Raw genomic sequence first — 110,714 nt, 5'->3', positions numbered from 1 at the left:
GCCGGTGGCTCCCGGACGGCCGGTGCTCGAGGTGGTGCTCAGCACCGCCGACGATCTCGAGATCAGGCCGTACACCGGCGGGTTCGTGGCGATGACCGGCGACGGAACCGCCGGGCACGCCGACTGGCCGCACCTCGGGGTGGCGCTGATGCAACCCCGCGCGCGGGGTTGCCTGACGCTGATGTCGGCCGATCCCGCCGTGCCGCCCCGCATCGAGCACCGCTACGACAGCGAGCCCGGCGACGTCGCCGCGCTGGCCCGCGGCGCCGAGTTGGCCCGCGAATTGGCCGGCGGCACAACCGATGCCGCGGCGGCCATCTGGTCGACCTCCCAACACCTTTGCGGCACGGCGCCGATGGGGGTCGACGGCGACCCGCGGGCGGTCGTCGACCCGCGGTGCCGGGTCCGCGGCATCGACAACCTGTGGGTGATCGACGGCTCGGTGCTGCCCGCCATCACCAGCCGCGGCCCGCACGCCACCATCGTGATGATCGGGCACCGGGCCGCGGAATTCGTGCGGTGACGCCCCACCCGGGAGCTATCGCCGGGCCCATCCAGACCGATAGTCTCGTAGCTCGACCGATGGTCTCGTTGGCAATACGGTTCGCAATACGGGAGGTGGCGCACAATTTCCGCCGCGACGTCCGATCCACGGCCCGCCCGGTCGCGGGCCCGGCTGCTCGAAGCCGCCGTCACGCTGCTGCGTGCCGGTGGTCCCAGCGCGGTGACGGTCGACGCGGTCACCCGCACCGCCAACGTGGCCCGGGCGACGCTGTACCGGCACTTCCCGAGCGGAAACGATCTGCTGGCGGCGGCGTTCAACAGCCTGATCCCGGCCTCGCCGACCCCGCCCGCCGAGGGGTCGCTGCGCGACCGGCTGGTCGCGGTGGTACTGGCCCAGGCCGAGGCCGTCGCCCAGGCCCCGACCATGATGACGGCCATGACCTGGCTGGCGCTGGGCCGCGACCTGGAGGCGTGGCCGCAACCCCGCGCCGACGACAGCGTGGCGATCACCACGCTGCGCGAGCGCATCGCCCAGCAGTACTCGGAGCCGTTCGACGTCATCTTCGACAGCCCGGAGGCCGCCGAACTGGGGGAGGTGGACCGGTCCCGGGCGATCGCCCTGCTGATCGGCCCGCTGGTGCTGGGCCGGCTGTCCACCCTGCCCGATTTCGACTACCGCGAGTGCGCGCTGGCGGCGGTGGACGGCTTCCTGCACGTCCAGTCCGCCCGGGCCAGGGCGGCGAGGGTCGAATCCGCAGGTGCCTGACGGCCGAATTTTGTTCGGGCCGGGATCTGAGGCATACTGTTCAGGTTGCCTTGAGCCGGGTTTTGCGCCTGGTCGGGCATACGACCAGCGTCCAAACGGGCGCGTCCGGTCCCATCCTTTGAGAGCGACGAATTTCGATCCCGAAATTTGCGCCGATGAGGCTGCGTGAGGGTGACACGCCCGACCGCGGGGGCCGGTGGACCACGACAGGTAAACAGCGGCGCACAATCCGGCGCAACGCTCGATCGGCCCAGAGTTGGCCGGCCCGATCGGCGCGCCGGTGGCACTGAGGACACGGATTAGTTGAGCCCGGACACCGGGCCTCAACGCGGAGTGAGGGTAGGAGAAGCGTGGCGGGACAGAAGATCCGCATCAGGCTTAAGGCCTACGACCATGAGGCTATCGACGCCTCGGCGCGCAAGATCGTCGAGACCGTCGTCCGCACGGGTGCCAGCGTCGTAGGGCCGGTGCCGCTGCCGACCGAGAAGAACGTGTATTGCGTCATCCGCTCCCCGCACAAGTACAAGGACTCGCGGGAGCACTTCGAGATGCGTACGCACAAGCGGCTGATCGACATCCTCGACCCGACGCCGAAGACCGTCGACGCGCTGATGCGCATCGACCTTCCGGCCAGTGTCGACGTCAACATCCAGTAGGGAGTTACAGAGCAATGGCGCGTAAGGGCATTCTCGGTACCAAGCTGGGCATGACGCAGGTATTCGACGAGAACAACAGGGTCGTGCCGGTGACGGTGGTCAAGGCCGGGCCGAACGTGGTGACCCGCATCCGCACGCCCGAGCAGGACGGCTACAGCGCGGTGCAGCTGGCGTACGGCGAGATCAGTCCGCGCAAGGTGAACAAGCCGGTGACCGGCCAGTACGCCGCGGCGGGCATCAACCCGCGCCGGTTTCTGGCCGAGCTGCGGCTGGACAACCCGGACGCGGCGGCCGAATACCAGGTCGGCCAGGAGCTGACGGCGGAGATCTTCACCGACGGCAGCTACGTCGACGTCACCGGAACCTCCAAGGGCAAGGGCTTCGCCGGAACCATGAAGCGGCACGGCTTCCGCGGTCAGGGCGCCAGCCACGGCGCCCAGGCGGTGCACCGGCGGCCGGGTTCCATCGGCGGCTGCGCCACCCCCGCCCGGGTGTTCAAGGGCACCAGGATGGCCGGCCGGATGGGCAACGACCGGGTGACGGTCCAGAACCTGTTGGTGCACAAGGTCGATACCGAGAACGGCGTGCTGCTGATCAAGGGCGCGGTCCCCGGCCGCACCGGCGGACTCGTCATGGTCCGCAGCGCGGTCAAACGAGGTGAGAAGTAATGGCACTCAAGCTTGACGTGAAGGCGCCGGGCGGCAAGGTCGAGGGTTCGATCGAGCTGCCGGCCGAATTGTTCGACGCCCCCGCCAACATCGCGCTGATGCACCAGGTGGTGACCGCGCAGCGGGCGGCGGCGCGTCAGGGCACGCACTCGACGAAGACGCGCGGCGACGTCAGCGGCGGTGGCCGTAAGCCGTACCGGCAGAAGGGAACCGGCCGGGCCCGTCAGGGTTCGACGCGCGCTCCGCAGTTCACCGGCGGTGGCGTGGTGCACGGCCCCAAGCCGCGCGACTACAGCCAGCGCACGCCCAAGAAGATGATCGCCGCCGCGCTGCGCGGCGCGCTGTCCGACCGGGCCCGCAACGGGCGCATCCACGCGATCACCGAGCTGGTGTCCGGCCAGACCCCGTCGACCAAGAGCGCCAAGGCGTTCCTGGGCACGCTGACCGAGCGCAAGCAGGTGCTGGTGGTGATCGGCCGCAGCGACGAAGCCGGCGCCAAGAGCGTGCGCAACCTGCCCGGTGTGCACATCCTGGCTCCCGACCAGCTCAACACCTACGACGTGCTGCGCGCCGACGACGTGGTGTTCAGCGTCGAGGCGCTGCGCGCCTACATCGCCGCCAACACCGGTACTCCCGAGGAGGTTTCGGCCTGATGGCGACCGTCACGGACCCCCGCGACATCATCTTGGCTCCGGTGATCTCGGAGAAGTCCTATTCGTTGCTCGACGACAACGTGTACACGTTCGTGGTGCACCCCGACTCGAACAAGACGCAGATCAAGATCGCCATCGAGAAGATCTTCTCGGTCAAGGTCGCCTCGGTGAACACCGCGAACCGGCAGGGCAAGCGCAAGCGCACCCGCACCGGTTTCGGCAAACGCAAGAGCACCAAGCGGGCCATCGTCACCCTGGCGCCGGGCAGCAAGCCGATCGATCTGTTCGGGGCACCGGCGTAGCGAGAGAAAGACCTGATTAGACATGGCAATTCGTAAGTACAAGCCGACGAGCCCGGGCCGTCGCGGCGCCAGCGTGTCCGATTTCTCCGAGGTCACTCGTTCCACCCCGGAGAAGTCGCTGGTGCGTCCGCTGCACGGTCACGGTGGCCGCAACGCGCACGGCCGCATCACCACCCGCCACAAGGGCGGCGGCCACAAGCGCGCCTACCGGGTGATCGACTTCCGCCGCAACGACAAAGACGGCGTCAACGCCAAGGTCGCGCACATCGAGTACGACCCCAACCGGACCGCCAACATCGCGCTGCTGCACTTCCTGGACGGCGAGAAGCGTTACATCATTGCCCCACAGGGACTCTCGCAGGGCGACGTGGTGGAGTCGGGTCCCAACGCCGACATCAAGCCCGGCAACAACCTGCCGTTGCGCAACATCCCGGCCGGTACCGTGATCCACGCGGTGGAACTGCGGCCCGGCGGTGGCGCCAAGCTGGCCCGGTCGGCCGGGTCCAGCATCCAGCTGCTCGGCAAGGAGGGCAGCTACGCGTCGCTGCGGATGCCGTCCGGCGAGATCCGCCGGGTCGACGTGCGCTGCCGCGCCACCGTCGGCGAGGTCGGCAACGCCGAGCAGGCCAACATCAACTGGGGCAAGGCCGGCCGCATGCGGTGGAAGGGCAAGCGCCCGTCCGTCCGCGGTGTGGTGATGAACCCGGTGGACCACCCGCACGGTGGTGGTGAGGGTAAGACCTCCGGTGGTCGCCACCCGGTGAGCCCCTGGGGCAAGCCGGAGGGCCGCACCCGCCACCCGAACAAGGCCAGCAACAAACTCATCGTCCGGCGCCGGCGCACCGGCAAGAAGCACGGTCGCTAGCGCGAGATGGAAGTTCAGGAGTAGCACATGCCACGCAGCCTGAAGAAGGGCCCGTTCGTCGACGGCCACCTGCTCAAGAAGGTGGACGCGCAGAACGAGAAGAACACCAAGCAGGTCATCAAGACATGGTCGCGGCGTTCCACGATCATTCCTGACTTCATCGGGCACACCTTCGCCGTGCACGACGGACGCAAGCACGTGCCGGTGTTCGTCACCGAGGCGATGGTCGGCCACAAGCTTGGTGAATTCGCGCCCACCCGCACCTTCAAGGGGCACATCAAGGACGACCGGAAGGCCAAACGGCGATGACCACAACGGAATTCCCTTCGGCGGTGGCCAAGGCACGCTTCGTGCGGGTGTCGCCGAGAAAGGCACGCCGGGTGATCGACCTGGTGCGCGGCCGCTCGGTGACCGACGCACTCGACATCCTGCGGTGGGCGCCGCAGGCCGCCAGTGAACCGGTGGCCAAGGTGATCGCCAGCGCCGCGGCCAACGCGCAGAACAACAATGGGCTGGACCCGGCCACCCTGGTGGTCGCCACCGTCTACGCCGACGAGGGCCCGACCGCCAAGCGCATCCGTCCGCGCGCGCAGGGGCGTGCGTTCCGAATCCGCAAGCGCACCAGTCACATCACCGTGGTGGTGGAAAGCCGGCCGGCCAAGGACCAGCGGTCGGCGAAGTCGTCCAGGACCCGCCGCGCCGAGGCCAGCAAGGCCGCCGCCAAGGCGCCGGCCAAGAAGGCCCCGGCCAAGAAGGCACCCGCCAAGAAGGCACCCGCGAAGACCGCGGCCAAGAAGACACCGGCGAAGACGTCTGAGACTTCTGACGCGAAGGGAGGCTCAGACTAGTGGGCCAGAAGATCAATCCGCACGGCTTCCGCCTCGGCATCACCACCGACTGGAAGTCCCGCTGGTACGCCGACAAGCAGTACGCGGACTACGTCAAGGAGGACGTCGCCATCCGCCGGCTGCTGTCGACCGGCCTGGAGCGGGCCGGTATCGCCGACGTGGAGATCGAGCGCACCCGCGACCGGGTCCGGGTGGACATCCACACCGCGCGTCCGGGCATCGTCATCGGCCGCCGCGGCACCGAGGCCGACCGGATCCGCGCCGACCTGGAGAAGCTGACCGGCAAGCAGGTGCAGCTCAACATCCTCGAGGTGAGAAACCCTGAGTCGCAAGCACAATTGGTGGCCCAGGGCGTGGCCGAGCAGTTGAGCAACCGGGTGGCGTTCCGCCGCGCGATGCGCAAGGCCATCCAGTCGGCGATGCGCCAGCCCAACGTCAAGGGCATCCGGGTGCAGTGCTCCGGCCGTCTCGGCGGCGCCGAGATGAGCCGCTCGGAGTTCTACCGCGAGGGCCGGGTGCCGCTGCACACGCTGCGCGCCGACATCGACTACGGGCTGTATGAGGCCAAGACCACCTTCGGTCGGATCGGTGTGAAGGTGTGGATCTACAAGGGAGACGTCGTCGGCGGCAAGCGCGAATTGGCCGCTGCCGCCCCGGCGGGCGCCGAGCGTCCGCGCCGCGAGCGCCCGTCGGGCACCCGCCCCCGGCGCAGTGGCGCGTCGGGCACCACGGCCACCGGCACCGAGGCCGGCCGCGCGGCCGCGAGCGCCGACGAGAGCACCGCGGCCGGGCAACCCGCCGAGGCCGCGCCCGCCGCCGAACCGCAAAGCACGGAGAGCTGAATCATGTTGATTCCCCGCAAGGTCAAGCACCGCAAGCAGCATCACCCCCGCCAGCGCGGCATCGCCAGCGGCGGCACGGCGGTGAACTTCGGTGACTACGGCATCCAGGCGTTAGAGCACGCCTACGTCACCAACCGGCAGATCGAGTCCGCGCGTATCGCGATCAACCGGCACATCAAGCGTGGCGGCAAGGTGTGGATCAACGTCTTCCCCGACCGCCCGCTGACCAAGAAGCCCGCCGAGACCCGGATGGGTTCGGGTAAGGGCTCACCGGAATGGTGGGTGGTCAACGTCAAGCCGGGCCGGGTGCTGTTCGAGCTCAGCTACCCCAACGAACAGACCGCCCGGGCGGCGCTGACCCGCGCGATCCACAAGTTGCCGATCAAGGCCCGCATCGTGACCCGAGAGGATCAGTTCTGATGGCAGTGGGAATTTCGCCTGGCGAACTGCGTGAGCTCACCGACGACGAGCTGACCGAGCGGTTGCGCGAATCCAAGGAAGAGCTGTTCAATCTGCGTTTCCAGATGGCGACCGGCCAGCTGACCAACAACCGCCGGCTGCGCACGGTGCGTCAGGAGATCGCGCGCGTCTACACCGTGCTGCGGGAACGTGAACTGGGCCTGGCAAGCGGGCCGGACGGTAAGGAATCGTGATGGCAGAAGCGAAGAAGGCCGCCCCCAAGAAGGCCGCCACGGCCGCGTCGAAGGACGCAGATGCCAAGGGGCCCAAGCACACTCCGCCCAACCCCAAGGTGCGGGGCCGGCGCAAGACCCGCATCGGCTACGTGGTGAGCGACAAGATGCAGAAGACCATCGTGGTCGAGCTGGAGGATCGGGTGAAGCACCCGCTGTACGGCAAGATCATCCGGACCACCAAGAAGGTCAAGGCGCACGACGAGAACAGCATCGCCGGGATCGGCGACCGCGTCTCGCTGATGGAGACCCGCCCGACGTCGGCGACCAAGCGTTGGCGGCTGGTCGAAATCCTGGAAAAGGCGAAGTAACCCCTCCCCGCAAGAGGCACCGAAACGCCCGGCCCCGGGTGTAGTCTGCACGCGACGCGCGGCGAGTCCGCGACGAGAGTGAGGCTGACGATGGTGGCTGGTTCGGGGCAATCCGCGGAATTTTCCGGCCGGGTCGAGCTCGACATCCGGGATTCCGAACCGGACTGGGGACCCTACGCCGCGCCGACCGCCCCGCCGAACGCGCCCAACATCCTGTATCTGGTCTGGGACGACACCGGGATCGCGACGTGGGACTGCTTCGGCGGTCTGGTGGAGATGCCGGCCATGTCGCGCATCGCCGAACGCGGCGTCCGGCTCTCGCAGTTCCACACCACCGCGCTGTGCTCGCCGACCCGGGCGGCGTTGCTCACCGGTCGCAACGCCACGACCGTCGGGATGGCCACCATCGAGGAGTTCACCGAGGGCTTCCCCAACGCCAACGGCCGCATCCCGTTCGACACCGCGCTGCTGTCCGAGGCGCTCGCCGAACACGGTTACAACACTTACTGTGTCGGCAAGTGGCACCTGACGCCGCTGGAAGAATCCAACATGGCCTCGACCAAGCGGCACTGGCCGACCTCGCGCGGCTTCGAGCGGTTCTACGGCTTCCTGGGCGGCGAGACCGATCAGTGGTACCCCGACCTGGTCTACGACAACCATCCGGTGAGCCCGCCGGCCACCCCGGAGGACGGCTACCACCTCTCCAAGGACCTCGCCGACAAGACGATCGAGTTCATCCGCGACGCCAAAGTGATTGCGCCGGAAAAGCCTTGGTTCTCCTATGTGTGCCCGGGCGCCGGGCACGCGCCGCATCACGTGTTCAAGGAATGGGCCGACCGTTACGCCGGCCGCTTCGACATGGGTTATGAGCGCTACCGCGAGGTGGTGCTGGAGCGGCAGAAGGCGATGGGGATCGTGCCGTCCGACACCGAATTGTCCCCGGTGAACCCGTATCTGGACGTGACGGGGCCGAGCGGCGAGCCCTGGCCGTTGCAGGACACGGTGCGGCCGTGGGACTCGTTGAACGACGAGGAGAAGAAGCTGTTCGCCCGGATGGCCGAGGTGTTCGCCGGCTTCCTGAGCTACACCGACGCCCAGATCGGCCGGATCCTGGACTATCTCGAGGAATCAGGCCAGTTGGACGACACCATCATCGTGGTGATCTCCGACAACGGCGCCAGCGGCGAGGGTGGCCCGAACGGATCGGTCAACGAGGGCAAGTTCTTCAACGGCTACATCGACACCGTCGAGGAAAGCATGAAGCTGTTCGATCAGCTCGGCGGGCCGCAGACCTACAACCATTACCCGATCGGCTGGGCGATGGCGTTCAACACCCCCTACAAGCTGTACAAGCGGTACGCCTCGCACGAGGGCGGCATCGCCGACACGGCGATCATCTCCTGGCCCAACGGAATCGCCGCGCACGGCGAGATCCGCGACAACTACGTCAACGTCTGCGACATCACCCCGACCGTGTACGACCTGCTGGGCATGTCCCCGCCGGAAACCGTCAAGGGGATCGCGCAGAAGCCGCTGGACGGCGTGAGTTTCAAAGCGGCCCTTGATGATCCGAACGCCGACACCGGAAAGACCACCCAGTTCTACACCATGCTGGGCACCCGCGGCATCTGGCATGAGGGCTGGTTCGCCAACACCGTGCACGCGGCCACCCCGGCCGGCTGGTCGCACTTCGACGCCGACCGCTGGGAGCTGTTCCATATCGAGGCCGACCGCAGCCAATGCCACGACCTGGCCGCCGAAAACCCGGACAAACTCGAAGAACTCAAGGCGTTGTGGTTCGCGGAGGCGGCCAGGTACAACGGGCTGCCGTTGTCGGACCTGAACATCCTGGAGACCATGACCCGGTCCCGGCCGTACCTGGTCGGCGAACGGGACAGCTATGTCTACTACCCCGACTGCGCCGACGTCGGCATCGGCGCCGCCGCCGAGATCCGCGGCCGATCGTTCTCGGTGCTGGCCGAGGCAACCGTCGACACCACCGGCGCCGAGGGGGTGCTGTTCAAGCAGGGCGGGGCGCACGGCGGGCACGTGCTGTTCATCCAGGACGGGCGGCTGCACTACGTCTACAACTTCCTCGGCGAACGCCAGCAGGAGGTCTCCTCGTCGGTGCCCGTGCCGCTGGGCAGGCATCTGTTCGGCGCCAGCTATGCACGGACGGGGACGGTCCCCGACAGCCACACCCCGCTCGGTGACCTGACGCTGTTCATCGACGACGAGGTCGTCGGCACCCTGGCCGGGGTGAGCACCCACCCGGGGACGTTCGGGCTGGCGGGTGCCGGAATCACCGTGGGCCGCAACGGCGGATCGGGGGTGTCCAGCCGGTTCAAGGCGCCGTTCGTGTTCACCGGCGGCACCATCGCCCGGGTCACCCTCGACCTGTCCGGCCGGCCCTATCGCGACGTGGAAACCGAGATCGCCCTTGCCTTTTCGCGGGACTGAAGCCGCGACCGATCAGTCCGGGTTGGGCGCCTGCGGTGAGCTGATCGCGTCGACGGCGCCGGACACCTTGGCTTGAAAGTCCGCCGACAGCGGGATGTAGCCGGTCCTGGCCAACTCGACCTGCCCGGGCCCGATGGCGGCCTGCAGGAACGCCTTGACCGCCTTGGCCACGTCGAAGCCCGGGTATTTCGAGCACACGATCTCGTAGGTGGCCAGCACGATCGGGTAGACGTCGGGCTGGGCGGGGTTGTAGAACGACGACAGGTCGAGCACCAGGTCGTTGCCGGTGCCGACGATCCGGGCGCCCTTGATCGTCTTGCCGAAGATGTCGGTGCCGATCCGCACCGGACGCAGCGATCGGCGGCTCGCCGGCGTCTTGATCTCGGCGGCGAACAGGCCCTGCTGCAGCGCGAAGGACAATTCGTTGTAGCTGATGGCACCCTCGGTGCTCTTGACGGCCGCGGCGGTGCCGGTGTTGCCGACGGCGCCGGTGCCCACGCCGCCGTTGAAGGTCTTGCCCGCGCCCTTGTTCCACACTCCGCCGGCGGCCGACTGCAGGTAGGCCTGGAAGTTGTCGGTGGTGCCCGAGCCGTCGCTGCGGTAGACGACGCGAATGTCCTCGGCCGGCATGGAGGCGTTGAGCAGGGCCAGGGCCGGATCGTCCCAGCGGGTGATGGTGCCGTTGAAGATCTTGGCCAGGGTGGGCGCGTCGAGCACCAACGAGTCGACCGCGGCCAGGTTGTAGGTGATGGCCAACGGGCCGAATACCACCGGCAGGTTCCAGGCGTCGGCTCCGCCGCAGCGTCGCTTGGCGGCGGCATACTGGTCGCCCGACAACGGCGTGTCCGACCCCGCGAAATCCGTTCTGCCCGCGAGGAAGTCGGCGATTCCGTTCCCCGACCCGTTGGCGGTGTAGTCGAGCGTCTGTCCCGGGCACGCGGTGCGGTAGGCGGCGATGAACCGGGTCATCGCGTTGGCCTGCGCGGTGGAGCCGCTGGCGGACAGGGTCTGCTTGCCGCCGCAATCGACCTTGGCGCCGGCGGTGTAGGGCAGGCTGGCGGGCGTCTCGCCGCACGCCGAGACCACCAGGGTGGTTGCCATCAGCACGCCGGCGATGACCGCCGATCGGGTGCGCATCACGACGAGGGCTCCTTGACAGTCCGGGTACCGAGATGTACCGCGACCGGATGAACAGGCAAACAAACGTCGGATGAACGAGTGCGCCGTCCCCGTCGGGCGGCGGGCCCGGCCTGATCGGGCGGTGCGGTTTCGCTGGGCAGTGTGCCCAAGCGCGGCGTCCGGGCGAAAATTACCTACACATGACGAAATTCCCAAGCAGCCGCGCACCGGGGCTGAGTTCGCTAGCATCCCTGCTCTAGGGCCCGAATTCCCCTCTGGAGGTATGACATGACCCATCAAGCGCCCCCCGCGCCGCCGCCTTCGGTGCCCTCCGAGCAACCGCCCGCGGCACCGCCGGACGCCCCGCCCGCGCGGCGGCGCCGCCGCCCGGTCATCGCCGCGGCCGTCGTGCTGGGATTCGTTGCCGTGTACGTTCTTTCGCTGTTCGGTGTGCACCTGCTGGCCAAGACGGCCGGGCCGCTCAAGCCGCCGGACCTCAACGCCACCAGCGACACGGTGGTGCTGGTGCGGCTGGAGAAGCTGGACACCATCGCCAACCGGTTGACGGTCAAGGTGCTGGTGATCCCCGAGGAGTCGATGTTCGACAAACGCCTCGACGTGCTGACCACCGACACCGCGGTGCGGATGGACCCGCCGAACGACCTGGGCGACCTGCAGTATCCGGCCGGCAAGTCACCGGCGCAGGTGGCGACCACCATCGAGGCGCACGGCAACCCCAACAACTGGCCGTTCGACTCCTACCGCACCGACACCATGTCCGCCGAAGTTCTTGTGGGACAAGGGGATGCGCGCCACTACATCCCGGCGCGGGTGGAGGTCACCGGCGGGCTGGACGGCTGGGACGTCAGCGTGCAGCGGGTCGGCGAAGCCAGTCAGGAATCGGACCGCGCCGACAACGTCATCATCACGCTGCACCGGTCGAAGAGCACGCTGATCTTCGACGCGGGAATCTGCCTGGTGCTGTTCGCCCTGCCCGCCATGGCGCTGACCATCGCGCTGCTGATGCTGACCGGCAAGCGGGGCTTCCTGCCGCCGTTCGTGACCTGGTTCGCGGCGCTGCTGTTCGCCGTCATCCCCATCCGCAACTTCCTGCCCGGGTCACCGCCCGCTGGAGCCTGGGTCGACCAGGCCCTGGTGCTCTGGGTGCTGATCGCGCTGGTGACGTCGATGGTCCTGTTCCTGATCACCTGGTACCGGCGCACGGACTGAGTTCCCGTCAGGGTCCTACCCTGAAGGGGTGCGCAGCGAGCTGGTGGACCTGCCGGGCGGGTCGTTTCGGATGGGCTCGACGAGCTTCTATCCCGAAGAGGCGCCGATCCACACGGTGACGGTGGAGCCCTTCGCGATCGAACGTCACCCGGTGACCAACGCGCAGTTCGCCGAGTTCGTCGCCGCCACCGGCTACGTGACGGTGGCCGAGCAACCGATCGACCCGGCGCTGTACCCGGGCGCCGACCCGTCCCAATTACAGCCGGGTGCAATGGTTTTCCGGCCCACACCGGGGCCGGTGGACCTGCGCGACTGGAGGCAGTGGTGGCACTGGGTGCCCGGGGCCAGCTGGCGCCACCCGTCGGGGCCGGACAGCGACATCGCCGATCGTGCCGACCATCCGGTGGTGCAGGTGGCCTACCCCGACGCCGCGGCCTACGCCCGCTGGGCGGGGCGGCGGCTGCCCACCGAGGCCGAGTGGGAATACGCCGCCCGCGCCGGGGCCACCACCACCTACCCCTGGGGCGACGAGCCCACCAGCGACGGCCGGCTGATGGCCAACACCTGGCAGGGCCGCTTCCCGTACCGCAACGACGGTGCGCTCGGCTGGGTGGGCACCTCGCCGGTCGGCGTCTTCGCGCCCAACGCGTTCGGCCTGCTCGACATGATCGGCAACGTCTGGGAGTGGACCACCACCGAGTTCTCCACCCATCACCGGATCGGGGCGGCGACCAAGCCCTGCTGCGCCCCGTCGGGCCCCGCCGACCCGAGCGTCAACCAGACCTTGAAGGGCGGCAGCCATTTGTGCGCGCCGGAGTACTGCCACCGCTACCGCCCGGCGGCGCGTTCGCCGCAGTCGCAGGACTCGGCGACCACCCACATCGGCTTTCGCTGCGTGGCCGAAGTGGGTTCGAACTAGCAAACCCGGCGAGGCGTGAACGGCGGATGGCGGCACGGTGACGCCCACGTGATGCCTTGGTGGACAAGAGATTTCACCGCGCGCCGGACCCCTGCGTTCGCTAGCATCTGACGACATGTCGCACCGCGCAACCCAAATGGTGTTGGCCTGATGACAGCAACGGCGGTGGCAGCCCAAGCGCCCGTGACGAAGAAGCGGGACAGGCCGCGGATCGCGATCGGGGTGTGCATCCTGGCGGGCGTCGTCATCGTCTACGTGCTGTCGCTGTTCGGGGTGCATTTCCTGCAGCGCTCCGAGGGGCCGCTGCCGCCGCTGGATCTGAGCCAGGGCGGCGGGGACGCCACCATCGTGCAGTTGCGACTCGAGGAGCTCAAGCCCGTCGCGAATCGGCTCTCGGTCAACGTCCTGGTCTATCCCGGAGTTGCCCAGTACGACAACCGATTCGACGTCCTGGCCAATGACGTGGCGGTGCGCCTTTATCCCACAAGCGATCTGGGCGATCTGCACTACCCCAAGGGCAAGGCGCCGGCGCAACTGAGCACCACCGTGGAGGCGCACGGCGATCCCGGGAACTGGCCGTTCGACTCCTACCGCACCGAGCCGATCTCCGCGGACGCGTTCGTCGGCTCCGGGGACAACCTGAAGAAGGTGCCCGCCCGGGTGGAAGTCACCGGGGCCCTGGACGGTTGGCAGATCACCGTCGATCGCGTCCGCGACCCCGCGGCGCTGCCGACGCAACGGGGCAGCGACAACGGCGATGTCGTCATCACGCTGAAGCGGGCCAAGGGGCCGCTGATCTTCGATCTCGGGATCTGCCTGGTGCTGATCAGCCTGCCCACCCTGGCGCTGCTGGTCGCGATTCCCATGGCGATGGGCCGACGCAAATTCCTGCCGCCGTTCGCCACCTGGTACGCGGCCAACCTGTTCGCCATCGTGCCGCTGCGCAACATCCTGCCGGGGGCGCCGCCGCCCGGGTCCTGGATCGACCAGGCGATCGTGCAGTGGGTGCTGATCGCGCTGGTGGCGGCGATGACCCTGTACATCATCGCGTGGGTGCGGCAGGGCGACTGACGGCCGCGTACGCCCGGTGCGCCGGTTATCCACAGGTCGCGGTCCTGCCGAGCGCCCGAGTCGGCGGACGGTGCTACTCTCGCACATATGTTCGAAGACGCGGTCGCCTGGTTCGGCGAGCTGATGGAGCGGTGCTACCCGTCGGCGACGCCGGAGTCGGCGGCGCTGGTGCAGCGGATCGGTGTCTTCGCGCGGGTGGAGAACCGGGCGGCGGCCGAGCAGTTGGCGGCCATTGGGGAGCTGTTCGCCTATCGGCTGTCGCGCTGCTCGGAGTGCGAGGACTGGGCGGTCGACACCGAGGCCGCGGTGAGCGCGGAGGTGGCGGCCCAGCTGCGGATCGGGCAGGGGCTGGCCGCCGCCAAGGTGCGCTACGCGCGGGCGATGCGCGAACGGCTGCCCCGGGTGGGTGAGGTCTTTCGGGCCGGGGAGATCGACTTCCGGCTGTTCGCCACGATCGTGTATCGCACCGATCTGATCACCGATCGCGGGGTGCTGGCGGCCGTGGACGCCGAGTTGGCCGCGACGGCGGCGCGCTGGCCGTCGATGACCCGGGGGCGGTTGGCCGCCCGGGTGGACGCGGTGGTGGCCAAGGCCGACGCCGACGCGGTGCGGCGCGCCGAGAAGCAGGCGGCGAGCCGGCACGTCTGGATCGCCGAGATGGGTGAGGGCCTGTCGCATCTGGAGGGCACGGTGTCGAGTCCCGACGCGCATGCGCTGGACAAACGGCTGGATGCGTTGGCCGCCACGGTGTGCGAGCACGACCCGCGCACTGGTGAGCAGCGCCGCGCCGACGCGCTGGGGGCGCTGGCCGCCGGGGCCGACCGGTTGGGCTGTCGGTGTGGCCGCGCCGATTGTGCGGCCGGTACGCGGCCCGCCGCCGGGCCGGTGGTGATCCACGTGATCGCCGAGCGGGCCAGCGTCGAGGGCGCCGGCGGCGGGCCGGCGGTCGAGGTCGGCGTCGAGGGTCTCCTCCCGGCGCAGCTGGTCGCCGAGCTGGCCGCGTCGGCCAGGCTGATGCCGCTGGTCCACCCCGCCGATGCGCCGCCGGAGAACCGGTACACGCCGTCGGCGGCGCTGGCCGACTTCGTGCGCTGCCGGGATTTGACCTGCCGCTGGCCCGGCTGCGACCGCCCGGCCACCGAGTGCGACCTGGACCATACGATTCCCTACGCCGAGGGCGGGCCCACCCACGCGTCAAACCTCAAGTGCTACTGCAGAACTCACCATTTGGTGAAGACCTTCTGGGGCTGGCGGGAACAACAGCTGCCGGATGCGACGCTGATCCTGACCTCGCCGGCCGGGCAGACCTATGTCACCACCCCGGGCAGCGCGCTGCTGTTCCCGTCGTTGTGCGTGCCCACCGGTGAGCCGGCCCGGCCGGTCGCGGCCGGATCCCAGCCCTGCGGTGAGCGCACCGCGATGATGCCCACCCGCCGGCGCACCCGCGGCCAAAATCGCGCCGCCCGGGTGGCCGCCGAACGCCGGGCCAACCGCGCCGCCCGGCTGGCCCGGGCAACTCGGCCGGCCCCTGCGGCGAGCCAGTCCTGGCCGGCCGGCCATGGGCCCGACGCCGACCCGCCGCCGTTCTAGCTGCTCTAGCTGCGAAATCTCGCCGGCTGAGAGCCCTGCACCCGGAATTTGGCTCTGAGCTGGTCGTCCCCTAGACTCTAGGGGTTGCCTTGGGCAGACCTCGGCCGGTGCGAATCGGCCCCGCGTGCCCTTCGGTGACTAACCGCTTTACAAGACCGCGCACGTCAGGTTTTTTGGTGGGTCATGCTCGCCGAATGCCCACTTCGGTGGGTTCTCCTGCCGTGTACACGCAACCAGGTCAGGAGATCGAGTGATTCAGCAGGAATCGCGGCTGAAGGTCGCCGACAACACCGGCGCCAAGGAGATCTTGTGCATCCGTGTGCTCGGCGGTTCGTCGCGACGCTACGCCGGCATCGGTGACGTCATCGTCGCCACCGTCAAGGACGCCATCCCCGGCGGCAACGTCAAGCGAGGGGACGTCGTCAAGGCCGTCGTGGTGCGCACCGTCAAGGAGCGCCGGCGTCCCGACGGCAGCTACATCAAGTTCGACGAGAACGCCGCGGTGATCATCAAGCCCGACAACGACCCGCGCGGGACGCGCATCTTCGGGCCGGTCGGCCGGGAACTGCGCGAGAAGCGGTTCATGAAGATCATCTCGCTCGCCCCGGAGGTGTTGTAAATGAAGGTCCGCAAAGGCGACACCGTCCTGGTCATCGCCGGCAAAGACAAGGGCGCCAAGGGCAAGGTGCTCAAGGCCTACCCGGACCGCGAGCGCGTCCTGGTCGAGGGCGTCAACCGGATCAAGAAGCACACCGCGATCTCGACCAACCAGCGTGGCGCCCAGTCCGGTGGCATCGTCACCCAGGAAGCGCCCATCCACGTCTCCAACGTCATGGTGGTCGACTCCGACGGCAAGCCCGCCCGGGTCGGCTACCGCCTCGACGAGGAGACCGGCAAGCGCGTCCGTATCTCCAAGCGCAACGGCAAGGACATCTGAGATGACCACGACAGAGAAAGTTCAGCCGCGCCTGAAAGAGCGCTACCGCAACGAGATTCGCGATTCGCTGCAGCAGCAGTTCGGATACGCCAACGTCATGCAGATCCCGACGGTGACCAAGGTCGTGGTCAACATGGGCATCGGTGAGGCGGCGCGCGACGCGAAGCTGATCAACGGTGCCGTCAACGACCTGGCGCTGATCACCGGGCAACGGCCCGAGATCCGCCGGGCGCGCAAGTCCATCGCGCAGTTCAAGCTGCGCGAGGGCATGCCGATCGGCGCCCGGGTCACCCTGCGCGGGGACCGGATGTGGGAGTTCCTCGACCGGCTCACCTCGATCGCGCTGCCCCGTATTCGCGACTTCCGCGGGCTCTCGCCCAAGCAGTTCGACGGTGTCGGCAACTACACCTTCGGGCTGGCCGAGCAGTCGGTGTTCCACGAGATCGATGTGGACAAGATCGACCGGGTCCGCGGCATGGACATCAACGTCGTCACCTCGGCGACGACTGACGACGAAGGACGAGCGCTGTTGCGGGCCCTCGGCTTTCCCTTCAAGGAGAACTGAGCAGATGGCAAAGAAGGCACTGGTCAACAAGGCCGCACGCAAGCCGAAGTTCGCGGTGCGCGGCTACACACGCTGCAACAAGTGCGGCCGGCCGCGCGCGGTCTTCCGCAAATTCGGTCTGTGCAGGATCTGCCTGCGCGAGATGGCGCATGCGGGCGAGCTGCCCGGCGTGCAGAAGAGCAGCTGGTGACGGGACACAGGGGCTAAACCATGACTATGACGGACCCGATCGCAGACTTCTTGACCCGTCTGCGCAACGCCAATTCGGCGTATCACGACGAGGTGACGTTGCCGCACTCCAAGCTCAAGGCCAACATCGCCCAGATCCTCAAGAACGAGGGTTACATCAGCGACTTCCGGACCGAGGATGCCCGGGTTGGCAAGTCGCTGATCGTTCAGCTCAAGTACGGCCCGAGCCGGGAGCGCAGCATCGCCGGCTTGCGCCGCGTGTCCAAGCCCGGTTTGCGGGTGTACGCGAAATCCACCAACCTGCCGCGCGTTCTGGGCGGCCTGGGCGTGGCGATCATCTCCACCTCCTCGGGCCTGCTCACCGATCGCCAGGCGGCCCGGCAGGGCGTGGGCGGCGAAGTCCTCGCGTACGTGTGGTGAGGGGGTAGACATGTCGCGTATTGGTAAGCAACCGGTTCCGGTCCCCGCCGGAGTCGACGTCACCATCGACGGCCAGAAGGTCTCGGTGAAGGGACCCAAGGGCACCCTGGATCTGACCGTCGCCGAGCCGATCACCGTGTCGCGCAACGACGACGGCGCGATCGTGGTGACCCGCCCCAACGACGAGCGGCGCAACCGCTCGCTGCACGGGCTGTCCCGCACCCTGGTGTCCAACCTCGTCACCGGCGTGACCCAGGGCTACACCACGAAGATGGAGATCTTCGGCGTCGGTTACCGGGTGCAGCTCAAGGGCTCCAACCTCGAGTTCGCGCTGGGCTACAGCCACCCCGTGGTGATCGAGGCGCCCGAGGGCATCACCTTCGCCGTCCAGTCCCCGACGAAGTTCTCCATCAGCGGGATCGACAAGCAGAAGGTCGGCCAGATCTCGGCGAACATCCGCCGCCTGCGCCGCCCCGACCCGTACAAGGGCAAGGGCGTGCGCTACGAGGGCGAGCAGATCCGCCGCAAGGTCGGAAAGACAGGTAAGTAACCATGGCGCAAACACAAGCTGACACCGCCGCGCGAAAGCCGGTGGGGCAGAGCGTATCCGCGACCCGGCGCGTCTCTCGGCTGCGCCGGCACGCGCGGCTGCGCAAGAAGATCGCGGGTACCCCCGAGCGGCCGCGGCTGGTGGTCAACCGGTCGGCGCGGCACATCCACGTGCAACTGGTCAACGACGAGAACGGCACCACGGTGGCCGCCGCGTCGTCGATCGAGGACGACGTGCGCAGCCTGCAGGGAGACAAGAAGGCCCGCAGCGTGCGGGTCGGCCAGCTGATCGCCGAGCGGGCCAAGGCCGCCGGTATCGACAGCGTGGTCTTCGACCGCGGCGGATACACCTACGGCGGACGGATCGCGGCGCTGGCCGACGCCGCCCGCGAGAACGGATTGCAATTCTGATGATCGAGAACTTGAACACGACTGGAAGGACCGCATGATGGCGGAGCAGCCGGCCGGCGGACAGGGCGCCGGCGACAGCCGCGACTCGCGCGGTGACCGCGACAGCCGCGGTCGGCGCGGCGACGGCGGTCGTGGGGGCCGCGACCGCGACGGCGACAAGAGCAACTACCTGGAGCGCGTCGTCGCCATCAACCGGGTCTCCAAGGTGGTCAAGGGCGGTCGGCGATTCAGCTTCACCGCACTGGTGATCGTCGGCGACGGCAACGGCATGGTCGGTGTCGGCTACGGCAAGGCCAAGGAAGTTCCCGCCGCCATCGCCAAGGGCGTGGAGGAGGCCCGCAAGGGCTTCTTCCGGGTGCCGCTGATCCGCGGGACCATCACCCACCCGGTGCAGGGCGAGGCGGCCGCCGGCGTGGTACTGCTGCGCCCGGCCAGCCCGGGTACCGGTGTGATCGCCGGCGGCGCCGCCCGCGCGGTGCTGGAATGCGCCGGGGTGCACGACATCCTGGCCAAATCGCTGGGCAGCGACAACGCCATCAACGTGGTGCACGCGACCGTGGCCGCGCTCAAGCTGCTGCAGCGGCCCGAGGAGGTGGCCGCGCGGCGCGGCCTGCCCATCGAGGACGTGGCGCCGGCCGGAATGCTCAAGGCGCGCCGGGAAAGTGACGCGCTGGCCAGTGCGGCGGCGGCGAGAGAGGCGGCGGCGCAATGAGTCAACTGAAGATCACCCAGGTGCGCAGCACCATCGGAGCCCGCTGGAAGCAGCGCGAGTCCCTGCGCACCCTGGGCCTGCGGCGGATCCGCCACTCGGTGATCCGCGAGGACAACCCGCAGACCCGCGGTCTGATCGCGGTGGTCAGCCACCTCGTCGAGGTGGCGCCGGCCGACGCGAGCTCCGCGGGCACCGGAGGTAGCAAGAAATGACGATCAAGCTGCACGACCTCAAGCCGGCGCGCGGATCGAAGACCCCCCGCACCCGGGTCGGCCGCGGTGAGGGCTCGAAGGGCAAGACCGCCGGCCGCGGCACCAAGGGCACCAAGGCCCGCAAGAACGTGCCGGTGACCTTCGAGGGTGGGCAGATGCCGATCCACATGCGGCTGCCCAAGCTCAAGGGATTCCGTAACCGGTTCCGCACCGAGTACGAGATCGTCAACGTCGGCGACATCAATCGCCTTTTCCCGCAAGGCGGTTCGGTCGGGGTGGACGAGCTGGTGGCCAAGGGCGCGGTCCGGCGCAACTCGCTGGTCAAGGTTCTCGGCGACGGCAAGCTGACCGTGAAGGTCGAGGTGTCCGCGCACAAGTTCAGCGGCAGCGCACGCGAGAAGATCACCGCCGCGGGCGGCTCGGTCACCGAGCTGTAGTCGGCCCGCGCGGCTAATTCAGCTGCGGAATCACTTCCGCGGCAAGGCGTTCCATCTGCTCGTGGTTCTCCGCGACATCGGCGCCGACGGGGTTCAGTAGCAGCGTCTGCGCCCCGGCGTCGATGACCTCGCGCAGCCCCCGGACCACGTCCCCGGGCGTGCCGGACACCGGCACGTCGGCCACGCCGGGCATCCGCCCGTAGATGCGGCTCAGCCCGGCCAGCACCCGCTCGCGGGCCCGCGCCGCGTCGTCGTCGACCGTCAGGTAAACCCTCTTGCCGATCGTGAATTCGGCCGGGTCTCTTTGCTGTTCGTCGAGTTCGCGGCGCAGCACGGCCACCGCCCCGGCGAACGCCTCGGTGGTCGACGAGCCCGCGCCCATGAACGCGTCGCCGTGCCGGACCGCGCGGGCCAGCGCCTTCGGCGCCAGCCCGCCGAACCAGATCGGCGGGTGCGGGCGCTGCACCGGCTTGGGCGCGATCGGCAGGTCGTCGACGTCGCGGAACCGCCCGTGAAACGTCACCCGCGGGTCGTCGGACCAAGCCGCCTTCATCAGCTTCAAGCCCTCGGTGAAATACGCGACGAAGGTGTCCTTGTCGACTCCGAAGGCGGCGAACTTGCGGGTGCCGCCGCCGGGTGCGACGCCAATGTCCAACCGGCCGTGGCTGAGTCGGTCCACGGCGGTGACCGCCGAGGCCAGCTGCAGCGGATCGTGCAGCGACGTCACCAACACCGCGACCCCCAGCCGCAGCCGCTCGGTGCAGGCCGCGCAGTAGGCGAGCAGCTCCAGCGGCGCCAGCAGCGGCGCCGGACCGATGATCTGCTCGAGCGCCCAGCCGCCCTCGAACCCGAGCTGCTCGGCGCGCGTCAAAAAGGAACGCAGCCCCGCCCCGTCGAAGCCGTCGTAGTCGAACTGGGGGATGGCGATGGAAAACCTCACCCGACCACCGTACGGCCGTTCGTCGGTAGTCTGCAGACATGTTCGCTGTGCTGTCCTCGATACCCGGCCTGTCCAAAGGCGCCGACGAGATCCGTGCCCTGGCCGGGCGCGTCGACACCGCCCGCCATCACGGCGTGCCCAACGGCTGTGTGCTCGAGCTGGATCTGCGGTCGATGCCGCCGGAGACGTCCGGCTTCGACCCGCTGGCGCTCGTCACCGGCGGCAGCCGGTCGGCATCGCTGCGCGACACGGTGGACGCCATCCACCGGGCGGCCGAGGACCCGCGGGTGGCCGGGCTGATCGCCCGGGTGCAGCTGGCGCCGTCGCCGTCGGCCGCGGTGCAGGAGCTGCGCGAGGCGATCGTCGCCTTCACCGCCGCCAAGCCGTCCCTGGCCTGGGCCGAGACCTATCCGGGCACGCTGTCGTACTACCTGGCGTCGGCGTTCGGCGAGATCTGGATGCAGCCCGGCGGCAGCGTCGGGCTGATCGGCTTCGCCAGCAACGCCACCTTCCTGCGCGACGCGCTCGACAAGGCCGGCATCGAGGCCCAATTCGTCGCCCGCGGCGAATACAAGTCCGCGGTAAACCGTTTCACCGAACACGGCTTCACCGAGGCGCACCGCGAGGCCGTTACCCGGATGCTGGACAGCGTCCAGGAACAGGTGTGGCAGGCGGTCGCCGAATCACGCAAGCTCGACACCGACGCGCTGGACGCGCTGGCCGACCGCGCGCCGCTGCTGCGCCAGGACGCGCTGGACTCCGGCCTGGTCGACCGGATCGGCTTCCGCGACCAGGCGTACGACCGGATCGCAGAACTCGTTGGCGTACAAGATGTTTCACCGGACACCGAGCCGCCCCGGCTGTATGTGTCGCGCTACGCCGGCGCGGCCCGGTCCCGGCTGTCCCCGCCGGTGCCCTCGCTACCGGGGCGCCGCCGCCCACCGACGGTGGCGGTCATCAACGTCGACGGCACCCTCGTCGACGGGCGCGGCGGGCCCCATTTCCTGCCGTTCGGCGCCGCCACCGTGGGCAGCGACACCATCGCGCCGGCGCTGCGGGAGGCCGCCGCCGACGATGCGGTGTCGGCGATCGTGCTGCGGGTCAACAGCCCCGGCGGCTCGGTCACCGCGTCGGAAACCCTTTGGCGCGAAGTGAAAAGGGCCCGTGAACGCGGCAAGCCGGTGGTGGCGTCGATGGGTGCGGTGGCCGCCTCCGGCGGCTACTACGTGTCGGTGGCCGCCGACGCGATCGTCGCCAACCCGGCAACGATCACCGGTTCGATCGGCGTCATCACCGGCAAGCTGGTGATCCGCGACCTGCTGGGGCGGCTGGGCGTCGGGTCGGACACCGTGCGCACCAACGCCAATGCCGACGCGTGGTCGATCGACGCGCCGTTCACCCCGGAGCAGCGCGCCCACCGCGAGGCCGAGGCCGACCTGGTGTACACCGACTTCGTGTCCCGGGTGGCCGAGGGCCGCAACCTGACCACGGACGCCGTCGAACGGGTGGCCCGGGGCCGGGTCTGGACGGGCGCCGACGCCCACGAGCGGGGGCTGGTCGACGAACTGGGCGGCTTTCGAATCGCGGTGCGGCGGGCCAAGATTCTCGCCGGGCTGGACGAGGACGCCGACGTGCGCATCGTCACCTATCCGAGCGGCTCGCTGCTGGACGTACTGCGGCCGCGGGCCTCGTCGCAACCGGCGGCGGTGTCGCTGCCCGACGCGCTGGGCGCCCTGACGGTCAAGATCCTGGGCGCGATCCTGGACAACGTCGAGCGGTCCTGCAGCGGCGCCAGCGCGCTGTGGCTGGGGCCGTCGCGGCTCTAACCGGTCCGCGTGGCGCTGATGAAGATGATCTCGCCGAGCGGGTCGTCGTGCTCGGGGGCGGGCACCTCGATGCCGTGCCGGTGGAACAGTTCGGTGCGGGTCACACCCTCGGCCCGCCACCCGAGGCCGTTCAGGTAATCGATGACGTGGTTGCGTTCGCCGGCGTAGACCAGCGACGCCATGTCGATGTCGACGCCGTGCTCCCGGAACGAGCCGGACATCTCCCGCACCCGCTCGGCGTCGAAATCCACGATGCCGGGCACGAATTCCGTGGCGATGGTGCTGCCCGGCGCGGACAGCGCGGTGATGTTGTCGAACAGCCGGTCCTGGGCCTCCGGCGGCAGATAGATCAGCAGGCCCTCGGCCAGCCAGGCCGTCGGCGCGGCCGGATCGAATCCGGCGGCGCTCAGCGCGGCGGGCCAGTCGCCGCGCAGATCGATGGGGATGGTGCGCCGGGTCGCGGTGGGCTCGGCACCGACCTCGGCCAGCGTGTTGCTCTTGAATTCGATCACCCGCGGCTGGTCGATCTCGTAGACCACCGTGCCCGCCGGCCACGGCAACCGGTAGGCGCGCGAATCCAGGCCGGAGACCAGGATCACCACCTGACGCACCCCGGCGTCGGTGGCGTCGACGAAGTAGTCGTCAAAGTACTTGGTGCGCACCGCCATTCCGTCGACCATCGACTGAATCCGCACCGGGGTGGCGTTCTCGATCGCATCCAGGTCGAGCTCGCCGTCCATCATCTTGGTGAAGAAGTCCACCCCGACCGCGCGCACCAGCGGCTCGGCGAACGGATCGTCGATCAGACCGCGGGGATCCTTGGTCGCCATGGCGCGTCCGGCCGCGACCATCGTTGCGGTGGCGCCGACGCTGGACGCCAGGTCCCACTCGTCGTCATGCGTGCGTGTCATCGCGAGCAACCTTAGCCGCGGCCACCGGTGAGGGTGGCGTCGACGTAGCTCATCTCTCCGAAGGTGGCCCTCATCTCGTCCTCGGGGAACTCGAAACCGTTGCGGGCGTACAACTGTCGGGCCGGATGCGGCGTCACCCGCCAGCCCTTGCCGGTGAGGTAGTCGGCGACGACGTTGCGCTCGCCCCGGTAGAACAGGTCTGCGGCGTTGAGGTTGAGACCGAGACGCTGCCAGCGCTCCGAGATGCGGGCCAACCGCTCGTCGGAGAACGCGTTGGGGTCCGGCACGTGCTCGGTGGCCAGCCTGCTGCCCGGCGCGGACAGGGCGGTGATGTTGTCGAACAACCGGTCCTGGGCCTCCGGCGGCAGATAGGGCAGCAGCCCCTCGGCGCTCCAGGCCGTCGGCCGGGTGACGTCGAAACCGCCTTCGCGCAGGGCCGCGGGCCAGTCGTCGCGCAGGTCGATGCTGATGGTGCGGCGCTCGGCGGTGGGGGCCGCGCCGAGGTTGGCCAGCGTGTCGGTCTTGAACGCGATGACCTGCGGCTGGTCGATCTCGTAGACCACCGTGCCGGCCGGCCAGGCCAGCCGGTAGGCCCGGGTGTCCAGGCCGGAGGCCAGGATCACCGCCTGGCGCAGCCCGCCCTCGGTGGCGTCGATGAAGAAGTCGTCGAAGAACCTGGTGCGCACCGTGATCTGCTCGGCCCGCGCCCGGCGGTTGAACAGCGGGTCGTCGGGGAAGTCGAGCTTGCCGTCGACGATGCGGATGAACGGATCCAGTCCCACCGCCCGCACCAGCGGTTCGGCCAGCGGATCGTCGAGCAGCGCGTCGGGTCCCTGCGACGCCACCGCGCGGGCGGCGGCGACCATGGTCGCCGTCGCTCCCACGCTCTGCGCCGGACCCCAGGTGTCGCCGTCGGTGCGTCCCTCACTCATAGATCCCCCAGGTGTAGAGCATCTCACCCATCCGGGTGTCGTCGTCATCGAGCGGGTCAAGTCCGTTGGCCGCGAACAGATCCCGGATGGTGACGCTGTTCAGCCGCCAACCGTGGCCGGCCAGATACGGGGCGGCCTCGTTGCGCTCGCCGAAGTAGACCAGTCCGGCCATGTCGAGGTCGAACCCGTGCGCGCGCCAGCGCTGCGAGATCGCCTGCATGCGTTCCTTGAGCTTCTCCTCCTCGCCGGGCGCGGGGTTGGGCGCGCTCTCGGTGGCCAGCCGGCTACCGGGCGCGGACAGCTCGGTGATGGTGTCCAGCAGCCGGTCCTGCGCCTCCGGCGGCAGGTAGCCGAGCAGCCCCTCGGCGCTCCACGCGGTCGGCCGGGTCGGGTCGAACCCGGCGGCGCGCAGCGCGGCGGGCCAGTCGTCGCGCAGGTCGACGGCCACCACCCGGCGCTCGGCCGTGGGCGCGGCGCCCAGCTGCGCCAGCGCCGTGGTTTTGAAGTCGATGACCTGCGGCTGGTCCACCTCGTAGACCACCGTGCCGGCCGGCCAGGCCAGCCGGTAGGCGCGCGCGTCCAGCCCGGAGGCCAGGATCACCACCTGCGCGATGCCGGCCTTGGTCGCGTTCAGGAAGAACTCGTCGAAGAACTTGGTGCGCACGGCCATGTTGTCGGCCATCCGCGACATCGCCCCGGCCGACCCGGCGGCGCCGTCGTGCACGTCGTTCAGCTCGGCCGGGTCCAGCTCGCCGCCCGCCAGCCGGGACAGCAGGTCCACGCCGACCGCCTTGACCAGCGGTTCGGCGAACGGGTCGTTGATCAGCGGGTTGTCCGCCCGGGTGGCCATCGCGCGGGCCGCCGCGACCATGGTCGCGGTCACCCCCACGCTGGAGGCCAGGTCCCAGGTGTCGCCCTCGTACCTGGTGGAAGTCATGTGCGCACCCCTATCGGAGATCGTCGAGGTAGTAGCCAAGCTAATATTTAGCCGATATAACAAGCTGCTCCCACTGTACGCTTCCCGCGATTCGCGGCAACCTTTACTGATGACGTACGCGGGCAAGCGGGTGGTGATCGCCGGGGCGGCGGCGCCATGAAGGCACTGGTCTATGGCGTCGCGCCGGAGCCCGTCGCGGTGCCCGACGACGCCAACCCGCTGGTCCAGAACCTGGCCCGCACCCCGACCGGGCTGCGCGACGTGCCGGAACCCGTGCTGCCGCACGAGGATTGGGTGCTCACCCGGCCGCGGCTGACCGGCATCTGCGGGTCGGACGCCAAGCAGATCCTGATGGACTTCGGCGAGGGCGACGCCGACAACGCCATGTCCGCCTTCTGCTCGTTCCCGCAAGTCATGGGCCACGAGGTGGTGGCCGACGTGGTGGCGCTGGGACCCGGGGCGCGGGGGTTGGCGGTGGGGCAGCGGGTGGTGCTCAACCCGTGGCTGTCCTGCGGGCCGCGCGGCATCCAACCGCCCTGCCCCGCATGCGAAGCCGGCGACTACAGCCTGTGCTGGAGCTTCGCCGACGGCGACCTCAAACCCGGCATCCACACCGGCGTCTCGGCCGACGTGACCGGCGGCTACGCCGAGCTGATGCCGGCCCACGACAGCATGCTGTTCGCGGTGCCGGAGCGGGTCCCCGACGAGATGGCCGTGTTCGCCGACCCGTTCTCGGTGTCGCTGCACGCGATCACGCGCCACCCGCCGCCCCGCTCGGGGCGGGCGCTGGTGTACGGCGCCGGCTCGCTCGGGCTGTGCGCGGTGGCGATCCTGCGGGCGCTCTACCCGGAGGTCGCCGTGGCCGTGGTGGCCCGCTTCGACGCCCAGGCGGAGCTGGCCCGGCGCTTCGGCGCCGCCAAAGTCGTTGCGCACGAACCGCGTACGGCCGTCATCGAAGAACTGGTCGGCTGGGGCGGTGGCCGGCTGCGCCGGCCGCTGCTGGGTCTGCCGATGGCCCACCCCGGCGCGGTCGACGTCGTCTACGACACCGTCGGCAAACCCGAGACGTTAGAGGTCGCCGTCCGCCTGCTGCGGTCGCGGGGCACCCTGGTGAAGGCCGGTGTGCACGCGCCCGAGCGCTGGGAGGACAGCCCCTTGTATTTCAAGGAGATCGCGTTGGTCGGCTCCAACGCCTTCGGGGTCGAGGAGGTCGACGGGCAGCGCCGGCACGCCATCGCGCACTACCTCGACCTGGCCGCGGCGGGGCGGGTGGACCTGCGCCCGATGCTCACCCACACGTTCACGCTGGACCGCTGGCGCGACGCGTTCCATGCCCTGGCCGACCAGGGCCGGACCGGCGCGGTGAAGGTGGCGTTCGACCAGCGTTAGCCCAGCGCGCCAGGGGATCCGAGGCGTCAGGGGTTGGCGCGCAGATAGCCGTACACCGCGGCGAAGTTGCGGTTGACGTCCTCGGGAATTGGCACCGGACCGCCGAGAGCCCTTGCGCCCCAGACGATTTGGGCGGTCCGCTCCACCAGCGCGGTGATGTGCAGGACCTTGTCGGGCCGCGGGCCCACCGCCACCAGGCCGTGGTTGGCGATCAGGGCGGCGCCGCGGCCCTGCAGCGCCTTGACCGCGTTGGCGCCGACGTCGGGGGAGCCGGAGGCGGCGTACTCGGCGCAGCGCACGTCGCCGCCGCAATACACCGCGAACTCGTCGATGCACGCCGGAATCGATTGGTGCGCAATGGCGAACATGGTCGCCCACACCGGATGGCTGTGGATGACGCAGCCGATGTCGTCGAACGCGGCGAAGCAGGCCAGGTGCAGCTGCATCTCCGTGGACGGCGAGCGGCCCTGCGCGGCCTGCAGCACCGAACCGGCGGGGTCGATCAGCACCAGGTCGTCGAGCTGCATGTCGCGGTAGTCCACCGATGATGGCGTGATGACGATGTTGCCGTCGGAGCGGCGCGCCGAGATGTTGCCGGCGGTGCCCTCCACCAGGCCGCGGCGCAGCATGTCCTTGGCGGCGTCCAGCACCGCCTGTTCCGGGTCGTCGACGAACTTCATCGGGCCAACACCTCCGGGTTGACGATGTGGGCGGGCGTCGCGCCGGCCAGCAGCGCTTCCAGGTCGTCGGCCACCAGCTGCGCCTGCCGGGCCTCAGTGTTCCACGTGGCCCCGCCGATGTGCGGGGTCAGCACCACGTTCGGCATGCCGACCAGCGGGTGATCGGTCGGCAGCCACTCACCGACGAAGTGGTCCAGCCCGGCGGCGGCCACCTTGCCGGCGCGCAGCGCCTCGACCAGCGCGTCGGTGTCGTGCAGCTGGGCGCGGGCGGTGTTGAGGAAGACCACGCCGTCGCGCATGGCCGCGAACTGCTCGGCGCCGATCATGCCGGTGGTCTCGTCGGTGACCGGGGCGTGCAGCGACACCACGTCGGACTCGGCCAGCAGCTCGTCCAGACCGTGCCGGGCCTCGGGGTGGTAGGGGTCGTGCGCGATGACCCGCAGACCCAGCCCGCTCAGCCGCCACCGGGTGGCGCGGCCGACCGCGCCCAGGCCCACCAGCCCCGCGGTCAGGCCCGCGATCTCGCCGCCGCGGAACCGCTGATACGGGATGCTGCCGTCGCGAAAGATGTTGCCGCCGCGCACATCCGCGTCGGCGGGCAGCAGGTGACGGGTGGCGGCCAGCAGCAGCGCCACGGTCATCTCGGCGACGGCGTCGGCGTTGCGGCCCGGGGTGTTCAGCACCGGGATGCCCGCCGCGGTGGCGCCGTCGATGTCGACGTTGTTGGGGTCGCCGCGCGTCGCGGCGATCGCGCGCACACCGAGCTCGAACACCGGGCCGCGCACCGAATCGCTTTCCACCACCACGATTTCGGCTTCCTCGGCCGCGATCCGCTCGGCCAGCTGCTCGGCGCTGTAGATGCGCAACGGGCGCTGCTCGATCCAGGGGTCGTAGACCACCTCGGCCAGCGCCCGCAGTTTGTCCAGGCCCGGCCCGCGCAGCGGGGCGGTCACCAAGGCGCGCGGTTTGGACGTCACGCCTGCCAATGCTGGCGTACGGTGACGCCCGTGTCACGCAAGGACGTCACAATCGGCATCGACGTCGGCAGCACCGCGGTCAAGGCGTTAGCCGCCGACGCCGACGGCCGGGTCATGGCCCGCGTGCGCATCCCGCACGAACTGCGGATACCGGCACCCGACCGGCTCGAGCACGACGCCGAGGCGGCGTGGCGGCGTGGCCCGTCGGCCGCCTTGGACGAACTGCTGCACCAGCCCGGCGTCGCGGCGGTGGCGGTCGCGGCCATGGTGCCGTCGATGACGGCGGTCGACGACTCCGGCACGCCGATCACCCCGGGACTGCTCTACGGCGACGGCCGGGGCCGCACCCCGGGCGGCCCGCAAAACCAGCCGCTGCCCGCGCTGGGCGAGGCCGCCGAGTTCCTGCGCTGGACGGCGGCCCGCGCTCCCGGTGCCGCCGGCTACTGGCCGGCGCCCGCGGTGGCCAACCACGCGCTGGCCGGCCAGGCGGTGATCGACGTCGCCACCGCCGCCACCGCCTTCCCGTTGTTCGACGGGACCGGCTGGGACGCCGCCGCGTGCGCCGAGCGCGGCGCGCGCGTCGAGCAGATGCCGCGGGTGCACAGCATGGGCGCCGTCGTCGGGCAGTTGCCGGGCGGCGCGGCGCTGGCCACCGGCGCTATCGACGCGCTGTGCGAACAGCTCGTGGCCGGCGCCGACCGCGACGGCGACGTGCTGGTGATGTGCGGCACCACGCTGATCGTGTGGGCCACCATTTCCCAGGCCCGGCAGATGCCCGGGCTGTGGACCATCCCGCACACCACGCCGGGCAAGAGCCAGATCGGCGGCGCCAGCAACGCCGGCGGGCTGTTCCTCGGCTGGGTGGATCGCGTTGTGGCACAAGCGGATCCGGCATCCGCCCAGCCCGGGCGGGTGCCGGTGTTCGCGCCCTACCTGCGTGGCGAGCGCAGCCCGTTCCACGACCCGGACCGCCGCGGCGTGCTCGAGGCGCTGGACCTGACCCACGACGCCGCCGCGCTGCGCCGGGCCGCCTACGAGGCGTCCGGGTTCGTGGTGCGCCAGCTCATCGAGCTGTCCGGCGCGCCGGTGTCGCGCATCGTGGCCACCGGCGGCGGCACCCGGGTGGGGCCGTGGCTGCAGGCCATCGCCGATGCCACCGGGCACCCGGTCGAGGTGTCCGCGGTGGCCGAGGGCGCCGCGCTGGGCGCCGCGTTCCTGGCCAGGATGGCCGCCGGCCTGGAGACCACCCTCACCGACGCCGCGCGCTGGGTGCGCACCGAGCGCGTCGTCGAGCCCGACCCGGCCTGGGCCGCCCCGGTGCAGGACCGCTACCAACGGTTCCTGGAGTTGGGAAACCGCCCGTGTCCCGCGGTTGTGGCGCGGTAGCCGCACCGGCGTTCTAGGCTGGTGCAATGACCGACCAGGACCGCAAAGCCGCCCGCCGGGAAATCGCCGATGCCCTGTTGAAAGCGCTGGAACGACGGCATGAAATCGCCGACGTGGTGGTGGAATCGGAGAACAAGGCGGCCGCGGTGGAGGCGATCGTGCGCTGCTGGACACCTCGCACCTGGCCGCCGAGGCGGTGATGGGCATGTCGTTCGATCAGCTCACCATCGACTCGCGGCGCAAGATCCTGGCCGAACTCGAGGACCTGAACAAGCAGCTGAGCTTCACCGTGGGCGAGCGCCCGGCCAGCTCGGGCGAGACCCTGGAGCTGCGCCCGTTCTCGGCCACCGAGGACCGCGACATCTTCGCCGCCCGCACCCAGGACATGGGCTCGGCCGGCGACGGATCCGGCGGGCCCGCCGGCGACCTCGACGACGAGATCCGCGCGGCGACGGCCCGCCTCGACGACGAGGAGGCCGCCTGGTTCGTCGCCGTCGATTCCGGTCAGAAGGTCGGCATGGTGTTCGGCGAGCTGCTCAATGGCGAGGTCAACGTGCGGATCTGGATCCACCCCGATTTCCGCAAGCGGGGTTACGGCACCGCCGCGCTGCGCAAGTCGCGCACCGAGATGGCGTGGTGTTTCCCCGCCGTCCCGCTGGTCGTCCGGGCGCCCGCCGCCAAACCCGCCTGACGGTCAGCCCAACTCGGCGCTCACGGCGACGATGTTGGGGAACTGCGCCGTCTCGTCGTCCTCGGGGTAGGCCAGGCCGTAGTCGTCGAACAGGTCCCGGCGTGGCCGGGCGCTGACCCGCCATCCGCGCCCGGTCAGGTACTCGACGACGTTGCTGCGCTCGCCGTCGAAGAACAGCCCGGACAGGTCGATGTCGCAGCCCACCCTGGCCCACCGGTCGTTGAACTCCTGCGCGCGCTGCGCCATCGTCGTGCCGGTGGCGTCCGGGTGATATTCGGTGGCCAGCCGGCTGCCGGGCGCGCTCAGGGCGGTGATGTTGTCGAACAGCCGGTCCTGTGCCTCCGGCGGCAGGTACATCAGCAGGCCCTCCGCGCTCCACGACGTCGCCTGTGTCACATCAAAACCGTTGGCGCGCAATGCTTCCGGCCAGTCCTCACGCAGGTCGATGCTGACCGTGCGCAGCTGCGCGGCCGGGCGGGCGTCCAGCGCCGCCATGGTGTTGGTCTTGAACTCCACCACCTTGGGCTGGTCGACCTCGTACACCACGGCGCCGGCCGGCCAGTCCAGCCGGTAGGCGCGGGCGTCCAGCCCGGCGGCCAGGATCACCGACTGGCGGATTCCGTCCCGGGCGGCGCCGGTGAAGAAGTCGTCGAAAAATCGGGTGCGCACCGCGATCGAATCCGTCTCCAGCTGCAGGTCGCGTTCCCCGCGTTGCGGATCCGCGGGCGCCACCTCGCCGTCGACCAGGCGGCGGAAGAAATCCAGGCCCACCGCCCGCACCAACGGCGCGGCGAACGGGTCGTTGATGATCGGGCGCTCGCCCGTGCTGGCCAGCGCGCGGGCCGCGGCCACCATCGTCGCCGTCGCGCCCACGCTCGAGGCCAGGTCCCAACTGTCTTGGTCGGTGCGTGTCATGCTGCTCCCAAGTTACTTAGCAAATGCAACGATTCATCCGCACTGTACGCCCCGCGGCTTACGGCTTCCTGGAAAGGCCCTGACCGGACCCGGCCGGACCAGCTGTTAGTCTCGTACACGGTTTGACGCGCTGTAATTGAGTCGGGCCGTACGTCCTGGCCTGCGGGTGTTGGGCGCGTGATGCAGGAAATCCCGGCTGCGCAGGAGGAAGAGTTGCTTTCGGCTTTCATCTCATCGCTGCGGACAGTCGACCTGAGACGGAAGATCCTCTTCACGCTGGGTATCGTCGTCCTGTACCGGGTCGGGGCCGCGTTGCCGTCCCCGGGCGTCAACTACCCCAACGTCCAGCAGTGCATCAAGGAAGCCAGCGGCGGCGCGGCCGGGCAGATCTACTCGCTGATCAACCTGTTCTCCGGCGGCGCGTTGCTCAAACTCACCGTGTTCGCCGTCGGGGTGATGCCCTACATCACCGCCAGCATCATCGTGCAGCTGCTCACCGTCGTCATCCCGCGCTTCGAGGAACTGCGCAAGGAAGGCCAGTCCGGTCAGGCCAAGATGACGCAGTACACCCGCTACCTGGCCATCGCGCTGGCCATCCTGCAGGCCACCAGCATCGTGGCGCTGGCCGCCAACGGCGGGCTGCTGCAGGGCTGCTCACTGGACATCATCGCCGACCAATCCATCTTCACCCTCGTCGTCATCGTGCTGGTGATGACGGCCGGCGCGGCGCTGGTGATGTGGATGGGCGAGCTGATCACCGAGCGCGGCATCGGCAACGGCATGTCCCTGCTGATCTTCGTCGGTATCGCGGCGCGCATCCCCGCCGAGGGCAAGACCATCCTGGACAGCCGCGGCGGCATGATCTTCGCCGCCGTGCTGGTGGCCGCGCTGATCATCATCGTCGGCGTGGTGTTCGTCGAACAGGGGCAGCGCCGCATCCCGGTGCAGTACGCCAAGCGGATGGTGGGCCGGCGCATGTACGGCGGCACCTCGACGTACCTGCCGCTCAAGGTCAACCAGGCCGGCGTCATCCCGGTGATCTTCGCGTCCTCGCTGATCTACATCCCGCACCTGATCACCCAGCTGATCCGCAGCGGCAGCGGCGGCGTCGGCAACAGCTGGTGGGACAAGTTCGTCGGCAGCTACCTGTCCGACCCCAGCGACCCGGTCTACATCGGCATCTACTTCGGGCTGATCATCTTCTTCACGTACTTCTACGTGTCCATCACGTTCAACCCCGACGAGCGCGCCGACGAGATGAAGAAGTTCGGCGGCTTCATCCCCGGCATCCGGCCGGGCAAGCCCACCGCGGATTACCTGCGTTACGTGCTGAGCCGGATCACCTTGCCCGGCTCCATCTACCTGGGTGCGATCTCGGTGCTGCCCAACCTGTTCCTGCAGATCGGCAACGGCGGGGCGGTGCAGAACCTGCCGTTCGGCGGTACCGCGGTCTTGATCATGATCGGCGTGGGCTTGGATACGGTCAAGCAGATCGAGAGTCAGCTCATGCAGCGCAACTATGAAGGGTTCCTCAAGTGAGAGTCGTTTTGCTGGGGCCGCCGGGAGCGGGCAAGGGGACGCAGGCCCAGAAGCTCTCCGAGAAGCTCGGGATCCCGCAGATCTCCACCGGTGAGCTGTTCCGCAGCAACATCGAGAACGGGACCAAGCTGGGGCTGGAGGCCAAGCGCTACCTGGACGCCGGCGACCTGGTGCCCGCGGAGCTGACCAACCAGCTCGTCGACGACCGGCTCAGCGAGCCGGACGCCGCCAACGGTTTCATCCTGGACGGGTTTCCCCGATCGTTGCAGCAGGCCAAGGCGCTGCACGAGATGCTGGAACGCCGCGGCACCGACATCGACGCGGTGCTGGAGTTCCGGGTGTCCCAGGACGAGCTGCTGGCGCGGCTCAAGGCGCGCGGCCGGGCCGACGACACCGACGAGGTGATCCTGAACCGGATGAAGGTGTACCGCGACGAGACGGCGCCGCTGCTGGACTACTACCGCGACCAGCTCAAGACGGTCGACGCCGTCGGCACCCTGGACGAGGTGTTCGCCCGGGCGCTGCGCGCGCTGGGCAAGTAGGGATGAACGCGCTGGCGCGGCTGCGCGGCCGCAAGGTGGTGCCGCAGCGCAGCGACGGCGAACTCGACGCGATGGCCGCCGCGGGCGCGGTGGTGGCCGCCGCGCTGCAGGCGGTCCGCGCGGCCGCGGTCGCCGGGGTGTCGACGCTGAGCCTGGACCAGATCGCCGAGTCGGTGATCCGGGATGCCGGCGCGGTGCCGTCGTTCCTGGGCTACCACGGTTACCCGGCCTCCATCTGCGCCTCCGTCAACGACCGGGTGGTGCACGGAATCCCTTCGGGCGCAGAGGTTTTGGCGCCCGGCGACCTGGTGTCGATGGACTGCGGCGCGGTGCTGGACGGCTGGCACGGGGACGCGGCGATCACCTTCGGGGTGGGCGCCCTGGACCCGGCCGACGAGGCGCTGCGCCAGGCCACCCGGGAGTCGCTGGAAGCCGGGATCGCGGCGATGGTGCCCGGGAACCGGTTGACCGACGTCTCGCACGCCATCGAGCTGGGCACCCGCGCCGCCGAGACCCGGCACGGACGGGCGTTCGGCATCGTCGAGGGCTACGGCGGGCACGGCATCGGCCGGCAGATGCACATGGACCCGTTCCTGCCCAACGAGGGCTCGCCGGGCCGCGGTCCGCTGCTGGCCCCCGGCTCGGTGCTGGCCATCGAGCCGATGCTGACCCTGGGCACCGGCAAGACCGTGGTGCTCGACGACCAGTGGACGGTCATCACCACCGACGGCTCGCGTGCGGCACACTGGGAGCACACCGTTGCCGTCACCGACGCCGGGCCGCGCATCCTGACGCTCGGGTAGGGGCGCACCGGGTCGGGGCCGTTGAACCGAACCTTCGCCGGGCTCGTTTCCCCGGCAGGAGGTGATCGAGTGGCTCGTGTGGTCGGCATTTCCAGGGCGTCCGGGACCGCCGAGGCCGCTCTGATGAAGGCGCTCTACGACGAACACGCCGCGGTGCTGTGGCGCTACGCGCTGCGGCTGACCGGCGACGCGAGCCAATCCGAGGATGTGGTGCAGGAGACGTTGCTGCGGGCCTGGCAGCATCCCGAGGTCATCGGCGACACCGAGCGCTCGGCCCGGGCGTGGTTGTTCACGGTGGCCCGCAACATGATCATCGACGACCGGCGCAGCGCGCGGTTCCGCAACGTGGTCGGCTCGACCGACACCGCGGGGGCGCCCGAACAGTCCACGCCGGACGAGGTCAACGCGGCGCTGGACCGGTTGCTGATCGCCGACGCGATGGCCCAGCTGTCGGCCGAGCACCGCGCCGTGATCGAACGGTCCTACTACCGCGGTTGGACCACCGCGCAGATAGCTACAGACCTCGGCATCGCCGAGGGAACGGTGAAGTCGCGACTACACTATGCGGTGCGGGCGTTGCGACTCACTCTGCAGGAACTCGGGGTCACCCGATGAGGGACTTTCCGAATGTTTGAGGGGTGAGCAGACATGGATGAAATGAGGACGCCGGTGCACGACGTCGGCCCTCCCGAAGACCGCTACGCGATGTGGGATGCCGCGTACGTGCTGGGTTCGTTGTCCGCCGCGCAGCGCCGCGAATTCGAGCAACACATGGCCCACTGCCGCGGCTGCCGCGAGGCGGTCGCCGACATCAGCGGGGTGCCCGCGCTGCTGTCCCGGCTCGACCACGACGAAGTGGCCGCCATCGACGAGGCCGGCCCCGCCCCGCAGCTGTCCGCCGACCTGTTGCCGTCCCTGCTGACCGCGGTGCGCCGGCGGCGCCGGCGCGGCCGGGTGGCGACCTGGGTGGCATCGGCTGCCGCGGCGGCGGTGCTGGCCATCGGCGTGTTCGTCGGCCTCGAGGGGTGGTCGTCGACTCCGGCCCGGCAGGTGACCGCGTCGGCCGAGCCGATGGCCCAGGTCGGCACCACCCTGCTGACCTCGACCGTGCAGGTCAGCGGCCAGCACTGGGGCACCTCGATCAACCTGAGGTGCGTGTGCCTGGCCCCGCTCAACGCCCACCACGACACCCTGGCGATGGTGGTGGTGGGCCGCGACGGCAGCCGCACCCGGCTGGCGACCTGGGTGGCCGTGCCCGGCCACACCGCGTCACCGGCGGGGTCGATCTCGACGCCGGTGGACCAGATCGCCGCCGTGCAAGTGGTGGCCGCCGACAGCGGCCAGGTGCTGCTGCAGCGTTCCCTGTAAACGATCGGAGCCAGCGTGGTCGGCGACGCGCGTCCGCTGCGGGTGCTGGTGGTGGGCGCCGGCGTGGCCGGCATCTCGGTGGCCCGCGGACTGCTGCGCGACGGCCACGACGTCACCGTCTTCGAGCGCCGCCCCCGGCTGGCGGCCGCGGGCGGCGCGGTGACGGTGTGGTCCAACGGCGAGACGGTGCTGCGCCAGCTGGGCGTCGAGATGGACGGCGCCGGCCGGCAGCTGTCCAGCGTGGGGGCGGTGACGTCGACGGGCCGGCCGCTGGCCACGCTGGACGTGACCGCGATGGCGCGGCGGCTGGGCGCGCCCGTGCGGATGGTGCCGCGCCGGGTGCTGCTGGAACGGCTGCTGGACGGATTCCCGACCGGGCGCATCCACTGTGACCGCCGCGCGGTCGCACTGGCCACCTCCCGCGACGGGGTCAGCGTCGAATTCACCGACGGCACCGTGGCCGAGGGCGACGTGCTGATCGGCGCCGACGGCCTGCACTCGATGGTGCGCGAGTGGGTCGGCGCCCGGCACGCCAAGGCGACCGGCTGGTGCAGCTGGCAGGGCCTGGTCAGCCTCCCGGAGATCGCCGAGTCCGACGCCGCCCTGATGATGATCGGCGGCAGCGGAAACCTCGGCCTGTGGCCGGCCGGCGGCGCCGAGGTGCAGTGGTGGTTCGACCTGCCGTGGTCGACGGGGTTCGTCCGGCCGCAACACCCGATCGAGACGATCCGCTCGCACTTCGCCGGATGGTCCGAGCCGGTCGATCGGGTGCTGGCGATCCTGACCGACGAGGATCTGGCCGCGTCGCCGTTCCCGCATTTTCGGCATCCGATCCCGCCCCCCGGGCGGGGCCGGGTCACCCTGCTCGGCGACGCCGCGCACACCATGCCGCCCACCCTGGCGCAGGGGACCAACCAGGCGCTGCTCGACACGATGGTGCTGTGCCAGGCGCTGGCCGATTTCGGGCGGGGGACACCCGGCGGCCAGGCCGACGTCGCGAACGCGCTGCGCTGGTACGAGAAGACCCGGCGCCGCCGGGTCCGGGCGGTGTCCTGGGTGGCCTCGCTGCCGGTGTCGCACGGCGAGGCCGTGCTGCGCCCGGCCGCGCTGGTCTCCGACCGGCTGCAGGCCGCCGCGCTGACGATGTTCCTGCGCTGGACCAGCCACCGCCGCATGTCCGACCACATCAACCGCAGCGTGGGGGAAGCGATCAACCGCAGCTTGGGGGAAGCGCCGAAGATTCCGTCACGCCGGTGAACGGACCGGGCGAATCCATAAGGGTGCGAGGCGATTTCGACGCCCCGTCGCGCTGGCTGTGGCTGGTGAAGTGGTGCGTGCTGGCGGTGCCGCACTACCCGATCCTGATCGGGCTCTACCTGGTGTACCCGCTGTGCACCGTCGTCGCCGGGATCGCGATCATCTGCACCGGTCGGTATCCGCGGCGGCTCTTCGACTTCAACGTCGGCGTGCTGCGCTGGTCCTGGCGGCTGATGAACTACCGATTCCCGATGAACAGCACGGACCGATACCCGCCGTTCACGCTCGCGACCTCGCCCGACTATCCTGGCGACCTCGCTGTCGACTATCCGCGACGGCTGAAAAGGCTTGCGGTGCCGGTCAAGTGGCTGTTGGCGATCCCGCACGTGCTGGTCTGCTGGTCGATGGAGCCGCTGCTGCAGGTGCTGTGCCTGACCGCCGCGCTGACGTTGCTGTGCACCGGCACCGTCCCGCCCGGCATGTTCGATCTGCTGATGGGCGTCGTGCGGTGGCGGTACCGGGTGGCCGTCTACGTGTCGTTGATGCGCGACGAATATCCGCCGTTCCGAATGGATCTGGGCTCCCGATGAGATTCCGCAACGTGCTGTTCCCCTACGTGTACCGGTTCGGGCAGCCGGTGTTCGACCGGCTCTTCTACCAGCGGTATCGGCGGCAGGCGATGAGTCACGCCACCGGGCGGCTGCTGATGGTCGGCCTGGGGCCGGGCACCGACCTGATGTTCCTGCCCGCCGCGGTGACGTCGGTGGCGGCCGTGGAGCCCGAGGCGTCGTTTCGCCGGATGGCCGCCCGGCTGGCCGCCCGCCAGGGGGTCGCGGTCGACGTGGTCGCCGGGTCCGGCGAGTCGATTCCCTTCCCGGACAACAGTTTCGACTCGGTGCACATCGGGCTGGTGCTGTGCTCGGTGCGCGACGTGGGGGCCACCCTGGCCGAGATCCGCCGGGTCCTGGTGCCCGGGGGCAGGCTGGTGGTACTCGAGCATGTGCGCGGGGACGGGCTGACGGGCCGGCTGCAGGATTTGATCGCCCGGCCGTGGTCCTGGTTGGCCGGCGGCTGCGAACCCAACCGGCGGACCGGGGCGGCCATCGCCGCCGCCGGGTTCGACACCTCGATGCTGCGCAGCGTGCCCCGCACCCCGGTGCCCTTCCCGTGCAAACCCCACCTGCAGGGATTCGCCGTGCTCAGTTCACGCTGACCGCCTCGATGATGTTCAGCCGCGCCGCCCGCCGCGCGGGCGGCACCGAACCGAGCAGGGTGATCCCCAGCGCCCCGGCGGTGCAGGCAAGCGCCAGCGGGCTGAGCCGGAAGGCCACCGGGAAGTTCATCATGTCCCCGCTGATGCGGCTGAACAACCACTGGTCCGCCAGCCCGAGCAGAAACCCCAAACCACCGCCGACACAACCGATTCCGGCCGCCTCGGCCAGCACCATGCGCAGAATGAACCGGCGGCCGGCGCCCATCGCCCGCAGCACACCGATCTCGCGGCGCCGCTCGGTCACCGACAGCGTCAACGTGTTGAGCAGGGCGACCGCGGCCACCGCCACCACGATGATCCACACCGCGTTGGCGATGAACATGCTCTGGTGCAGCGGGGCCTGCAGCCCGGCCAGCGCGGCGCGGCCGTCGTAGACGTGGTTGGGCGCCGGCACCGTCGCGCGGACGTCAGCCAGCAGCCGCCGCGGATCCACCCCCGGGGCCGCCGTGATTTGCAGCGTCGTCGCCGCCGGGCGATCGAACCATGCCCGCAGCTGGGCCAGATCCATCCCGACGGTGCCGATGACCGTCGAGAAGAACGGCACCACCGCCAGCACCGCCGCCTCCCGCGGGCCGTGCGGGGTCTGCAACCGCAGCCGGTCGCCGGCCCGCACGTTGAGCGCCTTGCCCAGATTCTGGGTGAGCACCACACCCCGCCCGGCCAGCACCTCGGCGCGCACCCGGTCGTCGAGCGCGCGGAACAACGCGTCCCTGCTGCCCGCGGCGAACCCGTCCAGCAGCACCCGGGTGCCCGCGACGACGGCGAACCCGCACGCCCCCTCGGTCACCCGCGCCGCACCGGGCAGCGCGGCGAGTCTTTCCGAAAGCCCTTGCGGCAGAACATCCGTGGGGAAACTGTCGGGCGGATCCGCGCTCACCCACACGTCAGCCTCGGCGACCGGCGCGAAGATGGCGCGCGCCGACCCGATCATGTCCGCGTTGGTGCCGGTGATCACCACCGTGGTGAGCACCCCGATCAACACCGTCATCACGGTGGCCCACACCCGCCGCGGTGCGCGCCGGATGGTCGCGGCGGCGAGCGCACCGCACGACCCGAACACGCGGGACAGCGCGGACGTGGCGGTGACGATGGGCACGGTGAGCGCGAAGCCCGCCGTCAGCTCGGCGACCAGCACGGCGCCCAGCAGCACGCCCGTCGGGGCGCCGGCCGGGACCGCCAGGGCCGCCACCGCGAACAGCGCCAGCGCGCCGACCCCGCTGGCGGCCCGCAGCCACGGCGGCACCGCGTCGGCCGCCGACGCCCCGACCGGCGCCAGCGCCTCGACCGGGGAAACCTTGTACACCTGCCGCGCGGCCATCGCCGCGGCCGCCACGGCGGTGAGCGCCGTCGCCGCCAGCGCCAGCGGGACGGCGTAGCCGGGCAGCCAGTACTCGACGCGGGCTTCCAGTCCCTGCGTGACGGCCCGGGGCAGCCGGCCAATTGCCATGCGCCCGGCCAGGATTCCGGCGCCGCACCCCAATGCCCCGCCGATCAGCCCGAGAACGGCGGCCTCGGCGAGCAGGTCGCCGACCACAGCGCGGCGCCGCCCGCCCAGCGCGCGCAGCATCGAGATGACGGGGCGGCGCTGGGTGATCGCCATCGTCATCGTGGTGTAGATCAGGAACGCGCCGACCACCAGCGCCACCGCCGCGCCGAGCAGCGCCATGTAATTCATCAGCCGGACGCCGTCGCCGGCGCGGGCCGCCCGCGAGCTGGGCGCCGCCACGATCGCCCGCCCGCCCACGGCGGCGCCGACCGCGGCGCGGACGGCGGCCGGGTCGGCGCCCGGCGTGAGGGTAATCAGGATCGAGTCCAGCTGTCCGGCGCGCGCGGTGACGCGCTGCGCCAACGCCAGCGGCGCCAGCACATAGTGTCCGCCGTTGAGTTCGGCGAACTGCCTGCCGGCCAGCACCTCGGTGACGGTGACCGGGGCCGAACCAAGTTGGAACGCTTGACCTTTCGCATACCCGGCCCGCGGCCCCACCTGCACGCCGTCCGGCGACGCGGAAAGCTCCCGCACCGGTCGCGACACCGCGTCGGTGAGGGCGCCGCCCAGCGCGGCGGTGCGGGCGTCGACGCCCAGCAGCAGGACCGGCCCGGACGGCGTGGCCGCCGTCGTCCGGATCATCGGCGCGGCGGTGGCGACCCCGGGCACCGCGGCGACATCGGCCAGCACCGAGTCGGCGAATCCGGCGTCGGTGATGCCGGAGACCTCGAGCGCGGCCACCCCGGCGATCCCGTCGGCCAGCCGGCTCACCGATCCGGTGATCAAGCCGAAGATGCCGAAGACCGCCACCAAATACGTTGCGGAGACGGCCATCACGGCGATCGACGCGGTGGTGCGGCGTCGATGCACAGCGAGCTCGCGCAGGCTGAACACGCGCAGCCGGCTCGCCGCGGCCGTGACCGCACGCCCCGACCTCACCCGGCGACCGCCAGCACGTCCGAACCGACCCGGCCGTCCTGCAGCGTGATCACCCGATCGGTGGCCGCCGCGGCGTCGCTGTTGTGGGTCACCATCACCACCAGCCGGTCACCGCCGCCCTCGTGCGCCACCTCGGCCAGCAGCTCCAGGATGGCCGCGCCGGTGGAGGAATCCAGGTTGCCGGTCGGCTCGTCGGCCAGGATCAGCGGCGGGTCCATCATCAGCGCCCGCGCCACCGCGACCCGCTGCATCTGGCCGCCGGACAGCTCCGCGGGCCGGTGTTCGGTGCGGTTGCCCAGGCCCACCCGCTCCAGCAGCCGGAGCGCGTCCGGCCTGGCCCGACCCAGCCGCACCCCGTCGAGCAACCGCGGGATCGCCACGTTCTCCCAGGCCGACAGGGTGGGCAACAGGTTGAAGAACTGAAACACGAAGCCCACCCGGCGATGGCGGAACCGCGACTGCGCCTCGTCGCCGAGCCGGCCGATCTCCTCGCCGTCGAAGAGGATGGAACCCGAGTCGGGGGAGTCCAGCGCGCCCAGCAGATGCAGCAACGTGCTCTTGCCCGCGCCGGAGGGCCCGACGACCGCCACGAACTGCCCACCGGCCAGCTGCAGGCTGATCCGGTCCAGGGCCCGCACCGGTTGACCGCCCACCCGGTACTCGCGCACCACGCCGGCCATTTCGATGGTCATCTAGGCACCACGGTGACGGCCGACGAACGGTTCACCGGCCCCGGCCGCGCGACGATCGTGAACCCATCGGCGGCCCGCCTCGTGTCTTCCCACATGCTCGGAAGGCACCGGGTGGTCGACCACATCGTCGGCCACCTTGCGGCGATCGGAACCGACCACCTCTTCGCGGTGGACGGCGCCAACATCGAGGACCTCTACGACGCGGCGCATTTCCGGCCGGAGCTCACCGCGGTGCTGGCCAAGCACGAGTTCTCCGCCGCCGCGATGGCCGACGGATACAGCCGAAGCGGAGCGGGACTCGGGGTGGTGGCCGCGACCTCGGGCGGCGGATCGCTGAATCTCGTGGCCGGACTCGGCGAGTCGCTCGCCAGCCGGGTGCCGGTGCTGGCGCTGGTCGGCCAGCCCGCCGCCGCGCTGGACGGCCGGGGCAGCTTCCAGGACACCAGCGGCGCCAACGGATCCCTGGACGCCGGCGCGCTGTTCTCGGCGGTCTCGGTGTTCTGCCGGCGGGTGCAAACCCCCGACGACATCGTTTCGCTTCTGCCGCAGGCCATTTCGGCGGCGCGGGCCGGAGGCCCGGCGGTGCTGTTGTTGCCCAAGGACATTCAGCAGGCCCGGGTCGGCGTCGGCGAGCGCAACGGCCACGGCGCACCCGGCGGGCGGGACCCGATTGCGGCGCAATGGCGGCCCCCGGCCGGCGACCCGCACCCGATCGCGGCGCAATTGCGCCGCGTGACCGGCGAGATCGCCATCATCGCCGGCGAACAGGTGGCCCGCGACGACGCCCGGGCCGAGCTCGAGGAGCTGCGCGCGCTGCTGGGGGCGCGGGTGGCCACCGTGCCGGACGCCAAGGACGTCGCCGGCGCACCCGGGCCGGACGGCCGGACGCTGGGAGTGACCGGTGTGATGGGCCACCGCAACGTGGCCGAGGCGGTGGCCGGCAGCGCGGTGTGCCTCATCGTCGGGACCCGGTTGGCGGTCACCGCGCGCAGCGGCCTGGACGACGCGCTGGCCGCGGTGCGCACCGTCTCGATCGGGTCGGCGCCGCCCTATCTCGCCTGCACCCACGTGCACACCGGCGACCTGCGCGGCTCGCTGCGGCTGCTGATCCGCGCGCTGCGCGGCCACCGGCGACCGGTCGCGCCGGCCGGGCAAGGCGGGGGCCGGCCGACCGAGCTGACGCCGCCGCCGTGCACGGGGCCGGGGGTGCGCTACCGCGACGCGATGGCGGTGCTGGACGGCGTGCTGCCGCGCGGCGTCGACATCGTGGTCGACGCCGGCAACACCGGCGCGGCCGCGATCCACTACCTGCCGGTGCGCCGCGACGGCCGGTTCGTCGTCGCGCTCGGCATGGGTGGCATGGGCTACAGCTTCGGGGCGGGGATTGGAATAGCGTTGGGGCGCAACAATAGTGGACGCCCTGGCGGGCGCACCGTCGTCATCGCCGGGGACGGCGCGTTCTTCATGCGCGGCATGGAGGTGCACACCGCCGTGCAATACCGGCTACCGATGACGTTCGTGCTGTTCAACAACAACGCGCACGCCATGTGCGTGACCCGCGAGCAGCTGTTCTACGGCGACCGCTACAGCTACAACCGTTTCCGGCCCAGCCGGCTGGGCGCCGGGCTGGCCGCCATGTTCCCCGGCCTGACGTCGGTGGAGGTCGGCGACGTCGACGGGTTCGCCGCCGCGATGGCCGCGGCGCTCGATGTCGATGGCCCGGCGGTGGTCAGCGTCGAGTGCGCCGCCGACGAGATCCCGCCGTTCGCCCCGTTTCTCACCACGTCGGCGGTCAAAGATGCTGCTGTCAAACAGAATTCAGTTACAAAGGAGATCCGCACCAATGTCGCTGCCAGCGCTTGAGGACATCGGCGACCTCATCGACGGGGTCACCCGCATCGAGACCAGCCCCCGGGAGAAGGCCACGCCGATCATCATGGACATGATGCGGTCGGTGTACCCGCACGACCAGGTCTTCGGACAGTACTGCACCGTCAACGACTACATCGACTGTCCACCCGACGACTTGTTCGAGTACATGGCCGACACCCGCAGCCTGGAGGAGTGGACCTACAGCCTGCGCGGGTTCACCCCCACCGACGAGCCCGGGCTGTGGCTGGCCCACGACCGGCTCGGTTCGGAAACCAAGATCTACACCCGCACCGTCGCCAACGCGCAGGCGCGGACCGTGGACTACCACTGCGCCTGGGACCAGGGCGACCACCTGTGGATGATCTACCTGATGCGCGTCGTCGACGCCCAGACCGTGCTCGACAAGCCGAGATCGGTTGTGCTGTGGACCAATTGCCATCACCCGTTCTACGACCACAACCCGTACCCGCAGACCGCGCCGCCGCAGCGCCCGGTGTGGGTGGGCGACTTCTGGGACATGTTCGGCGCCGGCCATCTGCTGGAGCTGCGCAACCTCAAGGCGATCGCCGAATACCGCCATCGGCACGGCCTGCCGGTCACCCCGGTGTGGATGAGGTGACGCGATGAACGCGTCGACCGTCAGCCTGATCGACGTCGCCAGCTATCTGCCGGGCGAGCCGATCCCCGCCGACTACTACGCGCAATTCGCCGAATCCGACGACCTGCGCGACAACGTGATGTTCCGCGCCCCGAAGTACCGCCACCACGTCGGCCACGACGAGAGCTCCATCGACATGATCGAACGCGCGGCACAGGGTTTGATCGAGCGGCACGGCCACGACGTCATCGAGGGCGCCGACGTGCTGATCACCCACACCCAGGTGCCCGACATGGCGTTCTACGGCCAGGGCGGCGGCATCGCGCACCGGCTGGGCATGCGCCCGTCCTGGGTGCTCGACCTCAACAACGGCGGGTGCGCGGCATTCGTGTTGGCGCTCAACGTGGCTCGCACACTGCTGTCGTCGGGCCAGGGACGCACCGCGCTGATCGCGATCGCCCAGAACGCGGCCGGCCAGTTCTTCGACCAGCCGACGATCCGGCGCAAGGCGCAGGCGGCGGTGCCCGGCGACGGCGCCGCGGTGGGGCTGGTCACCGTCGGCGACTCCTCGCCCGTCCTCGACGTCGAGTGCCGCAGCTACGGCGAATACGCGGGCGAGATGACGCTGTCCTACGACCCGCCCCGCAAGTGGTGGCAGGCCGGGCCCGGCGAGGGCAGCATCGGCTTCACCGACAGCAAGATCACCAAGGTGCTGGCCCGCGGTAACCGGCAGGTACCCGAGGTGGCGCTGGCGGTGTGCGATCGAATCGGGTTGCCCGCCAAGGACATCGACCTGCTGGTCACCAACCAGCCGAACCGGGCGTTCCTGCGCAACTGGCGCGAGGCGCTGGAGCTGCCGCCGGCACGGCACCTCGACACCTTCGACGAGTGCGGCAACCTGTTCGGCGCCGGGATCCCGGTCAACCTCGACCGCGCGATATCCGAGCAGCGGATCAAGGCCGGGGAGGTGGTCATGATGGCGGCGTTCGCGCACGCCGGCGATTTCGCCGGCGCCGCCGCGGTGCGCTGGGGCGGGCGGGGCGGATGCTGACCGTCCCGCGCCCGGCCGCCGGCGGCATCGGCGAGGCGCTGCCCGACGCGGTCGACCCGTTTGCCTTGTCGCTCAACGAGAATCCCTTCCCGCCGCTGCCGGCGGTGCGCGCGGCGCTGATCCGTTCGGTGTGCACCGCCAACCGGTATCCGGAGTTCCTGCCCGAGCGACTGCGCGGGGTGATCGCCGAGCACATCGGCGTGCCGGCCGAGTTGGTGGTGCTGGGCGCCGGAGCCACCGGCGTGATGCTGCAGGTGTTGCAGGCGTTGACCGCGCCGGGGGACGCCATCGCGATGGCCACCCCCACCTTCGACGGGTATCCGATCGTGGCGCGGATGGCCCGGCTGAACACCATCGCCGTCGCGCTGGACGAGCACGGGCAGCACGACCTGGACGGGCTCGCCGACGCGGCCGCGCGCGCCCGCGTGGTGGTGCTGTGCCGGCCGCACAACCCGACCGGAACCGTGGAACCCGCGGCCGCGGTGTTCCGGTTCCTGCGCCGGGTGCCGCGCGACACCGTCGTGCTGCTCGACGAGGCCTATGTCGAATTCACCGCGCCCGAGCACCGGATCGACGTGGCGGCGCTGGTGGCGTGCTTCCCCAATGTGGTGGTGGTGCGCACCTTCTCCAAGGCGTACGGCCTGGCCGGGCTGCGGATCGGCTACGGGGTGGCGTCGCCGCGGCTGGCGCGGCCGCTGTGGGACCAGCAGCTGCCGTTCGGCATCGCGATCACCAGCCTGCTCGCCGTCACGGCGTCGTATCGGGCCGAAGACGAACTGTCCCGGCGCATCCGGTCGATCGCCGCCGAACGCCGCCGGCTGCGGATGCGGCTGAGCGCGCTGGGCGTCTACACCACCGACGCGCACGCGAACTTCGTTTACCTGCCGCCCGATCCGCAGGGACGCGCGTGGCAGCGGGTCTTCGCCCGCGGCGGCGTCCGGGCGCGCTACTACCCGGACGGCGCGGCCCGGCTGACGGTGGGCAGCCGCGCCTCCACGGTGGCGGTGCTGTCGGCGGTGGGAAAGGCCACGCTGGAGCGGCAAGTGCGGTAAGAAAGGGCGTGGCCGACTCACGTCCTCACGAACGCGATCCGATCGCCGCCGCCCGGGCCAACTGGGAGCGCGCCGGGTGGGGCGACGTGGCGCCGGGCATGGTCGCGGTGACCTCGGTGATGCGCGCGCACCAGATCCTGCTGGCCCGGGTCGAGACGGCGCTGCGCCCGTACGACCTGAGCTTCTCCCGCTACGAACTGCTGCGGCTGCTGGCGTTCAGCCGGACCGGGGCGCTGCCCATCACCAAGGCCTCCGACCGGCTGCAGGTGCACGTCACCAGCGTGACGCACGCGATCCGCCGGCTGGAGGCCGACGGGCTGGTGCAGCGGGTGCCGCACCCCACCGACGGGCGCACCACGCTGGTGCAGATCACCGAGCTGGGTCGCTCCACCGTCGAGGACGCCACCGTCACCCTCAACAAGCAGGTGTTCGCCGACATCGGGATGAGCGACACCGAGTCGCAGCAGCTGGCGTCGTCGATCGAGACGTTGCGCCGCAACGCGGGCGACTTCTGAACTCGCCCCGCGGCGCCGAGCGTCACGCCAGCGTGACCGTCGCGCCCGGGTGCCACGCCAGCGTGACGCTCGGTGCTAGCAAGCGCCGCGGAGCATCTCGATGACCGCGCTGAAGTCCTTGTCGCCGTGGGAGGCGGCGAATTTCGCGTAGATCTCCGCGGCGTGCCGGCCCAGCGGGGCGGCCGCGCCGGTCGAGGTCACCGCGTCCATCGCAAGACCCAGGTCCTTGTTCATCAGCGAGGCGGCGAAGCCCGGCTTGAAGTCGTTGTTGGCCGGCGACGTCGGAACCGGGCCCGGCACCGGGCAATTGGTGTGCACGGCCCAGCAGTTGCCGGTCGCCCCGGTGATCACGTCGAACAGCGACTGCGCCGACAACCCGAGCTTTTCGGCCAGGATGAATGCCTCGCCGATGGCGATCTGCTGCACCGCCAGCACCATGTTGTTGCACACCTTGGCGGCCTGCCCGGCCCCGGCCGCGCCGCAGTGAATGATCTTGCCCGCCATGGGTTCCAGCACCGGCCGGGCCCGCTCCAGTGCCTCGGGTTCGCCGCCCACCATGAACGCCAGCGTGCCGGCGACCGCACCCTTCACCCCGCCCGAGACGGGCGCGTCGAGCTGCGCCACGCCGTGCGACTGCGCTTGCGCGTGCACCTCGCGGGCGTCGGCGACCGAGATCGTGGAGCTGTCGATGAACAGCGCGCCCGGGCGCGCGGCGGGCAGGATCTCGGCGTAGCAGCGTTTGACCACCTCGCCGTTGGGCAGCATGGTGATCACCACGTCGGCCCCCGTCACCGCGTCGGTGGCGGTGTCGAAACCGGTGACACCGGACGCGGTGGCGGCCGACAGCGCCGTGGGCACCGGATCGAATCCGCGCACCGCATGTTGGGCCGCAACGAGATTCGCCGCCATCGGCGCGCCCATGTTGCCCAGGCCCAGGAAAGCCACCACCACGCGCTCGGTCATCCGACGGCCTTTCTATGCGGTGGCCCGGAACCGCGCCGCTTCGGCCCGGCCGATGACCACCCGCATGATCTCGTTGGTCCCCTCCAGGATGCGATGCACCCGCAGGTCGCGCAAGATCTTTTCCAGACCATACTCGCGCAGATAGCCGTAGCCGCCGTGCAGTTGCAGCGCCTTGTCGGCGACCTCGAAGCAGGTGTCGGTGACGTAGCGTTTGGCCATCGCGCACAACTCGACCTTGTCGGGATCGTCGGCGTCCAGCGCACCGGCGGCCCGCCACAACATCATTCGCGACGTTTCCAGGCCGGTGGCCATGTCGGCCAGGGCGAACCGGATGGTCGGCTCGTCGAGCAGCGGCGACCCGAACGCCTGCCGATCGCGCACGTAGGCCCCGGCCTTGTCGAAGGCCGCCTGCGCGCCGCCCAGCGAGCACGCGGCGATGTTGAGCCGGCCGCCGTTGAGGCCGTTCATCGCGATGCCGAATCCGGCGCCCTCACCCTCGGCGCCGCCCAGCATCGCGTCGGCGGGCACCCGCACCCCCTCCAGGATCACCTGCGCGGTGGGTTGGGCGTGCCAGCCCATCTTCTCCTCGGGCGAACCGAAACTCAGCCCAGCAGAACCCTTTTCGACGACGAACGCAGAGATGCCGCGCGGCCCTTCACCGCCCGTGCGGGCCATCACCAGGTAGACGTCCGAGGCCCCGGCGCCCGAGATGAACTGCTTGACGCCGTCCAGCACGTAATCGCCGCCCTGTCTGACCGCGCGGGTGCTCAGCGCGGCGGCGTCGGACCCCGCGCCCGGCTCGGTCAGGCAGTAGCTGGCGATGACGTCCATCGCCGCCAGCCGCGGCACCCAGCCCTTGCGCTGTTCGGGCGTGCCGTAGCTGTCGATCATCCACGCGCACATGTTGTGGATGGACAGGAACGCCGCCGTGGTGGGGTCGGCGATGGCCAGCTGCTCGAAGATGCGGACCCCGTCCAGCCGGCGCAGCCCGCTGCCGCCGACGTCCTCGCGGCAGTAGATCGCCGCCATCCCGAGCTCGGCCGACTCGCGCAGCACGTCGACCGGAAAGTGTTCGGCCGCATCCCATTCCAGCGCGTGCGGGGCCAGGCACTTGGCGGCGTACGCGGCGGCCGTCTCGGCGATCACCCGCTCGTCGTCGTCCAGGGTAAACATAGTGGGGCCGGAATTCTTTCTCGGTTCTAATCCATTGTGGGAATCACGAATTCGGCGCCGTCCTTGATGCCGGACGGCCACCGCGAGGTGACGGTCTTGACCTTGGTGTAGAACTGGATCGACGCCGGCCCGTGCTGGTTGAGGTCGCCGAAGCCGGAGCGCTTCCAGCCGCCGAAGGTGTGGTAGGCCACCGGCACCGGGATCGGCACGTTGACCCCGACCATGCCGACCTGCACCCGGGACACGAAATCGCGGGCGGCATCGCCGTCGCGGGTGAACACCGCCACCCCGTTGCCGTACTCGTGCTGAGAAGGAAGAGCCAGCGCTTCTTCGTAGTTCTGCGCCCTTACGATGCACAGCACCGGCCCGAAGATCTCGTCGGTGTAGATGGACATGTCGGGCGTGACGTGGTCGAACAGGGTGGGCCCGATGAAGAAGCCGCCCTCGAGGTTGGCGTCCCCGAAAGTCAGGTCGTCGCTGCGGCGTTCGCGGCCGTCCACCACGATCTCGGCGCCGGCGGCCACGCCCTGGTCGATGTAGTCGCGCACCCGCGCCACCGCGGCCCCGGTCACCAGCGGGCCGTAGTCGGCCTTGGGGTCCAGGCTGTGCCCCACCCGCAGGTTGTTGATCCGCTCGACGAGCCGGGCCCGCAGCCGGTCGGCGGTCTTGTCGCCGACCGGGACCGCGACCGAAATCGCCATGCAGCGCTCGCCGGCGCTGCCGTACCCGGCGCCGATCAGCGCGTCGACGGCCTGGTCCAGGTCGGCGTCGGGCATCACGATCATGTGGTTCTTGGCGCCGCCGAAGCACTGCGAGCGCTTGCCGGTGGCGGCGGCCCCGGCGTAGATGTACTGGGCGATGTCCGAGCTGCCGACGAACCCGACCGCCTGGATGTCGGGGTGGTTCAGGATGGCGTCGACGGCCTCCTTGTCGCCGTGCACCACCTGGAACACGCCCGGCGGCAGGCCCGCCTCGACGAAGAGCTCGGCCAGCCGCACCGGCACCGACGGGTCGCGCTCGCTGGGCTTGAGCACGAACGCGTTGCCGCAGGCCAGCGCGGGCCCGGCCTTCCACAGCGGGATCATCGCCGGGAAGTTGAACGGGGTGATGCCGGCGACCACGCCCAGCGGCTGGCGCAGCGAATAGACGTCGATGCCGGGCCCGGCGCCCTCGCTGTACTCCCCCTTGAGCAGGTGCGGGATGCCGACGCAGAACTCGATCACCTCGATGCCGCGCTGGATGTCGCCCTTGGCGTCGGCCAGGGTCTTGCCATGCTCGCGCGACAGCAGCTCGGCCAGCTCGTCGTTGTGTTGGTTGACCAGCTCGATGAAACGCATCAGTACCCGGGCGCGGCGTTGCGGATTCGTCGCGGCCCAACCCTTTTGCGCCTCGATGGCCGAAGCCACCGCGGCGTCGATGTCGGCCCGGCCCGCCATCGGCACCTGCGCCTGGACGGCCCCGGTGCTGGGGTCGAAGACGTCGGCGGTGCGAGTGGATTGCCCGGCGGTGCGCTGCCCGTCGATGAAGTGCGGAATCTGCGTGGTCATGGGGCCCTCGAATGTGGTGGACGGCACGGGACGTGACGCGGATACTTGCATATCCTAGTAACCCGGTTCCGGCCTTGGCAAGCGGCGCCCGGGGCTAGCCTGAGGCCTGTATGCACACCATCGAGGCCGACTACCTGGTGGTCGGCGCCGGCGCCATGGGCATGGCGTTCATCGACACGCTGGTCACCGAGAGGGCCGCGTCGCAGGCCCGTGTCGTGGTGGTGGACCGCCATCACGCGCCGGGCGGGCACTGGACCATGGCGTATCCATTCGTGCGGCTGCACCAACCCTCGGCGTTCTACGGCGTCAACTCCCTGCGCCTGGGCGGCGACAGCATCGACCAAATCGGTTGGAACCGCGGCCTTTACGAATTGGCGACGGCCGACGAGATCTGCGCCTACTACGACCGCGTCATGCGCACCCGGCTGCTGCCGACCGGGCGCGTGCGCTACTTCCCGGACAGCGAGTACCGCGGCGACGGGCGGTTTCGCACGCTGGCCGGCGCCGACCACACCGTCGAGGTGACCCGCCGCATCGTCGACGCCACCTACATGCACGTCAGCGTGCCGGCGATGCGCCCACCGCCCTACACCGTCGGCGACGGCGTCGACTGTGTGCCGCCCAACGAGCTGCCGCGCCGGCCCGGGTATCAGCGCTACGTCGTCGTCGGGGCCGGCAAGACCGGCATCGACACCTGCCTGTGGCTGCTGGGCCAGGGCGTCGAGCCGGACCGGCTGACCTGGATCATGCCCCGGGATTCCTGGCTGCTGGATCGCGCGACGATGCAGCCCGGCGCGTTGTTCGCCGAGCAGATCAAACACAGCTTCACCGCCCAGCTGCGCGCCATCAACGAAGCCGGTTCGGTGGCCGAGCTGTTTTCCCGGCTCGAGGCCGCCGGCCTGCTGCTGCGCATCGATCCGGCGGTGCGGCCCACCATGTACCGCTGCGCGACCGTCACCCGGCTCGAACTCGAGCAGCTGCGCCGGATCACCGACGTGGTGCGGCTGGGCCACGTGCGCTCCATCGAGCCGGGCGCGATGGTGCTGGACGGCGGCGCCGTCGCGGTCGACGGTCGCGCGCTCTACCTGGACTGCACCGCCGATGGCGCCGAAAAGCGGCCAGCCACACCGATTTTCACTCCCGGGCGAATCACGCTGCAAAGCGTGCGCGGCTGTCAGCAGATTTTCTCCGCCGCGCTGATCGCCCACGTGGAGGCCGGCTACGGCGACGACGCGCGCCGAAACGAGCTCTGCGTGCCCCTGCCGCACCCCGACACCGACGTCGACTGGCTGCGGCTGGCGCTGGCCGACTACACCAATCAGCTGCGCTGGTTCGACGACCCGGAGTTGATGACGTGGTTGTCCGGCGCGCGGCTGGATTTGTTCGGGCATCTGATCGGCCACCTGCTGCCGTCGGCGTCGGCCAAACCCCGGGTGCGGGCGCGGATCCTGGGCATCGCCAAGTCGGTGTTCGCGGCCACCGCCGCCAGGCTGGGCGAGCTGCTGGCTGCCGAGGCCGCACTCGCCGCGAGCTGACCCGTGTAACCCGAGCCGATACTTCATAGCGGTGAAGGAGGCAGGTGGCGGCACGCAACGAACCCGTCGGCCCGCGACCGCTGCGCGCGGTGCCCGAGGGCGGCTACCCGGACTGGGAAGCCGTCTACTCCGACAACGCGGCCTGGGTGTATCGCACGCTGTTCGCTCGGGTCGGCAACCGGGCCGACGCCGAGGACCTCACCGCCGAGGTCTTCCTGGCCGCGTTGCGGCCGCTGCGGCTGACCGCCAGCGCCGCCGAGGTGCGCGCCTACCTGCGTGCCACCGCCCGCACGGTGCTGGCCGCGCACTGGCGCGAGACGTTGGGGCGGGAGATAACCTCGATCGAGGACATCGAACAACCGCCCGAGCACCCCGACGCGATCAGCACCGCCCCGCAGCGCGTCGCCCGGGTGCTGGACAGCCTGCCGGACCGCTATCGCCGCATCCTGGAATCGCGCTTCCTGCAAGGTAATTCGATCAAGGAGGCAGCCGCGGAACTCGGAATCAGCGTGGCCAACGCCAAGGTGCTGCAGCACCGTGCGCTGCGGCTGGCGGCACAGGTCAACGAGGGAGGCCGGCCATGAACGCGCGAGGGCTGCGGCGCTACGTCGACGACCTGTTGCGGGGCCGCCGGCCCCGGCCGTTCCTGCCCGACGATTTCGAGGCGGCCCAGCTGCGCACCGCGATCGAGCTGCGGGCGGCCCGGCCGGACTCCGAGGTAGCCGACGCGCCGCGCCCGGAATTCCTCGCCGATCTGCACCGGCGGCTGGCCGAGCAGATGTCCGGCGCGCCGACCCGACCGCGGCCCGGGCGCGGCAGCACCCGCCGCCAGGTGATCGTCGGCACCTCGGCGGCCGCCACCGCCGCGGTCGCCGCGGTGTCCATCGACCGCACCGTGATCGCCGGGCAGTCCGGCCCGGATCGCGCCCCGCAGATCGCGTCCGGGACGCTGGCCCCCAACCAGGGCAGCTGGCAGCGGGTCGCGGCCAGCTCGGAGGTGCCCGACGGCGTCCTGCGCGCCTTCGACCTGGGCGCGGTGAGCGGGTTCGTCCGCCGCGTCGACGGCAAGGTGCAGGCGATATCCGGGGTGTGCACGCATCAGGGATGCAAGCTGTGGTTCGACGCGCCCGACGACACGCTGCGCTGCCCCTGCCACACCACGTCGTTCTCGCCCAGCGGAAAGGTGCTCACCCACCAGCTGCCGATCGAGCCGAAACCCTTGCCGGCGTTGATGGTTCGCGAGGCCGACGGCATCATCGAGGTGTTCGCCCCGGTGCGCCGCACCTGAGCCGTGTAACCCGCGGCCCTATCTGTGGGCATGACCCTTGCAAAATCGTTGACCGCGGCGCTGGCCGTCGCCGTCGCGGTGGCCGGCTGCTCGGCTCCGCGGCCCGCCGCGGGCGGCGGCACGCCCAGCACCCAGACGCCGGTCACCGCGGCGCCGGCGGCGGCCGGCCCCAATCAGGTCGTCATCGACGGCTTCGCGTTCGCGCCGGCCACCCTGACCGTGCCCGCCGGCACCACCGTCACCTGGATCAACCGCGACGAGGAACCTCACACGGTGGCCGCGAGCGACGGGTCGTTCCACTCACCGGGCATGGGCACCGGGGCCGTCTTCACCCACACCTTCTCCGCCGCGGGCACTTTCGACTACGTCTGCTCGATTCACCCGATGATGCGCGGCACCGTGGTGGTGACGGGATGAATCCGAACATGAGCCGCCGGCAGTTGATCCGGCACACGGCGTGGTTCGGGGCGGCGGTGGGGTTCGCCGTGACCGGGGGCGAGGTGATCTCCCACGTCGCCGGCCGGGCGGCCGCACAGCACACCCGCGCCCAGCCCACCCTGCGGTTCGCCCAGATCAGCGACAGCCACCTCGGTTTCACCGGCGCCCCCAACCCCGACGTGGCGGGCACCTTCGGCCGGGCCATCGACCAGGTCAACAACCTGGGCTACACCCCGGATTTCGTCATCCACACCGGCGACCTCACCCACCTGTCCACCCCCGAGCAGTTCGACCAGGCCAAGCAGATGATGAGCGCGCTGAAGACCCCGCACGTGTTCACCGTGCCCGGCGAGCACGATTCGGTCGACGACGCGGGGCAGAAGTACCGCAGCGTCTTCGGGGCGGGTTCGGCCGGTGACGGCTGGTACAGCCTCGACGTGGCCGGTGTGCACCTGATCGCGCTGGTCAACACGCTGAATCTGCGCAAGCTCGGGCACCTGGGCGCCGACCAGTTGGAGTTCGTCAAAAAGGACGTCGCCGGCCTGTCCAGCGACACTCCCATCATCGTGTTCAGCCACATCCCGTTGTTCGCGATGTACCCGCAATGGGGTTGGGGCACCGACGACGCCGCGCAGGCACTGAGTTATCTGCGCCGGTTCGCCTCCGTCACCTGCCTCAACGGCCATGTGCACCAACTGTTCTCCAAAACCGAGGACAACGTGACCTTTCACAGCGGCACCACCACCGCCTACCCGCTCCCGCACCCGGGCGACGGGCCGGCACCCAAGCCGGTCACCCTGCCCGCCGGCAGGCTGCGCGACGCGCTGGGCGTGCGCGAGGTTGCCTACAGCCGGGGCGACACCGTTCTGGCACTGAAAGAGCGGACCCTGCAATGACTTTGACGACAATAGCCACTCGGCTCGGCATCGCCGCGTCGTTGACGGTCAGCGCGCTCAGCCACGCCTACCTGTATGTGCATGGCTACCAACACATTCCGGGCATCGGGGTCGCGTTCCTGGTGCAGGCCAGCGTGTCGTTCGCCGTCGCGCTGCTGATCTGCGCCGGCGGGCCGGGCTGGCTGAGCTGGGCCGGCGCCGCGGTGGCCGGCGGCTCGCTGGCAGCGTTCGCGGCGTCACGTACGGTCGGGCTGTTCGGCTTCGCCGAGCGGGGCTGGGATCCGGCGCCGTACGCGGCGATCAGCGTGGCCGCCGAGGTGCTCATCGTGCTGCTGTGGTTGCCGGATGCCCGCGTTCGGCGGTGGTGGCCGCAGACCACTTCCGGCGCAGCCGGCGTTTGAGCGCCATCGACGGCTTTTCGATCAACCACCAGCTGGCCGCGGCCAGCGGCAGGGTGGCGGCCAGGGCGGTCAGGAAGAACACCGCCACCGGCAGCCGGGCGAGCCCGCACACCGCCAGCAGCTGCTGGACCGGAAACGCGTAGATGTAGACGCCGTAGGACAGGTCGGTGGCCAGCCGCAGCCGGCGGTTGCGCAGCAGGGCGCCGGACACGATGATCGCGTAGGCCAGCGGCAGCGCGGCCACCACCCGGTAGTCGGGCAGCCGGCTGGCCGCCGCCACGACGACGACGCACACCGCGACGAGCGACCACCGGGCCGGGATCACGTCCTTCCACTGGTAGACCACGGCCCCGGCGGCGAACATGATGGCCGAGCGCACCGCCAGCTGCGCGACGGTCCATTGCCCCGGGTAGGTCAGCGGCGGCACCAACGCCGCCCCGACCACCGCCAGCGCCAACACCGCGACGGACATCCACCGGCGATCGGCCAGCCCGGCCACGCCGATCGCGGCGACGGCGAGGTAGCACGCCACCTCCCAGACCAGGGACCACAACGAGCCGTTCCAGACCCCCGGATGCGGTACGCCGCCGGGTGTTGCGCCGATGTTCAGGTGGACGTAGGCCACCGCGCTGTTCTTCGCGAGGTACTCCAGCGGCGCGCCGGAGGACAGCAGCGCGCCCACCGAGCCCCCCTGGATCGCCACGCTGAGCGGGGCGACCGCGAACGCGGTGACGATCAGGCACACGTAGTAGCCGGGCAGGATACGCAGGGCCCTCGCGGCGAGAAAGTCGCGCAGTCGCGGATCGTCGAGCCAGCTGCGGGTGATCAGGAACCCCGAGATCGCGAAGAACCCGTCCACCCCGACCGAGAAGAGAAGCTGCAGCGTCGCCGCCGGCGGCAACCGGTTGGTGATCGGCCAGCAATGCCACAGCATCACCTCGGCCGCCAGCAGCAGCCGCCACGCATTCAGCGCGTTGCGCCGCGGATCGAACACCTGCCCGAGGGTCATCGGCCTCCGCCTGTCCTATGCCCCCCGCACTATGGACGCCCCCCGCACTGGGACGGCATATTACCGGCACCGGCCGAGCCGCGGCTAGAAGTGTCCCGGCGCCTCCGGGGCTGGCCGGTCGGCGAGCACGTCGGCCGGGGCGGGCTCGGCCTGCGACACCCGCGGGTCGCTTTCGGCGGCCCGCGGGCCGGTCCACTTGCGCTTGAGGCGGCGTTTGAGGGCCATCGACGGCTTCTCGATGAGGAACCAGCTGGCCGCCGCCAGCGGCAGCGTGGCCGCCACCGAGGCGAGGAAGAACAGGGCCGGATGCAACCGCGTCGCCAGCCCGCACACGGCCAGCAGCTGCTGGGTGGGGAAGGCGTAGATGTAGACGCCGTAGGACAGGTCGGTGCGCAGCACCAACCGCTCGCTCTTGAGCAGGGAACCGGTCACGATGACGGCGTAGGCCAGCGGGAGGGCACCGACCACCCGGTAGTCGGGCAGGAACCCGGCCGCGGCGACGATGGCGAGGGCGACCGCGACCAGCGACCAGCGGGCGGGGATGACGTCTCGCCATTGATACATGACCGCCCCGGCCGAGAACATGATGGCCGAGCGGACCGCGAGCTGCGGGATGGTCCACACCCCGGGAAATGTCAGCGGCGGCACGACCAATGCCCCCAACGTGGCCAGCACCAGAATCAACGGGGAAATCCAGCGACGGTTGCCCAGCCCCACCACGCCGATGGCGGCGACGACGAGGTAGCACAGCAGTTCCCAGATCAACGACCACATGGAACCGTTCCAGGCGTTTCCGCCCGGCACCCCGTGCAGCGTTCCGTCGATGCTCGGCTGCAGATAGACGATCGCGCTGTTTTTCAGGACGTACTCCAGCGGGGCGGCGGACCCGAGCAGCTTGGCGGGCGAGCCACCCTGGATCACCACACTGAGCGGGGCGAACACGAACGCCGTCACGATCAGGCAGATATAGAAGCCCGGCAGGATGCGCAGGGCGCGGGCGGTCAGATAGTCACGCAGCCGGGGGTCGCTGAGCCAGCTGCGGGTGATCAGGAAACCGGAGATCGCGAAGAACCCGTCCACACCCACCGAGAAGAACAGCTGCAGGATGGACTTGGGCGGCATGTGACCGGTGATCGGCCAGGAGTGGAACAGCATCACCTCGGCGGCCAGCACCAGCCGAAGCGCGTTGAGCGCGTTTCGCCGCGGATCGAATACCTGCCCGAGCTTCATCCGCCTCCGTTTCCGTGCCCACCGCGCGCCGTCGGCGCCATCGTATCGGCCGAAGGCGGCGAGCAGGGGACGCGGGCGACGGGGTGCCCGGCCGCGCCGCTACGCCACACCCGGGACCTCGGGCGGCAGCACCATCGCCGCCTGCTCGGGGGTGGCGGCGGCCTTCCTTTTCAACCGTGTCTTCAGCGCGCGGGCCGGCTTCTCCACCAGGAACCAGCTCGCCGCGGCCAGCGGCACGGTGGCCGCGGCGACGGCCAGGCAGAACACCACCGGGTTGAGGCTGAGCAGCCCGAGCACGGCCAGCAGCTGCTGCACCGGGTAGGCGTAGATGTACATGCCGTAGGACAGGTCGGTGCGAAACCACAACCGCCGGTTGTGCAGCAGGGAGCCGGACACGACGACGGCGTAGGCCAGCGGAAGGGCGGCCACCACCCGGTAGTCGGGCAGCTGGCCGGCGACCAGCACGATGACCACGCACACCGCCACCAGCGACCAGCGGGCCGGAATGACGTCGCGCCACTGGTACAGCAGCGCGCCCGCCGAGAACATGATGGCCGCCCGGCAGGCCAGGAAGACGAGGGCGGTCGCGACGTTGCCCTCCGGGTGGTGGAACACCTCGGGGAAGGTGACCGGCGGCAGGAACGACGCACCGATCGCCGCCGCTACCAGAATCACCGGGGACACCCAGCGGCGGTTGGCGAGTCCGGCCACACCGATCGCGGCCACGACCAGGTAGCACATCACCTCCCAGAACAGCGACCACAGCGAGGCGTTCCAGATGCCCGCGTTGGGGATGTCGTGCGGGGTGCCCCCGACGTCGGGTTTGAGCCACAACACCGCGATGTTCTTCAGCACGTACTCGAACGGCGCGTAGGAGAACAACAGCCGGGCCGGCGACCCGCCCTGGATCGCCACGCTGAGCGGGGCGAAGACGAACGCGGTCACGATCATGCAGACGTAGAAGCCGGGCAGGATGCGCAGCGCGCGGGCGGCCAGGTAGGCCCGCAGCTGCGGGTTGCTCAGCCAGCTCGCGGTGATCAGGAAGCCCGAGATCGCGAAGAACCCCTCGACGCCGACGCAGAGCAACAGCTGCAGGACGGCCCGCACCGAAGGGAGGTGACCGCGGATCGGAAAGGTGTGCCAGAAGATGACCTCGGCCGCGAGCGCCAACCGCCACGCGTTGAGTGCGTTGCTGCGCGGGTCGAACACCTGCCCGAGTTTCATCGACGTTTCCCGTCATCCGAAACGGGCATCATCGGCATCATCGGCGCCATCCTAACGTCACCGAACGCCGAATTGGGCCGGTTCACGCTACTGGGCCGATCAGGGCGCTGCAACCGCGGCGTTACTTGATATGTGTTGAATAAAGTGGTCGGGCGGCGATCCCGGGTTGTGCGCACGGCGAGCGCCAACTGCGTTGCGGGATAACGGTTGCGGACAATGCGGGTCGAGACGATCAGCGCGGCAAACCCTCGATGAATGCTTGCGTCTCCGCCCAGGTGGGCAGCAACCCCGAGGCGCGAACCTCCTCCAGGCTGGGGGCCGCGGCGTCGCGCTCGGACAGCGTGGGCGCGGCACCGGCCACCAGCGGCCAGTCGATCCCCAGCGCCGGATCGGTGGCGCAGATGGTGTGTTCGCGCCCCGGGTTGTATTCCGCCGAGCACAGGTACATCACCGTCGAATTGTCTTGCAGTGCAAGGAATCCGTGCCCCAGACCCTCGGAGATGTAGATCGTGCGGTGCTCGGCGTCGTCGAGCAGCACCGAATCCCATTGCCCGAACGTGGGCGAGCCCACCCGGATGTCGACGACCACGTCGAACACCGAACCACGCACGCAGGTCACGTATTTGGCCTGGCTGGGCGGCACCTGGGCGAAGTGCAGGCCGCGCAGCACACCCGCCGCGGACACCGAGCAGTTGGCTTGCCGGACGTCGAGCCGATGACCGGCGAAGGAGCGAAACCCCTTGTCGGTCAGCCATTCAAAGAAATGGCCGCGGGCATCGCCGTGCACGGTGGGGGTGATCTCCCAGGCGCCGGGGACTTTCAGTTCGCGGGCCGACACGTCACTGCCCGCGTTCTTCGTAGCGCGCTTCCGAGGCGTCTTTCAACGGCCGCCACCACGATTCGTTCGCGCGATACCAGTCGATGGTCTCACGCAGGCCCTCCTCGAAGTCGGTGTGCTTTGGCGCCCAACATAATTCGTCGTACAGCGTGGACGGGTCGATAGCGTAGCGCAGGTCGTGTCCGACGCGGTCGGTGACGTGGTCGAAGTCGTCGGGGTCGCGCCCCATCATCTGCAGCAACGTCCGCAGCACGGTCAGGTTGTCGCGTTCACCCTCCGAGCTGATCAGGTAGGTGCGGCCGATCTCGCCGGATTCCAGGATGCGGCGCACGGCGCTGTTGTGGTCGTCGACGTGGATCCAGTCGCGCACGTTGGCGCCGGTGCCGTACAACTTGGGGCGGCGGCCGGTGAGCACGTTGGTGATCTGGCGCGGGATGAACTTCTCGACGTGCTGATACGGGCCGTAGTTGTTGGAGCAGTTGGAGATTGTCGCGCGCACCCCGTACGAGCGCACCCAGGCCCGCACCAGCATGTCGGCGGCCGCCTTGGTCGCCGAGTACGGGCTGGACGGGTTGTACGGCGTCGACTCGGTGAACCGGTTCGGGTCGTCGAGCTCGAGGTCGCCGTAGACCTCGTCGGTGGAGATGTGGTGCAGCCGCACGCCGTGACGCCGCACCGCCTCCAGGATGGTGAAGGTGCCCACCACGTTGGTGTGCAGGAACGGCTCCGGGCCGGCCAGCGCGTTGTCGACGTGGCTCTCGGCGGCGAAGTGCACCACGGCGTCGGACTCGGCGACCAGCCGCGACACCAGCTCGGCGTCGGTGATGTCACCGACCACCAGCCGGATGGAATCCTCGACGCCGGCCAGCGACTCGCGCCGGCCCGCGTAGGTCAGGGCGTCGAGCACCGTCACCGAGTCCTCGGGATGCTCGCGAACGGTGCTGTGCACGAAGTTGGCGCCGATGAAACCCGCGCCGCCGGTGACCAGTAACCGCATGACCCAAACCCTAACGGAGCCGATCGGTCAGTTCGTCCGAGTCAGCCCCAGAGCATCGGCCAATTCGGTCAGCGCCGGTAGCAGCGTCTCCTCGGAATCCCCGCCCAGCACCTGGATCGCCACGTGGTCGGCCCCGGCGTCCAGATGCTCGCGCAGTCGCGCCGCGACGGCCTGCGGGGTGCCATAGCCGATCACCGCGTCGATCAGCCGGTCGCTGCCCGGTGGGCGCACGTCGGCCTCGGTGAACCCCAGTCGCAGCCAGTTGTGCACGTAATTGCTCAGGCCCAGGTTGTGCTCGATGGCCTGCCGGCCGGCCGCCCGCGCCCGGTCCCGGTCGGTGGTGAGCACGACCTTGTGCGCGGGCGCCAAAAAGACCGAGCCGCCCACCAATTCGCGCGCCTTGGCGGTGTGTTCCGGGGTGGTCAGGAAGGGGTGCGCGCCGGCGCTGCGCTGAGCGGCCAGCCGCAGCATCCGCGGTCCCAGCGCGGCCAGCACCCGCCGGCTGGTCGGGATCACCGCCGCGTCGAGCTCGTCGAGGTAGGAGACCACCGCGTCGTACGGCTTGACGTATTCCCGGGTGTGCTCGCGGTGGCCGGCCCCGATGCCCAGCAAAAACCTTCCGGGGTGGCCGCTTTCGATCCGGTGGAACGACTCGGCGACGGCCGCGGCCGGCGCCGACCAGATGTTGACGATCCCGGTGGCCAGGTGCAGCGAGGTGGTGCCGGCCAGGGCGGGGTCCACCCAGGACAGCTCGGCGTCGGGTGACCCGCCGATCCAGGCGGCGCCGTAGCCCAGCGATTCGATCCGCGCGGCCAGTTCGGCGGTGATGGACCGGGTGGACAGCCACACGCCGAACGGGCCCAGGTCGGGCTTGAGCGAAACTCCCTCAGTCATCCGGCTCCCCCTGTGGTCAGGACGGTTTCAGTCCGAGCGGCCCCGCCAGTTCGGCCAGCGCCGAGACCAGGTTTTCATCCTTGGTCAGCACCTGCACGGGCACGTGGTCGGCGCCGGCGTCCAGATGCTCGCGCAGCCGCGCGGCGATCCGGTCCACGCTGCCATATGCCACCAGCGCGTCGACCAAGCGGTCGCTGCCCGGCCGGGTGATCTCGTCGTCGGTGAAACCCAGCCGCTTCCAGTTGTTTCGGTAGTTCGCGAGGTTGAAGTAGATGTCGAGCGCCTTGCGGCCGACCGCCCGGGCGTGCTCCGCGTCGGTGGTCAGCACCACCTTGTACTCGGGCGCCAGGAAGGCCGACGGGCCGATGAGCTCGCGGGCCCTGGCGGTGTGCTCGGGCGTGGTCAGGTAGGGGTGCGCCCCGGCGGAGCGCTCGGCGGACAGTTTGAGCACCCGCGGCCCCAGCGCCGCCACCACCCGGCGGCCGGCCGGCACGCCGTACTCGTCGAGCCGGGTCAGGTAGTCGGCCAGCGCGTCGTAGGGCTTGCGGTATTCGGTGTGCGCCTCGGGATGCCCGACGCCGATGCCCAGCAGGAAGCGGCCCGGGTAGGCCGCCTCGATCCGGTGGAAGGATTCGGCCACCGGCCCGGCGGGCGCGGTCCAGATGTTGACGATGCCGGTGGCCACCTGCAGCGTCGTCGTCGCCTCCAGAAGGGGCTCCACCCAGGCCAGCTCGGCCGGCGGGGAACCGCCCACCCAGACGGCGCCGTAGCCGAGCGCCTCGATGTCCTTGGCTTGCTGGGGTGTGACGCCGCGTCCGAACGATCCGAACCGGCCGAGATCGGGCTTGCCTGCTGCTTGGGTCATGGTCGTGGCAACCGGCGTCCGCGGGCCGCTATTCCGGCCCCCGCCGGCCGGGGGTCTGCGGTCGTCAGGAGGATTTTGGTGGCGGCCGAAAACCAGGTATCGTAGAACGACGGTGCGGCATCCGCGCCGACTTTTTGTGTGTCCAGTCCTAGGAATTTCCTGTCACCGGCTCACGTTCCAAGTCGGTGTGCAATGGTGCGCCGACCTGGGCGCATACCCGAACGAGACTAAACGACGAGGATTTTTAACCAGTTATGGCCAAGAAGGACGGCGCCATAGAGGTCGAGGGCCGCGTGGTCGAGCCCCTGCCCAATGCGATGTTTCGCATTGAGCTGGAGAACGGTCACAAGGTGCTTGCCCACATCAGCGGCAAGATGCGGCAGCATTACATCCGCATCCTGCCCGAGGACCGGGTGGTCGTGGAGTTGTCTCCGTACGACCTGTCCCGGGGCCGCATCGTGTACCGCTACAAGTAACGACACAGAACAGGATCGAACAGCCGTGAAGGTCAACCCGAGCGTCAAGCCAATCTGTGACAAGTGCAGGGTGATCCGTCGGCATGGGCGGGTCATGGTGATCTGCTCCGATCCGCGCCACAAGCAGCGACAAGGCTGAGCCGCGGCCGGGTTCGCCCGGCCCCCGACACAACTGAATGCAGACCTCCCAGCACCACCGAGCTGCCTGGCGCGTCAAGCGCCAAAAAAGACGAATCAGCGCCGCTCGGACACGCCCGGACGGAGGCCGGGCCCCGCAAATCCCCCAGGGGAAGCGGGAACGGGCTGGGATCAGACCTCCGCAGAGAAAAAGAGGAACGCCACCCATGGCTCGACTAGTCGGCGTCGATCTGCCGCGCGATAAGCGGATGGAGATCGCCCTGACCTACATCTACGGTGTCGGCCGCACCCGGTCGAACGAGATCCTGGCGGCCACCGGCATCGACCGGGACCTGCGCACCCGCGATCTCACCGATGACCAGCTGACCCACCTGCGCGATTACATCGAGGCCAACCTCAAGGTCGAGGGTGACCTGCGCCGCGAGGTCCAGGCCGACATCCGGCGCAAGATCGAGATCGGCTGCTACCAGGGCCTGCGGCACCGCCGCGGCCTGCCGGTGCGCGGCCAGCGGACCAAGACCAACGCGCGCACCCGCAAGGGCCCCAAGCGCACCATCGCCGGCAAGAAGAAGGCCAGGTAACCACCCATGCCACCAGCCAAGAAGGCAGCCGCTGCCCCCAAGAAGGGGCAGAAGACCCGCCGCCGGGAGAAGAAGAACGTCCCGCACGGCGCGGCCCACATCAAGAGCACGTTCAACAACACGATCGTGACGATCACCGACCCGCAGGGCAACGTCATCGCCTGGGCGTCGTCCGGCCACGTCGGGTTCAAGGGCTCGCGGAAGTCGACCCCGTTCGCCGCCCAGCTGGCCGCCGAGAACGCGGCCCGCAAGGCGCAGGAACACGGCGTGCGCAAGGTCGACGTGTTCGTCAAGGGCCCGGGCTCGGGCCGGGAGACGGCGATCCGGTCGCTGCAGGCCGCCGGGCTGGAGGTCGGCGCGATCTCCGACGTCACCCCCCAGCCGCACAACGGCGTCCGCCCCCCGAAGCGCAGAAGGGTCTAGCAGAAATCATGGCTCGTTACACCGGACCCGTCACCCGCAAGTCGCGCCGGCTGCGCACCGACCTCGTCGGTGGCGACCAGGCGTTCGAGAAGCGCCCCTACCCGCCCGGCCAGCACGGCCGCGCGCGGATCAAGGAGAGCGAATACCTGCTGCAGCTGCAGGAGAAGCAGAAGGCCCGCTTCACCTACGGCGTGATGGAAAAGCAGTTCCGCCGCTACTACGAGGAGGCCGTCCGCCAGCCCGGCAAGACGGGTGAGGAGTTGCTGCGGATCCTGGAAAGCCGCCTGGACAACGTCGTCTACCGGGCCGGCCTGGCCCGCACCCGCCGGATGGCGCGCCAGCTGGTCACCCACGGCCACTTCACGGTCAACGGCGTGCGCGTCGACGTGCCCAGCTATCGGGTGTCGCAGTACGACATCATCGACGTTCGCGAGCAGTCGCTGAACTCGGTGCCGTTCCAGATCGCGCGGGAGACCGCGGGCGACCGGCCCGTCCCGAGCTGGCTGCAGGTGGTGGGGGAGCGGCAGCGCATCCTCATCCACCAGCTGCCCGAGCGGGCGCAGATCGACGTGCCGCTCACCGAGCAGCTGATCGTCGAGTTCTACTCGAAGTAAGAACCCCTGCGCTGAACCCGGCGCAGGGTACTTAGCGGCATCAAATAGCGGGTGCCGAGAAGGAGAAGAAGAAACACCATGCTGATCTCTCAGCGACCCACCCTGTCGGAGGAAGTCCTCACCGACAACCGCTCCCAGTTCGTCATCGAGCCGCTGGAGCCGGGATTCGGCTACACCCTGGGCAATTCGTTGCGCCGCACGCTGCTGTCCTCGATCCCGGGGGCGGCCGTCACCAGCATCCGCATCGACGGCGTGCTGCACGAGTTCACCACCGTGCCCGGCGTCAAGGAAGACGTCACCGCGATCATCCTGAACCTCAAGAGCCTGGTGGTGTCCTCGGAGGAGGACGAGCCGGTCACCATGTATCTGCGCAAGCAGGGTCCCGGCGAGGTCACCGCGGGTGACATCGTGCCGCCCGCCGGCGTCACCGTGCACAACCCCGAGCTGCACATCGCCACGCTGAACGACAAGGGCAAGCTCGAGGTGGAGCTGGTCGTCGAGCGCGGCCGCGGCTACGTGCCGGCCGTGCAGAACCGCGCCTCGGGCGCCGAAATCGGCCGTATCCCAGTCGATTCCATCTACTCGCCGGTGCTCAAGGTCACCTACAAGGTGGACGCCACCCGTGTCGAGCAGCGCACCGACTTCGACAAGCTGATCCTGGACGTGGAGACCAAGAGCTCGATCACGCCGCGCGACGCGCTGGCGTCGGCGGGTAAGACCCTGGTCGAATTGTTCGGCCTGGCACGCGAACTCAACGTCGAGGCCGAGGGCATCGAGATCGGGCCGTCGCCCCCCGAGGCCGACCACATCGCGTCGTTCGCGCTGCCGATCGACGACCTGGACCTGACGGTGCGGTCCTACAACTGCCTCAAGCGCGAGGGTGTGCACACCGTCGGCGAGCTGGTCAGCCGCACCGAGTCCGACCTGCTCGACATCCGCAACTTCGGCCAGAAGTCCATCGACGAGGTGAAGGTCAAGCTGCACCAGCTGGGCCTGTCGCTCAAGGACAGCCCGCCGAGCTTCGACCCGTCGCAGGTCGCGGGTTACGACGTCGCCACCGGCACCTGGTCCACCGAGGCCGCCTACGACGACCAGGACTACGCGGAAACCGAACAGCTGTAACACGGCTTTGACCTAAGGAGCGTCAGCAATGCCCAAGCCCACCAAGGGGCCTCGCCTCGGCGGGTCGTCTTCGCACCAGAAGGCCCTTCTGGCCAACCTGGCCACCTCGCTGTTCGAGCACGGCCGGATCAAGACGACCGAGCCCAAGGCGCGTGCGCTGCGTCCGTATGCGGAGAAGCTGATCACGCACGCGAAAAAGGGTGCGCTGCACAACCGCCGCGAGGTGCTCAAGAAGATCCGCGACAAGGACGTGGTGCACGTCCTGTTCGAGGAGATCGGCCCGTTCTTCGCCGACCGCAACGGCGGCTACACCCGCATCATCAAGGTCGAGCCGCGCAAGGGCGACAACGCTCCGATGGCCGTGATCGAGCTGGTGCGGGAGAAGACGGTCACCTCGGAGGCCGACCGGGCGCGCCGGGTGAAGGCCTCGAAGAAGGCCCCGGAGGCCGCGGCGGCGGCGCCGCAGGCGGCGGTCGAGCCGGAAGCGGTCGAGGCCGCGCCGGCGCCGGACGCACCGGAAGCCGCGCCGGAAGCGGAGGCCGCGGCGCCGCAGCCGGCGGACGAGGCCGAAGGGTCCAGCGAGGATTAGCGAGGACGTCCGTCTGCGGCTCGATATCGCCTATGACGGAACAGGTTTCGCGGGCTGGGCTACTCAGTCCGGCCAGCGGACCGTGGCCGGGGTGCTCGACGAGGCGCTGACGACCGTCTTCCGCACGCCGGTGCGGTTGCGCGCCGCGGGCCGCACCGACGCGGGGGTGCACGCCACCGGGCAGGTCGCTCATCTCGACGTGCCGGGCACCGCGCTGCCGAACGCCTACCCGCGCGCACCGCACGTCGGCGAAGCCGAATTCGGGCCGCTGCTGCGCCGGCTGGGCCGGTTCCTGCCCACCGACGTCCGCGTCGTCGACATCACCCGCGCGCCAGCGGGTTTCGACGCCCGGTTCTCGGCGCTGCGGCGCCACTACGTCTACCGGCTCTCGACGGCCCCGTGGGGTGTGCTGCCGCAGCAGGCCCGCTACGTCACCGCCTGGCCCCGCCCCCTGGACGTCGAGGCGATGGCCGCCGCGTCGCGAGACCTGTTGGGGCTGCACGACTTCGCCGCGTTCTGCCGTCACCGCGAGAACGCCACCACCATCCGCGACCTGCAGCGCCTGGACTGGACCCGCGACGGCGACCTGATCATTGCGAGGGTCAGCGCCGACGCGTTCTGCTGGTCGATGGTGCGCTCCCTGGTCGGGGCGCTGCTGGCGGTCGGGGAGAACCGGCGGCCGGTGTCCTGGTGTCGCGAATTGCTCAGCGCCACAAACCGATCCAGTGACTACGCCACCGCACCGGCGCACGGGCTGACCCTGGTCGGGGTCGACTACCCGCCGGATGACCAGCTGGCGGCGCGCAACCTGATCACCCGCGACGTGCGCTCGCGCTAGACCCGGGCGGCGACGAACCTGGCTGCCTGGTTGGTCAATCCGGGCACATAGCTCAGGTGCGACGCCCACTGGTAACCGCCCGAGCAGATCGGGTCGCCCGGGTTGCACAGGTCGATGGTCTTGCCGCTGAAATCCGGGGTCAGGGCGCTCATCAGGCGGCCGGCCCGGCCCGACGGATTCCCAAACAGGGCGACGGCGGCGACGTGATCGGCGGCCTGCGGCGGCAACGGGTTGCGAAAGCCCAGGCCCGGCACCGGTGCGGCGGTGACGATGTCGATGACGGCGGCGCCCTGCGAATACCCGCCCAGCACCAGTTTGGTGTTCGGGCAGTTCCCGGCCATCTGCTGGATGTGGTTACTGGCGTCGTTGGCGCCGTCCGCGGCGGCCAGGAAGTCCTTGTTGGCCGGATAGTTCACCCCATATGCGCCAACGCTTTTGCGGGTCTGCTCACGCAACGAGCTGACGAACGCGCCGCCCACCTTCCCCACCCCGGGCGGCTCGTCCGTTCCCCGGGCGAACACCACTTCAACGCCCGGACACGATGCCGACGCGAGCGGAATCAATTGGGGGGCAATCAAAACCGCTGCGCCCGCGAGCAGCCCGACGCCCAGCCCCACAGGGATAAGCCTCACACAGCGATGTTAGGGGCGCGTTGGTCGCGGGCCGGTAACGATTCAGACGAGAGGTGCTTGCGAAGGCGGCGTGCTCGGCACGGCCGGGGCCGGCGCCGTGCCGGGGCCGGGGGCGTTGTCGTGGATCGAGGGACCCGAACCCGGCGGGGTCTGGCCGTACACCGGTGACTGCTGGCCGTAGCCGGGCGACTGCGGGCCCGCACCCGGCACCGACGGCCCGTAGCCGGGCACCGACTGGCCCGCGCCCATCAGCTTGGAGGCGACGAACGCCGCCGCCTGCGTGGTGTACACGGGGACATAGCCCTCGGTGTGCCCGCTCCACTCGTTGCCGGGGCCGGCGTGGCAGATCGGGTCGTTGGGGTTGCACAGGTCGATGGCCTTGGAGCCCAGCAGCGCGCTCTGGCTGGGCAGCGTGCCGCCGGCGCGGTCGGCGACGTCGCCGAACGTGGCCACGGCCGCGACGTGACTGGCCAGATCCGGGGTGATCGAGCTGCCCCAGTTAATGCCGCCGATGGGCACGCCGGCCACGATGTCCATCACCGAGGCGCCCTGCGAGTAGCCGCCCAACACGATCTTGGTGTTGGGGCACTTCTGCACCGCTTGCTTGATCCGGTTGATGGTGTCGTTGGCGCCGTCGCCGCCGTGCAGCTGCAGCTTGCTGGCGGCATAGTTGACCCCGTAGGTGTCGATGTTCAGCCCACTGGTCTGCTGGCGCAGCGACTCGACGAAGGCGTCGCCGACCCGGCCCATGCCGGGGGGCTCGTTGGTGCCGCGGGCGAAGATGACCTCGACGTCGGGGCAATCGTCGGCGGAGGCCACCGGGACCGCGGCCGGGGCGCCGAGCAGGCCGGCGGCGGTGATCAGCGCCGATGAGCCCAGACCGAGGAGTCGGCCGATCCGGTGAGTTTTCACCGGGCAATTTTACCCAAATCGCGGCCCGGCGAAACTCCCGCGACCTGTGGATAACCGCTTCGGCGGCGCCGCCCGGCGGCCTAGCGTGTGCGCAACGGATTCGCGGGGAAGGGGAGCAGTGCCGCGTCGGCCCACCACGTGGCTGCAGGTCAGCGCGTACCGGTACCTGTCGCGCCGGCTGGAATGCGCGTTGCTGGGCCACGACCCGGCCGTGGCCGGCATGCGTGCCCGCGGCCAGCCCGCGGCGCTGGCGGCGGGGGCGGTGCTGACGGCGGCCGCGCTGGCCGCAGCGACGCTGCTGGGTTTGCTGCGCCCGCACGTCGCGCTGGACGGGGCGCGGGTCGTGCTGGCCCGGGATTCCGGTGCCCTGTTCGTCCGGGTCGGCGACACCTGGCATCCGGTGCTCAACCTGGCCTCGGCGCGGCTCATCGCCGCGTCGGCCGTCGATCCGCTCACCATCCGCCAGGCCGACCTGGACGGCAGCAAACGCGGTCCGCTGCTGGGCATTCCGGGCGCGCCCGCGTTCCTCGGCCGGCCGCTGGCCGCGGCGGACACGGCGTGGTCGTTGTGCGACAGCGACGGCGCCGGCGCAACCACGATCCTGCTCGGCCGCACGGACGCCGCCTCGATGCGCGTGCTGGGCGGCGGGCAGGCCATGCTGGTCGCGGCCGCCGCGGGTTCGCCGGCCTACCTGCTGCACGACGGCCACCGGGCCCGGGTGGACCTGGCCGACGCCGCGGTGGTGCGGACGCTGCGGCTCGAGGGCCGGGCGCCGCGGCTCGTCTCGCAGTCGTTGCTGGAGGCCGTGCCGGAGGCGGCGCCGATCGCGGTTCCGCGGATACCCGGCCTGGGCGGCGCGGCGCCGGGGCTGCCGGGATTCGCGATCGGCACTGTGCTTCGCATCACCCGCGCCGACGGTGACGAGTATTACGCGGTGCTGGCCGGCGGCGTGCAGCGCATCGGCCGGGTGGCCGCCGACCTGCTGCGGCTCAGCAACCCGCAGGGCAGCGCCGACGCCGTCACCGTCGCACCCGACGCACTGCGCACCGCCCCGGTGGTCGCGGCGCTGCCGGTGGCCGGCTTCCCCGACCGGGCGCCGACCGTGTCGGAGCCGGCCGCCACGATCTGCGCCGGCTGGGGAGACGCCCGATCCGTCGCGTTCCTGACCGGGGCGGCGGTTCCGGTGCCGCCCGGTCGGGCGCCGGTGACCCTGGCGCAGGCCGACGGCCGCGGACCCGCGCTGGACGCGGTGTACCTGCCGCCCGGCCGCAGCGCCTACGTACGGGCCGGTGCGAACGCCGGCACCCGCTACCTGATCACCGACACCGGGGTCCGGTTCGCCGTGCCCGACGACGACGCCGCGGCCGACCTGGGTCTGGGGCAGCCGAGCCCGGCGCCGTGGCCGCTGCTCACCCTGCTGCCGGCCGGGCCGGAGTTGAGCAGACCGAACGCCTCAGTCGCCCGCGACACCGTCGCGGGTGCGCCGTAGCCGGGCCCGGACCGCCCCGGCGGCCGCGGCGAGCGTCAGCGCGACAAGGCAGAACGCGGCTCCGCGCACCGCGACGTCCCGGGCGCGCGAATCACGGGCGGGCGCCGGCGGCGGGGCCGCGATCGGCACCGGCGCGGCTCTGGGGGCGGGCGGCGGCGCGCCCGTCTCCGCGCTGACCGCGGCGAGCGGGTCGACGGTGCCGTGCCCGACCAGGGGATCCCACCCGGCGGGCGGATGATGCGCCGTCGCCTCGATGCGCTGCATCACCTGGCGCGCGGTCAGCGCGGGGAAGCGGGCCCGGATCAGCGCGGCCAGCCCGCTCACCACCGGGGCGGCATAGCTGGTGCCGGACACCGGTTCGGGCGCCAGCGACGTCACCGCTTCGCCGGGCGCCGCGACGTCCACCCACGGGCCGGCCAGGCTGAACGCCGACGGGGCTCCGTCGGCGTTCACCGAACCGACGGTCAGCACGTAGTCGTCGTACCAGGCGGGGCTGACGGCGACGGTGATCGTCTGCCAGGTGGCATCCGGCCGCTGCGGCGGGCACTGCCCCGCCCCGCCGGTGTTGCCGGCGGCAGCCACCACGCCCGCGTTCTTGACGTCGACGGCGTAGGCCAGCGCGGCGCCCAGCGCCCGGTCGTCGGGCGCCGAGGCCACCGGCGCGCAGGCCACCGAGGAGATGTTGATCACCGACGCGCCTAGATCGGCCGCGGTGCGAATGGCTTTGGCCAGGGTGTCGACGTCGCCGACCCCGCCGCCCGACCGGTTGCCGGCGGGCCCGAACTTCGCGCTGGACTGGCGGATGCTGATCAGCGTCGCCTCCGGTGCGATGCCGGTGAATTCGTCGGACTTGGGATCGGCTGCGGCGGCGATGATTCCGGCGACCAGCGTGCCGTGCGCGTCGCAGTCCTGGATGCCGTCGCCGGTGGACACGTAGTCGCCGCCGGGCACCACTGCGGGCAGCCGGCGGTGCCGTGCGACCCCGGTGTCGATGACCGCGACGCGCTGGCCGGTGCCGCGGCTGAGCTGCCACACCGCCGACAGGTCCGACCCGCCCGCCGGGCCGCGCCGGCCCGGGCCCGAGTCGGCCGTCAGCGTCGCGCACACCTCGCGCTGCGCGGTCGGCCACGGCGGCGCCGGCCGGGCCGGCTTCGGCAACCACTTGTCGTCGACGGCCGGCGGCGAAACCGCGTGCGCGGGAGGGGTTTCGAACACCGGAAGCATCGTCAGCGCCGAAACCGCCAGCAGCCGCACGACCCTCACCCGAGCGTCAGTCCCCGAACCGTGCCGTACAGCCCGGCGATCCAGCAGGTGAGCGGCACCAGGGCGGCCAGCGCCAGCCACTCCAGCAGGTCGGCCGCCCGGCTCAGCACCGGCGAGCAGGTTCGGGCCGCGCAGCCGAGGTACAGCGCCGCGGCCACCAGCGTCGCCGTCGTCGCCGCCACCCAGGGGCCGGGCAGCGGTGCGCGCCAGGCTACGACAGCGAATGTCGTTGCGGTGGTGACGATTCCGCCGGCGGCGAAGACCAGAGCCCGGGTGCCGTCACCGCCACGCGAGCGCAGCAGCAACAGCGCGCCGGTGCCGGTTCCGAACGCCAGGCAGCACAGCCGCGGCGCGCCGGCCAGCACGGTGACGGCGGCGGCGACGGTGGCCGACGACGACAACCCGGCCAGCAGGCCGGTCAACCACCGGTCGGCGCGGCGCGCGCGGGCGGACACCCAGGCCTCGCCGGGCTCGGGACCGCCGGCTGGTGCGGTGGCCGGCCGGGGCGACAACCCCGCCAGGGCGAGCGACGCGCGCGCCGCCATCCCGAGCAGGCACAGCGACACCAGCCCGGCCGCCGAGGCGACGGCCGGCAGCGGCGCGCCGCTGAGCACGCCGGCCAGCGCGGCGGCGGCGAGGATCAGGCACCAGCAGGCGAGCGCGAGCAACCCGGCGCCGCCGCAGCCCGACAGCCCGATCGCCGACACCGCGGCGAGGCCCGCGGCCGCCGCGGCCAGCAACACGTGGGAAAGGCTCGGCGCGCCGGGCACCGCCACGAAACCGGCCAGCCCCGCGAACGCGGTGGCGATCGCGCCGAGCGCCAGGGCGGCGCCCCGGTCCCGATAGCCGCGGTGCGCGACCGCGGCCGCCCCCAGCGTCAGCAGGGTGGTCGATACCAGCACCGCGACCGTACCGCCGGAATCGGGAACAACGCTGGCGCTGAACGTGTTCCGCGCCAGCAGCAGCCCGCCCGCCGCGACGAAGGACGCGGCCGCCGCCGCGCCCGCGACCCGCCGGACCGCAACATCCGGCCCGGCCGTCGCATCGAGCGCGGCCGACACGGTGTCGGCGATGTCGCGGTAGCGCGGTGCGGGCAGCGGCACGTCGATCCGGCTCAGCACCAGGATCGCACCGTCGCCGATGTGGTTGTGCGCCAACGTCGTCGACGGATCCAGCGCGGCGGCGCCCGGGGCCGACAACCGGTAGCGCCCGGCGCCGCCGTCGCCGGCCCCGAGCATGTCGACGAGCGACGGAATCAGCTCCGCGACAGCGATTTCGGCGGGCAGGGACACGTCAACGGTCTGGGTTTCCCAGTGCACACTGACCCGGCACAGCCCGGTAGTCGATACGGCCAACGCCACTCTCCTTCGCTCGGATTGCGCAGAACATAGCCGGGTCTCGGCGCCCCGGTATTCGGCTGTGCACAGGTGAGTTGCCGCCGATTCCGGTGCTCCCTACCGTCGTCGGCCGGGAGGGGATGCGCGATGACCCAGGCCGACATCGTTGTCGAGGCTGCGCCGGAACTGCCGGCGCCGGAGTCGACGGGCCTGCCGGCCCGGCTGCTGCCGGTGGCGCTGTCGGTGGCCGGCATCGGCGTCATGACGGTCGTGTTCGCCTCGGGTGGCGCGGCGGCCCGCCAGCCCGCGTTCCTGGCGTTCCCGGCGACGATGCTGGTTTCGACGGTGGCGGCGGCGCTGATCGGCGGGAGCCGCCGCGGGGGCGGCGGACTCGACGCCGATCGCGGCCGGTATCTGGAATACCTGAATCAGCTCGGGCGGTCCGTCTCCGAGATCGCCGCGGCGCAGTGCGCGTCCGCACTGCGCGACCATCCCGATCCCGACACGCTGTGGACGCTGATCGGCGGCCCCCGAATGTGGCGGCGCCGACCAACCGACCCCGACTTCTGCGTCGTGCGGGTCGGGATGGGTGTCCTGCCGCTGGCCCGTCGCGTGGTGGCCCCGCCCGTGCCCGCCGAGGAGGTTCGCGATCCGGTCACCGCGACGGCGTTGCGCCGTTTCCTGCATACCCATGCGACGGTGCCGGGCCCGGTCACCGTCGACCTGGGTGAGGGTTCGCCGGTGACGGTCGACGGCGATGCCGGTGCCGCGCGTGCTGTGCTGCGCGCCGTGGTCTGCCAGCTCGCCGTGCTGCATGCGCCCGACCGGGTGGGCATCGCGGCGGTGGTCGGCGACGGCGATCGCGCGCACTGGGATTGGCTGAAATGGCTGCCGCACAACCGGCATCCCACGCACGACGATGCGCTGGGCCCGATGCGGATGGTGTATTCGACTGCGGCGCAAGCACAACAGGCACTTGCCGGCCTGCCGGTGGCGCGGCTGGTGCTGGTCGCCGAGCGGGCCGTCGCACCGATCGCCGGTGCCACCGTGATCGCGATCGGCGCGGGTGACGACGGCGCGCCGGTGACGATCCGCACCGCCGCCGGCACGGTGTCGCCGTCGCGCCCGGACCGGATGACCGCCGCCGACGCCCTGACGTGTGCGCGCAAGCTGGCCGGGCAGCGGGTGACCGCCGGCGATGGCGACGGCGGCTGGCCGGGACTGGTCGGGCTGGCCGATGTGAGTGGTTTCGACCCGGCGACGCTGTGGGGCCGGCAAACCGGGCGCGACCGGCTCCGAGCTCCGCTCGGCGTCGCCGCCGACGGCACGCCGGTCGAGCTCGACATCAAAGAGCCCGCCGAACACGGGATGGGCCCGCACGGGCTGTGCGTCGGCGCCACCGGTTCGGGCAAGTCGGAGCTCCTGCGCACGATCGCGCTGGGCATGATGGCCCGCAACTCGCCGGATGTGCTCAACCTGCTGCTCATCGACTTCAAGGGCGGCGCAACGTTTCTCGACTACGCGAACGCCCCGCACGTCGCCGCGGTGATCACCAACCTCGCCGACGACGCTCCGCTGGTGGACCGGATGCGCGCCGCGCTGGCCGGGGAGATGAACCGCCGCCAGGAGGCGCTGCGAACGGCGGGCTGCGACAGCGTCGCCGCCTACCAACGCGCGCGCCGGAGCGCCGCCGCGCTGCCGGCGCTGCCCACCCTGTTCGTGATCGTCGACGAGTTCTCCGAATTGCTCAGCCAGCAACCGGATTTCGCCGACACCTTCGTGGCGATCGGCCGGCTCGGCCGGTCGCTGGGCATCCACCTGCTGCTGGCCAGCCAACGCCTGGACGAGGGCCGGCTGCGCGGACTGGACGCGCACCTGTCCTACCGGCTGTGCCTGAAAACCCTGTCCGAAGCCGAATCCCGCGCCGTGCTGGGCAATCTCGACGCCTACCACCTGCCCACCGATCCCGGCGCCGGCTACCTGCGGGTCGGCGCCGGCGCACCGATCCGCTTCCAGGCCGCTCTGGTGTCCGGGCCGCTGCGCCCGGACACCGCCCCGCGCCCGCCGGCAATGGTGCGGGTGTTCGGCACCCGGGTGGTCGGCCCGGTCAGCCGCCCGGTCGAGGCGGCCCACCCGTCCGGGCGCAGCATCTCCGCTGCGGCGCTGGACCGGCTGGCCGGCCACGGCCCGGCCGCGCACCGGGTGTGGCTGCCCCCGCTGGGCCGGCCGCCGGAACTGCGCACCCTGCTGGGCGGCGCCGCGGACCTGACCGTGCCCGTCGGCCTTGTCGACCGCCCCTTCGAGCAATGCCGGACCCCGCTGATCGTCGACCTGTCCGGTGCCGCAGGCAATGTCGCGGTCGTCGGCGCACCGCGATCGGGCAAGTCGACGGCGCTGCGCACCCTGATCACCGCCCTGGCGGCGACGCACGATCCGGCCCGCGTGCAGTTCTACTGCCTGGACTTCGGCGGCGGTGCCCTGTCGTCGCTGCACACGCTGCCGCACGTCGGCGCGGTCGCCGGCCGGGCCGAACCGCGCCGCGTCGGGCGGATCGTCGCCGAATGCGAGGCGGTGGTGGGCCGCCGCGAAGCGTTCTTCGGCGAGCACGCCATCGCCTCGATCGCCGACTACCGGCAGCGGCGCCCCGGCAGCGATCCGTTCGGCGACGTCTTTCTGGTGATCGACGGCTGGGCCGTGCTGCGCCGCGACTTCGAGACGCTGGAGGCATCGATCATCGCCCTTGCCGGACAAGGTCTTTCGTTCGGTGTGCACCTGGTGTTGTCGGCGTCGCGCTGGGCCGACATCAGACCCGCGCTGCGCGATCAGATCGGCACCCGCATCGAGCTGCGGCTCGGCGACCCGGCCGACTCCGAGATCGACCGCAGGGCCGCCGCGCACGTGCCGCGCGACAGCCCGGGCCGCGGCCTGTCCCACGACGGGCTGCACATGGTGATCGCCTCACCCGTCGCCGACGTCGCCGCAGGCGAATCGGTGGCGCCGGCGATACCGCTGCTGCCGGCGCGGGTGGACCTCGACGCCGTGCGGCGCGGATCCGGCGACGAATTCGCCGGCCGCCCGCTGCTCGGCCTGCAGGAACGCCAACTGCAGCCTCTGGCAATCGATTTCGCGCGGGAATCGCACCTGCTGATCCTCGGCGCCAACGGCTGCGGCAAGACCGCCGCGCTGCGCACCCTGTGCCGCGAACTCGTCCGGACCAACACCGCCGCGCAAGCCCAGCTGGTGATCGTCGACTTCCGGCGGGCGCTGCTCGGCATCGTCGAGTCCGAACAGCTGCGCGGATACGCCATGTCGCCGGCCGCGCTGACCGCGCTGTTGCCCGGCCTGCTCGACCTGCTGAGCGGCCGGATGCCGCCTCCCGACGCCAGCCAGGCCCAGCTGCGGGCAGGGTCGTGGTGGAGCGGGCCGGACGTCTACGTCGTGGTCGACGACTACGACCTGGTGGCCTCGCCGTCCGGCAACCTGCTGGCGCCGCTCGTCGAATTCCTGCCGTACGCAAGCGAATTGGGTTTGCACCTGATCATCGCGCGGCGCAGCGGCGGCGCCGAGCGGGCGATGTTCGAGCCGCTGCTGGCGGGCCTGCGTGACCTCGGCTGCATGTCACTGACGATGAGCGAGGCGGCGCCGTTCGCTGCCGCCCCGCCGCTGCCCCCGGGCCGCGGCGTGCTGACCACACGGGCCGGCGCCGACGAACTCGTCCAGGTGGCCTGGAGCCCACCGTGAGTCCACACCGGGCCGTGGTCGAGACCGGACCCGCCACCATCCGCCGATTGTGTTGCGGCACAAGAACACCGGCGGACCGGGAGGTGATCGAGGCGGCGCTGGACGCGATCGACGACCCCGTCGCGCTGGTGGGGGAGCGGCCGGTGGCCGTCGAGGCGTTGTGGAAAACCGCGCTGCGGTCCGCGTGCTGTGCTTGCGACGGCGCGGTCGTCGTGCATCCGTCCTGGTGGCCGCCGGCGCGGGTGCGGACGGTGAGCGCGGCCGCCGCGACCCTGGCCGGCGAGGCGCGCGCCCGGCCCCGGTCATGGCTGCTGGCCCGCGCGTCCCGCGCCGCGCCGGAGGACACCGTCGTGGTCGAGGTCGCCGAGCGGGTGGTGGCCATCTGCAAGCCTGCACCCGCGAGCGTCACGGCCGTCCCGCGCACCGCCCCGCCGCGATCGGTGGCCGACGGCGTCGCCCGTGCCGTCGCGAGCCTGGCGCCGGCGGTCGTGCTGATCGACCTCCCGGACCCGATCGCCGGGGCGGCCGAGCTGGGCCCGCTCATCGCCGACGCGCTGCGCGGGCGGATCCGCGCAGAGATGGTGCACATCAACGACATTCGGCTGGCCCGGCTGGCGTGCTCGGCGTCGGACGGTGACGACGCCCCCGCGGGCCCCGACCGCAGCGCGGCGGCGCCCGCCCGATCGCGGCCGCGCCTACTGAGCGGGCTCGGCGCGGCCGCCGTCATCGCCGCCGCGGCGGCCCCGCTCGCCATCACGGCCGCGCCGGATCGGGCCCGGCCCATGCCCGGGGCGTCCCTGGTCGAAGGGCGGGTGGCGCTGTCGGTGCCCAACGATTGGCCGACGCAACGGCTGGTCGGCGGACCGGGTTCGGCGCGGGTGCAGGTCACCTCGCCGACGGATCCCGAAGTGGCCCTGCACATCACCCAGTCGCCGGTCGTCGGTGAGACGCTCGGCGACACCGCGCGACGGTTGAAACAGGCGATCGACGCCGCACCCGCCGGGGTGTTCGTCGACTTCGACCCGACCGCAACCAGCGTCGGCCGCCCCGCGGTGACCTACCGCGAGATCCGCCCCGCCCACCAGGTGCGTTGGACGGTGCTGCTGGACGGCCCGGTGCGGATCAGCATCGGATGCCAGAGCCGGCCCGGCGCCGAGCACGCCGTCCGGGAGGCCTGCGAGCTGGCGGTGCGATCCGCCCACGCGATCGGATGACGAAAATTCCGCGGAACCGATCGAGCGCCCTGGGGGTCGAATCAGGTATGGCCACATCCAACACAGTGAGCACCGACTTCGACCTGATGCGCTCGGTGGCGGGCACCACCGACGCCCGCAACGAGGAGATCAGGGCGATGCTGCAGGCCTTCATCGGACGGATGAGCGGCGTGCCGCCCGCGGCATGGGGTGGGCTCGCGGCCGCCCGCTTCAAAGAGGTGATCGACCGCTGGAACGCCGAGTCGGTGCGGCTCTACCACGCGCTGCACGCCATCGCCGAGACCATCCGGCACAACGCGGCCACCCTGCAGGAGGCCGGGCAAAACCATGCAGACCACATCGCCGCCGCCGGCGGCAACCTGTAAGGGGGAGAGGATTCCGTGGACCCGACGCTGTCCTACAACTTCGGCGAAATCGAACACTCGGTGCGCCAGGAGATCCACACCACCTCGGCCCGCTTCAACGCCGCGCTGGACGAGCTGAGAGCGCGAATCGCCCCGCTGCAGCAGCTGTGGACCAGCGAGGCCGCCACCGCCTACCAGGTCGAGCAGCTGAAATGGCACCGGTCGGCGACGGCGCTCAACGAGATCTTGGTCCAGCTCGGCGACGCGGTCCGCGACGGCGCGGAGGAGGTGGCCGACGCCGACCGTCGGGCGGCCGGGGTCTGGGCGCGCTAGCGGCGCGCCCGTCAACGTCTGTGTGGTCCCGGCGGAGGAGAGCCGTCGGGACCACACAGCCGTTTTGACCTGCGGGGACACCCGTCGGTAAGCTGCTCGGTTGGCGTGCGGTACGCCGGGGCCTCGGGTCAATGTCGGTCGCCGAGATCTCACCCCACCGCAAACGCCTGATCGGCACCCGGCTCGACCCGGGATCCACCTCGAGAAGAGAAGGTAAGCGCTGTGCCCACTTACGCGCCAAAGGCGGGTGACACCACCAGGTCGTGGTACGTCATCGACGCCACGGACGTGGTGCTTGGCCGTCTTGCCGTCGCGGCAGCCAACCTGCTGCGCGGCAAGCACAAGCCGACGTTCGCCCCCAACGTCGACGGCGGTGACTTCGTCATCGTCGTCAACGCCGACAAGGTCGCCTTCAGCGGCCAGAAGCTGGACAAGAAGCTGGCTTACCGCCACTCGGGGTACCCCGGCGGTCTGCGCAGCCGCACCATCGGCGAGCTGATGCAAAAGCACCCGGACCGGGTCGTGGCGGACGCGATCGTCGGCATGCTGCCCAAGAACAAGCTGAGCCGCCAGATCCAGCGCAAGCTCCGCGTCTACGCCGGACCGGAGCACCCGCACACCGCCCAGCAGCCCATTCCGTACGAGATCAAGCAGGTGGCCCAGTGACCGAAACGACCGAGGCCCTGGAGAACCCGGACAACCCGGACGCCGAGACCGCAGCCGCCGAGGTGACCGAGGCCCCGGTCGAGGCCGTCCCGGCGGAGTCCTACGTGTTCGAGCGGCCCATCCAGACCGTCGGCCGCCGCAAGGAGGCCGTGGTGCGGGTGCGGCTGGTGCCGGGCACCGGCAAGTTCAACCTCAACGGCCGCACCCTGGAGGGCTACTTCCCCAACAAGGTGCACCAGCAGCTGATCAAGGCCCCGCTGGTCACCGTGGACCGGGTGGACAGCTTCGACATCTACGCCCACCTGCACGGCGGCGGCCCCTCGGGGCAGGCCGGTGCGCTGCGGCTGGGCATCGCCCGGGCGCTGATCCTGGCCTCGCCGGACGACCGGCCCGCGCTGAAGAAGGCCGGCTTCCTGACCCGGGACCCGCGCGCCACCGAGCGCAAGAAGTACGGGCTGAAGAAGGCCCGCAAGGCGCCTCAGTACAGCAAGCGCTGATCAGCGGTCGCTTTCCGGCCACAACTTGGCATCGTCGATGGACAAGTTGTGGCCGGTTGCGGCGTGTCTGCGCCCGGACGCACCCCGTTTCGGCCACAGTTTCGGCCACAAGGAAACGGGCACGTTAGGTGCTAGCCCGTCAACTGTGAGAGGTTTGTCCGCATGGGTCGACTATTCGGCACCGACGGCGTGCGCGGGGTCGCCAATCGCGAGTTGACCGCTGAGCTGGCGCTGGCGCTGGGCGCCGCGGCGGCGCGGCAGCTGGCCAGCGGGTCCGCGCCGGGCCGGCGGGTCGCGGTGATCGGCCGCGATCCACGCGCCAGCGGCGAGATGCTGGAGGCCGCGGTGATCGCCGGGCTGACCAGTCAAGGCGTCGACGCACTGCGGGTGGGGGTGCTGCCCACCCCCGCGGTGGCCTACCTGACCGGCGCCTACGACGCCGACTTCGGGGTGATGATCTCCGCGTCGCACAACCCGATGCCCGACAACGGCATCAAGATCTTCGGCCCCGGCGGCCACAAGCTCGACGACGGCACCGAGGACCGGATCGAAGCCCTGGTCGGGGACGCCGGGTCGCGGCCGGTCGGCGCGGGCATCGGCCGGGTGATCGACGCCGAGGACGCCGCCGACCGCTACCTGCGCCACCTGAGCAAGGCCAGCACGCTGCGCCTGGACGGGCTGACCGTGGTGGTCGACTGCGCGCACGGCGCGGCCTCCGCCGTGGCCCCGCGCGCCTACCGCGCGGCCGGCGCGCGGGTGATCGCGATCAACGCCGACCCCAACGGGCTCAACATCAACGACAACTGCGGGTCGACGCATCTGGATTCGCTGCGCGCCGCCGTCGTCGCCCACCGCGCCGACCTGGGCCTGGCGCACGACGGGGACGCCGACCGCTGCCTGGCCGTCGACGCCGACGGCAACCTGGTCGACGGCGACCACATCATGGTGGTGCTCGCGCTGGCGATGCGTGAGGCCGGCGAGCTGGCGTCCGACACGTTGGTGACCACCGTGATGAGCAACCTGGGACTGCACCTGGCGATGCGGTCGGCCGGAATCACGGTGCGCACCACCGGTGTCGGCGACCGCTACGTGGTCGAGGAGCTGCGCGCCGGTGACTACAGCCTGGGCGGTGAGCAGTCCGGGCACATCGTGATGCCCGCGCTGGGCTCGACCGGCGACGGCATCGTCACCGGGCTGCGGTTGATGACGCGCATGGCGCAGACCGGCTCGCCGCTGTCCGATCTGGCGTCGGCGATGCAGACGCTGCCCCAGGTGCTGATCAACGTGACGGTCGCCGACAAGGCCACCGCCGCCACCGCACCGTCGGTGCAGACCGCCGTCGGCCAGGCCGCGGCCGAACTGGGCGACACCGGCCGAATCCTGTTGCGCCCGAGCGGAACCGAGCCGATGATCCGCGTCATGGTGGAAGCACCCGAGAAAGACATCGCGCAGCGACTCGCCACCCGGGTCGCCGAGGCGGTCAGCGCCGCGGGCTGAGGCGCACCCGAACGGAACCCCGACGCGCCCGCGGGCGTCGGATTAGGCATGAAATCCCTTGGGGCAACACGGCCCGGCGCCGTTGCCCGTACCCAGATCGACGTGGCCGCCGCGCAGCGGGTGGCCAACCAATTCGCCGTGGCGGCCGAATTCCTCGACCGCGCGGTGACCGATCACCTGGCCCGGCTGGCGTTCGGCGGCGCGGTCGCCGGGCGGGCGCACACCGAGCGCGGCGACGCTCTGCACGTCGAGTTGCAGCGGCTGGCCGGGCAGGTGTCGCAATGGTCGCGGGCGTCCGGTGAGATCGCCGCCGCGCTGCGGTCCAGCGCCGAGCGCTACGCCGACGCCGAGCTGTACGCCGCGGCGCGGATCGCGTAGCTCATGGCCGACCGGTTGGACGTCGCCGGGCGCCTCGCCGAGGGCCGGGCCGGCGTCGAGCACACCCAGACCTACGTGCAGGCCTGCCATGCGCTGGGCTACCAACATCCCGACCTGACGGCGCATCCCGCGCAGGTCCGCGAATGGTATGCGGGCGAGGACGGTCTCGACCTGCGCGCGCTCGACCGCGACTGCGCCGAGCTGCGGGCGGCGGGCGTGGTGGCAGCCGAGGCGCTGCGGCTGCAGCGCGCCCAGGTGGCCGAGCTGGCCGTGGCGTGGACGGGTGCGGGCGGCGAGGCGGCGGTGCAGCTGCTGCAGCGGCACTGCGACACCGCGGAGGCGCTCGCCACCGAGCTGCGCGCCGCCGCGCAGCGGTGTGAGTCGCTGCGCGACAACCTGTGGTATCTCATCGACGCCAAGGCGGCGACGGCCATCGCCGTGGATGACCGCACCCGCGCGCAGCGGCCGGAATGGCTGGCCGCCGCTGCCGCGGTGACAGCGGGACAGCCGGACCGCGATGACGCCCACAATGTCATCCGTCAGCAGGTTATCCCCTACGTGGACAACGATATTCGCAACGAGTGGCTGACGGCGATGCGCTCGGCCACCGACGGGGTGCAGACGTCCTACGCCATGGTGGTCGACAGGATGGCCGCCGCGCCCGCGGCGCGGTTCGAGTTCCCCGGTGATCTCGGGTCGGGATTGGTCCCGGTGCCGGCCACCCGGCCGCTGGTTGCCGCGCCCATGCCGCCGTTGGATGCCGCGCCGACGCTGCCGGATGCCGCGCCGACGCTGCCGGCCGCCGTGTCCGAACCCGCTGCGGCCGCAACGCTTCCCGCGGCCGCCCCAACCCCCGCGGCCGCCCCAGCCGCGGACTGGGGCGCCGCGCTCGGCGACGTCGCCGGGATGCCCGCGGGTGACCTCGGTGGGCTCGCCGAAAGTGGGATGGGCGGCGGACTCGGAAGTGGGCTCGGCTGGGGTGGGGGTCTGCTCGGGCTGGCCGGAAAGATCGTCGACGCGATGGGTGGTCTGCTCGGGTCGGTGGGCGACGGCCTGGACGGAGCGGACCCGTTCGGCGGCCAGGATCCCTTGGACGACAACGCTTTTCACGGCGATCCTTTTCACGCCGATGACCCCGCCGACGCCAAGGACGCCGGCGATGACGCTGACGAGACGGCCGCCGACGAACCCGGCGCGCCGGATCGCCCCGCGCCCGCCGGCGAGGCCGAACCGAACGGCGAGCCCGCTCCGAGCGGCGAGGCCGCGCCGACCGGTGAGCCGGCCCAACCCGTCGAGGCCACGCCACCGGCCACACCGCCGGCCGCGCCGCCACCGGGCGCGCCGCCGCCGGCCGAGCCGCCGGCCGACCCGGGCCCGGCCCCTGCCGCGGCCCAGCCCACGCCGGAGCCGGGATCGACGCCGTGTCAGATTGCCGCAGACCAGCTTCCGCAGGCCGGACAGTGACCGGTCACGGCCGCAACTGCAGCGCCTGCTCGACGAAGCCCAGGGCCTCGTCCCGGTCGGCGGCCAGCGGGCTCAACAACAGCGTCGTCACCCCGGACTCGGCGAACGCGGCCATCCGTTCGGCGACGTATCCGCGCGGGCCCACCAGCGACATGCCCCGCACCAGCTCGTCGGGCACCAGGTCGATGGCCTGCTGTTTGCGGCCGGACAGGTACAGCTCCTGGATCCGGTCCGCGACCTCGCCGAACCCGTACCGGGTGGCCAGATTGTGGTAGAAATTGCGGCCTTTGGCGCCCATCCCGCCGATGTAGAGAGCCAGCTGCGGCTTGACCCAGGCCAGCCGCTGGTCGACGTCGTCGCCGATCGCCAGCGACGCGTGCACCATCACATCGAGTGGCCCCAGCGCCGGATCACGCTTGGCGGCACCGGCCGCCAACGCCTCACCCCAGATGGACCCGGCCTTGTCCGGAAGATAGAAAACCGGCTGCCAACCCTCGGCGATCTCTGCGGTGAGCTCCACATTCTTGGGCCCCAGCGCGGCAATGCTGATCGGAATCCGTTCGCGCACCGGGTGATTGATCAGATGCAGCGGCTTGCCCAGGCCCGTGCCGCGGTCCGGGGGCAGCGGCAGCTGGTAGTGCCTGCCGGCGTATTGCACGCGTTCGCGCCGCCACACCATGCGGCAGATCTCCACGATCTCGCGGGTGCGGCCGATCGGCGCGTCGAACGGGACGCCGTGGAACCCCTCGATCACCTGCGGGCCCGACGTGCCGATGCCCAGGCGGAATCGCCCGTCGGACACGTAATCCAGCCCCGCGGCCGTCATCGCCAACAGCGACGGCGTGCGGATGTAGAGCGGCAGCACCCCGGACGCCAGCTCGACGGTGCGGGTCTTGGCGGCCAGATAGCCCAGCTGGCTGATGGCGTCGAAGGAATACGCCTCGGCCACCACCGCGACCTCGATGCCGGCCTTCTCGAGTTCGACCACGCGGTCCACGGCCTCGTGAAAGTCACCCGAATAGTTAAGAGCGATGCCGATTCGCATCAAAGACACTTACCACGCCGCCACCTCACTTCAGCAGGGCGACGATCTTCTCTTCCAGCGGCACGGCGCCGGCCTCGGGATCGGGGGCCGCCGTCCCGGGCAGCTGCACGTGCGGATCGGCGAAGTCGCGGTACCTCTTGTCGCCGCCCAACGTGTAGAGCAGATATCCGGTCAGCAGCGCCCGAACCGATCGCTGGGTGCGCCGGTGCGCGCCGGCGAGGCCCACCACCTTGGTCAGCCGCCGGCCCTCGACCAGCCCACCCGGTTCGGCCTTGCTGATGACACGCACCGTGGCGGCGTCCCACACCTCGGCGAGCGCCAGCGCGTTGGAGTTCAGCGTCTTCGCGTCACCAGGCGCGGTGAAGATCACGCCCGGCACCCGCAGCGTCGCCGCCGGCTGCTCGGCCGGCGGGCTGGTCACGCTGGGAAAGACCGCCGCCACCGCCGTGGGCTTGGCCGGCATTCCCGCCGCGGCGAACACCGCCGCCGAGGCGCCGAAACCGTGCCCGGCCACCCCCAGCTTGGCCGGATGCACGCTGATTTTGCCCGGCCCCAACCGCACCCCCGACACGATGTCCAGGGCGGTCCCCAGGTCGAAGGCGAAGTTCAGCACCGACGGCGCCAACCCCCGCTGGGTGTCGGGGGCGGCGGCCACGATGCCCCACGACGCCAGATGCTCCAGCAGGTTCGCATAGCGGGCGGCGCCGGTGAGCCAGTCGTGGCCGAACGCCACCCCGGGCAGATTCAGTCCCTCCTCGGGCGTGTACACCACCCCGGGCAGTCCGGCAAAGGCCAGGTCACCCCGCAAAACCCGGTGCGGACCACGGCGGTGAAGCGCTGCGACGAGCTTGCGGATGCGGGCCACGCGTCGACGTTAGCGCATCGCATCCCGGCGCCGGGGAAACGCGGCCCGGGCCCCGCTCAGGCCCTGACCTCGATGATCCCCACCCGCCACAGCACCGCGTACAACTGGTGCAGCGGGATGGCCAGCAGGCGGGTGGTCATGTCCATCAACGGGTTGCCCGAGTCCGCCGGCGCGGGCCGCGGCGGGCGGGCCGCCCGGGCCGCCGGCACCCGGGTGGCGGTCACCACATCGTCGCACCGAATTGCGGTCATGATTGCCTCCTCGTGGCGCCCGGCGGCCGGTCGGAGAAAGTCAATTCTTCTCCGGCTGAATTGGTGGCTCGGCAAAAGACATGGCTTCGGTAACCGGAATTATCCAGTCCATTTCCGGTAAAGCCCTGAATCCGAATGGTTGACCACGGTTTCGTGGCCGGCACGCTGCGGAATCGCGATCGGGCGGGCTTCAAGCAGCTCGTCCTTTCCGGTTGCCTCGGTACTCGCCGACGGTGCTTTCCCCTCGAATGTTAGAAACACGCACCGCGAACCCGATGAAGCGAACGAAAACGTCACAAAGACATCAGGTGAAAACATTTTCCCGGCGGCCGCGACGGTCATGACGGCCGCGGCGGCGCCGGCGGGCGCCCGCGGACCGGCGGCCCGGCCCTGCGCCTGCACTACCCTGAGCAGAATGTGCGGAATCGTCGGCTACGTCGGGCAGCAGCCCGCCTGCGCGGTCGTCATGGCCGCGCTGCGCCGCATGGAGTACCGCGGTTACGACTCCTCGGGAGTCGCGTTGGTCAACGGCGACGGCACCCTGACGGTGAGCCGCCGCGCCGGCCGGCTGGCCAACCTCGAGGAGGCGGTGGCGCAGCTGCCGCCGTCGGCGCTGACCGGCACCACCGGCCTGGGCCACACCCGGTGGGCCACCCACGGCCGGCCGACCGACCGCAACGCGCACCCGCACCGCGACGCCGCCGGCAAGATCGCCGTGGTGCACAACGGCATCATCGAGAACTACGCCGGCCTGCGCCACGAGCTGGAGGCCGACGGCGTGGAGTTCGCCAGCGACACCGACACCGAGGTCGCCGTGCACCTGGTGGCGCAGGCCTACCGGCACGGCCCGACGGCCGGCGACTTCGCCGCGTCGGTGCTCGCCGTGCTGCGCCGCCTCGACGGCCACTTCACCCTGGTGTTCGCCAACGCCGACGAACCCGGCACCATCGTCGCCGCCCGCCGCTCCACCCCGCTGGTGATCGGCATCGGCGACGGCGAGATGTTCGTCGGCTCCGACGTGGCGGCGTTCATCCCGCACACTCGCAACGCCATCGAGCTCGGCCAGGACCAGGCCGTGGTGCTCACCGCGGACGGCTACCGCATCACCGATTTCGACGGCAACGACGACCTGGGGCCCGGGGCGTACCGCGAATTCCACATCGACTGGGATCTGGCCGCCGCCGAGAAGGGCGGCTACGAGTACTTCATGCTCAAGGAGATCGCCGAGCAGCCCGCCGCGGTGGCCGACACGCTGCTCGGCCATTTCGTCGACGGCCGCATCGTGCTCGACGAGCAGCGGCTGTCCGATCAGGAACTGCGCGAGGTCGACAAGGTGTTCGTGGTGGCCTGCGGCACCGCCTACCACTCCGGGCTGCTGGCCAAGTACGCGATCGAGCACTGGACGCGGCTGCCGGTGGAAGTGGAGCTGGCCAGCGAATTCCGTTACCGCGACCCGGTTTTGGACCGCAGTACCCTGGTGGTCGCCATCTCGCAGTCCGGCGAGACCGCCGACACCCTGGAGGCGGTGCGGCACGCCAAGGAGCAGAAGGCCAAGGTGCTGGCGATCTGCAACACCAACGGCAGCCAGATCCCGCGCGAATGCGACGCCGTGCTCTACACCCGCGCCGGACCGGAGATCGGCGTCGCCTCCACGAAGACGTTCCTGGCCCAGATCACCGCCAACTACCTGGTCGGCCTGGCGCTGGCGCAGGCCCGCGGCACCAAATACCCCGACGAGGTCGAGCGGGAATACCACGAGCTGGAAGCCATGCCGGACCTGGTGGCGCGGGTGCTGGCGACGATCAAACCGGTGGCCGCGCTGGCCCAGCGGTTCGCCCAGTCGCCGACCGTGCTGTTCCTGGGCCGCCACGTCGGCTACCCGGTGGCGCTGGAAGGCGCGCTCAAACTCAAGGAACTGGCCTACATGCACGCCGAGGGATTCGCCGCCGGCGAGCTCAAGCACGGGCCCATCGCGCTGATCGAGGACGACCTGCCGGTCATCGTCATCATGCCGTCGCCCAAAGGGTCGGCCGTGCTGCACGCCAAGCTGCTGTCCAACATCCGCGAAATCCAGGCCCGCGGCGCGATCACCATCGTGATCGCTGAGGAGGGCGACGACACGGTGCGGCCGTACGCCGATCACCTGATCGAAATCCCCTCGGTGTCAACGCTTCTGCAGCCGCTGCTGTCGACCATCCCGCTGCAGGTGTTCGCTGCGTCGGTGGCCCAGGCCCGCGGCTACGACGTGGACAAGCCGCGGAACCTGGCCAAGTCCGTCACGGTGGAATAGCCGGGCAACGGCTTCACCCGGATAAGCCGCGCATCCGCGGTCGATCGATTACATTGCCCTGGGACAGCATTTCGGCGCCAGTGAGCAAGGCGCCCATGCCCGTTCGGGAGGAAGTATGCGATCGGCCGGCATGAGATACGGCGTCGTTGGCCTGGTGGTGCTCGTCCTGGCCGCATACATCGGCTCGGTCGTGCTGTACGCGCAAAGCGGCACCGGCCGCCGGATCGACGAGGCCAACCCGACGACGGACGGGGACCGGCCGTCGGCGACGATCAACGTCGAAGACATCCAGTCGAACAACAGCGTGCTCGCCGTCAACCTGGCCTTCAATCCCGGGTCGGCGCTGCTGGATCCGAAGACCCACCACCTCAAGGAGGATCTGAGCCTGCGGGTCCGCTCCTCGGCGATGCCGTCCCGGCACACCTGGACCAAGGGCATGCTGCCCGGCCTGATGGCCGTCCCGCTGACCATCGCCGGCCAGATCGAGCGCTGGCCGTTCGACCAATACCACTCGGGCCCGCTGGAAGTCGAGATCTTCTACGGCCCGGACACCGACCGGGACCCCGACCACGTCCCCGTCACCTTCGTCGACCACCTGTCCGGCTGGCAGCTCACCGCGACCCGGCCCCAGGCCGATGGCCCCTACCGGCTGCACGTGCGGCGCTCGATGAGCACCGCGGCGTTCGCCATCGTCATCCTCGGCGTGCTGATCGCGATCGCCAGCCTGGCCCTGTTCGTGGCGATCCAGACCACCCGGGACCGGCGGCCGTTCCAGCCGCCGATGACGACGTGGTACGCGGCGATGCTGTTCGCGGTGGTGCCGCTGCGCAACGCGCTGCCCGGTTCGCCGCCGTTCGGCAGCTGGGTCGACATCACCGTGGTGATCTGGGTGCTGGTCGCGTTGGCGATCTCGATGGTGCTCTACATCGGCTGCTGGTGGCGGCATTTGAACCCGCCGCCGGCCGCCGCGCCGGCCCAGCCGGCCCAGCCGGCCCCCGCGACGACAGGCGGCTGACGAGCGGCGGCGTGTTCGCCCCCGAAGTCGTACGCATGACATGCCACGCATGCCAAGGTTGATGTCGTGGGGCAGGCATCGGTTCGGGGGCGAGTGCGCGGCATGACGCGGGCGGTGTGGCACTTCGTCATCAGTGCCCCGCTGACCTACGGCTGGCTGTTGGTGCTGATGATCACCACCATCATCCAGAACCAGCTCACCGGCCGGCAGCTGCATTCGGTACTGCTGCACCGCTCCACCAACATTCACGAGCTGGGCCGGGACCCGCTGGACGTCCTGTTTTCCAGCCTGCTGTGGATCGACGGCAAGAACTTCGAGCCCTACCTGCTGCTGTTCACCCTGTTCCTGGCGCCGGCCGAACACTGGCTCGGTCAGCTGCGCTGGCTCACCGTGGGATTGAGCTCGCACATCCTGGCCACCTACATCAGCGAGGGCATTCTCTACTTCGCCATCGAGAAACACGACGCGTCGGAGCGGCTGGTGCACGCCCGCGACATCGGGGTGAGCTACTTCCTGGTCGGGGTGATGGCGGTGCTGACTTTCCACATCGCCCGGCCGTGGCGGTGGGGCTATCTCGGGGTGCTGTTCCTCATCTTCGGTTTCCCGCTGCTCACCATGGACCGCGTCGAGCTGAACTTCACCGCGATCGGGCATTTCACCTCGATCCTGATCGGCCTGTGCTTCTACCCGATGACCCGCGCCAAGGGCGGGCGGCAGCTCAGCCCGGCGCGGCTGCGCACCATGCTGCGCCGGCGCGTGGCGCCGCCGGCCCGGCCCGACGTCGACTCCGGCCGGTAACGACGACTCCGACCGGTAACGAAAGGTGCCGCGCGCCAAGCACGTGCACGTAATCTGGCTCTGATGCGGCATTACTACAGCGTGGACGCGATCCGTGCGGCCGAGGCGCCGCTGCTGGCCAGCCTGCCCGACGGCGCCCTGATGCGCCGGGCGGCCTTCGGATTGGCCACCGAGATCGCCGCCGAGTTGACCGCCCGCACCGGCGGGGTGGCCGGGCGGCGGGTGTGCGCGGTCGTCGGCTCCGGCGACAACGGCGGTGACGCGCTGTGGGCGGCCACCTTCCTGCGCCGGCGCGGCGCCGCCGCGGACGCCATCCTGCTCAACCCCGAGCGCGCCCACCGCAAGGGCCTGGCCGCGTTCGGAAAGGCCGGTGGTCGCATCGTCGAAAGCGTTTCGCCGACAACGGATCTCGTCATCGACGGGGTGGTGGGCATCTCCGGCTCGGGGGCGCTGCGGCCCGCCGCGGCCGAGGTGTTCGCCGCCGTCGAGGACGCGGGAATTCCGGTGGTGGCCGTCGACATCCCCAGCGGCATCGACGCGGCGACCGGGGCGACAAGCGGCCCCGCCGTGCACGCGGTGCTGACCGTCACCTTCGGCGGGCTCAAACCCGTGCACGCGCTGGGCGACTGCGGACGGGTGAAGCTGATCGACATCGGGCTCGACCTGCCGCAGACCGACGTGCTGGGGTTCGAGGCCGCCGACGTGGCCGCCCGCTGGCCGGTGCCCGGGCCGCACGACGACAAGTACACCCAGGGCGTCACCGGCGTGATGGCCGGCTCGGCCACCTATCCCGGCGCGGCCGTGCTGTGCACCGGCGCGGCCGTCGCGGCCACCTCCGGGATGGTCCGCTACGCCGGCAGCGCCCACCGGGAGGTGCTCGCGCACTGGCCCGAGGTGATCGCGTCGCCCACCCCGGCGTCGGCCGGGCGGGTGCAGTCCTGGGTGGTCGGCCCGGGGCTGGGCACCGACGACGCCGGGGCCGCCGCGCTGTGGTTCGCCCTGGAAACCGACCTGCCGGTGATCGTCGACGCCGACGGGCTGACCATGCTGGCGGCCCACCCCGAGCTGGTGGCCAACCGGGCGGCGCCGACGGTGCTGACCCCGCACGCCGGGGAATTCGCCCGCCTGGCGGGCAGCCCGCCCGGCGACGACCGCGTCGGCGCCACCCGCAAACTGGCCGACACCCTGGGTGTCACCGTGCTGCTGAAGGGCAATGTCACCGTCATCGCCGACCCCGGCGGCCCCGTCTACCTCAACCCGGCCGGCCAATCCTGGGCGGCCACCGCCGGCTCCGGCGACGTGCTGTCCGGGATGATCGGCGCGCTGCTCGCCTCCGGATTACCGGCCGGCGAGGCCGCCGCGGCCGCGGCCTTCGTGCACGCCCGCGCCGCGGCGCTTTCGGCCGCCGACCCCGGCCCCGGCGAGGCGCCCACCTCCTCGTCGCGCATGGTTCCGCACATCCGGGCCGCCCTGGCCGCCCTGTAGACCTATAGAGAGGAATTCCCCAGTGCCCCAACATCCTTCGCTGCCCGCGCATGCCATCGCCCCGGCCTACACCGGCCGGCTGTTCACCGCGCCGGTGCCCGCGCTGCGGATGCCCGACGAGTCGATGGATCCCGACGCCGCCTACCGGTTCATCCACGACGAGCTGATGCTCGACGGCAGCTCCCGGCTGAACCTGGCCACCTTCGTCACCACCTGGATGGACCCCGAGGCCGGGCGGTTGATGGCCGAGACGTTCGACAAGAACATGATCGACAAGGACGAATACCCGGCCACCGCGGCCATCGAGCAGCGCTGCGTGTGCATGGTCGCCGACCTGTTCCACGCCGAAGGTCTGAACGACGCCGACCCGTACAGCGCCTGCGGGGTGTCCACCATCGGGTCCAGCGAGGCGGTGATGTTGGGCGGGCTGGCGATGAAGTGGCGGTGGCGCGCCAAGACCAAGGACTGGAAGAAGCGCACCCCGAACCTGGTGATGGGCTCCAACGTCCAGGTGGTCTGGGAGAAGTTCTGCCGCTACTTCGACGTCGAGCCCCGCTACCTGCCGATGGAGGAGGGCCGCTACGTCATCACCCCCGAACAGGTCGTCGACGCCGTCGACGAGGACACCATCGGCGTGGTGGCCATCCTGGGCACCACCTACACCGGCGAGCTGGAACCGGTCGCCGACATCTGCGGCGCGCTGGACAAGCTGGCCGCGCGCGGCGGCGTGGACGTCCCGGTGCACGTCGACGCCGCCAGCGGCGGGTTCGTGGTGCCGTTCCTGCACCCCGAGCTCAAGTGGGACTTCCGGCTGCCCCGGGTGGTGTCGATCAACGTCAGCGGGCACAAGTACGGGCTGACCTATCCCGGCGTCGCCTTCGTGGTGTGGCGCAGCAAGGAGTACCTGCCCGACGAGCTGGTGTTCCGGGTCAACTACCTGGGCGGCGACATGCCGACCTTCACGCTGAACTTCTCCCGCCCCGGCAACCAGGTGGTCGGCCAGTACTACAACTTCCTGCGGCTGGGCCGCGAGGGCTACACCAAGGTGATGCAGACGCTGTCCGGCACGGCGCGCTGGCTGGGCGAGCAGCTGCGGGTCAGCGAGCACTGCGAGCTGATCTCGGACGGGTCGGCGATCCCGGTGGTCGCCTTCCGGCTGGCCAAGAACCGCGGCTACACCGAGTTCGACGTCTCCCACGAGCTGCGCACCTACGGCTGGCAGGTGCCCGCCTACACCATGCCCGACAACGCCACCGACGTCTCGGTGCTGCGCATCGTGGTGCGGGAGGGGCTGTCGGCCGACCTGGCCCGGGCGCTGCACGACGACGCCGTCTCGGCGCTGACCTCGCTGGACAAGGTCAAGCCGGGCGGCCACTACGACGCCCAGCACTTCGCGCACTGAGACATTGCGCCGAGCGTGCAGCCACGGCGAGTTTTCCGCGATTTTTTCGCCATGAGTGCACGTTGGGCACTGTGAGAGAGCACGCGCGCGTTTCTGGGACAATGGCCGCCGTGGCCGTTACGCCGATATCCCTGACCCCGGGCGTCCTCGCCGAGGCGCTGGTCGACCTGGGCGCCATCGAGCACAACGTGCGGCTGCTGTGCGAGCAGGCCCGCGGCGCGCAGGTGATGGCCGTGGTCAAGGCCGACGGCTACGGCCACGGGGCCGTGCAGACGGCGCGTGCCGCGCTGGCCGCCGGGGCCGCCGAGCTGGGCGTGGCCACCGTCGACGAGGCGCTGGCGCTGCGCGCCGCGGGGATCAGCGCGCCGGTGCTGGCCTGGCTGCATCCGCCCGGCATCGACTTCCGGCCCGCGCTGCTGGCCGGCGTGCAGATCGGCCTCTCCTCGCAGCGCCAGCTCGACGAGCTGCTGGCCGCGGTGCGCGACACCGGCCGGACCGCCACGGTCACCGTCAAGGTCGACACCGGGCTGAACCGCAACGGCGTGCCGCCGGCGCAGTACCCGTCGATGCTGACCGCGCTGCGCCGCGCCGTCGCCGAGGAGGCCATCGTGCCGCGCGGCCTGATGTCTCACATGGTGTACGCCGACCAACCCGCCAACCCGGTGAATGACGTTCAGGCGCAACGGTTCACCGACATGCTGGCCCAGGCGCGCGCGCAGGGGGTGCGCTTCGAGGTGGCCCACCTGTCGAATTCGTCGGCCACCATGTCGCGTCCCGACCTGGCCTTCGACATGGTGCGCCCGGGTATCGCGGTGTACGGCCTCAGCCCTGTCCCCGAGCTGGGCGACATGGGCCTGGTGCCCGCGATGACGGTGAAATGTACTGTGGCACTGGTGAAGTCGATACGTGCGGGGGAAAGCGTGTCATACGGACACACCTGGACGGCGCAGCGCGACACCAACCTGGCGCTGCTGCCGGTGGGCTACGCCGACGGCATCTTCCGGTCGCTGGGCGGGCGGCTGCAGGTGTCGATCAACGGCCGGCGGCGGCCGGGCGTCGGCCGGATCTGCATGGACCAGTTCGTCGTCGACCTGGGCCCGGGCCGCCCGGACGTGGCCGAGGGCGACGAGGCGATCCTGTTCGGGCCGGGCAGCAACGGTGAACCCACCGCCCAGGATTGGGCCGATCTGCTCGGCACCATCCACTACGAAGTGGTGACCAGCCCCCGCGGGCGGATCACCAGGACCTACCGCGAGGCGCACACCGTTGAGTCCTGACCGAACCCGCAAGCGCCACAAGGGCAGGACCTGGCTTGCGGGGGGCGCGGGGGTGACCGCGGTCGCCACCATCGTCGGGGCCTCGGCCCGCCGGTCCATGACCCAGCGGGCCACCATCGAAGACGCTTACGCCGACGAGGATTTCAACACCTTCGACGGTGACCGCGCCCTGGTGGTGACCACGCCCGACGGGGTGCCGCTGGCGGTGCGCGAAGCCGGCCCGCCCGACGCGCCGCTGACCATGGTGTTCGTCCACGGGTTCTGTCTGCAGATGGGCGCCTTCCATTTTCAGCGGACCCGGCTGCCCGAACAGTTGGGACCCGACGTGCGGATGGTCTTCTACGACCAGCGCGGGCACGGCAGATCTGGGGAGGCCGCACCCGAGAGCTACACGCTGACCCAGCTCGGCCGGGACCTGCAAACCGTGCTGCAGGTGGTGGCGCCGCGCGGGCTGGTGGTGCTGGTGGGCCACTCGATGGGCGGCATGACCGTGCTCTCGCACGCGCGCCAGTTCCCCGAGCAGTACGGCCGCCGGATCGTCGGTGCCGCACTTATTTCGTCTGCGGCCGAAGGGGTTTCGCGGTCGCCGCTGGGTGAGATCCTGAAAAACCCTGCGCTGGAGGCGGTTCGGGTTGCCGCCCGGTCGGCGCCGAAGCTGATGCACCGGGGCCGCAACGTGTCCCGCTCGCTGATCGGCCCGGTGTTGCGGGCCGCCTCCTTCAGCGACTTGCAGGTCAGCCGGAGCCTGGACGCGTTCTCCCAGCGGATGATGAACAGCACCCCCATCCCGACCATGGTGGGTTTTTTGGACGCATTGGAACACCACGACGAGACCGCCGGGCTGTGGACGTTGCTGCGGGTCCCCACCCTGATCGCCTGCGGCGACCACGACCTGCTCACCCCGGACGAGTATTCCCGCAAGATGGCGGCCAGCCTGCCGCAGTCCGAGCTCGTCATCGTCGCCGGGGCCAGTCACCTGGCGCTGCTGGACAAGCCGGAGGCCATCAACGGCGGGCTGGTGCGGCTGGTCCGCCGCGCCACCCCGAGCCGGGCCGCACTGGCGCTGCGGCGAATCGGGGAAAGGTTGTGGCGCCGTGGCTGAATCCGGCACCGCGACGCTGCCCACCGCGCAGGACACCGCCGCACTCGGCGCGCGGCTGGCGGCGCAGCTGCGCGCCGGCGACGTGGTGGTGCTGTCCGGCCCGCTCGGCGCTGGAAAAACGGTGCTGGCCAAGGGAATTGCCGCGGCCATGGATGTCGACGGCCCGGTCACCTCGCCGTCCTATGTGCTGGCCCGGGTGCACCCGCCGCGGCGGCCCGGCGCGCCGACGATGATCCACGTCGACCTGTACCGGTTGCTCGACCACACCGGCAATCAGGGTGCCGACCTGCTCGGTGAGCTCGACTCGCTGGACCTGGACAGCGATCTGGACGACGCCGTCGTGGTGGCGGAGTGGGGTGAGGGCCTGGTCGAGCGCCTCGCGCCGCGGCACCTGGACATCCGGCTGGAGCGGGTCAGTGGATCCGACGTGCGGATCGCGACCTGGCGCTGGGCCGGCGGGGAGCCGTCATGAGCCCGCCGGTGCTGGCCCTGGACACCTCCACGCCAGCGGTGACCGCCGGCATCGTGCGCCGCGATGACTTGTCCGTGCTGGCCCAGCGGATTACCGTGGACGCTCGGGCGCACGCCGAACGGCTCACCCCGAATGTGCTTGCTGCCCTGCACGATTCGGGGCTGAATATGACGGATCTGGCGGCCGTCGTGGTGGGCTGCGGCCCGGGCCCGTTCACCGGCCTGCGGGCCGGGATGGCCACCGCCGCCGCCTACGGCCACGCGCTGGGCATCCCGGTGCATGGCGTGTGCAGTCTGGACGCCATCGGCGGGCAGACCACCGGCGACACGCTGGTGGTCACCGACGCGCGGCGCCGCGAGGTGTACTGGGCACGCTACCGCGACGGGGTGCGCACCGATGGTCCGGCCGTCGCCGCCCCCGCCGACGTCGACCCGGGTGGGGCCGAGGCGGTGGCCGGTTCCCCGGAGCACGCGCGCCTGTTCGGCCTGCCGGTCACCGGACCCGCGCACCCGACGCCGGCCGGACTGGTTGCGGCAGTGGGCGATTGGTCGGTCCGGCCGCAGCCGCTGGTGCCGCTGTATCTGCGCCGCCCGGACGCCACACCGCGGGCGGCCCGGCCATGACCGCGGGCGGCGAACCGGTCACCGTCGGCGCCTTGACGCGGGCCGACGCGCGGCGCTGCGCCGAACTGGAGGCGCAGCTCTTCGACGGCGACGACCCGTGGCCGGCCGCGGCGTTCCACCGCGAATTGGCCAGTGCGCACAACCATTACGTCGGTGCGCGGGTCGGCGACACACTGGTCGGCTACGCCGGCATCTCCCGGCTTGGCCGGGTTCCGCCGTACGAGTACGAGATCCACACCATCGGCGTGGACCCGGCATACCAGGGCCGGGGCATCGGCCGCCTGATGCTCGACCGGCTGCTCGAGTTCGCCGACGGCGGTGTGGTGTATCTGGAGGTGCGCACCGACAACGAGCCGGCCATCGGGTTGTATCGCAGCGTCGGGTTCGAGCAGATCGGCCTGCGCCGGCGCTATTACCGCATCAGCGGCGCCGACGCCTACACCATGCGCAGAAAGGCCCGGCAGTGACGACCATCCTGGCGATCGAAACCTCTTGCGACGAAACGGGAGTCGGCATCGCGCGGCTGGACGCCGACGGCGCGGTGACCCTGCTGGCCGACGAGGTCGCCTCCAGCGTCGACGAGCACGTGCGGTTCGGCGGCGTGGTGCCCGAGATCGCGTCGCGCGCACACCTGGAGGCCCTGGGGCCCACCATGCGCCGCGCCCTGTCCGCCGCCGGCGTGACCAAACCCGACGTCGTCGCGGCCACCATCGGGCCCGGGCTGGCCGGTGCCCTGCTGGTGGGAGTCGCTGCGGCCAAAGCGTATTCGGCGGCCTGGGGGGTGCCGTTCTACGCCGTCAACCACCTGGGCGGGCACCTGGCCGCCGACGTCTACCAGCACGGGCCGCTGCCCGAGTGCGTCGCGCTGCTGGTCTCCGGCGGCCACACCCACCTGCTGCAGGTGCGCTCGCTCGGCGACCCGATCATCGAGCTGGGCAGCACCGTCGACGACGCCGCGGGCGAGGCCTACGACAAGGTGGCGCGGCTGCTGGGGCTGGGCTACCCGGGCGGCCGGGTGCTCGACGAGCTGGCCCGCACCGGCGACCGGGAGGCGATCGTGTTCCCGCGCGGCATGACCGGCCCGCGTGACGCCCCGTACGCGTTCAGTTTCTCCGGGCTCAAGACGGCTGTGGCGCGGTACCTGGAAAGCCACCCGGACGCGGTGAACGCCGACGTCGCGGCCGGCTTCCAGGAGGCCGTCGCCGACGTACTGACCCGCAAGGCGGTGCGCGCGGCCACCGACCTCGGCGTCACCACCCTGCTGATCGCGGGGGGAGTGGCCGCCAACTCGCGGCTGCGCGAGCTGGCCGAGCAGCGCTGCGCGGCGGCCGGGCTGACGCTGCGCATACCCCGGCCGGGGCTGTGCACCGACAACGGGGCGATGATCGCGTCGTTCGCCGCGCATCTGGTGGCCGCCGGGGCGCCGCCGTCGCCGTTGGACGTGCCCACCGATCCGGGCCTGCCGGTGGTGAAAGCGCAGGTCAGCTGATCGCCGACGGCGAACACACGAGAAGCAGCGGAGTGCCCTTGAGTGCTAGCACTCGCATGTATAGAGTGCTAGGTGGCAATCGACCAAGCCCGGTGTCGGCACCCGCGACGACGGCGCTCGGGCATGGACGAATGCCGAACACCTGATTATTCGGCATGTTCGGGGCGCGCCCCGAACCCGACCCAAACACTGGAGGGCTCCAATCGTGGCGAAGGTGAACATCAAGCCACTCGAGGACAAGATTCTCGTGCAGGCCAACGAGGCCGAGACCACGACCGCATCCGGTCTGGTCATTCCCGACACCGCCAAGGAGAAGCCGCAGGAAGGCACCGTCGTCGCCGTCGGTCCCGGCCGGTGGGACGACGACGGCGCGAAGCGCATTCCGCTGGACGTCTCGGAAGGCGACACCGTCATCTACAGCAAGTACGGCGGCACCGAGATCAAGTACAACGGCGAGGAGTACCTGATCCTGTCGGCGCGCGACGTGCTGGCTGTCGTCTCCAAGTAACAACCGTGTCCCGCCCCGGCGATCCCCGCGTCCCCACGCGGGTGATTTCCGGGGCGGCATGCGTTACAGCCCGGTTTGAAGGAGCCTGATGAGCAAGATCATTGAGTACGACGAGACCGCGCGCCGCGCCATCGAGGCCGGCGTCAACACGCTTGCCGACGCGGTCCGGGTGACGCTGGGTCCGCGGGGCCGGCATGTGGTGCTGGCCAAGGCATTCGGCGGGCCGGCCGTCACCAACGACGGCGTCACCGTCGCGCGGGAGATCGACCTGGAGGACCCGTTCGAGAACCTGGGCGCCCAGCTGGTGAAGTCGGTGGCGACCAAGACCAACGACGTCGCCGGCGACGGCACCACCACCGCGACCGTGCTGGCGCAGGCGCTGGTGAAGGGCGGCCTGCGGCTGGTGGCGGCGGGCGCCAACCCCATCGAGCTCGGCGCCGGAATCTCCAAGGCCGCCGACGCGGTGTCCGAGGCGCTGCTGGCCTCGGCCACCCCGGTGTCCGGCAAGGACGCGATCGCCCAGGTGGCGACCGTGTCGTCGCGCGACCAGGTGCTCGGCGAGCTGGTCGGCGAGGCGATGACCAAGGTCGGGGTCGACGGCGTGGTCAGCGTCGAAGAGTCCTCGACGCTGAACACCGAGCTGGAGTTCACCGAGGGCGTCGGCTTCGACAAGGGCTTCCTGTCGGCCTACTTCGTCACCGACTTCGACGCCCAGCAGGCCGTGCTGGATGACCCGGTGATCCTGTTGCACCAGGAGAAGATCAGCTCGCTGCCCGACCTGCTGCCGATGCTGGAGAAGGTCGCCGAGTCGGGCAAGCCGCTGCTGATCATCGCCGAGGACATCGAGGGCGAGGCGCTGGCCACCCTCGTCGTCAACTCCATTCGCAAGACGCTGAAAGCCGTTGCGGTCAAGGCGCCGTTCTTCGGCGATCGGCGCAAGGCGTTCCTGGAGGACCTGGCCATCGTGACCGGCGGGCAGGTGATCAACCCCGACACCGGCCTGCTGCTGCGCGAGGTCGGCACCGAGGTGCTCGGCTCGGCCCGGCGGGTGGTGGTCAGCAAGGACGACACCATCATCGTCGACGGCGGCGGCGCCAAAGACGCCGTGGCCAACCGGATCAAGCAGCTGCGCGCCGAGATCGAGAAGACCGACTCCGACTGGGACCGCGAGAAGCTGCAGGAGCGGCTGGCCAAGCTGGCCGGCGGCGTGGCGGTGATCAAGGTCGGTGCGGCCACCGAGACCGCGCTCAAGGAACGCAAGGAGAGCGTCGAGGACGCGGTGGCCGCCGCCAAGGCCGCGGTCGAGGAGGGCATCGTCGCCGGCGGTGGGTCGGCGCTGCTGCAGGCCCGCAAGGCCCTCGACGAGCTGCGCGGATCGCTGAGCGGCGATCAGGCCCTGGGCGTCGACGTCTTCGCCGAGGCGCTGGGGGCGCCGCTGTACTGGATCGCCAGCAACGCCGGGCTGGACGGCGCGGTGGCCGTGCACAAGGTCGCCGAGCTGCCCGCCGGTCACGGGCTCAACGCCGAGAAGCTCGGCTACGGCGACCTGATCGCCGACGGCGTCATCGACCCGGTCAAGGTGACCCGCTCGGCGGTGCTCAACTCGGCCTCGGTGGCGCGGATGGTGCTCACCACCGAGACGGCGGTGGTCGACAAGCCGGCCGAGGAGGCCGACGACCACGGCCACGGTCATCACCATCACTGAGTAGGCGGTGCGAAACACCCCCGGTCCGTTCGGGATCGGGGGTGTTTCGTTCCGGGCGGGTCGTGCCGGATGAGCCCGGCCCGGGTCGCGGCCTGAGGTAGCCTGCGCAAGTGATCCGGACTCAGGTGTGCGTTGCCGGGGGCGGTCCCGCCGGGATGGTGCACGCGCTGCTGCTCGCCCGGGCCGGAATCCCGGTCGTCGTCTTGGAAAAGCACAACGACTTCCTGCGCGACTTCCGCGGCGACACCGTGCATCCGACCACGCTGCGGATCATGGACGAGCTGGGCCTCATCGACGAGTTCCTGCGCCTGCCGCACACCAAGATCGACACCGTCGCCTTCGACACCGACGGCTCGATTCGCACCTTCGGCAACTTCAAAGTGCTCAAGCGGCTCGGTTTCAACCAGCCCTATATCGCCATGATGCCGCAGTGGGACTTTCTCGACTTCATCGCCGAAAAGGCTGCTGCCTACCCGGAATTCACGCTTATCCGCAACGCCGAAGTGACCGACCTGATCCTCGAGGGCGATCGAGTGGCCGGCGTGCGCACCCCCCACGACGAGGTGCGGGCGGATCTGGTGATCGCCGCGGACGGACGCAAATCCGCGGTGCGCGCCGCCGCGGGGCTGCGGACGGCCCAGGCGCACTCGCCGATGGACGTGCTGTGGTTCCGGCTGAAATGGCGTCCGGGCGACCCCCGGGAGCTGTTCGGCGTGTTCCGTAAGGGCCTGATGATGGCCATGATCTACCGGGGCGACTACTGGCAAGTCGCCTATCTGATGCCGAAGGGCGCCAGCCCCAAGGGCGGATCGTTGGAGGAGTTCAAGGAACGGATCGTCACCGCGCAGCCGCGGTTGCGCGAACACGTGAACGACCTGACCTCGTGGGACGACACCAGCGAGCTCGACGTCCGGGTGGACAGGCTCGAAACATGGTGGCGCACCGGCCTTTTGTGCATCGGCGACGCCGCGCACGCCATGTCGCCGGCCGGCGGCGTCGGGATCAACCTCGCCGTCGCCGACGCGGTGGCCGCCGCCAACATCCTGTGCGCGCCGCTGCAACAGGGCCGGGTGACCGATCGCGATCTGGCGAAGGTGCAGCGGCGACGCGAACTGCCCACCCGCATCGTGCAGGCCGTCCAGGTGCTGATGCAGGACAACGCGATCGCGCCGAACCTGAACGGTGACCTATCCCCGATCCACGTCCCGAAGATCGTGGGTTTTGGTCCGCTGCAAGCCATTCCGCCACTTGTGGTCGGCCGCGGTTTCCGTCCCGAGCATGTCCGCACGCCGGACGTGCACGCGCGGTAGCGCCGTCAGAGCCCACCGATGATGATGACGATGCCCACCACGATGCACACCGAGAGGGACAAGGGCCACCGCCGTGACGCCCCAGGCGCCGGGCAGGTGGAGGTGCGGCCACAGCAGGCCGAGCAGCACCCGGTGAGCAGCCCGTGGGCTTGAGCGTCACCGCCCGGGCGGCAGGCTGGGGGGCGTGGTCACGGTGGTGGTCGGGGTGGACGTCGCGGTCGGGGTGCCGGTGACCGTGACCGTGCTGGTGCTCGTGCTGGTCGACGGCGGCGGCACCGCGACGGTGGTGGTGCTCGTCGTGACGCTGGCCGTCGGCGTGGTCGTGGTGGAGGTGGCCGACGACGCCGCGATCACCCCGCAGGCCAGCCGTTTACCGGAATCGGCGGCGGGCGTGTTGGCCAGGTTGTTCGCGTTCTGGTGCAGGATCAGCGCGCTGCCCGAGCTGGTCCTCAGGTCCGCGGCGGTGAACGCGTTGCTGGTGGTGACCAGTTTCGCCGAGCCGTCGGAGCGCACCTGCAGCGCGGTCAAATCGCCGCTGGCGGGATAGCCGGTGTGGTCCGGCGCCTGATAGACCGCGCCGGCGGATTCGAAGTCACCGGTCGAACCGCCCGTCGGCGCAGTCGAATTCGCCTCGCACTTGCCCACCGCGTGGATCTGCAGGCCGTGGAACCCGGGGCTCAGCACCTGGTTCGGGCCGGCTTCCACGGTCACCGTCGCGTAGCCGTTCGCGAATTCGAAGCTGGCGTTGGCGACCGGGATCCCCTCGGCGGTCTTGAGCTGGGTGGTCAACCGCTCCGATCCGGGCACCGAGCTGGTCAGCGGTGCGGTGTTGGGTTGGCTGCTCTGCTGGTTCGCGCAGGCGGCCAGCGGTGCGATGGCCGCGGTGACCGCCACCACCGCGAAGGTTGCGCCCTTGTGCATGGGCGCTGCCTACCCGGATCGGCGCAGGCCGAAACGGCGGTCTTAGGCCGAGCGGCGGATACCGCGCCCGCGGCCGATCTCGCCCTTGAGCAACAGGTCACGCTCGGATTCCGACAGGCCGCCCCAAACCCCGTACGGCTCGCCGACTTCCAGCGCGTGCGAGCGGCACTCCTGGATGACCGGGCACTGCCGGCACATTTCCTTGGCCCGCTGCTCGCGCTGCATGCGGGCGCGGCCGCGCTCGCCGTCGGGATGGAAGAACATCGACGAGTCGACACCGCGGCACAAGCCGTGCAATTGCCAATTCCAGATGTCGGCGTTGGGCCCAGGTAGCTGCTCCGGCTGTGGCATTGGTTCGTTCCCTCTCTGCACCGCCCACTCGAGGTCAGGTCGTGAAAGCGATGGTGTGCAACTTAAATTAAGTGGAGCGGAGTCCCCGATGACTACCCGTCTCGCCTAGACGGTAGGGGGGACGGCGAATTTACGTCAATAGCCACTTAGCCCGGCAAAGTATGTGTCCGTCCGCGCAAAATTAACGTTGCGTTCATGTCCGCTGAAATTGCCAAAGCAATGCCGTGCTACCAGGCACTTGATCGAAACGTGATTTCCCAGCTCAGCGCGGGGGCGACGGTCCGGTGGAATTTATCCATGGGCTATAGTCATTAACGGATCGGTAACAAGAAGACCACAAACTGTTTACTACATCATTGTGATTGAAACTCGTCACACTTCGGCGGTCGGAGGCGCGGTGCAGGCCAATGTTGCCGGCTCCGTCGACCGGTTGTTGGCCGAGGCCGCATTCGGCGACCGGCCCGACCGCTGGCCCCTGCCCGCGGCGGGCACGCCCGCGCAGCTGTGGTTGCGCGCCGTCGCCGCCGGGGGGCAGGGACGCTACGGCGCCGCGCTGCACGATCTGGCGCGGCTGCGCCGCACCGCGACCGCCGGGCGGCTCGCCTCGCTGGCGCACAGCACCCAGGGGTCGTTCCTGCGCCAACTCGGGTGGCACGCGCTGGCGCGGGGCTGGGACGGACGCGCCCTGGCGCTGGCCGGCGACGACCCCGAGGCGGGCGCCGACGCGCTGATCGGGCTGGCCGCCGATGCGCTGGGCGTCGGCCGCTTCGCGGCCGCGGCGGCGCTGCTGGCCCGCGTCGAGCCGCTGCTGGACTCGGAAAACATTGTGCCCCAGCGTATTTCGGTGCGCCGCGGTTGGGTGGCCGCCGAACTCGCGATGGCCCGCGGTGACGGCGAACTCGCCGTCCGGCGCGCCGGGGAGGCGGTCGAGGCGGCGGCGGCCACGGCCTCGGGTGCGGCCGGGGCGGCGGCGCGCCACCAGGTCAAAAGCGAGGTGGTGCTGGCCGCCGCGCTGTGCAGCGCCGGGGATATCGAGCGGGCCCGCGCGGTCGCCGACACCGCGCTGCACACCACCGCCCGGCTGCGACTGGTGCCGCTGCGCTGGGCGCTGGCGTGCTTGCTGATCGATATCGGAAGTGTGGAGTTTTCGTCACGGCAACTGCACGAAATCCGGGAAGTCTGCGCAGGCCAGGTGCGGCGCGCCGGTGGAACGTGGCGTTCCGCTTGAAACGGCCGTCGGCCCGTTATTGTCATTTCGTTAGTTAGCCCGGTTGGCCCGCGATGTGTCCGCTTCGTAACGTTGGAGATATCACCGTCGATGACAATTCCAGCAGGGGAACGTCTCGATGCTGTGGTCGCCAAGGCCGTGACGGGAGACCACAACGCACTCCGGGAGGTGCTGGAGACCATCCGCCCGATCGTCGTGCGATATTGCCGGGCACGCGTCGGCACGGTCGAGCGGGGTGGCCTGTCAGCCGACGACGTGGCACAGGAGGTGTGCTTGGCGACCATCACGGCGCTGCCGCGGTATCGCGACCGCGGGCGCCCCTTCCTGGCTTTCCTGTACGGCATCGCGGCCCACAAGGTGGCCGACGCGCACCGGGCCGCCGGCCGCGACCTCGCCTACCCGACCGAGTCCATCCCCGATCGCTGGTCCAACGATGCGGGGCCCGAACAGCTTGCCATCGAAGCGGATTCGGTGAGCCGGATGAGTGAACTGTTGGAAATCCTGCCGGCCAAGCAGCGCGAGATCCTGATCCTGCGCGTCGTGGTCGGCCTGTCCGCCGAGGAGACCGCGGCCGCCGTCGGCAGCACCACCGGCGCGGTCCGCGTCGCCCAGCACCGCGCACTGTCGCGGTTGAAGTCCGAGATGATCGCGGCAGGTGACTGTGCCTGAATCCCTGGATGAATTCGCCCGCACCGACCTGCTCCTCGATGCGCTCGCCCAGCGCCGGCCGGTTCCCCGGGGACAGGTCGAGGACCCCGACGACCCCGACTTCCAGATGTTGACCACCCTGCTGGAGGACTGGCGCGACAACCTGCGGTGGCCGCCGGCCAGCGCGTTGGTGACGCCCGAGGAGGCGGTCAACGCGCTGCGCGCCGGCCTGGCCGAACGCCGCCGCGGCCACCGCGGCCTGGCCGTGGTGGGGTCCGTCGCGGCCACCCTGATGCTGCTCAGCGGCTTCGGCGCGATGGTGGTCGAGGCCCGCCCCGGCAGCACCCTGTACGGGTTGCACGCGATGTTCTTCGACCAGCCGCGGGTCAACGAAAAAGACCAGGTCATGCTGGCGGCCAAGGCCGACCTGGCCAAGGTGGCCGAATCGATCGACAAGGGGCAGTGGGACCAGGCCCGCGCTCAACTGACCGAGGTGAGCAGCCTGGTCGCCTCGATCGACGACCCGGCCACCAAACAGGACCTGATGACGCAGCTGAACCTGCTCAACGCCAAGGTAGATTCGCGCAACCCCAACGCGACGCTGCCCGCGGCGGCCCCCTCGATGGCCCCGTCGGTCGCCGTGCCGGCCGCGCCCCCGCCGGCCGCGTCGATCGCGCCGACCCCGGCGGCACCGCCCGCCCCGCTCAGTCCGGCGCCCGCGTCGACCCCGTCGCCGAGCCCGTCAGCGGGCAAGCATCACCACCACGGCCAGCCACCCGCGGTGGCGCCGGTGAATCCGAATCAGTGAATCAGTGCCGGCGGTGGAAGCCGTCGGCGTCCGTCGTCGCCTCGTTGAGTGAGGCGTCGGCGTAGCCCCGGCAGTAATCCCACGTCACGTAGGCATCCGGCTCGGGGTCGTAGGCGGGCTCGTGCGGGCGCACGGTGCCGTCGATCAACAGCTGCAGCAGGTTGGCCCGCAGCATGTCCCAGTCGTGGTAGTGGTCCTGCTGGCACTCGTCGCAGCACACCACGAGTCCGCGAATACCCTTGTGCGCCAGCAGCGCCTCGTACACGGCCAGATCGGCGAGGTCGGCCTCGACGGCCATCCGCTCCTGCTGATCCAGCGGCTGTCCCGGCTCGACGGCATCCAGCGCCGCCGACGGATCACAGGGGTCGTCGGCGAAAGGATCGGGCGGCAAACCCGGTGGGAGGTGGTCGCGCACGCCTCTAGCCTACGCAGCCCGGCCGGGATAACGCCAGCAGGGAGCAACCCGCCGTTCGGGTTCCGTTTGGCCCGCGCGGCGCGCCCGAGCAAGCGGACTGCCGGGGCGGCCGAGCCGATAGGATGGGTCTCTCACCCCGCATCGTATGGAGGACCCCACTGATGACCCGTGGCACGTCCCACCTGGAAGACAGCTCTGACCTGGTTGGCAGTGCGTACGTGCGGGTGGGTGGCCTCGTCGACGATCCGGTGCCCACCGGGGGCGACAACCCGCACAAGATCGCCATGCTCGGCCTGACGTTCGACGACGTGCTGCTGCTGCCCGCGGCCTCCGACGTGGTGCCCGCCACCGCCGACACCTCCAGCCAGCTCACCAAGAAGATCAGGCTCAAGGTGCCGCTGGTCAGTTCGGCGATGGACACCGTCACCGAGTCGCGGATGGCCATTGCGATGGCCCGGGCGGGCGGCATGGGCGTGCTGCACCGCAACCTGCCGGTGGCCGAACAGGCCGGCCAGGTCGAGATGGTCAAGCGCTCCGAGGCCGGCATGGTCACCGACCCGGTCACCTGCCGCCCTGACAACACGCTGGCCCAGGTCGATGCGCTGTGCGCGCGGTTCCGCATCTCCGGGCTGCCGGTGGTGGACGACTCCGGCGCGCTGGTCGGCATCATCACCAACCGCGACATGCGGTTCGAGGTCGACCAGACCAAGAAGGTCGCCGAGGTGATGACCAAGGCCCCGCTGATCACCGCCCAGGAGGGCGTGTCCGCCGACGCGGCGCTGGGGCTGTTGCGGCGCAACAAGATCGAGAAGCTGCCCATCGTCGACGGGCACGGCCGGCTCACCGGGCTGATCACCGTCAAGGACTTCGTCAAGACCGAACAGCACCCGCTGGCCACCAAGGACAGCGACGGCCGGCTGCTGGTCGGCGCGGCCGTCGGGGTCGGCGGCGACGCCTGGGTGCGGGCCATGATGCTGGTCGACGCCGGGGTGGACGTGCTGGTCGTGGACACCGCGCACGCGCACAACCGGCTGGTGCTCGACATGGTCGGCAAACTCAAGGCCGAGGTGGGCGAGCGCGTCGAGGTGATCGGCGGCAACGTCGCCACCCGGGCCGCGGCCGCCGCCCTGGTGGCCGCCGGCGCCGACGCGGTGAAGGTGGGGGTGGGGCCCGGCTCGATCTGCACCACCCGGGTGGTGGCCGGCGTCGGCGCGCCACAGATCACCGCGATCCTGGAAGCCGTGGCTGCCTGCGGGCCGGCGGGCGTGCCGGTGATCGCCGACGGCGGGCTGCAGTACTCCGGCGACATCGCCAAGGCGCTGGCCGCCGGCGCGTCGACGGCCATGCTGGGCTCGCTGCTGGCCGGCACCGCCGAAGCGCCCGGCGAGCTGATCTTCGTCAACGGCAAGCAGTTCAAGAGCTACCGCGGCATGGGGTCGCTGGGCGCGATGGCCGGCCGCGGTTCCGGCGCCGGCAAGTCCTACTCCAAGGACCGCTACTTCGCCGACGACGCCCTCTCCGAGGACAAGCTGGTGCCCGAGGGCATCGAGGGCCGGGTGCCGTTCCGCGGCCCGCTTTCCTCGGTTATCCACCAACTCACCGGCGGCCTGCGGGCGGCGATGGGTTACACGGGCTCGCCGACCATCGAGGCGCTGCAACAGGCGCAGTTCGTCCGGATCACGGCGGCGGGCCTGCGGGAAAGCCACCCGCACGACGTCGCCATGACCGTCGAAGCCCCCAACTACTACGCGCGCTGAGGCCCACATGGTCGAGATCGGGATGGGCCGCACCGCCCGTCGCAGCTATGAACTGAGCGAAGTCAGCATCGTGGCCTCCCGGCGCACCCGCTCCTCGCAGGACGTGTCGACGGCCTGGCAGCTGGACGCCTACCGGTTCGAGATCCCGGTGTTGGCGCACCCGACCGACGCGCTGGTGTCACCGGAGTTCGCCATCGAGCTGGGCCGACTCGGCGGCCTGGGCGTGCTCAACGGCGAGGGCCTGATCGGCCGGCACGCCGACGTCGAGGCCAAGATCGCTCAGCTGGTCGAGGCCGCCAGCAAGGAACCCGAACCCTCCGCGGCGATCCGGCTGCTGCAGGAGCTGCACGCCGCGCCGCTCAACCCCGACCTGCTGGGCTCGGCCGTCGCCCGCATCCGGGAGGCCGGGGTGACCACCGCGGTGCGGGTCAGCCCGCAAAACGCCCAGGCGCTCACCCCGGTCCTGCTGCAGGCCGGCATCGACCTGCTGGTCATCCAGGGCACCATCGTCTCCGCCGAAAGAGTGGCTAGCGACGGCGAGCCGCTGAACCTCAAGACCTTCATCTCCGAGCTCGACGTGCCGGTGGTCGCCGGCGGCGTGCAGGACCACCGCACCGCGCTGCACCTGATGCGCACCGGCGCCGCCGGCGTCATCGTCGGCTACGGCGCCACCCGCGGCGTGACCACCAGCGACGAGGTGCTGGGCATCAGCGTGCCAATGGCCACCGCGATCGCCGACGCCGCCGCCGCGCGCCGGGAGTACCTCGACGAGACCGGCGGCCGCTACGTGCACGTGCTGGCCGACGGCGACATCCACACCTCCGGCGAGCTGGCCAAGGCGATCGCCTGCGGCGCCGACGCGGTGGTGCTGGGCACCCCGCTCGCCGAGGCCGCCGAGGCGCTCGGCGAGGGCTGGTTCTGGCCGGCCGCCGCCGCGCACCCGTCGCTGCCGCGCGGCGCGCTGCTGCAGGTCGCGATCGGGGAGCGCCCGCCGCTGCGCCAGGTGCTCAACGGGCCGTCCGACGACCCGTTCGGCTCGCTGAACCTGGTCGGCGGGCTGCGCCGGTCGATGGCGAAGGCCGGTTACTGCGATCTCAAGGAATTCCAGAAGGTGGGCCTGACGGTCGGCAGCTAGTCGCGCCTTGAGGCGCCCTTCCGCCTTGGGCCGCCCTTGCGCCTTGGGCCACCGGCCGGCCGTCACGCTGGCGCGACGGCCGGCGCCGAGCGTCACGCCAGCGTGACGCTCGGGCGCGGCGGCCGGAGGCCCCTGGCTTGTTACCGGCGGGTAAGGCCATACTGGTGCGATGAAGCCGGATTACGACGTCCTAATCATCGGTTCGGGTTTCGGGGGCAGCGTCAGCGCGTTGCGGCTGACCGAGAAGGGCTACCGGGTGGGCGTGCTGGAGGCCGGCCGCCGGTTCGCCGACGAGGATTTCGCCGAGACATCCTGGGACCTGCGCAAGTTCCTGTGGGCACCGAAGCTGGGCTGCTACGGCATCCAGCGCATCCACCCGCTCAAGAACGTGCTGATCCTGGCCGGCGCGGGGGTGGGCGGCGGCTCGCTGAACTACGCCAACACCCTCTACGTGCCGCCGGAGCCGTTCTTCAAAGACCAGCAGTGGGCGCACATCACCGACTGGCGCGACGAGCTGATGCCGCACTACGACCAGGCCCAGCGGATGCTGGGCGTGGTGACCAACCCGACCTTCACCGACGCCGACCGGATCGTCAAAGAGGTCGCCGACGAGATGGGCTGCGGCGACACGTTCGTGCCCACCCCGGTCGGAGTGTTCTTCGGCCCCGACGGCACCAAGGCCCCCGGCAAGACCGTGCCGGACCCGTACTTCGGCGGCGCCGGGCCGGAACGCACCGGCTGCCTGGAGTGCGGCTGCTGCATGACCGGCTGCCGCTACGGCGCCAAGAACACCCTGCTGAAGAACTACCTGGGTCTCGCGGAATCGGCTGGGGCGCAAGTGCTTCCGATGACGACGGTGAAGGCGTTCGAGCAACGCCCGGACGGGCTGTGGCAGGTCCGCACGGTGCGCACCGGCAGCTGGGTGCGCCGCGACAGGCGCACCTACACCGCCAAGCACCTGATCCTGGCCGCCGGCACCTGGGGCACCCAGCATCTGCTGTTCAAGATGCGCGACGAGGGCCGGCTGCCCCGGCTGTCCAACCGGCTGGGCGTGCTGACCCGCACCAACTCCGAGTCCATCGTCGGCGCCGGCAAGCTTGAGGTCGACCCCAACCTGGACCTGACGCACGGGGTGGCCATCACGTCGTCGATCCATCCGACGCCGGACACCCACATCGAGCCGGTCCGCTACGGCAAGGGCTCCAACGCGATGGGTCTGCTGCAGACGCTAATGACCGACGGCGCCGGCCCGCAGGGCACCGACGTGCCGCGCTGGAAGCAGTTGCTGGACCAGGCCCGCGAGGATCCGCGCCGGTTGATGCGGTTGCTCAATGTCCACCAGTGGAGCGAGCGCACCCTGATCGCGCTGGTGATGCAACACCTGGACAACTCGATCACCACCTTCACCAAGCGCGGCAGGCTCGGAATCCGTTGGTACACCAGCAAACAGGGCCACGGCGAGCCGAACCCCACCTGGATCCCGGTCGGCAACGAGGTCACCCGGCGCATCGCCGCCAAGATCGACGGCGTGGCCGGCGGCACATGGGGGGAGCTGTTCAATATCCCGCTCACCGCCCACTTCCTGGGCGGCGCGGTGATCGGCCAGGACGCCGAGCGCGGCGTCATCGACCCCTACCACCGGGTCTACGGCTACCCGACGCTGTATGTGGTGGACGGCGCCGCCATCTCGGCCAACCTGGGCGTCAACCCCTCGCTGTCCATCACCGCCCAAGCCGAGCGGGCGGCGGCGTTGTGGCCCAACAACGGCGAGAACGACCAGCGCCCCGCGCAGGGCGAGCCGTATCGGCGGCTGGATCCGATCGCGCCCAAGGCGCCGGTGGTCCCGGCCGAGGCGCCGGGCGCGCTGCGTTGGACACCGACCAAGCCGGTCAGCTCGGCCAGCTAGCGCTAGCTGGCCAGCACCTCGAGCGGGGCGCCGCTGATCACCCGGCTGCGCTCGCCGTGCACGTTGACCGGCACGTCGCCCATCAACGTGATGCGGTGCATCAGCCGGGGCTGGTCGTCGTAGTCGTCGATCGCCCGGTGCTGGGTGGCGCGGTTGTCCCACATGGCGACGTCCCCCGGCGCCCAACTCCAGCGAACGGTGTTCTCCGGCATGGTGATTCGCCGCTGCAGTAGCTCCAGCAGCACGCTGGACTCGTGGCCGTCCAGGCCGACGAAACCGCGCACGAAATCCCCGGCCAGCAGGGCGCGCTCCCCGGTCTCCGGGTGCACCCGCACCACGGGGTGCTCGGTGCGAAAGTCCGGCTTCTCGAACGCCTGGCGAAACGCCCGCTGGGTGTCGTTCATGGGGTCGGTGCGCACGTAGTCATAGCGGTTGGTGTGCAGCGCCCACAGGTTTTCGGTCAGGTGCCGCAGCGGCTCGGGCAGCTGCTGGTAGGCCGCGACCGTGGAGGCCCACAGCGTCGAGCCGCCGTAGCTGGGCAGGGTGACCGCCCGCAGGATCGAGGCCGCCGGATAGTTGGCGGCGAACGTCACGTCGGTATGCCAGCGGGTGGCCTTGCCATACTCGGAGTCGATGGGCGTGATCACCGGAAGGTGCTTGGCGGCCAGCGCCGAGGCGGCCGGGTGCCCGATGGGGGTGCCCAGCAGCCTGGCGAACTCGAGCTGCCGGGAGTCGTCGAGGTGGTGCTGGTGACGGAAGAAGATCACCTTGTGGGTCAACAGCGCGCGGCGGATCTGCTCGACCGTGGCGTCGTCGAGGTCGCCGCCGAGGCGCACCCCGTCCACCCGGGCGCCGATCCGGCTGCCCAGCTTGGTGACGGTTATCTGACCTGTCATTGTCGTCGTCCTTGGCTCGAAGAGGGGACCCAAAACGGGTGTAGTCAACTGACTACAAATGCTACTGTAGTCAGATGACTACAACTTCCGCAACCCGTCCCCGGAAACCGCCCACCGGCCGGGCGGAAGTGGCCGCGGCGATCCTCGAGGCCGCCACCGATCTGTTCGCCGAACGGGGACCAGCCGCGACGTCGATCCGCGACATCGCCGCGCGCTGCGGGGTCAATCACGGGCTGGTGTTCCGCCACTTCGGCACCAAGGAGCAACTGGTCGGCGCGGTGCTCGACCATCTGGGCGCCAACCTGAGCGCCCTGCTGGCGACCGACACGCCCGCGGAGGTGGTGGAGCAGTCACTGGACCGGCAGATGCGGGTGATGGCCCGCACCGTGCTCGACGGGTATCCGGCCGGACAGCTGCAGAAGCGCTTTCCCAACATCGCCACCCTGCTCGACGGGGTGCGGCCGCTGCATGACGACGAGCTGCACGCGCGCCTGGCCGTCGCCAATGCCCTTGCGCTGCAGTTCGGTTGGCGGCTGTTCGCGCCCATCCTGCGGGCGGCGACGGGGATCGAGGAGCTGACCGACGCCGAGCTACGCCGGGCGGCCGGCGCCGAGGTGGAGCGGATCCTGAGGTCCCCCGACCCTCACTGACCCGGCGACGACCGCGA

At 70.6% G+C, this 110,714-nt stretch carries 123 protein-coding genes and 1 pseudogene (2 of these 124 cut by a window edge); 91 read left to right on the top strand and 33 right to left on the bottom strand.

All coding sequences use genetic code 11. The features are described from left to right. The 14 genes from mftG to MAA44156_RS19405 form a co-directional block, all read left to right on the top strand. Positions 1–523, top strand: the 3' portion of a protein-coding gene (mftG, locus tag MAA44156_RS19470; protein ID WP_009979103.1) for a mycofactocin dehydrogenase MftG. It extends 917 nt beyond the left edge of the window; the window shows 523 of its 1,440 coding nt (coding positions 918–1,440); its start codon lies beyond the left edge, outside the window; the stop codon is at positions 521–523. A gap of 153 nt (positions 524–676) precedes the next feature. After that, positions 677–1,270, top strand: a complete 594-nt coding sequence (locus MAA44156_RS19465) for a TetR/AcrR family transcriptional regulator (protein WP_080516368.1) — start codon at positions 677–679, stop codon at positions 1,268–1,270. 350 nt (positions 1,271–1,620) lie between these two features. After that, complete coding sequence (gene rpsJ, locus MAA44156_RS19460; protein WP_003873519.1) at positions 1,621–1,926, top strand: 30S ribosomal protein S10; 306 nt, start codon at positions 1,621–1,623, stop codon at positions 1,924–1,926. Between the two features lie 14 nt (positions 1,927–1,940). Then, positions 1,941–2,594 carry a 50S ribosomal protein L3 gene (rplC, locus tag MAA44156_RS19455; protein ID WP_003873518.1) on the top strand — a complete coding sequence of 218 codons (654 nt, stop codon included), beginning with the start codon at positions 1,941–1,943 and terminating at the stop codon, positions 2,592–2,594. Continuing rightward, positions 2,594–3,247 (top strand): 50S ribosomal protein L4, encoded by a 654-nt coding sequence (gene rplD, locus MAA44156_RS19450; RefSeq protein WP_009979095.1) that lies wholly within the window; start codon positions 2,594–2,596, stop codon positions 3,245–3,247. Before rplC ends, rplD begins: the two co-directional genes overlap by 1 nt. After that, positions 3,247–3,549, top strand: coding sequence for a 50S ribosomal protein L23 (gene rplW, locus MAA44156_RS19445; RefSeq protein ID WP_003873516.1), 303 nt, complete (start codon positions 3,247–3,249; stop codon positions 3,547–3,549). Before rplD ends, rplW begins: the two co-directional genes overlap by 1 nt. Before the next feature lie 22 nt (positions 3,550–3,571). Beyond that, positions 3,572–4,414, top strand: coding sequence for a 50S ribosomal protein L2 (gene rplB, locus MAA44156_RS19440; RefSeq protein WP_003873515.1), 843 nt, complete (start codon positions 3,572–3,574; stop codon positions 4,412–4,414). A gap of 27 nt (positions 4,415–4,441) precedes the next feature. Continuing rightward, positions 4,442–4,723, top strand: coding sequence for a 30S ribosomal protein S19 (gene rpsS, locus MAA44156_RS19435; RefSeq protein ID WP_003873514.1), 282 nt, complete (start codon positions 4,442–4,444; stop codon positions 4,721–4,723). Beyond that, positions 4,720–5,262 (top strand): 50S ribosomal protein L22, encoded by a 543-nt coding sequence (rplV, locus tag MAA44156_RS19430; RefSeq protein WP_009979094.1) that lies wholly within the window; start codon positions 4,720–4,722, stop codon positions 5,260–5,262. Before rpsS ends, rplV begins: the two co-directional genes overlap by 4 nt. Continuing rightward, positions 5,262–6,104, top strand: coding sequence for a 30S ribosomal protein S3 (gene rpsC / locus MAA44156_RS19425; RefSeq protein ID WP_011726078.1), 843 nt, complete (start codon positions 5,262–5,264; stop codon positions 6,102–6,104). The genes rplV and rpsC overlap by 1 nt, the downstream gene beginning before the upstream one ends. A gap of 3 nt (positions 6,105–6,107) precedes the next feature. Next, positions 6,108–6,524: a 50S ribosomal protein L16 gene (rplP, locus tag MAA44156_RS19420; protein WP_003873511.1), complete on the top strand. Its 417-nt coding sequence runs from the start codon at positions 6,108–6,110 to the stop codon at positions 6,522–6,524. Further along, positions 6,524–6,757 carry a 50S ribosomal protein L29 gene (gene rpmC, locus MAA44156_RS19415; RefSeq protein ID WP_003873510.1) on the top strand — a complete coding sequence of 78 codons (234 nt, stop codon included), beginning with the start codon at positions 6,524–6,526 and terminating at the stop codon, positions 6,755–6,757. The genes rplP and rpmC overlap by 1 nt, the downstream gene beginning before the upstream one ends. Then, complete coding sequence (gene rpsQ / locus MAA44156_RS19410) at positions 6,757–7,107, top strand: 30S ribosomal protein S17 (protein WP_003873509.1); 351 nt, start codon at positions 6,757–6,759, stop codon at positions 7,105–7,107. Before rpmC ends, rpsQ begins: the two co-directional genes overlap by 1 nt. A 90-nt stretch (positions 7,108–7,197) precedes the next feature. Continuing rightward, the gene (locus tag MAA44156_RS19405) at positions 7,198–9,567 is read left to right on the top strand and encodes an arylsulfatase (protein WP_011726077.1); all 2,370 of its coding nucleotides are present in this window, start codon (positions 7,198–7,200) and stop codon (positions 9,565–9,567) included. Between the two features lie 12 nt (positions 9,568–9,579). Here the strand turns inward: MAA44156_RS19405 and pstS are convergent, their stop codons facing one another. Continuing rightward, positions 9,580–10,707 (bottom strand): phosphate ABC transporter substrate-binding protein PstS, encoded by a 1,128-nt coding sequence (pstS, locus tag MAA44156_RS19400; RefSeq protein ID WP_011726076.1) that lies wholly within the window; start codon positions 10,705–10,707, stop codon positions 9,580–9,582. A 267-nt stretch (positions 10,708–10,974) separates the two neighbouring features. Here pstS and MAA44156_RS19395 point away from each other — a divergent pair, with 267 nt between their 5' ends. From MAA44156_RS19395 to rplO, 14 genes are all read left to right on the top strand, one after another. Beyond that, complete coding sequence (locus tag MAA44156_RS19395; protein ID WP_011726075.1) at positions 10,975–11,916, top strand: DUF4436 domain-containing protein; 942 nt, start codon at positions 10,975–10,977, stop codon at positions 11,914–11,916. A 28-nt stretch (positions 11,917–11,944) separates the two neighbouring features. Continuing rightward, complete coding sequence (locus MAA44156_RS19390) at positions 11,945–12,835, top strand: formylglycine-generating enzyme family protein (protein WP_009979087.1); 891 nt, start codon at positions 11,945–11,947, stop codon at positions 12,833–12,835. 183 nt (positions 12,836–13,018) lie between these two features. Next, positions 13,019–13,906 carry a DUF4436 domain-containing protein gene (locus MAA44156_RS19385; protein ID WP_003879447.1) on the top strand — a complete coding sequence of 296 codons (888 nt, stop codon included), beginning with the start codon at positions 13,019–13,021 and terminating at the stop codon, positions 13,904–13,906. A gap of 87 nt (positions 13,907–13,993) precedes the next feature. Continuing rightward, the gene (locus MAA44156_RS19380) at positions 13,994–15,496 is read left to right on the top strand and encodes an HNH endonuclease signature motif containing protein (RefSeq protein ID WP_009979084.1); all 1,503 of its coding nucleotides are present in this window, start codon (positions 13,994–13,996) and stop codon (positions 15,494–15,496) included. A 250-nt stretch (positions 15,497–15,746) separates the two neighbouring features. Further along, positions 15,747–16,115, top strand: coding sequence for a 50S ribosomal protein L14 (rplN, locus tag MAA44156_RS19375; protein ID WP_003403649.1), 369 nt, complete (start codon positions 15,747–15,749; stop codon positions 16,113–16,115). Then, on the top strand, positions 16,116–16,433 hold the full coding sequence (gene rplX, locus MAA44156_RS19370) for a 50S ribosomal protein L24 (protein ID WP_003873501.1): 318 nt from the start codon (positions 16,116–16,118) through the stop codon (positions 16,431–16,433). Position 16,434: 1 nt separating this feature from the next. Beyond that, positions 16,435–16,998: a 50S ribosomal protein L5 gene (gene rplE, locus MAA44156_RS19365; protein WP_003873500.1), complete on the top strand. Its 564-nt coding sequence runs from the start codon at positions 16,435–16,437 to the stop codon at positions 16,996–16,998. Between the two features lie 4 nt (positions 16,999–17,002). Then, on the top strand, positions 17,003–17,188 hold the full coding sequence (locus MAA44156_RS19360) for a type Z 30S ribosomal protein S14 (RefSeq protein ID WP_003873499.1): 186 nt from the start codon (positions 17,003–17,005) through the stop codon (positions 17,186–17,188). 20 nt (positions 17,189–17,208) lie between these two features. Beyond that, a complete protein-coding gene (rpsH, locus tag MAA44156_RS19355; RefSeq protein WP_003873498.1) occupies positions 17,209–17,607 on the top strand; it encodes a 30S ribosomal protein S8 in 399 nt (132 codons plus the stop codon). Positions 17,608–17,617: 10 nt separating this feature from the next. Next, positions 17,618–18,157 carry a 50S ribosomal protein L6 gene (rplF, locus tag MAA44156_RS19350; RefSeq protein ID WP_003873497.1) on the top strand — a complete coding sequence of 180 codons (540 nt, stop codon included), beginning with the start codon at positions 17,618–17,620 and terminating at the stop codon, positions 18,155–18,157. Between the two features lie 41 nt (positions 18,158–18,198). Continuing rightward, positions 18,199–18,567 carry a 50S ribosomal protein L18 gene (rplR, locus tag MAA44156_RS19345; protein WP_003879452.1) on the top strand — a complete coding sequence of 123 codons (369 nt, stop codon included), beginning with the start codon at positions 18,199–18,201 and terminating at the stop codon, positions 18,565–18,567. A gap of 37 nt (positions 18,568–18,604) precedes the next feature. Then, positions 18,605–19,279, top strand: coding sequence for a 30S ribosomal protein S5 (gene rpsE, locus MAA44156_RS19340; RefSeq protein ID WP_003873495.1), 675 nt, complete (start codon positions 18,605–18,607; stop codon positions 19,277–19,279). Beyond that, on the top strand, positions 19,276–19,491 hold the full coding sequence (rpmD, locus tag MAA44156_RS19335; RefSeq protein ID WP_003873494.1) for a 50S ribosomal protein L30: 216 nt from the start codon (positions 19,276–19,278) through the stop codon (positions 19,489–19,491). Before rpsE ends, rpmD begins: the two co-directional genes overlap by 4 nt. Continuing rightward, positions 19,488–19,928, top strand: coding sequence for a 50S ribosomal protein L15 (rplO, locus tag MAA44156_RS19330; RefSeq protein WP_003873493.1), 441 nt, complete (start codon positions 19,488–19,490; stop codon positions 19,926–19,928). Before rpmD ends, rplO begins: the two co-directional genes overlap by 4 nt. A gap of 13 nt (positions 19,929–19,941) precedes the next feature. Here the strand turns inward: rplO and MAA44156_RS19325 are convergent, their stop codons facing one another. Beyond that, complete coding sequence (locus MAA44156_RS19325; RefSeq protein WP_009979056.1) at positions 19,942–20,868, bottom strand: LLM class flavin-dependent oxidoreductase; 927 nt, start codon at positions 20,866–20,868, stop codon at positions 19,942–19,944. Positions 20,869–20,906: 38 nt separating this feature from the next. Between MAA44156_RS19325 and sppA the strand changes: the two genes are divergently transcribed. Continuing rightward, entirely contained in the window at positions 20,907–22,694 is a 1,788-nt protein-coding gene (gene sppA / locus MAA44156_RS19320) for a signal peptide peptidase SppA (protein ID WP_009979055.1), read from the top strand. On the opposite strand, the gene MAA44156_RS19315 is transcribed toward sppA, so the two are convergent. Genes MAA44156_RS19315 through MAA44156_RS19305 form a run of 3 tightly spaced genes read right to left on the bottom strand, consistent with a single transcriptional unit; the run spans position 22,691 to position 25,474 of the window. Then, on the bottom strand, positions 22,691–23,605 hold the full coding sequence (locus MAA44156_RS19315; protein ID WP_009979054.1) for a class I SAM-dependent methyltransferase: 915 nt from the start codon (positions 23,603–23,605) through the stop codon (positions 22,691–22,693). The two genes, sppA and MAA44156_RS19315, sit on opposite strands and share 4 nt — an antisense overlap. 11 nt (positions 23,606–23,616) lie before the next feature. After that, on the bottom strand, positions 23,617–24,537 hold the full coding sequence (locus MAA44156_RS19310) for a class I SAM-dependent methyltransferase (RefSeq protein WP_009979053.1): 921 nt from the start codon (positions 24,535–24,537) through the stop codon (positions 23,617–23,619). Next, on the bottom strand, positions 24,530–25,474 hold the full coding sequence (locus MAA44156_RS19305; protein WP_011726069.1) for a class I SAM-dependent methyltransferase: 945 nt from the start codon (positions 25,472–25,474) through the stop codon (positions 24,530–24,532). Before MAA44156_RS19305 ends, MAA44156_RS19310 begins: the two co-directional genes overlap by 8 nt. A 156-nt stretch (positions 25,475–25,630) precedes the next feature. Between MAA44156_RS19305 and MAA44156_RS19295 the strand changes: the two genes are divergently transcribed. Beyond that, entirely contained in the window at positions 25,631–26,863 is a 1,233-nt protein-coding gene (locus MAA44156_RS19295) for a zinc-dependent alcohol dehydrogenase (protein WP_009979047.1), read from the top strand. 26 nt (positions 26,864–26,889) lie between these two features. Here MAA44156_RS19295 and MAA44156_RS19290 read toward each other — a convergent pair whose 3' ends face one another. Both MAA44156_RS19290 and MAA44156_RS19285 read right to left on the bottom strand, forming a co-directional pair. Beyond that, complete coding sequence (locus MAA44156_RS19290; RefSeq protein WP_009979046.1) at positions 26,890–27,543, bottom strand: L-fuculose-phosphate aldolase; 654 nt, start codon at positions 27,541–27,543, stop codon at positions 26,890–26,892. Beyond that, positions 27,540–28,520, bottom strand: a complete 981-nt coding sequence (locus MAA44156_RS19285) for an NAD(P)-dependent oxidoreductase (RefSeq protein WP_009979044.1) — start codon at positions 28,518–28,520, stop codon at positions 27,540–27,542. The genes MAA44156_RS19290 and MAA44156_RS19285 overlap by 4 nt, the downstream gene beginning before the upstream one ends. Positions 28,521–28,550: 30 nt before the next feature. Here MAA44156_RS19285 and MAA44156_RS19280 point away from each other — a divergent pair, with 30 nt between their 5' ends. Beyond that, positions 28,551–29,906 (top strand): xylulokinase, encoded by a 1,356-nt coding sequence (locus tag MAA44156_RS19280; protein ID WP_011726067.1) that lies wholly within the window; start codon positions 28,551–28,553, stop codon positions 29,904–29,906. A 26-nt stretch (positions 29,907–29,932) separates the two neighbouring features. Then, positions 29,933–30,597: pseudogene (locus tag MAA44156_RS19275) on the top strand (GNAT family N-acetyltransferase). Positions 30,598–30,600: 3 nt separating this feature from the next. Here MAA44156_RS19275 and MAA44156_RS19270 read toward each other — a convergent pair. Continuing rightward, positions 30,601–31,512: a class I SAM-dependent methyltransferase gene (locus MAA44156_RS19270; RefSeq protein WP_009979041.1), complete on the bottom strand. Its 912-nt coding sequence runs from the start codon at positions 31,510–31,512 to the stop codon at positions 30,601–30,603. 213 nt (positions 31,513–31,725) lie between these two features. On the opposite strand from MAA44156_RS19270, the gene secY reads away from it, so the two are divergent. From secY to MAA44156_RS19230, 8 genes are all read left to right on the top strand, one after another. Then, positions 31,726–33,051 (top strand): preprotein translocase subunit SecY, encoded by a 1,326-nt coding sequence (secY, locus tag MAA44156_RS19265; protein WP_003879461.1) that lies wholly within the window; start codon positions 31,726–31,728, stop codon positions 33,049–33,051. Beyond that, entirely contained in the window at positions 33,048–33,593 is a 546-nt protein-coding gene (locus MAA44156_RS19260) for an adenylate kinase (protein ID WP_003873479.1), read from the top strand. The genes secY and MAA44156_RS19260 overlap by 4 nt, the downstream gene beginning before the upstream one ends. A gap of 2 nt (positions 33,594–33,595) precedes the next feature. Beyond that, positions 33,596–34,396, top strand: coding sequence for a type I methionyl aminopeptidase (gene map / locus MAA44156_RS19255; RefSeq protein WP_009979040.1), 801 nt, complete (start codon positions 33,596–33,598; stop codon positions 34,394–34,396). Positions 34,397–34,483: 87 nt separating this feature from the next. Beyond that, positions 34,484–35,011 carry a sigma-70 family RNA polymerase sigma factor gene (locus MAA44156_RS19250; protein ID WP_255250719.1) on the top strand — a complete coding sequence of 176 codons (528 nt, stop codon included), beginning with the start codon at positions 34,484–34,486 and terminating at the stop codon, positions 35,009–35,011. Between the two features lie 33 nt (positions 35,012–35,044). Continuing rightward, a complete protein-coding gene (locus MAA44156_RS19245) occupies positions 35,045–35,764 on the top strand; it encodes an anti-sigma factor family protein (protein WP_003873476.1) in 720 nt (239 codons plus the stop codon). A gap of 15 nt (positions 35,765–35,779) precedes the next feature. Beyond that, positions 35,780–37,021, top strand: a complete 1,242-nt coding sequence (locus MAA44156_RS19240; protein WP_009979036.1) for an FAD-dependent oxidoreductase — start codon at positions 35,780–35,782, stop codon at positions 37,019–37,021. A gap of 23 nt (positions 37,022–37,044) precedes the next feature. Next, positions 37,045–37,611, top strand: a complete 567-nt coding sequence (locus MAA44156_RS19235; protein WP_009979035.1) for a DUF4389 domain-containing protein — start codon at positions 37,045–37,047, stop codon at positions 37,609–37,611. Continuing rightward, on the top strand, positions 37,608–38,234 hold the full coding sequence (locus MAA44156_RS19230; protein ID WP_009979032.1) for a class I SAM-dependent methyltransferase: 627 nt from the start codon (positions 37,608–37,610) through the stop codon (positions 38,232–38,234). Before MAA44156_RS19235 ends, MAA44156_RS19230 begins: the two co-directional genes overlap by 4 nt. Here the strand turns inward: MAA44156_RS19230 and MAA44156_RS19225 are convergent. Together MAA44156_RS19225 and MAA44156_RS19220 are read right to left on the bottom strand one after the other, a co-directional pair. Further along, a complete protein-coding gene (locus tag MAA44156_RS19225) occupies positions 38,221–40,719 on the bottom strand; it encodes an FtsX-like permease family protein (protein ID WP_121035720.1) in 2,499 nt (832 codons plus the stop codon). The genes MAA44156_RS19230 and MAA44156_RS19225 overlap by 14 nt on opposite strands. Continuing rightward, on the bottom strand, positions 40,716–41,411 hold the full coding sequence (locus tag MAA44156_RS19220) for an ABC transporter ATP-binding protein (protein WP_009979025.1): 696 nt from the start codon (positions 41,409–41,411) through the stop codon (positions 40,716–40,718). The genes MAA44156_RS19225 and MAA44156_RS19220 overlap by 4 nt, the downstream gene beginning before the upstream one ends. A gap of 93 nt (positions 41,412–41,504) precedes the next feature. On the opposite strand from MAA44156_RS19220, the gene MAA44156_RS19215 reads away from it, so the two are divergent. From MAA44156_RS19215 to MAA44156_RS19195, 5 genes are read left to right on the top strand one after another with little or no spacing between them, the layout of a single operon-like run. Continuing rightward, positions 41,505–43,274 carry a thiamine pyrophosphate-binding protein gene (locus tag MAA44156_RS19215; RefSeq protein ID WP_121035794.1) on the top strand — a complete coding sequence of 590 codons (1,770 nt, stop codon included), beginning with the start codon at positions 41,505–41,507 and terminating at the stop codon, positions 43,272–43,274. Further along, the gene (locus MAA44156_RS19210; RefSeq protein WP_009979018.1) at positions 43,255–43,902 is read left to right on the top strand and encodes a hypothetical protein; all 648 of its coding nucleotides are present in this window, start codon (positions 43,255–43,257) and stop codon (positions 43,900–43,902) included. Before MAA44156_RS19215 ends, MAA44156_RS19210 begins: the two co-directional genes overlap by 20 nt. 4 nt (positions 43,903–43,906) lie before the next feature. After that, positions 43,907–44,932, top strand: a complete 1,026-nt coding sequence (locus tag MAA44156_RS19205; protein WP_009979016.1) for a 3-oxoacyl-ACP synthase III family protein — start codon at positions 43,907–43,909, stop codon at positions 44,930–44,932. Continuing rightward, positions 44,926–45,984 carry a pyridoxal phosphate-dependent aminotransferase gene (locus MAA44156_RS19200; protein WP_009979014.1) on the top strand — a complete coding sequence of 353 codons (1,059 nt, stop codon included), beginning with the start codon at positions 44,926–44,928 and terminating at the stop codon, positions 45,982–45,984. Before MAA44156_RS19205 ends, MAA44156_RS19200 begins: the two co-directional genes overlap by 7 nt. 8 nt (positions 45,985–45,992) lie before the next feature. Beyond that, positions 45,993–46,499: a MarR family winged helix-turn-helix transcriptional regulator gene (locus MAA44156_RS19195; protein ID WP_009979012.1), complete on the top strand. Its 507-nt coding sequence runs from the start codon at positions 45,993–45,995 to the stop codon at positions 46,497–46,499. Between the two features lie 75 nt (positions 46,500–46,574). On the opposite strand, the gene mmsB is transcribed toward MAA44156_RS19195, so the two are convergent. The 3 genes from mmsB to MAA44156_RS19180 are packed head-to-tail and all read right to left on the bottom strand — an operon-like array spanning position 46,575 to position 50,182. After that, positions 46,575–47,462, bottom strand: a complete 888-nt coding sequence (gene mmsB / locus MAA44156_RS19190) for a 3-hydroxyisobutyrate dehydrogenase (RefSeq protein WP_009979011.1) — start codon at positions 47,460–47,462, stop codon at positions 46,575–46,577. A 12-nt stretch (positions 47,463–47,474) separates the two neighbouring features. Next, the gene (locus tag MAA44156_RS19185; RefSeq protein ID WP_009979010.1) at positions 47,475–48,635 is read right to left on the bottom strand and encodes an acyl-CoA dehydrogenase family protein; all 1,161 of its coding nucleotides are present in this window, start codon (positions 48,633–48,635) and stop codon (positions 47,475–47,477) included. A 26-nt stretch (positions 48,636–48,661) separates the two neighbouring features. Continuing rightward, complete coding sequence (locus MAA44156_RS19180) at positions 48,662–50,182, bottom strand: CoA-acylating methylmalonate-semialdehyde dehydrogenase (protein ID WP_009979009.1); 1,521 nt, start codon at positions 50,180–50,182, stop codon at positions 48,662–48,664. Positions 50,183–50,292: 110 nt separating this feature from the next. Here MAA44156_RS19180 and MAA44156_RS19175 point away from each other — a divergent pair, with 110 nt between their 5' ends. Genes MAA44156_RS19175 through MAA44156_RS23360 form a run of 6 tightly spaced genes read left to right on the top strand, consistent with a single transcriptional unit; the run spans position 50,293 to position 54,740 of the window. Then, positions 50,293–51,717: an NAD(P)-binding protein gene (locus MAA44156_RS19175; protein ID WP_009979008.1), complete on the top strand. Its 1,425-nt coding sequence runs from the start codon at positions 50,293–50,295 to the stop codon at positions 51,715–51,717. Between the two features lie 44 nt (positions 51,718–51,761). Further along, positions 51,762–52,301 (top strand): RNA polymerase sigma factor, encoded by a 540-nt coding sequence (locus MAA44156_RS19170; RefSeq protein ID WP_009979007.1) that lies wholly within the window; start codon positions 51,762–51,764, stop codon positions 52,299–52,301. Further along, complete coding sequence (locus MAA44156_RS19165; protein WP_009979006.1) at positions 52,298–53,005, top strand: Rieske (2Fe-2S) protein; 708 nt, start codon at positions 52,298–52,300, stop codon at positions 53,003–53,005. The genes MAA44156_RS19170 and MAA44156_RS19165 overlap by 4 nt, the downstream gene beginning before the upstream one ends. Before the next feature lie 30 nt (positions 53,006–53,035). Next, positions 53,036–53,422, top strand: a complete 387-nt coding sequence (locus MAA44156_RS19160; RefSeq protein ID WP_009979005.1) for a cupredoxin domain-containing protein — start codon at positions 53,036–53,038, stop codon at positions 53,420–53,422. Then, the gene (locus MAA44156_RS19155; RefSeq protein WP_009979003.1) at positions 53,419–54,339 is read left to right on the top strand and encodes a metallophosphoesterase family protein; all 921 of its coding nucleotides are present in this window, start codon (positions 53,419–53,421) and stop codon (positions 54,337–54,339) included. Before MAA44156_RS19160 ends, MAA44156_RS19155 begins: the two co-directional genes overlap by 4 nt. Beyond that, positions 54,336–54,740: a hypothetical protein gene (locus MAA44156_RS23360; protein ID WP_023880661.1), complete on the top strand. Its 405-nt coding sequence runs from the start codon at positions 54,336–54,338 to the stop codon at positions 54,738–54,740. Before MAA44156_RS19155 ends, MAA44156_RS23360 begins: the two co-directional genes overlap by 4 nt. Here MAA44156_RS23360 and MAA44156_RS19145 read toward each other — a convergent pair. The 7 genes from MAA44156_RS19145 to MAA44156_RS19115 all read right to left on the bottom strand — a co-directional run bounded on the left by MAA44156_RS19145 (position 54,661) and on the right by MAA44156_RS19115 (position 61,797). After that, positions 54,661–55,749 carry an acyltransferase family protein gene (locus tag MAA44156_RS19145; RefSeq protein ID WP_003873455.1) on the bottom strand — a complete coding sequence of 363 codons (1,089 nt, stop codon included), beginning with the start codon at positions 55,747–55,749 and terminating at the stop codon, positions 54,661–54,663. The two genes, MAA44156_RS23360 and MAA44156_RS19145, sit on opposite strands and share 80 nt — an antisense overlap. An 84-nt stretch (positions 55,750–55,833) precedes the next feature. Beyond that, on the bottom strand, positions 55,834–56,979 hold the full coding sequence (locus MAA44156_RS19140) for an acyltransferase family protein (RefSeq protein WP_009979002.1): 1,146 nt from the start codon (positions 56,977–56,979) through the stop codon (positions 55,834–55,836). A gap of 99 nt (positions 56,980–57,078) precedes the next feature. Further along, a complete protein-coding gene (locus MAA44156_RS19135; protein WP_009979001.1) occupies positions 57,079–58,203 on the bottom strand; it encodes an acyltransferase family protein in 1,125 nt (374 codons plus the stop codon). A gap of 232 nt (positions 58,204–58,435) precedes the next feature. Further along, positions 58,436–59,041, bottom strand: coding sequence for a dTDP-4-dehydrorhamnose 3,5-epimerase (gene rfbC / locus MAA44156_RS19130; protein ID WP_003873451.1), 606 nt, complete (start codon positions 59,039–59,041; stop codon positions 58,436–58,438). A gap of 1 nt (position 59,042) precedes the next feature. Beyond that, positions 59,043–60,038 carry a dTDP-glucose 4,6-dehydratase gene (rfbB, locus tag MAA44156_RS19125; protein WP_003873450.1) on the bottom strand — a complete coding sequence of 332 codons (996 nt, stop codon included), beginning with the start codon at positions 60,036–60,038 and terminating at the stop codon, positions 59,043–59,045. 27 nt (positions 60,039–60,065) lie between these two features. Then, the gene (locus tag MAA44156_RS19120) at positions 60,066–60,932 is read right to left on the bottom strand and encodes an LLM class F420-dependent oxidoreductase (RefSeq protein ID WP_009979000.1); all 867 of its coding nucleotides are present in this window, start codon (positions 60,930–60,932) and stop codon (positions 60,066–60,068) included. Between the two features lie 16 nt (positions 60,933–60,948). Next, entirely contained in the window at positions 60,949–61,797 is an 849-nt protein-coding gene (locus MAA44156_RS19115) for an LLM class F420-dependent oxidoreductase (protein WP_009978999.1), read from the bottom strand. Positions 61,798–62,051: 254 nt separating this feature from the next. Here MAA44156_RS19115 and infA point away from each other — a divergent pair, with 254 nt between their 5' ends. The 8 genes from infA to truA all read left to right on the top strand — a co-directional run bounded on the left by infA (position 62,052) and on the right by truA (position 66,578). Next, entirely contained in the window at positions 62,052–62,273 is a 222-nt protein-coding gene (gene infA / locus MAA44156_RS19110) for a translation initiation factor IF-1 (protein WP_003418601.1), read from the top strand. Between the two features lie 25 nt (positions 62,274–62,298). After that, a complete protein-coding gene (rpmJ, locus tag MAA44156_RS19105; protein ID WP_003879483.1) occupies positions 62,299–62,412 on the top strand; it encodes a 50S ribosomal protein L36 in 114 nt (37 codons plus the stop codon). 205 nt (positions 62,413–62,617) lie between these two features. After that, on the top strand, positions 62,618–62,992 hold the full coding sequence (rpsM, locus tag MAA44156_RS19100; RefSeq protein ID WP_003873446.1) for a 30S ribosomal protein S13: 375 nt from the start codon (positions 62,618–62,620) through the stop codon (positions 62,990–62,992). 6 nt (positions 62,993–62,998) lie between these two features. Next, entirely contained in the window at positions 62,999–63,415 is a 417-nt protein-coding gene (gene rpsK, locus MAA44156_RS19095; protein WP_003879486.1) for a 30S ribosomal protein S11, read from the top strand. A gap of 8 nt (positions 63,416–63,423) precedes the next feature. Further along, positions 63,424–64,029 (top strand): 30S ribosomal protein S4, encoded by a 606-nt coding sequence (rpsD, locus tag MAA44156_RS19090; protein ID WP_003873444.1) that lies wholly within the window; start codon positions 63,424–63,426, stop codon positions 64,027–64,029. A 78-nt stretch (positions 64,030–64,107) separates the two neighbouring features. Beyond that, on the top strand, positions 64,108–65,151 hold the full coding sequence (locus MAA44156_RS19085) for a DNA-directed RNA polymerase subunit alpha (RefSeq protein WP_009978953.1): 1,044 nt from the start codon (positions 64,108–64,110) through the stop codon (positions 65,149–65,151). Positions 65,152–65,179: 28 nt separating this feature from the next. After that, positions 65,180–65,740 carry a 50S ribosomal protein L17 gene (gene rplQ / locus MAA44156_RS19080; protein ID WP_009978951.1) on the top strand — a complete coding sequence of 187 codons (561 nt, stop codon included), beginning with the start codon at positions 65,180–65,182 and terminating at the stop codon, positions 65,738–65,740. Then, complete coding sequence (gene truA, locus MAA44156_RS19075; protein ID WP_075362335.1) at positions 65,736–66,578, top strand: tRNA pseudouridine(38-40) synthase TruA; 843 nt, start codon at positions 65,736–65,738, stop codon at positions 66,576–66,578. Before rplQ ends, truA begins: the two co-directional genes overlap by 5 nt. On the opposite strand, the gene MAA44156_RS19070 is transcribed toward truA, so the two are convergent. Then, positions 66,575–67,195, bottom strand: a complete 621-nt coding sequence (locus tag MAA44156_RS19070; protein WP_011726052.1) for a cutinase family protein — start codon at positions 67,193–67,195, stop codon at positions 66,575–66,577. The two genes, truA and MAA44156_RS19070, sit on opposite strands and share 4 nt — an antisense overlap. Positions 67,196–67,252: 57 nt before the next feature. Beyond that, entirely contained in the window at positions 67,253–68,122 is an 870-nt protein-coding gene (locus MAA44156_RS19065; protein WP_009978946.1) for a cutinase family protein, read from the bottom strand. A 118-nt stretch (positions 68,123–68,240) separates the two neighbouring features. Between MAA44156_RS19065 and eccB the strand changes: the two genes are divergently transcribed. Further along, entirely contained in the window at positions 68,241–69,611 is a 1,371-nt protein-coding gene (gene eccB, locus MAA44156_RS19060) for a type VII secretion protein EccB (RefSeq protein WP_009978945.1), read from the top strand. Here the strand turns inward: eccB and mycP4 are convergent. Both mycP4 and eccD read right to left on the bottom strand, forming a co-directional pair. Then, positions 69,576–70,874, bottom strand: a complete 1,299-nt coding sequence (mycP4, locus tag MAA44156_RS19055; RefSeq protein WP_121035718.1) for a type VII secretion system ESX-4 serine protease mycosin MycP4 — start codon at positions 70,872–70,874, stop codon at positions 69,576–69,578. The two genes, eccB and mycP4, sit on opposite strands and share 36 nt — an antisense overlap. After that, positions 70,871–72,235, bottom strand: coding sequence for a type VII secretion integral membrane protein EccD (gene eccD / locus MAA44156_RS19050; RefSeq protein ID WP_176213646.1), 1,365 nt, complete (start codon positions 72,233–72,235; stop codon positions 70,871–70,873). Before eccD ends, mycP4 begins: the two co-directional genes overlap by 4 nt. Before the next feature lie 123 nt (positions 72,236–72,358). Between eccD and eccCb the strand changes: the two genes are divergently transcribed. From eccCb to MAA44156_RS19005, 9 genes are all read left to right on the top strand, one after another. Beyond that, a complete protein-coding gene (gene eccCb, locus MAA44156_RS19045) occupies positions 72,359–75,952 on the top strand; it encodes a type VII secretion protein EccCb (RefSeq protein WP_009978936.1) in 3,594 nt (1,197 codons plus the stop codon). Next, positions 75,949–77,166: a type VII secretion-associated protein gene (locus tag MAA44156_RS19040; RefSeq protein ID WP_029248603.1), complete on the top strand. Its 1,218-nt coding sequence runs from the start codon at positions 75,949–75,951 to the stop codon at positions 77,164–77,166. Before eccCb ends, MAA44156_RS19040 begins: the two co-directional genes overlap by 4 nt. A 47-nt stretch (positions 77,167–77,213) precedes the next feature. Beyond that, positions 77,214–77,531 (top strand): WXG100 family type VII secretion target, encoded by a 318-nt coding sequence (locus MAA44156_RS19035; protein WP_009978933.1) that lies wholly within the window; start codon positions 77,214–77,216, stop codon positions 77,529–77,531. A gap of 15 nt (positions 77,532–77,546) precedes the next feature. Then, entirely contained in the window at positions 77,547–77,843 is a 297-nt protein-coding gene (locus MAA44156_RS19030; protein ID WP_009978932.1) for a WXG100 family type VII secretion target, read from the top strand. Between the two features lie 222 nt (positions 77,844–78,065). Then, positions 78,066–78,509 (top strand): 50S ribosomal protein L13, encoded by a 444-nt coding sequence (gene rplM / locus MAA44156_RS19025; protein WP_003873431.1) that lies wholly within the window; start codon positions 78,066–78,068, stop codon positions 78,507–78,509. After that, positions 78,506–79,006, top strand: coding sequence for a 30S ribosomal protein S9 (gene rpsI, locus MAA44156_RS19020; protein ID WP_009978929.1), 501 nt, complete (start codon positions 78,506–78,508; stop codon positions 79,004–79,006). The genes rplM and rpsI overlap by 4 nt, the downstream gene beginning before the upstream one ends. 162 nt (positions 79,007–79,168) lie before the next feature. Beyond that, on the top strand, positions 79,169–80,503 hold the full coding sequence (gene glmM / locus MAA44156_RS19015) for a phosphoglucosamine mutase (protein ID WP_009978928.1): 1,335 nt from the start codon (positions 79,169–79,171) through the stop codon (positions 80,501–80,503). 48 nt (positions 80,504–80,551) lie between these two features. Beyond that, complete coding sequence (locus MAA44156_RS19010; protein WP_003873428.1) at positions 80,552–80,881, top strand: hypothetical protein; 330 nt, start codon at positions 80,552–80,554, stop codon at positions 80,879–80,881. Between the two features lie 3 nt (positions 80,882–80,884). Further along, positions 80,885–82,345 carry a hypothetical protein gene (locus tag MAA44156_RS19005; protein WP_121035716.1) on the top strand — a complete coding sequence of 487 codons (1,461 nt, stop codon included), beginning with the start codon at positions 80,885–80,887 and terminating at the stop codon, positions 82,343–82,345. A gap of 4 nt (positions 82,346–82,349) precedes the next feature. Here MAA44156_RS19005 and MAA44156_RS19000 read toward each other — a convergent pair whose 3' ends face one another. The 4 genes from MAA44156_RS19000 to MAA44156_RS18985 all read right to left on the bottom strand — a co-directional run bounded on the left by MAA44156_RS19000 (position 82,350) and on the right by MAA44156_RS18985 (position 84,908). After that, complete coding sequence (locus MAA44156_RS19000; protein WP_009978922.1) at positions 82,350–83,390, bottom strand: LLM class F420-dependent oxidoreductase; 1,041 nt, start codon at positions 83,388–83,390, stop codon at positions 82,350–82,352. A gap of 25 nt (positions 83,391–83,415) precedes the next feature. Then, positions 83,416–84,255: a dienelactone hydrolase family protein gene (locus MAA44156_RS18995; RefSeq protein WP_009978921.1), complete on the bottom strand. Its 840-nt coding sequence runs from the start codon at positions 84,253–84,255 to the stop codon at positions 83,416–83,418. Between the two features lie 56 nt (positions 84,256–84,311). After that, positions 84,312–84,506 (bottom strand): Rv1535 family protein, encoded by a 195-nt coding sequence (locus MAA44156_RS18990; RefSeq protein ID WP_009978920.1) that lies wholly within the window; start codon positions 84,504–84,506, stop codon positions 84,312–84,314. 99 nt (positions 84,507–84,605) lie between these two features. Continuing rightward, the gene (locus MAA44156_RS18985) at positions 84,606–84,908 is read right to left on the bottom strand and encodes a hypothetical protein (RefSeq protein WP_155763145.1); all 303 of its coding nucleotides are present in this window, start codon (positions 84,906–84,908) and stop codon (positions 84,606–84,608) included. A 13-nt stretch (positions 84,909–84,921) separates the two neighbouring features. On the opposite strand from MAA44156_RS18985, the gene glmS reads away from it, so the two are divergent. From glmS to MAA44156_RS23690, 15 genes are all read left to right on the top strand, one after another. Further along, positions 84,922–86,796 carry a glutamine--fructose-6-phosphate transaminase (isomerizing) gene (gene glmS / locus MAA44156_RS18980; RefSeq protein WP_003879511.1) on the top strand — a complete coding sequence of 625 codons (1,875 nt, stop codon included), beginning with the start codon at positions 84,922–84,924 and terminating at the stop codon, positions 86,794–86,796. A 115-nt stretch (positions 86,797–86,911) separates the two neighbouring features. Then, positions 86,912–87,811 carry a DUF4436 domain-containing protein gene (locus MAA44156_RS18975; protein ID WP_029248602.1) on the top strand — a complete coding sequence of 300 codons (900 nt, stop codon included), beginning with the start codon at positions 86,912–86,914 and terminating at the stop codon, positions 87,809–87,811. A gap of 66 nt (positions 87,812–87,877) precedes the next feature. After that, positions 87,878–88,609, top strand: a complete 732-nt coding sequence (locus tag MAA44156_RS18970; RefSeq protein WP_023862258.1) for a rhomboid-like protein — start codon at positions 87,878–87,880, stop codon at positions 88,607–88,609. Positions 88,610–88,672: 63 nt separating this feature from the next. Beyond that, entirely contained in the window at positions 88,673–90,094 is a 1,422-nt protein-coding gene (locus MAA44156_RS18965; protein ID WP_009978915.1) for an NAD(P)H-hydrate dehydratase, read from the top strand. 22 nt (positions 90,095–90,116) lie between these two features. Further along, positions 90,117–91,496 carry a glutamate decarboxylase gene (gad, locus tag MAA44156_RS18960; RefSeq protein WP_009978914.1) on the top strand — a complete coding sequence of 460 codons (1,380 nt, stop codon included), beginning with the start codon at positions 90,117–90,119 and terminating at the stop codon, positions 91,494–91,496. Between the two features lie 110 nt (positions 91,497–91,606). Continuing rightward, entirely contained in the window at positions 91,607–92,773 is a 1,167-nt protein-coding gene (alr, locus tag MAA44156_RS18955; protein ID WP_196770386.1) for an alanine racemase, read from the top strand. Positions 92,774–92,825: 52 nt separating this feature from the next. Continuing rightward, complete coding sequence (locus tag MAA44156_RS18950; protein ID WP_009978911.1) at positions 92,826–93,875, top strand: alpha/beta fold hydrolase; 1,050 nt, start codon at positions 92,826–92,828, stop codon at positions 93,873–93,875. Further along, positions 93,868–94,347 (top strand): tRNA (adenosine(37)-N6)-threonylcarbamoyltransferase complex ATPase subunit type 1 TsaE, encoded by a 480-nt coding sequence (gene tsaE / locus MAA44156_RS18945; protein ID WP_009978910.1) that lies wholly within the window; start codon positions 93,868–93,870, stop codon positions 94,345–94,347. The genes MAA44156_RS18950 and tsaE overlap by 8 nt, the downstream gene beginning before the upstream one ends. Continuing rightward, on the top strand, positions 94,344–94,970 hold the full coding sequence (tsaB, locus tag MAA44156_RS18940) for a tRNA (adenosine(37)-N6)-threonylcarbamoyltransferase complex dimerization subunit type 1 TsaB (protein WP_009978909.1): 627 nt from the start codon (positions 94,344–94,346) through the stop codon (positions 94,968–94,970). The genes tsaE and tsaB overlap by 4 nt, the downstream gene beginning before the upstream one ends. Continuing rightward, the gene (gene rimI, locus MAA44156_RS18935) at positions 94,967–95,437 is read left to right on the top strand and encodes a ribosomal protein S18-alanine N-acetyltransferase (protein WP_003873393.1); all 471 of its coding nucleotides are present in this window, start codon (positions 94,967–94,969) and stop codon (positions 95,435–95,437) included. Before tsaB ends, rimI begins: the two co-directional genes overlap by 4 nt. Then, positions 95,434–96,459, top strand: coding sequence for a tRNA (adenosine(37)-N6)-threonylcarbamoyltransferase complex transferase subunit TsaD (gene tsaD, locus MAA44156_RS18930; RefSeq protein WP_009978907.1), 1,026 nt, complete (start codon positions 95,434–95,436; stop codon positions 96,457–96,459). The genes rimI and tsaD overlap by 4 nt, the downstream gene beginning before the upstream one ends. A 205-nt stretch (positions 96,460–96,664) precedes the next feature. After that, positions 96,665–96,967, top strand: coding sequence for a co-chaperone GroES (gene groES, locus MAA44156_RS18925; protein WP_003873391.1), 303 nt, complete (start codon positions 96,665–96,667; stop codon positions 96,965–96,967). Between the two features lie 88 nt (positions 96,968–97,055). Continuing rightward, complete coding sequence (groL, locus tag MAA44156_RS18920; protein WP_009978903.1) at positions 97,056–98,672, top strand: chaperonin GroEL; 1,617 nt, start codon at positions 97,056–97,058, stop codon at positions 98,670–98,672. Positions 98,673–98,782: 110 nt separating this feature from the next. Then, positions 98,783–99,982: an FAD-dependent oxidoreductase gene (locus MAA44156_RS18915; RefSeq protein WP_023880673.1), complete on the top strand. Its 1,200-nt coding sequence runs from the start codon at positions 98,783–98,785 to the stop codon at positions 99,980–99,982. Positions 99,983–100,012: 30 nt separating this feature from the next. Beyond that, positions 100,013–100,135: a hypothetical protein gene (locus MAA44156_RS23690; RefSeq protein ID WP_257756553.1), complete on the top strand. Its 123-nt coding sequence runs from the start codon at positions 100,013–100,015 to the stop codon at positions 100,133–100,135. Between the two features lie 3 nt (positions 100,136–100,138). On the opposite strand, the gene MAA44156_RS18910 is transcribed toward MAA44156_RS23690, so the two are convergent. Together MAA44156_RS18910 and MAA44156_RS18905 are read right to left on the bottom strand one after the other, a co-directional pair. Next, the gene (locus MAA44156_RS18910) at positions 100,139–100,903 is read right to left on the bottom strand and encodes a superoxide dismutase family protein (RefSeq protein ID WP_009978899.1); all 765 of its coding nucleotides are present in this window, start codon (positions 100,901–100,903) and stop codon (positions 100,139–100,141) included. A gap of 42 nt (positions 100,904–100,945) precedes the next feature. Continuing rightward, positions 100,946–101,254, bottom strand: coding sequence for a WhiB family transcriptional regulator (locus MAA44156_RS18905; RefSeq protein WP_003874400.1), 309 nt, complete (start codon positions 101,252–101,254; stop codon positions 100,946–100,948). Positions 101,255–101,651: 397 nt separating this feature from the next. On the opposite strand from MAA44156_RS18905, the gene MAA44156_RS18900 reads away from it, so the two are divergent. From MAA44156_RS18900 to MAA44156_RS18890, 3 genes are all read left to right on the top strand, one after another. Next, positions 101,652–102,482, top strand: coding sequence for a hypothetical protein (locus MAA44156_RS18900; RefSeq protein WP_065370823.1), 831 nt, complete (start codon positions 101,652–101,654; stop codon positions 102,480–102,482). 90 nt (positions 102,483–102,572) lie between these two features. Continuing rightward, on the top strand, positions 102,573–103,151 hold the full coding sequence (locus MAA44156_RS18895; protein WP_011726026.1) for a sigma-70 family RNA polymerase sigma factor: 579 nt from the start codon (positions 102,573–102,575) through the stop codon (positions 103,149–103,151). After that, the gene (locus tag MAA44156_RS18890) at positions 103,138–103,938 is read left to right on the top strand and encodes an anti-sigma-D factor RsdA (RefSeq protein WP_029248600.1); all 801 of its coding nucleotides are present in this window, start codon (positions 103,138–103,140) and stop codon (positions 103,936–103,938) included. The genes MAA44156_RS18895 and MAA44156_RS18890 overlap by 14 nt, the downstream gene beginning before the upstream one ends. Position 103,939: 1 nt before the next feature. Here the strand turns inward: MAA44156_RS18890 and MAA44156_RS18885 are convergent, their stop codons facing one another. After that, positions 103,940–104,353: a DUF5319 domain-containing protein gene (locus MAA44156_RS18885; protein WP_023880674.1), complete on the bottom strand. Its 414-nt coding sequence runs from the start codon at positions 104,351–104,353 to the stop codon at positions 103,940–103,942. A 161-nt stretch (positions 104,354–104,514) separates the two neighbouring features. On the opposite strand from MAA44156_RS18885, the gene guaB reads away from it, so the two are divergent. The 3 genes from guaB (at position 104,515) to MAA44156_RS18870 (ending at position 109,151) form a co-directional block, all read left to right on the top strand. Continuing rightward, positions 104,515–106,110 carry an IMP dehydrogenase gene (gene guaB, locus MAA44156_RS18880; protein WP_003874394.1) on the top strand — a complete coding sequence of 532 codons (1,596 nt, stop codon included), beginning with the start codon at positions 104,515–104,517 and terminating at the stop codon, positions 106,108–106,110. Between the two features lie 7 nt (positions 106,111–106,117). After that, complete coding sequence (locus MAA44156_RS18875; RefSeq protein ID WP_003879524.1) at positions 106,118–107,245, top strand: GuaB3 family IMP dehydrogenase-related protein; 1,128 nt, start codon at positions 106,118–106,120, stop codon at positions 107,243–107,245. Positions 107,246–107,414: 169 nt separating this feature from the next. Next, complete coding sequence (locus MAA44156_RS18870) at positions 107,415–109,151, top strand: GMC oxidoreductase (protein ID WP_009978889.1); 1,737 nt, start codon at positions 107,415–107,417, stop codon at positions 109,149–109,151. A 2-nt stretch (positions 109,152–109,153) separates the two neighbouring features. Here MAA44156_RS18870 and MAA44156_RS18865 read toward each other — a convergent pair whose 3' ends face one another. Further along, on the bottom strand, positions 109,154–110,047 hold the full coding sequence (locus tag MAA44156_RS18865; RefSeq protein ID WP_009978887.1) for a TauD/TfdA dioxygenase family protein: 894 nt from the start codon (positions 110,045–110,047) through the stop codon (positions 109,154–109,156). Positions 110,048–110,121: 74 nt separating this feature from the next. On the opposite strand from MAA44156_RS18865, the gene MAA44156_RS18860 reads away from it, so the two are divergent. Then, on the top strand, positions 110,122–110,697 hold the full coding sequence (locus MAA44156_RS18860) for a TetR/AcrR family transcriptional regulator (protein ID WP_009978885.1): 576 nt from the start codon (positions 110,122–110,124) through the stop codon (positions 110,695–110,697). Here the strand turns inward: MAA44156_RS18860 and MAA44156_RS18855 are convergent. Then, positions 110,691–110,714, bottom strand: partial view of a glycoside hydrolase family 65 protein gene (locus tag MAA44156_RS18855; protein ID WP_009978884.1) — the 3' end only. Its footprint extends 2,352 nt past the window's final position; 24 of the gene's 2,376 nt are visible here — the last part of the coding sequence; its start codon lies off the right edge, out of view — the gene reads right to left on this strand; it ends in the stop codon at positions 110,691–110,693. The two genes, MAA44156_RS18860 and MAA44156_RS18855, sit on opposite strands and share 7 nt — an antisense overlap.

This window comes from Mycobacterium avium subsp. avium (genome assembly GCF_009741445.1).
GTDB lineage: Bacteria > Actinomycetota > Actinomycetes > Mycobacteriales > Mycobacteriaceae > Mycobacterium > Mycobacterium avium.
Note: the sequence above shows the minus strand (reverse complement) of the source record. Positions and strands in the feature narration are given on the sequence as shown.

Excerpts from the sequence above, each read along its gene's own strand:
- MAA44156_RS19205 (WP_009979016.1), top strand. The coding sequence starts at position 43,907 with ATGAACGCGTCGACCGTCAGCCTGATCGACGTCGCCAGCTATCTGCCG.
- rplV (WP_009979094.1), top strand. The coding sequence starts at position 4,720 with ATGACCACAACGGAATTCCCTTCGGCGGTGGCCAAGGCACGCTTCGTG.
- rpsD (WP_003873444.1), top strand. The coding sequence starts at position 63,424 with ATGGCTCGTTACACCGGACCCGTCACCCGCAAGTCGCGCCGGCTGCGC.
- rplB (WP_003873515.1), top strand. The coding sequence starts at position 3,572 with ATGGCAATTCGTAAGTACAAGCCGACGAGCCCGGGCCGTCGCGGCGCC.
- MAA44156_RS19315 (WP_009979054.1), bottom strand. The coding sequence starts at position 23,605 with ATGACACGCACGCATGACGACGAGTGGGACCTGGCGTCCAGCGTCGGC.
- MAA44156_RS18965 (WP_009978915.1), top strand. The coding sequence starts at position 88,673 with ATGCGGCATTACTACAGCGTGGACGCGATCCGTGCGGCCGAGGCGCCG.
- MAA44156_RS19115 (WP_009978999.1), bottom strand. The coding sequence starts at position 61,797 with ATGACCCAAGCAGCAGGCAAGCCCGATCTCGGCCGGTTCGGATCGTTC.
- MAA44156_RS19185 (WP_009979010.1), bottom strand. The coding sequence starts at position 48,635 with ATGTTTACCCTGGACGACGACGAGCGGGTGATCGCCGAGACGGCCGCC.
- MAA44156_RS19220 (WP_009979025.1), bottom strand. The coding sequence starts at position 41,411 with ATGACCATCGAAATGGCCGGCGTGGTGCGCGAGTACCGGGTGGGCGGT.
- MAA44156_RS19155 (WP_009979003.1), top strand. The coding sequence starts at position 53,419 with ATGAATCCGAACATGAGCCGCCGGCAGTTGATCCGGCACACGGCGTGG.
- rfbB (WP_003873450.1), bottom strand. The coding sequence starts at position 60,038 with ATGCGGTTACTGGTCACCGGCGGCGCGGGTTTCATCGGCGCCAACTTC.
- MAA44156_RS19215 (WP_121035794.1), top strand. The coding sequence starts at position 41,505 with ATGCTCGGAAGGCACCGGGTGGTCGACCACATCGTCGGCCACCTTGCG.
- MAA44156_RS19395 (WP_011726075.1), top strand. The coding sequence starts at position 10,975 with ATGACCCATCAAGCGCCCCCCGCGCCGCCGCCTTCGGTGCCCTCCGAG.
- MAA44156_RS19160 (WP_009979005.1), top strand. The coding sequence starts at position 53,036 with ATGACCCTTGCAAAATCGTTGACCGCGGCGCTGGCCGTCGCCGTCGCG.
- MAA44156_RS19405 (WP_011726077.1), top strand. The coding sequence starts at position 7,198 with ATGGTGGCTGGTTCGGGGCAATCCGCGGAATTTTCCGGCCGGGTCGAG.
- MAA44156_RS19035 (WP_009978933.1), top strand. The coding sequence starts at position 77,214 with ATGGCCACATCCAACACAGTGAGCACCGACTTCGACCTGATGCGCTCG.
- rpsH (WP_003873498.1), top strand. The coding sequence starts at position 17,209 with ATGACTATGACGGACCCGATCGCAGACTTCTTGACCCGTCTGCGCAAC.
- MAA44156_RS19085 (WP_009978953.1), top strand. The coding sequence starts at position 64,108 with ATGCTGATCTCTCAGCGACCCACCCTGTCGGAGGAAGTCCTCACCGAC.
- mmsB (WP_009979011.1), bottom strand. The coding sequence starts at position 47,462 with ATGACCGAGCGCGTGGTGGTGGCTTTCCTGGGCCTGGGCAACATGGGC.
- rpsE (WP_003873495.1), top strand. The coding sequence starts at position 18,605 with ATGGCGGAGCAGCCGGCCGGCGGACAGGGCGCCGGCGACAGCCGCGAC.
- MAA44156_RS19360 (WP_003873499.1), top strand. The coding sequence starts at position 17,003 with ATGGCAAAGAAGGCACTGGTCAACAAGGCCGCACGCAAGCCGAAGTTC.
- MAA44156_RS18895 (WP_011726026.1), top strand. The coding sequence starts at position 102,573 with ATGACAATTCCAGCAGGGGAACGTCTCGATGCTGTGGTCGCCAAGGCC.
- guaB (WP_003874394.1), top strand. The coding sequence starts at position 104,515 with ATGACCCGTGGCACGTCCCACCTGGAAGACAGCTCTGACCTGGTTGGC.
- MAA44156_RS19175 (WP_009979008.1), top strand. The coding sequence starts at position 50,293 with ATGCACACCATCGAGGCCGACTACCTGGTGGTCGGCGCCGGCGCCATG.
- MAA44156_RS19380 (WP_009979084.1), top strand. The coding sequence starts at position 13,994 with ATGTTCGAAGACGCGGTCGCCTGGTTCGGCGAGCTGATGGAGCGGTGC.
- MAA44156_RS19120 (WP_009979000.1), bottom strand. The coding sequence starts at position 60,932 with ATGACTGAGGGAGTTTCGCTCAAGCCCGACCTGGGCCCGTTCGGCGTG.
- MAA44156_RS19000 (WP_009978922.1), bottom strand. The coding sequence starts at position 83,390 with ATGCGAATCGGCATCGCTCTTAACTATTCGGGTGACTTTCACGAGGCC.
- rpmD (WP_003873494.1), top strand. The coding sequence starts at position 19,276 with ATGAGTCAACTGAAGATCACCCAGGTGCGCAGCACCATCGGAGCCCGC.
- groL (WP_009978903.1), top strand. The coding sequence starts at position 97,056 with ATGAGCAAGATCATTGAGTACGACGAGACCGCGCGCCGCGCCATCGAG.
- MAA44156_RS23690 (WP_257756553.1), top strand. The coding sequence starts at position 100,013 with ATGCCCACCACGATGCACACCGAGAGGGACAAGGGCCACCGCCGTGAC.
- MAA44156_RS19210 (WP_009979018.1), top strand. The coding sequence starts at position 43,255 with ATGTCGCTGCCAGCGCTTGAGGACATCGGCGACCTCATCGACGGGGTC.
- rplF (WP_003873497.1), top strand. The coding sequence starts at position 17,618 with ATGTCGCGTATTGGTAAGCAACCGGTTCCGGTCCCCGCCGGAGTCGAC.
- rplX (WP_003873501.1), top strand. The coding sequence starts at position 16,116 with ATGAAGGTCCGCAAAGGCGACACCGTCCTGGTCATCGCCGGCAAAGAC.
- rpsQ (WP_003873509.1), top strand. The coding sequence starts at position 6,757 with ATGGCAGAAGCGAAGAAGGCCGCCCCCAAGAAGGCCGCCACGGCCGCG.
- tsaB (WP_009978909.1), top strand. The coding sequence starts at position 94,344 with ATGAGCCCGCCGGTGCTGGCCCTGGACACCTCCACGCCAGCGGTGACC.
- rpsK (WP_003879486.1), top strand. The coding sequence starts at position 62,999 with ATGCCACCAGCCAAGAAGGCAGCCGCTGCCCCCAAGAAGGGGCAGAAG.
- MAA44156_RS18975 (WP_029248602.1), top strand. The coding sequence starts at position 86,912 with ATGCGATCGGCCGGCATGAGATACGGCGTCGTTGGCCTGGTGGTGCTC.
- map (WP_009979040.1), top strand. The coding sequence starts at position 33,596 with ATGAACGCGCTGGCGCGGCTGCGCGGCCGCAAGGTGGTGCCGCAGCGC.
- MAA44156_RS18865 (WP_009978887.1), bottom strand. The coding sequence starts at position 110,047 with ATGACAGGTCAGATAACCGTCACCAAGCTGGGCAGCCGGATCGGCGCC.
- sppA (WP_009979055.1), top strand. The coding sequence starts at position 20,907 with ATGTTCGCTGTGCTGTCCTCGATACCCGGCCTGTCCAAAGGCGCCGAC.
- glmM (WP_009978928.1), top strand. The coding sequence starts at position 79,169 with ATGGGTCGACTATTCGGCACCGACGGCGTGCGCGGGGTCGCCAATCGC.
- rimI (WP_003873393.1), top strand. The coding sequence starts at position 94,967 with ATGACCGCGGGCGGCGAACCGGTCACCGTCGGCGCCTTGACGCGGGCC.
- rplC (WP_003873518.1), top strand. The coding sequence starts at position 1,941 with ATGGCGCGTAAGGGCATTCTCGGTACCAAGCTGGGCATGACGCAGGTA.
- MAA44156_RS19005 (WP_121035716.1), top strand. The coding sequence starts at position 80,885 with ATGGCCGACCGGTTGGACGTCGCCGGGCGCCTCGCCGAGGGCCGGGCC.
- rplQ (WP_009978951.1), top strand. The coding sequence starts at position 65,180 with ATGCCCAAGCCCACCAAGGGGCCTCGCCTCGGCGGGTCGTCTTCGCAC.
- MAA44156_RS19270 (WP_009979041.1), bottom strand. The coding sequence starts at position 31,512 with ATGACACGCACCGACCAAGACAGTTGGGACCTGGCCTCGAGCGTGGGC.
- rplW (WP_003873516.1), top strand. The coding sequence starts at position 3,247 with ATGGCGACCGTCACGGACCCCCGCGACATCATCTTGGCTCCGGTGATC.
- MAA44156_RS19295 (WP_009979047.1), top strand. The coding sequence starts at position 25,631 with ATGAAGGCACTGGTCTATGGCGTCGCGCCGGAGCCCGTCGCGGTGCCC.
- MAA44156_RS18910 (WP_009978899.1), bottom strand. The coding sequence starts at position 100,903 with ATGCACAAGGGCGCAACCTTCGCGGTGGTGGCGGTCACCGCGGCCATC.
- MAA44156_RS19180 (WP_009979009.1), bottom strand. The coding sequence starts at position 50,182 with ATGACCACGCAGATTCCGCACTTCATCGACGGGCAGCGCACCGCCGGG.
- MAA44156_RS19310 (WP_009979053.1), bottom strand. The coding sequence starts at position 24,537 with ATGAGTGAGGGACGCACCGACGGCGACACCTGGGGTCCGGCGCAGAGC.
- MAA44156_RS19290 (WP_009979046.1), bottom strand. The coding sequence starts at position 27,543 with ATGAAGTTCGTCGACGACCCGGAACAGGCGGTGCTGGACGCCGCCAAG.
- MAA44156_RS19010 (WP_003873428.1), top strand. The coding sequence starts at position 80,552 with ATGAAATCCCTTGGGGCAACACGGCCCGGCGCCGTTGCCCGTACCCAG.
- rpmC (WP_003873510.1), top strand. The coding sequence starts at position 6,524 with ATGGCAGTGGGAATTTCGCCTGGCGAACTGCGTGAGCTCACCGACGAC.
- rpsS (WP_003873514.1), top strand. The coding sequence starts at position 4,442 with ATGCCACGCAGCCTGAAGAAGGGCCCGTTCGTCGACGGCCACCTGCTC.
- rplD (WP_009979095.1), top strand. The coding sequence starts at position 2,594 with ATGGCACTCAAGCTTGACGTGAAGGCGCCGGGCGGCAAGGTCGAGGGT.
- MAA44156_RS18860 (WP_009978885.1), top strand. The coding sequence starts at position 110,122 with ATGACTACAACTTCCGCAACCCGTCCCCGGAAACCGCCCACCGGCCGG.
- MAA44156_RS23360 (WP_023880661.1), top strand. The coding sequence starts at position 54,336 with ATGACTTTGACGACAATAGCCACTCGGCTCGGCATCGCCGCGTCGTTG.
- eccCb (WP_009978936.1), top strand. The coding sequence starts at position 72,359 with ATGACCCAGGCCGACATCGTTGTCGAGGCTGCGCCGGAACTGCCGGCG.
- MAA44156_RS19140 (WP_009979002.1), bottom strand. The coding sequence starts at position 56,979 with ATGAAGCTCGGGCAGGTATTCGATCCGCGGCGAAACGCGCTCAACGCG.
- MAA44156_RS19245 (WP_003873476.1), top strand. The coding sequence starts at position 35,045 with ATGGATGAAATGAGGACGCCGGTGCACGACGTCGGCCCTCCCGAAGAC.
- rplP (WP_003873511.1), top strand. The coding sequence starts at position 6,108 with ATGTTGATTCCCCGCAAGGTCAAGCACCGCAAGCAGCATCACCCCCGC.
- MAA44156_RS18990 (WP_009978920.1), bottom strand. The coding sequence starts at position 84,506 with ATGACCGCAATTCGGTGCGACGATGTGGTGACCGCCACCCGGGTGCCG.
- MAA44156_RS19165 (WP_009979006.1), top strand. The coding sequence starts at position 52,298 with ATGAACGCGCGAGGGCTGCGGCGCTACGTCGACGACCTGTTGCGGGGC.
- rplO (WP_003873493.1), top strand. The coding sequence starts at position 19,488 with ATGACGATCAAGCTGCACGACCTCAAGCCGGCGCGCGGATCGAAGACC.
- MAA44156_RS19145 (WP_003873455.1), bottom strand. The coding sequence starts at position 55,749 with ATGACCCTCGGGCAGGTGTTCGATCCGCGGCGCAACGCGCTGAATGCG.
- MAA44156_RS19230 (WP_009979032.1), top strand. The coding sequence starts at position 37,608 with ATGAGATTCCGCAACGTGCTGTTCCCCTACGTGTACCGGTTCGGGCAG.
- glmS (WP_003879511.1), top strand. The coding sequence starts at position 84,922 with ATGTGCGGAATCGTCGGCTACGTCGGGCAGCAGCCCGCCTGCGCGGTC.
- rpsM (WP_003873446.1), top strand. The coding sequence starts at position 62,618 with ATGGCTCGACTAGTCGGCGTCGATCTGCCGCGCGATAAGCGGATGGAG.
- infA (WP_003418601.1), top strand. The coding sequence starts at position 62,052 with ATGGCCAAGAAGGACGGCGCCATAGAGGTCGAGGGCCGCGTGGTCGAG.
- MAA44156_RS19135 (WP_009979001.1), bottom strand. The coding sequence starts at position 58,203 with ATGAAACTCGGGCAGGTGTTCGACCCGCGCAGCAACGCACTCAACGCG.
- MAA44156_RS19200 (WP_009979014.1), top strand. The coding sequence starts at position 44,926 with ATGCTGACCGTCCCGCGCCCGGCCGCCGGCGGCATCGGCGAGGCGCTG.
- MAA44156_RS19305 (WP_011726069.1), bottom strand. The coding sequence starts at position 25,474 with ATGACTTCCACCAGGTACGAGGGCGACACCTGGGACCTGGCCTCCAGC.
- MAA44156_RS18875 (WP_003879524.1), top strand. The coding sequence starts at position 106,118 with ATGGTCGAGATCGGGATGGGCCGCACCGCCCGTCGCAGCTATGAACTG.
- MAA44156_RS18905 (WP_003874400.1), bottom strand. The coding sequence starts at position 101,254 with ATGCCACAGCCGGAGCAGCTACCTGGGCCCAACGCCGACATCTGGAAT.
- rplE (WP_003873500.1), top strand. The coding sequence starts at position 16,435 with ATGACCACGACAGAGAAAGTTCAGCCGCGCCTGAAAGAGCGCTACCGC.
- MAA44156_RS18870 (WP_009978889.1), top strand. The coding sequence starts at position 107,415 with ATGAAGCCGGATTACGACGTCCTAATCATCGGTTCGGGTTTCGGGGGC.